This is a genomic window from Frigoribacterium sp. PhB116, from assembly GCF_004364285.1.
Taxonomy (GTDB): Bacteria; Actinomycetota; Actinomycetes; order Actinomycetales; family Microbacteriaceae; genus Frigoribacterium.
The window spans coordinates 619686-735028 of the sequence record NZ_SOBE01000002.1 but is presented as its reverse complement, the minus strand read 5'-3'; the positions used below and the strand labels follow the sequence as shown (position 1 = coordinate 735028).

Genomic DNA, 115343 nt, shown 5'->3' with positions numbered 1-115343 from the left:
ACACGGTCGCGACGACGATCACCGGGGTGATCGCGTTCGGCACGACGTGGCGCACGAGGATGCGGAAACGTGACACGCCGAGAGCCGTCGAGGCCATCACGTAGTCGCTGCTCTTCGCGCCGAGCACCGAGCCGCGCATGATGCGCGCGATCTGCGGCCAGGCGAAGAGCGACAGCACGAGAGCGACGGTCAGCGGCGTGCGCGAGGGCAGCACGGACATGAGCACGATGGCGCCGAGCACGGTGGGGATGGCGAAGAAGATGTCGCCGATCCGCGAGACGATCGCGTCGAGCCAGCCTCCGTAGTAGCCGGCGAGGGAGCCGATCACGATGCCGACGATCGTCACGATGACCGTGGCGAGGAGGCCGACGGTCAGGGAGGCGCGGGTGCCGTAGATCACCCGGGCGAAGACGTCGAGGCCCTGCAGGGTGAAGCCCATGGGGTGACCGGCCTCGGGCCCGCCGTTGCTGGACTGGAGGTTCGCGCCGCTGGTCGGCGACGTCGACGTGAACAGCTGCGGGAAGACCGCGACGACGATGACGAGCAGGATCAGCACCGCGGAGATCCAGAACAGCGGGCGCGTCTTCATCGCGTCCCACGCGTCGTTCCAGCTCGAACGGGGCTTCTCGGACTCGTCGACGGCGTCGACCGCCTTGAGCGGGGTCTCCTCGAGGGGGGCGACGTAGTGGTCGGGCGAGAGACCGGGGGTCGGGTTACTTGGCATAGCGGATCCTCGGGTCGAGAACGGCGTAGAGCAGGTCGACGAGCAGGTTGGCCAGCATGAAGATGATGACCATCACGGCCACGAACGAGACGACGGTGGGACCCTCGCCGAGGGTGATGGCACGGTAGACGGTGCCTCCCACGCCCTGGATGTTGAAGATGCCCTCGGTGACGATCGCGCCGACCATGAGCGAGCCGATGTCGACGCCCAGGTAGGTGACGACAGGGACGAGCGAGTTGCGCAGGATGTGCACGCCGACGACGCGTCGTCGAGTCAGGCCCTTGGCCGTCGCCGTGCGGACGAAGTCGGCGCTCATGTTCTCGGACACGGAGGCGCGGGTGAGCCTCACGATGTAGGCGAACGACACCGACGCCAGCACGATCGCGGGCAGGACGAGCTCGTTCCACGGAGCCTGCGAGCTGACCGTGGTGCGGAACAGGCCGAGCTGGATGCCGAAGACGTACTGCAGCACGAAGCCGATGACGAACGTGGGCACCGAGATGAGGAGCAGCGACACGACCAGCGCGCTGTTGTCGAAGATCTTGCCCTTGCGGAGGCCGGCGACGAGGCCGACCAGGATGCCGGCGACGGACTCGAACAGGAGGGCGAGCATCGCGAGGCGGAACGTGATCGGGAAGGCACGGATCAGCTCGTCGATGACGGGTCGGCCGGAGAACGTGGTGCCGAGGTCACCGGTGAAGAGTCCGCCCACGTAGAGCAAATACTGCACGATGAACGGCTTGTCGAGGTTGTACTGGGCGCGGATGGCCTCGATGACCGCCGGGCTCGGCTGCTTCTCGCCGAAGAGCGCCGCGACGGGGTCGCCCGGCAGGGCGAAGACCATGAAGTAGATGAGGAACGTCGCCCCGAAGAAGACGGGGATCAGCTGGAGGAGGCGCCGGCCGGTGTACCAGAGCATCAGGCCGCCTCGGATTTCTGCGCGTGCATGGATGTCGCAATCGTGTGGAGGAAGAGGTGGACGCCCTTCGGGGGGCCCGGGACAGGATGACCTGCCCGGACCCCCCGGGGACGAGGAGAGAGGCTACGCCGCTCTCGGTGCGACTAGTTCTTGGTGACCTCGTAGAAGAGGGGCACCGAGTTCCAGCCGAACTCCACGTTGCTGACCGTGTCGGCCCAGACGCCGGTGACGTTCGAGTACCACAGCGGGACGACGGGCAGGTCCTGGAAGAGGACCTCCTGTGCCTTCTGGAAGTCGGCGGTCGCGTCGTCGGCCGAGGTCGCCGCGGCGCCCTCGGAGAGCAGGCCGTCGAACTCGGTGCTGGTGTAGCGGCCGTAGTTCGAGCCGGCACCGGTCTGGTACAGCGGCGAGAGGAAGTTGTACAGCGACGGGTAGTCGGCCTGCCATCCGGAACGGAAGGCGCCGGTCATGGCGTCGTTGTCCTCGTCGTCGAGCAGCTCGGCGAAGGTCGGGTAGGACTGACCCTCGGCCTTGATTCCCAGCGTGTCGGAGATGCTGTTCGTCGCGGCGTCGACCCAGTTCTGGTGGCCGCCGTCGGCGTTGTAGGCGAGGGTGAACGTCGTGTCGCCGTAGGGCGAGATGGCGTCGGCCTCGGCCCACAGCTCCTTGGCCTTGTCCGCGTCGTACGAGAGCACGTCAGAGCCCTCGAGGTCGTCCGAGTAGCCGTCGATGACCGGGGACGTGAAGTCCTTGGCCGGCGTGCGGGTGCCCTGGAAGATGACGTCGGTGATGTCGTCGCGGTTGATCGAGAGCGAGATGGCCTGGCGGCGCAGCTTGCCCTCCTCCGTCGTGCCGTCGAAGTGCTCGAGGTACTGCGGGATGGTGAACGACTGGAAGATCGCCGCGGGCTGGTTGACGTAACGGTCCGCGAAGTCGCTCTGGTAGGAGGCGAACTGGGCGTCCGGGACCTGGTCGAGGATGTCGAGGTTGCCCGACAGCGCGTCGGCGTACGCCGCGTCCTGCGTGGTGTAGAAGGTGATCGTCAGACCGCCGTTGACGGGCTTGCGCGGGCCGTCGTAGTCGGGGTTGGTGACGAGCTTGATGTCCTGGTTGTGCGTCCAGGCGCCTTCGCTCTCGAGCTTGTACGGGCCGTTGCCGACGGGGTTCTCGCCGAACGCGTCGACGTCGTCGTAGAACGACTCGGGCAGCGGCGAGAAGGCCGAGTAGCCGAGACGGAGGGGCCAGTCGGCGGCGGGCGCGGACAGCTCGACCGTGAACTCGGTGTCGCTGACGACCTCGAGCTGGAGGTCGCTGTCGGCCTCGGCGTCGTAGCCGGCGATGTTGTCGAAGAAGTACGAGGCGCTCTGGGCGTTGGAGACCTGAGCGGCCCAGTTCCAGGCCTTCGTGAACGACTCGGACGTGACCGGCGTGCCGTCGGTGAAGGTCTGGCCGTCCTTGAGCGTGATGGTCCAGAGCTGGTTGTCGTCCGACTCGATCGACTCGGCCGCGTCCATCTCGGACTCGCCGTCGGCGTTGTACGAGACGAGGCCCGCGAACACGGAGTCGATGATCTTGCCGCCGCCGACCTCGGTGGTGTTCGAGGGGACGAGCGGGTTCTGAGGCTCGTTGCCGTTGGTGGTGATGATGGCGCTGGAGTCGCCCGAGCCGCTGTCGCCCGAGTCCCCACCGCTGGCGCAGCCCGTGAGGACGAGTGCTGCCGTCCCCACGACGGCGATGGCCCCGAGGCCCGTGCGCGTCTTCTTCAATGTTCCTCCTGATGCGGGAAAGGACGCAGCGGGGCCCCCATGAGCCTCGCCGCGTTGGATGCAGTCACCCTAAGCACCGGGCTCAGCCATCTCCAAACCCCTGGGGGAACGGTTACACGACGGAAACCAACTCGCCGGATAGTTGCGTCCGTGGGCGATCTGTTGCGCCGCGGCTGCGAAGAGCGCAAGGATCCGCTGCGAGAAATCAGACACCTGCCGGGTATCATCCGCTGCCGGCGGGAGCGTCCCGTACGATCAGCGCGTGAGCGACAGAGACGACACGCTACCGGCAACGCCGGGGCCGAGGCCACGCGACGGGATGGCAGGGCCTCTCGAGACGGGGCCGGGTCGACCTGGCAGGGCGCGCCTCCGGGTCGAGATCGCGATCGTGCTCGGGCTGTCGCTGGGCGCCTCGGCCGTGTACTCGGTGCTGTCGATCGCCAACCGGCTGACCCGCGACGAGTCGCTGTCGCAGCAGACGGCGACGCTCAACTCCTCGCTCAGCGACCGGCCGGTCTTCGACCTGATCTACCAGCTGGTGGGCATCGCCGTCGACCTCGTCCCTGTGGCACTCGTCGCCTACCTGCTGTGGAACGAGGCCCGCCCGCACCTCGGCCGCCTCGGGGTCGACTTCTCCCGCGCCGGCCGCGACGTGCTCGGCGGTGCCGGGCTCGCCCTCGCCATCGGCATCCCGGGCATCGGGCTCTACCTCGTCGGCAAGGCCCTCGACCTGACCGTGACCGTCATCCCGACCGACCTCGCCGCCGAGTGGTGGACGGTGCCCGTGCTGCTGCTCTCGGCGCTCAGGGCCGGCGTGACGGAGGAGGTCATCGTCGTCGCGTACCTCTTCGCCCGGCTGCGCGACCTCGGCTGGCGCACCTGGCCGATCATCGTCGCCGCCGCCCTGCTGCGCGGCAGCTACCACCTGTACCAGGGCTTCGGGGCCTTCGTCGGCAACGTCGTGATGGGGCTCGTCTTCGGCTGGCTCTACACGCGGACCGGCCGGGTGCTCCCGCTGGTCGTCGCGCACCTCCTGATGGACGCGGCCGTGTTCGTCGGCTACCCGTGGGCGGCCACGACGTTCCCGGCCGCCTTCGGCCTGCCGAGCTGACCCGAGGAGGCGGCGGGCCGGACGAGAGGCATGGCCTCCCCCGGCCACGCCGACGCCGATCTGCGCCGACTTGCCTCGTCGGCTCCCGGCACCCCTTGACACCCGTTCGGGGGGAGCGTGTCATGGTCTCGAGGGTCGAACGGACTCGACAACTCCACACGCACCTCCTCGACCGTCCCCCGGGTGTCATCCGGGACGGCCCCCGTCACGCCGGCGCCGTCCGCGCCGCTCAGGGGCCGGCACCCGCGGGGACCAGGAGGGAGCCGCCCGGGTCGCCGACGGGATCAGCGACCGGGCGGCTCCCTGCGTCACGGCTCGACGTGCGGAGCGGGCCAGCTCAGGCGAAGGCCTCGACCGGCGGGCACGCGCAGAACAGGTTGCGGTCGCCCCAGGCCTGGTCGATGCGGCGGACCGGCGGCCAGTACTTGCCGCGCACCAGGGTGCGGACCGGGTACACGGCCTCGTCGCGGCTGTACTCGCGGGTCCACTCCCCCGAGATGACCGACTCGGCCGTGTGGGGCGCGCCCCGCAGGGGGCTCGACTCGGCGGTGAAGCGGCCCGACGCCACGTCGGCGGCCTCGCCGGCGATGGCGATCATCGCGTCGACGAAGCGGTCGATCTCGGCGAGGTCCTCGCTCTCGGTCGGCTCGACCATCAGCGTGCCGGCGACCGGGAACGACATCGTCGGCGAGTGGAAGCCGTAGTCGATGAGGCGCTTGGCCACGTCGTCGACGGTCACGCCCGTGGCGTCGCGGAGCGGTCGCAGGTCGAGGATGCACTCGTGTGCGACGAGCCCGTTCTCTCCCGCGTACAGCACCGGGAAGTGGTCGCGCAGCCGCGCCGCCACGTAGTTCGCCGAGAGGACCGCGGCGCCCGTCGCCGCGGCGAGCCCCTCGGTGCCCATCATGCGGACGTACGCCCAGCTGATCGGCAGGATGCTCGGCGACCCGTAGGGGGCGCTCGACACGGGGACGCCCGCGTGGGCGAGCCGCTCGCCGGCCCCGGCGGGCTCGGCACCCGTGCGACGGTCGGCCTGCTGCGCCAGGGGGTGGCCGGGCAGGTACGGGGCGAGGTGGGCCTTGGCCGCCACGGGCCCGACACCGGGACCGCCGCCTCCGTGCGGGATGCAGAACGTCTTGTGCAGGTTCAGGTGCGAGACGTCTCCGCCGAAGTCGCCGAACCGGGCGAAGCCGAGCAGCGCGTTGAGGTTCGCGCCGTCGACGTACACCTGGCCGCCGGCCGCGTGCACCGCGTCGGTGACCTCGCGGATGTCGTGCTCGTAGACGCCGTGCGTCGACGGGTACGTGATCATCAGCGCCGCGAGCTCGTCACGGTGCTGCTCGACCTTGGCACGCAGGTCGCCGAGGTCGACGTCGCCCTGCTCGTTGCACGCCACGACGACCACGCGGAGCCCTGCGAGCACGGCGCTGGCCGCGTTCGTGCCGTGCGCGCTCTGCGGGATGAGGCACACGGTGCGGGCCGTGTCGCCGGCGGCGAGGTGGAAGCCGCGGATCGCGAGCAGGCCGGCGAGCTCGCCCTGGCTGCCGGCGTTGGGCTGCAGCGAGACCGTGTCGTAGCCCGTGACCTCGGCCAGCCAGCCCTCGAGCTGGCCGATCATCTCGAGGTAGCCCTCGACGTCGGAGGCCGGCGCGAACGGGTGCACGGCCGCGAACTCGGGCCACGTCACGGCCGCCATCTCGGTCGCGGCGTTGAGCTTCATCGTGCAGCTGCCGAGCGGGATCATGCCGCGGTCGAGCGCGTAGTCCTTGTCGGCGAGGTGCTTGAGGTAGCGCATCATGCTGGTCTCGCTGCGGTGCGTGCGGAAGACCGGGTGCGTCAGGAAGTCGGAGGTGCGGCGGAGGCCCTCCGGCAGCACCGCGTCGCGCTCGTCGCGCGCCTCGCCGCCGCCTGCGGGCGACGCCGCGGGCAGGGCGACCCCGAGCACGTCAGCGACGACCTCGAGGTCGTCGCGCGTCGTGGTCTCGTCGAGCGACAGCCGGACGCAGTCGGCGTCGACGGCCCAGAGCAGGTAGCCGCGAGCGTGCGCGGCGGCGACGATCTCGTCCGCCCGGCCGGGCACGAAGACCTGGAGGGTGTCGAAGAACACGTCGCTCTCGAGCTCGAGGTCGCTCGCGCGCACGGCGGCCGCGAGGTCGGCGGCGTGCGCGTGGACGCGCGAGGCGATGTGCCGGAGCCCCCACGGGCCGTGGTACACGGCGTACATCGAGGCCATCACGGCGAGCAGCACCTGAGCGGTGCAGATGTTCGACGTCGCCTTCTCACGACGGATGTGCTGCTCGCGGGTCTGCAGGCTGAGCCGGTAGGCCGGGTGGCCTTCGACGTCTTGCGAGACACCGACGAGACGGCCGGGCAGCTGGCGCTCGAGCCCCGTGCGGACGGCCATGTAGCCGGCGTGCGGCCCGCCGAAGCCCATCGGCACGCCGAAGCGCTGGCTCGTGCCGACGGCGACGTCGGCCCCGAACTCGCCGGGCGGACGGAGCAGCGTCATCGCGAGCAGGTCGGCGGCGACGACCGCGAGGCCGCCGGCGGCGTGGACGGCGGCGACGACCGCCTCCGGGTCCCAGACGCAGCCGGAGGCACCGGGGTACTGCACGAACACGCCGAAGGCGTCGGGGATCTCGGCCGGGTCGACGCTGGAGAGCTCGAGCTCGACGAGCTCGATGCCCACGGCCTCGGCACGCCCGGCGAGCAGGGCCTTCGTCTGCGGCAGCGCGTCGGAGTCGACGACGAAGACGTCGGTGCGCGCCTTCGAGGCACGACGGGCGAGCAGCATGCCCTCGACGACGGCGGTGCCCTCGTCGAGCATCGACGCGTTGGCCGTGGTGAGGCCGGTCAGCTCGGAGACCATCGTCTGGAAGTTGATGAGCGCCTCGAGCCGGCCCTGCGAGATCTCGGGCTGGTACGGCGTGTAGGCCGTGTACCAGCTCGGGTTCTCGAGCACGTTGCGCTGGATCACGGCAGGCGTGACGGTGTCGTAGTAGCCGAGGCCGATCATGCTGCGCGAGGGGCGGCCGCGGCCGGCGAGCGCGCGGAGCTCGGCCAGCGCCTCCTTCTCGCCGATCGGCGCCGGCAGCACCGAGGCGTCGACGGGCTCGGCGTGGATGCTGTCCGGCACGGCGGCACGGACGAGGGACTCGACGCTGTCGTGGCCGAGCAGCTCGAGCATGGCCGCCTGGTCGGCGGCGGTGGTGCCGACGTGGCGGTCGACGAAGCCGGTGGCGGCCCGGTCGGACCAGTCGCCGAAGACGGACCCCTGCGCGTCGCTCATTCGGCGGTGAGGGCGACGTACTCGTCGCGCGAGAGGAGGGACAGGCCGTCGGTGCTCGACAGGGTGATCTTGATCAGCCAGCCCTCGCCGAACGGGTCGCTGTTGACGAGGTCGGGGCTGTCGACGACGGCCTGGTTGGCCTCGAGCACGGTGCCGAGGGCGGGGGCGTAGAGCTCGCCGACCGACTTGGTCGACTCGATCTCGCCGACGACCTTGCCGGTCTCGACCTCCGTGCCCTCGGCGGGCAGGTCGACGTAGACGACGTCGCCGAGCTTCTCGGCGGCGTAGTCGGTGATGCCGACCGTCGCGGTGTCGCCGTCGATGAGCAGCCACTCGTGCTCGGAGGTGTACTGCAGGGCGGTGAGATCGGTCATGGCCGGTCCTTTCGAGGAGGCAGGGGCGCCGAGGAGGCGAGGGCTGAGGCTGGGCGGGGCTGAGGAAGGAACGAGGAGGCGGGCCTGTGGGAGCAGGTCAGGCGCGCTTGTAGAACGGCAGCGACACGACGGCAGCGGGGATCGCGGTGCCGCGGACGTCGACGGCCAGCGCGGGGCCGCGGTCGACGACGTCGGGGTCGACGAACGCCATGGCGACGGGGTGGCCGAGCGTGGGCGAGAGGGCGCCGCTCGTGACCTCGCCGACGACGGTGCCGTCGTCGGTGACGACCGCGTAGCCGGCCCGCGCGGCACGTCGGCCCTCGAGCGTCAGGCCGACGAGCACGCGGGCCGCAGGGGCAGGCTCGACGCCCGCCTTGCCCACGAACTCCTTCGAGGTGTCGACGACGCGGCCGAGGCCGGCCTGCGCGGGGCGCACGTCGAGGCCCAGCTCGTGGCCGTAGAGCGGCATGCCCGCCTCGAGGCGGAGCGTGTCGCGGCTGGCGAGCCCGGCGGGGACGAGGCCGCGCGGGGCGCCTGCCTCGGCGAGGGCACGCCACAGGTCGGGGGCGAGCTCGGGCGCGAGGTAGAGCTCGAAACCGTCCTCTCCGGTGTAGCCGGTGCGGGCGATCAGCACGGGGGCGTCGTCGAAGGTGCCCTGGAGGACGCGGTAGTAGCGCAGGGTCGACAGGGGCGCGTCGGGCTGCAGCCGGTCGGCGGTGACCAGCTCGTCGAGGACGCCCTCGGCCTCGGGGCCCTGGATCGCGATGAGCGCGGTGTCGTCGCTCTCGTCGTCGACCGTGACGTCGAAGCCGTGCGCACGGCTCGCGAGGGCGCCGAAGGCGGCGTCGCGGTTCGAGGCGTTGGCGACGACGAGGTAGTCGTGCTCGTCGAGGCGGTAGACGACGAGGTCGTCGACGATGCCGCCCTCGGGGCTGAGCAGCAACGAGTACTTGGCCCGGCCGACCGCGATGGTCGAGAGGGTGCCCGCGAGCGCCGCGTCGAGGAACGCCCCGGCGTCGGGACCGACGACGGCGATCTCGGCCATGTGCGACAGGTCGAACAGCCCGGCGGCGGTGCGCACCGCGTGGTGCTCGGCCAGGTCGGAGCTGTAGCGGACGGGCATCTGCCAGCCGGCGAAGTCCGTGAAGCTGGCACCGGCGGCGACGTGGACCTCGTGCAGGGGGCTGAGGCGCTCCTCATGCTCGTCGGCGACGGCCTCGGCGTCGACCGCGTCGACGAGGTCGAGGGGCGCGCCGTCGGCGGTCGCGACGCCCCCGGTGCCGTCGTCGGCGAGGGGCAGGTCGCCGGTCGTCCCGGCGGGGCCGTCGCGCAGGTCGGCGTCGTCGCGCAGGTCGGCGTCGTCGCGCAGGTCGGCGTCGTCGCGGAGGTCGGCGTCGTCGGGGCCGGGGGCGGCGGGCAGGTTCGAGGATGCGTCGGACATCTGCGGACTCCTGGGGGAACGGCCCGGCGCCAGGTGACTCGGCCGGGATCGGCGTCGTGCAGCACCTGCACGACGGGGACGCGCACGGCACGGCAGAGCCGCGGTCGTGCACCCCCTCTGTCATGGGCCTGAGAGCTTCGCCGGCCACGAGGGCCGACTTTCACCGTGGGCGAGGAGGCGGTGCCGGCGACGCTCGCGCGCCTCCGGCAGGTGCCCCCTGCTTTTCAGAGTGGCCAGTCCGTCGCGGTACGCGGTACCTGAGAGATTGGCGGGGAGCTTGCTCCTTCGGTGCCCGGCGGCGCATCGGCGTGCGCTCCGGGGCTCTCCCGCGACGTGTTCGTGGCCCGGTGTTCTGTTGTGCCGCTCACCCTACAGCGGGCATGTGACAGCGGTGTTTCGGGAGGCGACGACGGACGCCCCGACCGTGAGGCACGATCGGGGCGTCCTGGAGGGGGGCTCGGGCTAGGAGGCGGGCTGTGCGGGCTGGCCCGGCTCGGGCGACCCGGCGGCCTGGTGCGCGGCGACGAGCTCGCGGACGTCGTTCGCCAGCTGCGCGACGCCCTCGGGCAGCATCTCGAAGCCCTCGCGGTTGCCGGGGTTCACGACGAGACCGGTCTGCGCGGGGATCGCCTGCACGAGCTCGGCGGCGGGGATCGTGGCCTGGTACTCGGCGACGCCCTTGACCTGCTCGCCGATCATGTCGGGGTGCGTGAAGGCCGCCAGCATGGGCGTGCCCTCGCGGTCGAACAACACCGGCTGCAGATCGGTCAGGCTGTCCTGGGCGTCCACGGCGGTGGCCACGACGACCTGCGCGTTGACGAACTCGGCCAGGACGGCGTTCATGTCGCCCTCTCCTGCCTGTCCCTTGCTGATGGCCTGCTCGAGGGCGGTCGGTTCGCGGTTCTCTGTAGCGGTCATCGAACCAGCTTGCACCCTCGACCTCCGTGGTGCCTCCGTGCGGTTAGTCTGAGCCTCCTCGACCTCCGTCGGCGCCCGCCGACGCCCGTCCCGTCACCTGGAGCGCGCCGTGCCCACCAAGACCGTCTCACTGGTCACCGCCGCCTTCGCCGTCACGCTGCTGCTGGCGGGCTGCGCCGGGACCGACGCCGAGCCCGGCGCCGCGGCCACGCCCGGTATCGTGACGACGACCGGGCCCGACGCGACCGCGACGCCGCTGCCGACCACGACTCCCCCGGCGCCGTCGACGGCCGAGGCGCACGAGGCGCCGCCCGCCTGGGACGCCTGCGTCGCCGCGGTCAGGGCCGAGTACCCGGACCTGCCCCCGCTCGATGACGTCTGGGCCTACGAGGAGGCGGACGTCCGCGACTCGGACTCGGGCGCGGTCGCCGAGGTGCGCTTCGGGCACCTCGCCGACGGCCGGGTCGAGGCGGCGTTCACCTGCCAGATCTCGGGGACGCCCGAGTCGCCCGTGGTCGACCTCGTCTCGCCGGTCGACGTCTAGGCCCGATCGGCGAGGTCAGGCGGGCGGCCAGGTCGCACTCACGGCCGTGGCGTCGAGGTCGTCGTCCCGCTCGACCGACACGTCGAGGCCCGCGGCCGCGAACAGGGCGGCCGTGGCCTCGGCCTGGCGCTCGCTCGTCTCGATCAGCAGCGTGCCCGTCGGCGAGAGCCACTCCGCGGCCCCGGCGGCGATCCGCCGGTGCAGGTCGAGGCCGTCCGCCCCGCCGTCGAGGGCGAGGACGGACTCGTGGAGGCGGGCTTCGGAGGGCATCGTCGCGATGGCGGCCGTCGGCACGTACGGCGCGTTCGCGATCAGCACGTCCACCCGGCCGCGCAGCCGTGCGGGGAGCTCGGCGAAGAGGTCGCCCCCGACGACCGTCGCCCGCTCGCCGAGGTTGCGGCGGGCGCAGCGCACGGCGACGGGATCGAGGTCGGCGGCGACCACGTCGAGCAGGGGGCGGCGGCGGAGCAGCGCGACCGCGACCGCACCGACCCCGCAGCACAGCTCGACGAGGACAGGTGCCGCGTCGGCGGGCACGGCGCCGGCGAGCGCCGCGTCGGCCAGCCGCACGAGCAGCTCGGTGCGGCGTCTCGGCACGAAGACGCGCGGCTCGACGACGAGGCGGAGCCCGTCGAAGGCCGCCCAGCCGAGCACCTGCTCGAGCGGCTCGCCCGCCGTCCGCCGGAGGACGAGCGACTCGAGGCTCGGACCGGCCGCCGCCGCCTCGAGCAGGAGGCGCGCCTCGTCCTCCGCGAAGACGCAGCCGGCCGCCCTCAGGCGCGCGACCACCGCCTCCTCGTCCAGGCCCCGTGCCCCGTTCCCCGCCGCCGTGTCGACCACGGGGCCAGCGTAGGGGCCGCACGCCGGGGTGAGACGGTCACGACGCGCTGTCGGCGGCGACGCGTAGGCTCGGCTCGATCATGAAGCCGCTGACCGAGACCGACATCCGTGAGTCGTTCGTGAACGCCCTGCCGGGCGACCTCGACCGGCTCCCCATCCCCGGCCTGCACGAGATGCTGTGGGGCGAGCGCGAGTTCCTGGGCTGGCGCGATCCTCAGGCCCACCAGCGCGGCTACATCGTGCACTGGATGGACGACCAGCCGGTCGGGCTCGTCGTCCGGTCGTCGGGTTCGTCGCTGCGGCCCGGCATCGCCGCCATGTGCTCGCTCTGCCACTCGCCGCAGCCCGCGACCCAGGTGCGCCTCTTCACCGCGCCCAAGGCCGGCGACGCCGGTGCCAACGGCGACACGATCGGCACGTACATCTGCGAGGACCTGGCGTGCTCCCTGCTCATCAGGGTCGCGCCTCCTCACCTCAACCCTCCCGAGCAGATCGAACGGCGCGCCTCCGGCCTGGCCGAGCGCGTGCAGGGCTTCACGGCGACCGTGATGAAGACCGCCTAGCCCCGAACCCTTTCCGTCACCCCTCGCCGGGCATCCCGCCGGGCCGAACGAGAGCGAGCCGCACCATGTCCGTCGTCAAGATCAACGCCATCCACGTGCCCGAGGGCTCGGGCTCCGAGCTCGAGTCCCGCTTCGCCGCCCGCAAGCACTCGGTCGACGGCGCTCCCGGCTTCGAGGGCTTCCAGCTGCTCCGCCCGGTGTCGGGCGACACCCGGTACTTCGTCGTGACGACCTGGGCCGACGAGCAGTCGTTCCAGGCCTGGCAGGCGGACGGCGCCGCGGCGGCGCACGCCGGTCCTCCCGCGGGCCAGGGTGGCCCGGCCGGCCACGGCGCACCGGCCGACCAGGGCAGCGAGGGCGCCGAGGCACCTCGCCGTCCGGTCGCCACCGGTGCCGACCTGCTCGAGTTCGAGGTCGTCGAGCTCTAGCCGCAGCGCTCGTCAGGCACCCCGGAGTGGAGGACGGCCACCTCGCTCGACGTCGAGTGACGTCCCCCCGAGTTCCCAGTGGTCTCCAGGGTCGGCGCGTAGCCTGCCGACCAGTCGCGACCCGCCCCGAGCCGCCACGAGAGGCACAGGACAGCATGAAGAAGCAGAGCCGTTGGATCCCCGCCGTCGTCGTCCCGGCCGCGGTCGTGGCCGCCGGGATCGTCGTGCCGTCGATGGCCGCGAACGCCGAGGTCGTGCTGCCCGAGAAGACTCCCCAGCAGGTGCTCGAGCTCGCCGCGTCGAGTTCCGGCGCCTCGTTCTCGGGTACGGTCGAGCAGACGAGCGGCCTGGGCCTGCCCGACGTGTCGAGCTTCCAGGGCCAGGGCGGAGCCGGCGACGCGACGAGCGACGCCCTCGAGCTCCTGACCGGCAGCCACACCGCGGAGGTCTTCGTCGACGGGACGGACAAGCAGCGCGTGCAGGTCGTGGAGGACCTGGCCGAGCGCGACGTCGTCCGCGACGGCGACAGCGTCTGGACCTGGGACTCCGAGTCGAAGGAGGCGTCGCACCTGACGCTGCCCGACACGAGCGTCACCGAGGTGCCCACCGCCCTGCCCGACGGCACCGCCGTGCCCCAGACGCCGGCCGAGCTCGCCTCGGCCCTGCTCTCTGCCGTCGAGCCCACGACGACCGTCACCGCGACCGACAACGTGAAGGTCGCCGGCCGCACCGCGTACCAGGTCGTCCTCACGCCTGACGACCCCGCGACGCTCGTCGGCAGCGCGACGCTGACCGTCGACTCCGAGACGGGCGTGCCCCTCAAGGTCGTCGTCGCCGCGAAGGGCCAGGCCGACCCGGCCGTCTCGGTCGGCTTCACGTCCGTCGACTTCAGCGCCCCCTCCTCCGACGTCTTCGACTTCACGCCGCCCGCGGGGGCTGCCGTGACCGAGGTCCCCGCACCCGGCACCGACGACGCTCGCGCCCACCACGCCGACGGCCAGGCACCGGAGAAGACCGTGCTCGGCTCCGGCTGGAGCACGATCGTCGGTCTCGCCCCGTCGGCGACCAGCGAGTCCGCGCCGACGAGCGCGTCCTCTGACGACGGCTCCGCGCTGCTCGACCAGGTGCTCACCCCGGTCGACGGCGGCAAGGTGCTGCAGACCTCGCTCGTCTCGGTGTTCGTCGGCGACGACGGCCGCGTGTGGGCGGGCGCCGTCGACGCGGACGCCCTCCAGGCAGCCGTCGCCGCGCAGTGATCGACAGGCGACGTGGGCGGCAGACGCCGTGAGTGACAGCAGGTGCCGTGAGCGACGGGGCTGACGCGAGGCCGGACATCGGCCTCGCCGTCCAGACCGTAGGCCTCGGCAAGACCTTCGGTCGCCAGCAGGCCGTCGCCGACCTCGACCTCGCGGTGCCGCGGGGCAGCGTCTACGGGTTCCTCGGCCCCAACGGCTCGGGGAAGACCACGACCATCCGCATGCTGCTGGGCCTCACCAGTTCGACGAGCGGCTCGATCCGGGTGCTCGGCGGCGCCATGCCCGACCGCGCCCGTGACGTGCTGCCCCGAGTCGGCGCACTCGTCGAGGGGCCCGCGTTCTACCCGTTCCTCTCGGGGCGAGCCAACTTGACGCGCCTCGACTCCGGCGACCGTCGGGCTCCAGGCGGCACCCGCAAGGCCCGGGTCGCGGCCGCGCTCGACCGCGTCGGCCTCGGCCACGCCGCCGACAAGAAGGCGCACGCCTACTCCCTCGGCATGAAGCAGCGCCTCGGCATCGCGAACGCGCTCCTCATGCCGCGCGACCTGCTCGTGCTGGACGAGCCGAGCAACGGCCTCGACCCGCAGGGCACCCGGGAGGTGCGCGCCCTGATCCGCTCCCTCGCCGACGACGGGACGACCGTCCTGGTGTCGAGCCACCTGCTGGCCGAGGTCGAGCAGATGTGCACGCACATCGGCGTGATGAGCGCGGGACGGCTGCTCACGCAGGGCACCCTCGGCGACCTCCGCGCGCTCGGCACGCACCGCGTGCGCCTGCTCACGCCCGATCCCGACCTCGCCCGTGACGTGCTCGTCCGGCTGGGCCTCGCGCCCGACGACCCGGGCTCGGCCGGTCCTGCCCCGTCCGAGGGAGCGCACGTCGAGGCCGACCTCACGGTCGAGGGGCTGGCCCCCGAGGCGATCGTCGCGGCACTCGTCGCCGCCGACGTGCGGGTGCGCGGCTTCGAGGTCTCGGGCGCGAGCCTCGAGGACCGCTTCGTCGACCTGACCGGGGAGGGCTTCGATGTCGCCGGCTGACCCGATCCCGTCCGACGGGGGCGCCGCCTCCTCACCCGCCGACGGAGCCGCGGCCGGCTCGCCCGCCGTCCTGCCCGAGGCGGTGGCCCGCCGAGGTTCCGGGCTCGCGCTGCTCGGCAGCGAGGTCGTCGTCCTGTTCCGCCGTGTCCGCACGATCGCCCTGCTGGCGGCGCTCGCGCTGATCCCGATCCTGCTCGCGGTCGCGGTCCGCGTGACGACCGACGACGCCGGCTCGGGAGGACGTGGTCCCGCGTTCCTCGGCGACATCACGCAGAACGGCCTGTTCGTCTCGCTCACCGCGCTCACGGTGGCCATCCCCTTGTTCCTGCCCCTGACGGTGGGCGTCGTCGCGGGCGACACGATCGCGGGCGAGGCGAGCCTCGGCACCCTGCGTTACCTGCTCGTCACCCCGGTGGGCCGGGTGCGCCTCCTGCTCGTGAAGTACGCCGGCGCCGCCCTGTTCTGCCTCGTCGGCACGCTCGTCGTGGTCGTCGTGGGGGCGATCGCGGGCGCGGCCCTGTTCCCCGTCGGGCCGGTCACGTTGCTCTCGGGACAGACGATCGGCCTGGGCGACTACGCGGGCCGCATGCTGCTGATGGCCCTCTACGTCACCATCTCGCTGCTGGGGCTCAGCGCGATCGGCCTCTTCGCCTCGACCCTCACGAGCGTGCCCGTCGGCGCGATGGCGGCGACGATCGTCCTCTCGACCGTCGCGCAGATCGTCGACGCGCTGCCGCAGCTCGACTTCCTCGACCCGTGGCTGTTCACCCACTACTGGCTCGGCTTCGCGGATCTGCTGCGCGATCCGATCTCGTGGAGCAACTTCGCGGACAACGCGTTGCTCCAGGCGGGATACATCGCCGTCTTCGGCGCCCTGGCGCTGGGACGCTTCACGACGAAGGACGTCCTGAGCTGAGCAGGGCTCCGCACCGGTCTACCGTGGATCGGTGACTTCCCGACACCGCCTCCTCCCCGCCGCAGCGGTGGCCGCCGCTGCCCTGCTGACCGTCACGGCGTGCACGACGTCGACCCCCGAGCCCGAGACCGTCGAGTTGACGGTGGCCACGCCGGAGGCGGCGGTCACCGCCGCCGCGTCGGGCACCCCCGCCGAGCGGGCCGTCGAGACCAGCCGCGCGCTGTGGGTCAGCTCGCCGGTCGTGGTGCTCGCCACGGCCGACGCCCCGGACGCCGTCGCCGAGGCGGCGGAGCAGGGCGAGCGGATCGGCGCGCCCGTGCTGATCGCCGCCGCGGGCGTCGACGTCGCGACGGAGGTCGACCGCCTGGGTGCGGCGACGGTGGCGACGGTGGGCGAGGGCCCGTCGGCGGACGACCTCGAGCTCGGCGACGTGGACGCCGTGCCGGCCGCCGAGGTCACGGCTCCCCCGGCCCGGGACGCCGACTCCTCGACGCTCGTCGTCGTGTCGGGACCGGACGACGCCGCGGCGTCGGCCACCGCCCGAGCTGCGGGAGCCGAGCTGCTCGCGCTGCCCGAGGGCGTGACCGACCTGCAGCAGGACGCCTCCGTCGTCGGCGCGATGGGCGCCTCCGAGGCGGACTCCACCCTCGTCGTCGGCTCCGCGTTCGCCGACCGGCCCCACCTCGAGTGGTCGGTCGCCGCGGCGCGCTCGGGCGCCGAGCTGCCGGGCGGCGGCCAGCGGTTCTTCCCCGACCGACGGTTCGTCGCCCTCTACGGCGCCCCGGGCACCTCGGCTCTCGGCGTCCTCGGTGAACAGGACGTCGCGGCGACCGTGCAGCGCGCCGCCGACACGGCGGCCAGCTACCAGGCCTCGTCCGACCGGCCCGTAGTGCCGATGCTCGAGCTGATCGCGACCGTGGCGGCAGGCGACGCGGGCCCTGACGGCGACTACTCGAACGAGCTCGACCCCGAGCGGCTGCGCCCGTACGTCGAGGCCGCGGCCGCCGCCGGGCAGTACGTCGTGCTCGACCTGCAGCCGGGACGCACCGACTTCCTGACCCAGGCCCGCCGGTACGAGTCGTTGCTCACCGAGCCGAATGTGGGCCTCGCCCTCGACCCCGAGTGGCGCCTCGCCCCGGACCAGGTGCCGCTCCGGCAGATCGGCGGCGTCGACGCGGCCGAGGTGAACGCGGTCTCCACCTGGCTCGCCGACCTCGTCGACGCGCACTCGCTGCCGCCGAAGTTGTTCGTGCTGCACCAGTTCCGGTCGAGCATGCTGCGCGACCGGGCGGCGATCGACCTGAGCCGCCCCGAGCTCACGACCCTCGTGCACGTCGACGGCCAGGGCTCCCAGCCCGACAAGCAGGCCACCTGGCGGGCACTGCACGACGGCGCGCCCGCCGTGGCGTGGGGCTGGAAGAACTTCTACGACGAGGACGAGCCGATGCTCACGCCCGAGCAGACGATGACCGAGGTGTCGCCGGTGCCGGACCTCGTGACGTACCAGTAGGAGGCGGCCGGCTCCTCCCGGCGGGAGGCGGCGGCCGGTCTCGGAGACCGAGCGCACCGGTCGGTCTCAGAGGCCGAGCGCGCCCGTCGGAAGCAGGGCGTGCACTCCCCACGTCTGGTTCGCCACCTGCGTCACGCGCAGGTCGACGACGGCGCTGGCGAAGGCGAGGGCGGTCGCGCGGTCGACGTCGAGCAGGGCCGCCAGCCACGTCACCATCGCGTCCAGGGCGTCGCCCGTCGCGACGTCGAGGTCGGCGTCGAAGCCGAAGGTTATCCGCCCCGCGGGGGTCTCGGCGTGCACGCTCGGGAGCGGGCGCCGCTCGACCAGGTCGATCCGCACCTCCGTCGTCATCGGGCACTCGATCGCCGTGCCGCCGACCTCGCCGTCGCCCTGGGCCGCGTGGCCGTCGCCGAGGTACAGGAGCGCGTCGTCGACCTGCACCGGCAGCCACAGGGTCGACCCCGCCACGAGCTCGCGGCAGTCGACGTTGCCGCCCGCCGTCGTGCGCGGCGGCGTCGTGGAGTGCTCGCCCGGATCGGCGGGCGCCACGCCCGTCACCCCGAGGAACGGCGCGGTCGGCACGCTGAGCCCCCGGCTCTCGGTGGCGACGCCGGCGTCGGCGTCGATCTCCCAGAGCAGCCAGGCGGGCGGGACGTCGGCCAGGCCGAGCCGCGTCGTGACCGGCGTCTCGCGGCCGCCAGCGACCGTCCAGCCCCACTCCCCCGGCCGCAGGTCGACGAAGGTGACGCCGAGCATCTGCCCGGGACGCGCGCCCCGGACGGCGACGGGACCGGTGAGCGCGTGGCCCCGCGCCTGCGGGAACAGGCGCGGCCGCACCTCGCCGGGCGTCCGCTGGCGCTCGAGGTGGCCGGAGGCGTCGAGCGACCCGACGACGACCTCGTCGCCGGGAGCGACGGTGAGGACGGGGGCGTGGTCGCGGCAGTAGACGTCGTTCGTCGTCGCGGGTGTCGGATCGAGCCGGTGTCGGGTCACGCGACGCCGCCCGCGACGGGGACGGGTGCCGCGCGCAGCTGCTCGACGACCGCGGCGGGTGCGGTCCGGCCGAGGTACCCGACGCGGGACTCGCGCACGTGCCGTCCCATCAGCTCCGCTGCCCGGTCGGCGTCGCCCGCGTCGATGGCGGCGAGGATGACGCGGTGGTCGGGCCAGAGCCGCTTGCCGCGGGAGAACTCGTCGAGGGCGTAGAGCCACTCGATCTTGCGGGACAGCTGGCGCAGCAGCGTCGCGAGCGTGCTGCTGCGGCTGAGCTCGGCGATGCCGATGTGGAACCGCTCGTTCAGGTCGACCAGGCGATCGAGGTCGCCCCGGGCGACGGCGGCGTCGCCCTCGTCGAGCAGCTGCTCCAGCGACCGCCGCACGCGCCGCCAGTCGTCGTCGGCGTCGCTGCTGCCGCCTCCGGCCGCCTGGTCGTCCCCGCCGCTGAACCGCGCCCGCGCCCTGCCCGCGGCGCGGCGAGCGGTCGAGATCTCGAGCGCCTCCCGGACCGCGAAGAGGTCGTCGGCCTCGTCGAACGGGATCTCGGCCACGCGCGAGCCGACGTTCGGCCGGGACTCGACGAAGCCCTCCGCCTCCAGCCCGCGGAGCGCCTCGCGCACCGGCACCCGGGAGACGCCGTAGCGCTCGGCGAGCGCCGCCTCCGTGATCCGCGTGCCCGGCTGCAGCACCCCCTGCACGATGTCCGCCCGCACGGCGTCGACGACGCTCAGCACGGTCGTGCTCCGCAGGGCGCGCCGGGACGCGACGCGACGCGACCCGCCCGCCGGGGTCGGTCAGACAGCGAGGCTGGCACCGGGGATCGCTCCTAGGAGGTGGTGGGTGTACTCGTCCGTCGGGGCGAGGAACACGTCGTCGACGCTGCCCCGCTCGACGATGCGACCGCGTCGCATCACCACCACACTATGGGCGATCTGGCGCACCACGGCGAGGTCGTGCGTGATGAACAGGTAGCTGAGCCCGAGACGGCCCTGCAGCTCGGCGAGCAGCTCGAGGATCTGCTCCTGCACGAGCACGTCGAGGGCCGAGACGGCCTCGTCGCAGATCAGCAGCTCGGGCTCGAGCGCGAGGGCCCGGGCGATCGCGACGCGCTGTCGCTGGCCGCCCGACAGCTCGTTCGGCCGGCTCTGTGCGACCGAGCGCGGCAACGCGACCTGGTCGAGCAGCTCGGCCACGCGCGCACGGCGGCCGGCACGGTCGCCGACCCCGAAGATGCGCAGCGGCTCGTCGACCAGCCGCTCGACGCTGTAGGTGGGGTCGAGCGAGCCGTACGGGTCCTGGAACACGGGCTGCACGCGACGACGCAGGGCCCGGCGCGCGGCGCCCCGACTGGCGGTGATGCCCTCGCCGTCGATGAGGGCGGAGCCCGACGTGGCCGGCTCGATCCCCAGCACGATCCGCGACAGCGTCGTCTTGCCCGAGCCCGACTCGCCGACGACCGCGGTGGTCGTGCCGCGGGGCACCTCGAACGAGATGCCGTCGACGGCTCGCACGGTCTCGCCCCGACGGCCCCGGAGGCGGTACTCCTTGACGAGGTCCGTCACGACCAGGATCGGGTCGGCCCGCGCCTCCTCGGCCCCCTGCTGCCCGTCGCCGACGGGCTCCTCGGCCCGGAGCGCCGCGGCGGCGGCCACCGTCGGCGCCGCGGCCACCAGTCGTTTCGTGTACTCGTGCTGCGGGTCGAGCAGGATCTGCCGGGGCGTGCCCTGCTCGACGACGCGGCCGTCGAGCATGACGACGATGCGGTCGGTCCGGTCGGCCGCGACGCCGAGGTCGTGCGTGATGAAGAGCAGCGACGTGCCGTGAGCGTCGACCAGCGTCTGCAGGTGGTCGAGGATCTGCCGCTGCACCGTCACGTCGAGCGCGCTCGTCGGCTCGTCGGCGATGAGCAGCTCGGGGTCGCGGGCGAGGGCCACGGCGATCAGCACGCGCTGGCGCATGCCGCCGGAGAACTCGTGCGGGTACTGGCCCGCCCGCCGGTCGGCCTCGGGGATGCCGGCCTCGGTCATCAGTTCGACGACGCGTCGGCCGACGGCGGCCCGGCCGCGCGCACCGCCCGCGCGCAGGGCGTCCGCGATCTGAGCCCCGACGGTCATCGAGGGGTTGAGGTTCGTCGACGGGTCCTGCGGCACGAGGCCGATGCGGGCGCCGCGGACCGACCGCATCCGCGCCTCGCCCGCCCCGGTCAGCTCGTCGCCGCCGAGGTGGACCGTGCCGCCCGTGACGTGCCCGGCACCGGGGAGCAGCTGCAGCACGGCCGCCACGACGGTCGACTTGCCCGAGCCGGACTGGCCGACGATCGCGACGCGTTCGCCGCGCGCCACGTCGAGGTCGACCCCGTGCACGACGTCGCGGTCGCCGAACGCGACCCGCAGGCCGCGGACGGCGAGCAGGGGCGCGGCGGCAGGGCCCGAGCTGGTGCTGGTGCTGGTGCTGGTGCTGGTGCTCACGTCTGTCGTCGTGTTCCTGGTCGGCGTCTCAGCGTCCTGCGGCATAGGCCTGTGCTCCTCGGGGGTTGGCGGCGGCGCCCAGCACGCCGGTCTCGGGGTCTCGGGTGACGCTCGACAGCCGGCCGAGCGACCAGTCTCCCGAGCGGGTGACGACGTGGCCACGGGCCTCGAGGCCGGCGATCAGCTCGTCGCCGAGGCGGTCCTCGACGACGACGCCGCCCGGCGTCCAGGTGCGCGGCCAGAACGAGCCGGGGAACGACGTCGTGTGCAGGGCCGGGGCGTCGATCGCCTGCTGCGGGGTCCAGCCGCCGACGATCGTGCGCAGCAGGTACAGCAGCTGCCACTGGTCCTGCTGGTCGCCGCCAGGCGAGCCGAGGGCGACCAGCGGCTGGCCGTCGCGCAGCACGAGCGTCGGCGTCAGGGTGGTGCGGGGGCGACGACCGGGCTCGAGCGTCGAGGCGGTGCCCTCCTCGAGCCAGCTCATCTGGAGGCGGCTGCCGAGGCAGAAGCCGAGCTCGGGGATCGTCGGCGACGACTGCAGCCAGCCACCCGAGGGCGTCGCCGAGACGACGTTGCCCCAGCGGTCGACCACGTCGATGTGGCAGGTGTCGCCGCGGGTCTCGCCGGTCGGCGCGACGTCGGGCTCGGCACCCGGCTGGCGGGCGTCGTCGGCGGGCACGGCGGTCGGGACGGCGCCGGGGGCGGCGGCGGAGAACGAGCCGACGGTGGGCTCCCCCACGCCGGCGCCGCGGCCGGCCACCTCGTCGTCGGTGCGGAGCGTCGGGAGGCGGCCCGCGCCTCCTGCGCCCCCGGCGTCGCCCGGACGCAGCTCGTGCGACGCGGTCCGCCCGATGAGGGCACGACGCTCGGCGGCGTACTCCGCCGACAGCAGGCGGCCGAGCGGCACGTCGCGGTCGCCGTACCAGGCCTCGCGGTCGGCCATCGCGAGCTTGAGCGCCTCGACGATCGTGTGCGCGCCCTCGACGGTCGAGGGGTCGAGCAGCTCGTCGGGCAGCGGATCGAGCATCGCCAGCACCTGCAGCAGGGCCGGGCCCTGCCCCCAGGCGCCGGTCTTCGCGACGACGTGGCCGCGGAACTCGACGGCCGTCGCCTCCTCGGTCGAGGCGCGGAAGGCCGCCAGGTCGGATGCGCGCATCACCCCCGCGTGGTCGCCTCCCGTCGAGTGCCGGTGCGGCGTGCGCACGAAGGCGTCGATCGAGGTCGCGACGAGCCCCTCGGCCCACTCGGTGCGCGCGGCGTCGACACGGGCACGGCGGGCGGCCTCGGCGCGCGAGGAGCCGGGGCCGTCGGTCCCGTCGGGGCCGTCGGTGCCGGGCGTCCGCGGCGCGGGACTGGCCTCGGCGGCCGGCAGCGCGCCTCCTGCGGCCACGAGCCCGTCGAGCACCCGGGCGTACGCCTCGTTCACGACCATCTCGCCCGGCGCCGGCGGGGCGCCGTCGACGAGCCAGCGGTCGGCCGAGGTGGGCCAGTGCTCGGCGAACAGCGCGGCGACGGCGCCGATCGTCTCGGTCACCCGTGCGGTGATCGGGTGCCCGTCGCGGGCGTAGCCGATCGCGTAGGCGAGCACGTCGGCGAGCTCCCACGTGCCGTGGTCGCGGAGCAGGAGCAGCCACGCGTCGACCGCGCCGGGCACGGCCGCGGCGAGGGCGCCCGACCCCGGGACGAGGTCGAGTCCCTCGGCGCGGTAGTGCTCGACCGTCGCGCCGGCGGGCGCCGGCCCCTGCCCCATCAGGACGACGGGCCGGCCCGGCTCGTCGGCCGTCGCGAAGACCGCCGTCATGTCGCCGCCCGGCCCGTTGAGGTGCGGCTCGACGACGTGCAGCACGAACGCGCCGGCGACCGCCGCGTCGAACGCGTTGCCGCCGCGCTCGAGCACCGACTGGGCCGTGGCCGTCGCGAGCCAGTGCGTCGAGGCGGTCATGCCGAAGGTGCCTCGGAGGTCGGGCCGGGTGGTGAACGCGGGAGGTGCGGTGTAGGTCACGAAGATCAGGTCCGTTCGCGGGAGGTCGGGTCGAGGGCGTCGCGGAGCGCGTCGCCGACGAGGTTGAAGCCGAGGCAGATGACGGCGATGGCGAGGCCCGGGACGACGGCCGCGAACGGTGCGTTCGACAGGTACTGCTGCGCGTCGGAGAGCATGATGCCCAGACTGGCCGTCGGCGGCTGGATGCCGAGCCCCAGGAACGACAGCAGCGCCTCCCCGATGACCGCGACCGGCATGATGACCGTCGCCTGGACGATGATCGCCGAGACGCAGTTCGGCAGGACGTGGGCGAAGATCACCCGCAGGCCGGTCGCGTCCATGGTGCGGGCGCTCAGCACGAAGTCGGTCGAGCGGATGCGCATCGTCTCGCCGCGCACCACCCGGATCATGGTGGGGATCTGCGCGATGCCGAGGGCGACCACCGCGTTGCCGAGGCTCGGTCCGCTGATGGCGGCGAGCGCCACGGCGATGATGAGGAACGGGAACGCGAGCATCACGTCGGTCAGGCGCGACACGATCGCGTCCAGCCAGCGCCAGTAGCCCGCGATCAGCCCGAGCGGGGTGCCGACGACGACGGCCAGCACGACGCTGAGCACGCCGACGACGAGCGAGACGCGGATGCCGTAGACCGTGCGCGAGAGGATGTCGCGGCCGAGGTCGTCGGTGCCGAGCAGGTACCCGATCGTGCCGGGCAGCTGGAACGGGGCGTCGAAGTGCACCTCGGCCGGGCCGTACGGCGCGATCAGCGGGGCGGCGATCCCCGCGACGAGGACGACGAGCAGCATCACGCCGCCGATCACGCCGAGCTTGTTGCGGCGCAGCTGGCCCCAGACGCGGCCCCGGTCGGAGCCGAGCTCGTGGGAGGTGGGCACGAGGACGGTCATCAGGAGGCTCCTCCGACTCGGATGCGCGGGTTGAGGACGCTGTAGAGCACGTCGACGACGAGGTTGATCAGGATGTAGCCGAGCGTGATGACGAGCACGACGGCCTGCACGACCGGGTAGTCGCGCGTGAAGACCGCGTCGAGGGTGAGCTTGCCGAAGCCCGGCAGGGCGAAGATGCGCTCGGTCACGACGGCGCCCGAGATCAGCCCGCCGAGCTGCAGGCCGACGATCGTCACGACGACGATCATCGAGTTGCGGAGCCCGTAGCGGAGCAGCACCCGGCCCCGTCCGAGGCCCTTGGCGCGGGCCGTGCGGACGTAGTCCGTCGTCATCGTCTCGATCATCGAGGCCCGCGTCTGCCGCATGATCACGGCGGCGAGGGAGGTGCCGAGGATGAGCGCCGGCAGGGTCAGGTGCACGAGCGCCTGCCACGGGTCCTCGGTGACGGGGACGTACCCGGAGGCGGGGAAGATGCCCAGCCCGACGGCCAGCCACAGGATGGCCAGGATGCCGAGCCAGAAGTTCGGCACGCTCAGGCCGACGAGGGCGGCGGCGTTGGCCATCCACTCGGGCCAGCGGCCGCGCCAGCGCTCGGCGACGACGCCCAGGGCGACGCCGACGAGCACGGCCACGACGATGGCGTACAGCGCGAGCCACAGGGTGACCGGCAGCGTCGCGCCGATCAGGTCGGCGACGGGGGTGCCGGTCCGGGTGGACTGGCCGAGGTCGCCCCGGAGGAACGCCCCGACGAAGCGGAGGTACTGCACGACGAGCGGGTCGTCGAGCCCGAGGTCGGCGCGGATGGCCGCGACCTGCTGCGGGCTGGCCTCCTCACCCGCCAGGGCGAGGGCAGGGTCGCCCGGCAGCTGCCGGACGCCGACGAAGACCACGACGGAGGCGAGCACGAGCGTCACCGCCGACTGCCACAGGCGGGTGAGGAGGTAGCGTGCCATGGCTCAGTCGGCCTCGACGAAGGCGGCGGTGCTGAGGCGCACGACGCCGTCGGCGAAGGTGGAGACGCCGGCGATGTCGTTCGACAGCGCGGTGAGGCTGCGCACGCGGTACAGCCAGATGATCGGCGAGTCCTCCTGCACCTTCTCGACGACCTGGCCGTAGAGCTCGGCCCGCTCGTCGACGTCGGTCGTCGACGCGGCGTCGCTGAGCAGCTCGTCCACCTCGTCGTCGCTGTAGCCGCTGTAGTTGTTGCCGGCGCCGGTCGACAGGAAGTTGAACATGTTGCCGTTCGGGTCGATTCGGCCCGACCAGCCGAGCTGCAGCGCCTCGAAGTCGCCCTCGGTCTGCACGTCGAGCAGCGTCGAGTACTCGACGGGGGTGATGGTCAGCTCGAAGCCGCCCTCGGCGACCTGGGCCTGCAGCGCCTGGGCGAAGCGCACGGTGTCCGGGTTGTTGCTCACCTGCATGTCGATCGCGAGGGGGGTCTCCACGCCCTCGTCCTCGAGCATCTGCACCGCCGCCTCCGGGTCGTAGTCGGGGCAGGCGTCGCTCGCGTCGGTGGCGAACGGGCTGCTCGGCGAGATCGGGGAGCAGGCAGGGTCGTAGAGGCCGCCGAAGACGGTCTTCACGAGCGCCTCACGGTCGATCGACATCGAGAGCGCCTGGCGCACCGCGGCGTTGCTCGCGAGCGGGCCGTCGAGCTGCACGGGCTCGGTGCCGATGCCGTCCTGGTTGCCGATGTTGACCGTCAGGCCCTGGTAGCCGAGGGAGCCGACCTCGAGCACGGTGAGGGAGTCGTCCTCCTTCAGCGTGCCGACGTCCTGCGTCGACATCGAGTCGGCGACCTGCACGTCGCCCGACTGCAGGTTCGCCGCGCGGATGCTCGCGTCGGTGATGATGCGGTACCTGATCGTGTCGAAGTGGGCCGACTCGGCGTCGTAGTAGAGCGGGTCGCGCTCGACGGTGATCGAGGTCTGCGGCACGCGCTCGACGAACTTGTACGGGCCGACGCAGACGGGGGCGTCGCCGAACGCGTCGCCGGCCGAGGCGAGCGCCGTGGGCGACATCACCATGCCCGCACGGTCGGCGAGGGCCGCCGTCAGCGGGGCGAACGGCTCGGAGTAGGTGACCTCGACGGTCGCGTCGTCGACCGCCGAGATGCCGGTGATCGGGCCGAGCTCGCTGCGGCGTGACGAGTCGTCCTTGTCGAGGCCGCGCTGCAGGGTGCCGACGACCGCCTCCGCGTCGAGCGGGGTGCCGTCGGCGAAGACGGCGTCCGTGCGCACGGGGAACGTGACGGTGAGGCCGTCGTCGCTGACGTCGGGCAGCTCGGTGGCGAGCATCGGCACGATGGCGCCCTCGGCGTCGATGTCGTACAGCTTCTGGCACATCGTCTCCATCACGTAGCGCGTGTAGAGGGACGAGGAGGTGGTCGGGTCGAGCCGGTCGGGCTCGGCCGAGAGCGCCATGACGAGGTCGCCGCCCTCGACGATCGTCGCGTCGCCGATCGGGGCGGTCGAGATGTCCTCCCGGCTGCTCGTGGCGGCGGTGTCGGCCGTCTGGACCTGCTGGCACCCGGTCGCCACGAGGACGATGCCGAGGGCTGCGGCCGGCAGCGTGAGCGCGCGACGCCGGGCGGCAGATCGCGAGGAGAGCGAGGTCAGAGGCATGTGTGGTCCGATGCTCGGGTGCGGGAGGAAGTGGATTGAATGCAATCAGTCCCGATGACGCGCTCTTGTATACAACTTGTTACGGACGTGTAAAACGTGCCCCGGACGAGGGTGGGCGATGCGGGTCGAGTGGGAGCTCACGGGGCAGGCCGCGCACGCCGCGAAGGCGCGCGCGGGGCGGCGTCGAGGCGACCCGCACCTTCGAGGGGCATGATCGGGGGTGCCCCCCGCCCGAGAGGACTGCTGCGTGAACACCAACGACGAGGTCGACCTGATCATCGACGCCTGGGCGCGCGTGCGGCCCGACATCGACTTCGCAGCGCTCGACGTCTTCTCGCGGCTGCGACGCATCTCCCGACGACTCGACCGGGTGCGCGCCGAGGCGTTCCGACGCTCGGGCCTCGAGATCTGGGAGTTCGACGTGCTGTCGACCCTGCGCCGGGCCGGCGACCCCTTCGAGCTCAGCCCCAAGGACCTCGTCACGGCCACCATGGTCACGAGCGGCACGATGACGAACCGGCTCGACCGGCTCGTCGAGCGCAGCCTCGTCGAACGCCGCGCCGACCCGCGAGACGGCCGCGCCGCCCTCATCCGCATCACCGAGGAGGGCGTCGACCTCGTCGACCGGGCCATGCTCGACCTGCTCGAGGCCGAGCACTCGCCGCTCGGGTCGCTGACCCGTCAGCAGCGCGACCAGCTGGCCGACCTGCTGCGCGAGCTGGGCACCGGCTTCGCCTGATCCCCGACGGACCAGCTCTGACGGGACCAGCCCTGACGCGCCCGGTCAGAAGCTGGTGCTGGGCAGGTCCTTCTCGCCGTCGACGATCGCCCGGACGATGCGGGCCGCGACCGCGTCGGGGTCGAGCCCGGTCGGGAAGCTCGGCGCCTCGCCGGTGATCGGCCGCGTCGCGAGTCCGGTCTCCGTGTGCCCGGGTCGCGCGTCCACGAGGCGGACGCCGCGCCTCCTGAACTCGCGGGAGGCGGCGCTCACCCACGCGGCCAGGCCCGACTTGGCAGCGGAGTACGCGGCCATGCCCGCGGTCGGCGACTCGGCGACGACCCCGCTGATCGTGACGGCGAACGGCTCACGCCCCGCGGCTGCGGACGCGGCGAGCGCCTCCGACGCGTCGCGCAGCAGGCGGACGGGTGCCAGCAGGTTCGTCTGGACCAGCTCGTCGAGAGCCTCGTCGCTGACGGCGTCGGCAGGTCCGAACCCGACGACGCCCGCTGCGACGACGACACCGTCGAGACGCCCGTGGGCCTGGAGCGCCGCGGCGACGAGCGACGCGCCCCCGCCCGGCTCGCGGAGGTCGGCGACGTAGGCGTCGGGCCCGGTGAGCTCTCCCCCGGCGCGTCCGGCCCGCACGACGACGGCCCCCTGGTCGGACAGCTGCGCGGCGATCCGGCTGCCGAGGCCGCCCGACGCCCCGGCGACGAGCACGACGGCTCCCTGCAGATCGGTCATGCCCGGAGCGTACGCGCGGCACCCGAGCACCCGCCCGGCCGCGCCGCTGGGCCGTGCCCGAAGCCGCGATACAACGCAGAAGGGACAAACCGACGCGGGGCCCCGCGGCAGGTCGTCCCGTTCGCGGCGCTTCTCGACCCGCAGCGGCGCGGCCCGTCGCCGGGTCAGCGCCGCCGGCGCGGCACGACCAGGGGCGTCCCCGTCACGGGATCGGGCACCACGAGGCACGGCAGGTCGAAGACGTCCTCGACGAGCTCGGCCGTGAGCACGTCGGCCGGGGCACCGGTCGCGACCACCTCGCCGTCGCTCATGACGATCAGGTCCGTCGCGTAGCGCGCGGCCTGCGCGAGGTCGTGCAGCACGGCGACGACGGTCGTGCCCTGCTCGTGCAGCCGCGCGAAGAGGTCGAGCAGGTCGTACTGGTGGGCCATGTCGAGGTACGTGGTGGGCTCGTCGAGCAGCAGCACCGAGGTCTGCTGCGCGAGCGCCATCGCGACCCAGACGCGCTGCCGCTGTCCGCCCGAGAGCTCGTCGACCGGCACCTCGGCCAGGTCGACGAGGTCGGTCTCGGCGAGCGCGGTCGCGACGGCGGCCCGGTCGGCGTCCGACCACTGCCGGAACATGCCCTGGTGCGGGTAACGGCCCCGGGACACGAGCTCGCCCACGGTGATGCCCTCGGGTGCGGTCGACGACTGGGGCAGCAGGCCGACCGTGCGCGCCGCCTCCTTCGCGGGCACCCTGGCGAGGTCGCGTCCGTCGAGCAGCACGGCTCCGGAACGGGGGGCGAGGAGGCGCGAGAACGCCCGCAGGAGGGTCGACTTGCCGCAGGCGTTCGGCCCGACGATCACCGTGAACGAGCCGTCGCGGACCTCGGCGTCGATCGACGCCGAGACGGTGCGGCGGTCGTACGCCAGGTGCGCGGCTCGGGCGGCGAGCCGCGGCGTGGCGTCGGCGCGCGTGGCGCCGCCGGGTCTGGCGCCGGCAGGCGTGGCGCCGCCGCGCGGGACGGGGCCGGGCACGAGCGGGTCGGGCGTGACGGGGTCGGTCACCGGGTCCTCCGGGATTCTGCGACGAGCAGGCTGATCAGGTAGGCGCCGCCGATCACGAGCGTGACGAGGCCGACGGGCACGGGCGTGGTGGTGACGTGCTGGGCGACGACGTCGGCGACGAGCAGCAGCAGCCCGCCGACCAGCGCGGCGCCGAGCAGGGGGACCCCGGCCGAGCGCACGACCCGACGGGCGAGCTGGGGCGCGGCGAGCGCGACGAAGATGATCGGCCCCGTGCTGGCGGTGACGACCGCGGTCAGCGCGACGGCGAGCACCACGAGGGCGAGGCGCGTGCCCTCGGCGCGCAGGCCGTGGGCGCGGGCCGCGTCGTCGCCGAGCTCGAGCTGACGGAGGGGCCGTGCCAGGCCCGCGACGAGCACCGCCAGCACTGCGATCAGCGCAGCGCCCGGCAGCAGCTCCGACCAGCCGACGAGGGCCAGCGACCCGGCGCCCCAGAACGACGCGGACAGGGCCACCTCGGCCTGGGCCCGCAGCAGCAGCCAGCTGTTGACGGAGTGCAGCAGGGCCGTGACGGCGATGCCGACGATGATCAGCCGCAGCCCGTGCACCCCCTTGCGCCACGCGAGCAGGTACACGACGAGTGCCGTCGCGAGGCCGCCGACGAGCGCGCCGAGAGCCGTGCCCACGGCGGAGGCAGCACCCGAGACGATCACGACGATGGCACCCGTGTAGGCCCCTGTCGAGAAGCCGATCACGTCGGGCGAGCCGAGGGGGTTGCGGGTCAGCGACTGGAACACCGCCCCGGAGGCGCCCAGCGCGGCCCCGAACACGAGTGCGGCGAGGACGCGCGGCAGCCGCCACTGCAGCACGATCGTCGACGCGAACCCGTCGCCGCCGAGCAGGGCGTGCAGCACCTCGGGCGGGCTGAGCGGGTAGTCGCCGAGGCCGAGCGCGAGCACCGCGACCACGAGGGCGACGATCGCGAGGGAGGCGGTGGCCACGGCACGACGACCGCGGGGCCGGAGGCGGCCGGGACCGAGGCCTGAGCCGGGACCGGGGTCGGAGCCTGAGCGGAGACGGCTCCGCAGGTCGAGGCCGCTCACCGAGCGCCGCCCGTGAGGCGGCGGGCGACGACGATCAGCACGGGTGCGCCGATCGCCGCGGTCACGAGGCCTGCGGCGAGTTCGCCCGGAGGCGCGACGACCCGACCCAGCACGTCGGCGATCAGCAGCAGCACGGGCCCCAGCAGGGCGCTCAGCCCGATCGTCCACGGCTGGCTGGCCCCGACGACGCCGCGGGCGGCGTGCGCGACCATGAGCCCCAGGAACGCGATCGGCCCGACCACGGCCGTCGCGCCTCCTGCCAGGAGGGTCACGACGACGAGGGCGGCCACGCGCACGAGGGGCACCGAGACGCCCACGGACGAGGCGTGGTCGTCGCCGAGGGCCACCGCGTCGAGCGGACGCGAGACCAGCAGCGCGAGGACGACGCCGACCACGACGAAGGGGGCGACGGTCGCGACCGGCCCCCAGCCGCGGTCGGCCAGCGAGCCGACCTCCCAGGCGCGGACGGCGTCGAAGCGACGCGGGTCGGCGAGCACGATGGAGGAGGTGATCCCGCTCAGCACGGCCCCCAGGGCGATGCCCGAGAGCGTCAGCCGCGCGGGGCTGCCGCCGGACCTGCCGGCACCCCCGACCAGCGAGACCGTGACCGCGGCGAGGGCCGCACCGACGAACGAGAACCAGATCCAGCCGCTCGCGGCGGTGACCCCGGCGAAGCCGACGGCGATCGACACGGCGAACGCGCTGCCCGCCGTGACGCCGAGGATGCCGGGGTCGGCGAGGGGGTTCCGCGTGACCGCCTGCACCACGGCGCCCGCGACCCCGAGGCCCGCCCCGGCCACGAGGGCCGCCGCGGTGCGCGGCAGGCGCAGGTCGAGGACGGCGGCGACGTCGGCGGGCGCGACGCCGGCCGGGGCGGCGCCGCCCGACAGCAGCCCGCCCAGCACCCGCACCACGTCGGCGAGCGCGACGGGACGGGCGCCGACGGCGAGGCTGAGGAGGAGCGCGACCGCCAGCAGGACAGCGGCGACGACGAGGCCCGCGACCCTCCGGCGGGTCCGGGCGGCGGCCCGCGGGGCCCGGACTGCTCCGGGCGGGGTGGTGGTCGCCATGCAGATGAGCTTAGGCTACCCTCACCTGGGACTCGCCCCGACGCGAGCCAGCACCCCGCCCCCGAGTCCCAAGGACACCCCCATGCGCTCCCCCGTCACCTTCGTCGCCGTCCTGGCCGCCACCTCCCTCGCCCTCGTCGGCTGCTCCGCCGGCGCCTCCGACGACACCGCCACCAGCGGCCCGAGCGTCGCGGCCGGCACGTTCCCCGCGAGCGTCGACACCAAGTTCGGCGAGGTCACGATCGACCAGCAGCCGAAGCGCGTCGTCGCCCTCGGCTGGGGCGACGCCGAGACCGCGCTCGCCCTCGGCGTGCAGCCGGTCGGCGCCTCCGACTGGCTGGCCTTCGGCGACGAGGCCGACGGCGTCGGCCCCTGGGCCCAGGGCCTCTACGACCAGTCGCCCGAGATCATCGGCACGCTCGAGCCCTCCTACGAGGCCATCGCGGCGCTCGAGCCCGACCTCATCCTCGACACCAAGGGCTCCGGCGACCAGGACCGGTACGACCGCCTCTCGAGCATCGCCCCGACCGTGGGCGTGCCCGAGGGCGGCGACAACTACCTCACCGACTTCGAGGACCAGCTCGACCTCGTCTCGACCGCCCTCGGCCTCGAGGACGAGGGCGACCGCCTCGTCGACGAGAGCGAGTCGGCCGTCGAGGCCGTCGCCCAGGCGCACCCCGAGTGGGACGGCCTCACCGTGACCGCCGCCACGAAGACCAGCGAGGGCTGGGGCGCCTACGTCGAGGGCAGCGAGCGCGTCGACCTGCTCGAGGAGCTCGGCTTCGAGCAGAACCCCGCCATCGCGGCCCTCACGCCGAACTCGGGCGGGTTCTCGGTGACGATCTCGTCCGAGCAGCTCGACGTGATCGACGCGGACGTGATCGTCGCGTTCCCGATCTACATCGCCACGACCGAGATCACCGACGACCCGCAGTGGAAGGCCGTGCCGGCCGTGCAGGCCGGTCACGACCTCGTCATCGACGGCGACGTCTCGGCCGCGTACTCGCTGAGCAGCGCGCTCTCGCGTCAGTACGCCCTCGACCAGCTCGTGCCGCTGCTCGAGACGGCGACCCAGAACTGACCGGGGAGTCCCGCGTGACCGACGCCGCCGCCTCCTCGGCCGCCGCTGCCGCCGCGCCCGTCGCGGCTGGCGTCCGGGCCGCCCGGCCGGTGCGTGCCCAGCACGTCTTCGTGGTCGAGCGGACCGAGCGCCTGTCACCGCACCTCGTGCGGGTCCATCTCGGCGGCGAGGCGTTCGACGGGTTCGTCGAGGCCGGGGCCGAGCGGCTGGCGGCCACCGACCGCTACGTCAAGCTGCTGCTGCCCCCGCGACCCGACCGGGGGCTGCAGCCGCCGTTCGACCTCGACGAGCTGCGCGGCCGCCTCGGGCCGGACGAGCTGCCGGTGCGACGGACGTACACGATCCGTTCGGTCGACGCCGTGGCGCGGACGATCGCCGTCGACTTCGTCGTGCACGGCGACGAGGGCGTCGCAGGGCCGTGGGCGCTCGCGGCCCGGCCCGGCGACCGGCTGCAGATGTCGAGCCCGGGCGGGCTCTGGTCGCCGTCCGACGACCCGGCCGTGCCCGACCTGCTGCTCGGCGACGACTCGGCGGTGCCGGCGATCGCCTCCGCGCTCGAGTCGATGGCGCCCGACGCCCGCGGGCTGGCGCTGATCGAGGTCGAGGGGGTCGACGACGAGCTCGTGCTCGCCCGACCCGACGGGGTCGAGCTCCGCTGGCTGCACCGTGCCGGGGCGCGTCCGGGCGATGCGCTGCTGACGGCGCTCCGCGGGCTGGCGCCGCCCACGTCGCCGGTGCGCGTCTTCGCCCACGGCGAGCGAGGCGCCATGAAGGAGGCGCGGGTCGTCCTGCACGACACCTGGGGCCTCGAGCGGTCGTCGCTGTCGCTCAGCGCCTACTGGGCGCTCGGCCGCGTCGAGGACGCGTTCCAGGCCGAGAAGCGCGAGCCCGTCGGGGCGCTCTTCGCCGACTGACGCCGGCGTCGACGCCCTGCGGGACCGCCGAGACCCTCCTGCGCACAGGAGGGCCTCGGCGGTTCTCGGGGGTCTCGACGTGACGCGACCGTCCGCGGGGCAGGGCCCTAGCGCGCGGTGGGCTCGCGCAGCACGCGACGGACGAGGTCGACGAGCGCCTCGGGCGGCAGGGCGGCCAGCTCGGCGGCGGTCATGCGGCGTCCTGGGCGGAGATCAGCGAGATGACGTCGATGGCCTCGGTCGCGACGGACAGGTGGTCGACGGCGGGGACGGGGGTGAACGATGACGGGGTCACGGTGGTGCCTCTCGGGTGAGGGGAGCTGAGGGGGCCGCCCTGCACCGGGGTGCGGGACAGGGGGAGTGCGTCGGGGTGCCGACTGCCGGACGGTGCCGGACGAGGAGGCGTCGCGGAGGGCGACGCCGCGGCGCTAGGTGCCGGGCGTGGCGAAGAAGTCGCCGTAGGTCAGCTCGGCCGTGACGACCGGGGCTGCGGGGCGCGACGCACGAGCGCCGCGTCGGTAGGAGCCGATGCGCACGGGCACGGCACCGGGAGCGGTGGTGTAGCTGCTCGCGCCACGGGATGCAAGCGGAGGGCGGGTGGCCGGCGCGGGCACCTCACGGACGTGGAGGAGCGGGCGGGCGGCAGTTCGGACAGGATCGATCGTCGTCATGGGACACGGCCGTGATCTGAGGCGTAGCTGGCCTCGCGTCAACCGGGTGCACAGCGCCCCGCGAAGGACCACCAGGATGTTGGCGGCGTATCGGCGGAGGGCGCCGGAGGGGAAGATCCGGTACCTCGAAGCTATGCCCCCGCGAGGGCCCTACCTAATGCACGAAGCTAATCGTGCGAGGGACTTCGCAAAGCGGATAGGTCGTGACGGACCCCCGCGGAGCAGCCCTAGGAGGCGGCAGGCCCGGCGTCGAGGATCTCGGCGACGGCGTCGAGCAGCGTCGTCAGCCGTGTCCGCTCCCTGGTCGAGAGGGTCGCGGCCAGCTCGGCGAGCGCCCGGTCCGCCTCCCGGGTGGCGTTCTCGAGGAGCTCGCAGGTGCTCGGCGTGAGGCTGAGGATGCGCTGCCGCCCGTCGGCCGGGTCGTCGGTGCGCAGCACGTGGCCCAGGGCGACGAGCCGGTCGACGATGATCGTGGCCGCCGCGCTCGTCACGCCGAGCTGATGCGCGATGTCCTTGGCGTGAGCGTTGGTGCCCTTCGCCTCGCAGTGCTGGATCAGCGTCACGGCGGCCAGGTCGTTGCCGCTCAGGTCGAGCTGCTGACGGAGCTGCAGGGCGAAGGCGATGTCGGCGTCGCGGACCCGGCGCATCCGGGCCAGGATCTCGCTCGCGGCGTCGGTCGGCGCTCGCTCCTCGAGCAGCGGCATGCCGGTGCCGACCACCTGGGCGTTCCGCAGGGCAGGTCGGGAGTCGGCCGGCCCCTCCTGCGAGGCGGGGTCCTCGAGCGGGAGGGTGTCGGGTGTGCGCGGTGCGGGGGTGGCCATGACGGCCTCGCTTCTGGGTGTCGGTGCTCGCGGGAGAGGAGTCTCCACGACAGACCTGACTGGCGCAGCGTCCTCAGTCAACACCCCCTGGGCTGCGGGCGCGGACAGGCGGAGGCCTGGCTAGGCCGCGCCGACCTCCAGCTCGCCGACGGCGGCGCCCTCCGCCCCGAACACGACCCGGCGGTTGCCGACCTTCTCGCTGAAGAACCGGTCGTGGCTGACCACGACGACCGCGCCCGGGAAGTGCACGAGCGCGCGCTCCATGACCTGCGTGCTCGCGAGGTCGAGGTGGTTCGTCGGCTCGTCGAGCAACAGCACGGAGGCGCCCGACAGCAGGCACTGCGCCATGGCCACGCGGGCCCGCTGGCCGCCGCTGAGCGCGCCGATCCGCTGCTTCACGTCGGCCTCCGAGAACTGGAACATCGTGAGGAACCGGCCGACCGACTTGCGCGTGGCCGTGAGCGCCAGGCTGTCCGGCATGGCGTTCACCGCGTGGGTCACCGTGTCCTGGTCGTCGAGGTCGGCGAGCACCTGGTCGTACGAGACGACCCGCGCACCGCCGGCCCAGTCGACGCGCCCCCGGTCGGCCCGCTCCTCCCCCGCCAGCACGCGGAGCAGCGTGCTCTTGCCGCTGCCGTTCGAGCCCGAGACGACCATCCGGTCGCGGCGCCGGAGCTCGAACGAGACGTCGTCGAAGAGCACGCGGTCGCCGTACGACTTGCCGAGCCCCTCGACGCGGCAGAGCACGTCCTTGACGTGCAGCCCGCCGTAGATCTCGGTGATGATCTGGTCGACCGGGCGCGGCGCGCGCTGCTTCTTGATCTTCGCGAGCTCCTTCGTGAGGCCGCCCGCGCCTCCTGCCTTCGCGGCCTTGGCGACCTTGACCGCCTCGCGCCGGTCAGCGATGCCCTCGGACTCGAAGGCGAGCAGCTCGGACTCGTGCGCGAACTGCTGCTCGATCGTCTTCAGCCGGAACTGCTTCTGCACGACGTACTCGCCGAAGTCGCCGGGGTACTCGTGCAGGTGGAACGCCTCGACCTCGACGATGCGCGTGACGACCGCGTCGAGGAACTGCCGGTCGTGCGAGACGACGACGGCGGCGCCGCGGAAGTCGCGGAACCACTGCTCGAGCCACTCGACGCCGGCCACGTCGAGGAAGTTCGTGGGCTCGTCGAGCAGGAGGACGTCGGGCTGCTCGAGCAGGATCTTCGCGAGCGCCGCCCTGTTGCGCCAGCCGCCGGACAGGTCGTCGATGGGCAGCGAGCGGTGCTCCTCGGTGAAGCCGAGCGTCGTGAGGGCCGTGTCGATGTGGCGCGGGTAGTCCCAGCCGTCCTGGCGGTCCATCTCGGCGAAGAGCTCGGCCTGACGGTCGATCAGCCGGGTCAGCTCGTCGCCCTGGTCGGGGTCCACGGCCGCGACCGCGATGGCGGAGTCGATCTCGGCCAGCTCGGCCTCCATGGCGCGCACGCCCTCGAAGAGGCCCTGCAGCACCTCCGTGACCGTCGCCGTGCCGTCCAGCTCGCTGAACTGGGAGAAGTAGCCGATGCGGGTGCCCGGCTCGACCGTGACCGTGCCGGCGTCGGGCTGCACCTGCTCGAGCACGAGCTTGAGCAGGGTCGACTTGCCCGAGCCGTTGCGTCCGATCAGGCCGACCCGGTCGCCCTGCTCGAGACGGAAGAAGGCCTCCCGCAGCACGGGGGCGTTCTCGAAGCGGACGGACACGTCGTGCAGTCGGATGAGGCTCATCCGACGATCATCCCAGGGCGGGACGGGGCCGACGAGCCGAGGAGGCGCCCGTCGCGTCGACGAGGACGCCTCAGGACTGCGCGAAACGGACAGAGCCTGGCCCGGGCGTGTCGGGAGGAAATGCCTGGTCGCGCCGCATCGCTAGGGCGTCTAGGGATTTTCACGCCTCTGACCAGGGATTTTGCGATTGGTGATCTCGCTGGGGCCGTCGTACCGTGATCTCAGGCCGGGACGTCGTGAACCCCCGGTCAGGTGCCTCGCGGAGCGTCGATGAGCTTCACGGCAGGGCTGCGCTCCCGAGGCACCACTCCCGCGGGCGACCCGGTCGCTCTCCGCGGCGTCGGGCACGCGCGCGGCCGCGCCGCCCTCAGCGGCGGGGCGGGCGAGGCGTGCGGTAAGGCGACTCGGCCACGAGGCGGCCCTTCGACGCGGCGCGGCGCTCCAGTGCGGCCGACAGCACGGGCGCGACCAGGGCGATGAGGATCCCCACGATCACCACGACGGCGCCGAGGACGATCAGGGCGATGATGAAGGTCTCCATGGGTCGATCCTCGCGGGGCGGCCACGGAGGCGCAACCTCCGGGGCACAAGGTGCGGGGTGCGCACAGCCGGCTCTCGGCCCGGCCACACGGTGCTGTCGGACGTCGGGCGTAGATTCTCGACCATGAACGACATCGCACCCGACGCCTCCCCTGCCACCGGCACCACCACCGAGCGAGCGGTCCTCGCCGGCGGCTGCTTCTGGGGCGCGCAGCAGCTGCTCCGTCGTCGACCCGGCATCGTCTCGAGCCGTGTCGGCTACTCGGGCGGCCACACCCCGAACGCCACATACCGCAACCACGCCGGCCACGCCGAGGCCGTCGAGATCATCTTCGACCCCTCGGTGATCAGCTACCGCGAGCTGCTCGAGTTCTTCTTCCAGATCCACGACCCGTCCACGAAGGACCGCCAGGGCAACGACATCGGCGACAGCTACCGTTCGGCGATCTTCTTCACGTCCGACGAGCAGCGCGCGACCGCGCTCGACACCATCTCCGACGTCGACGCCTCCGGCCTGTGGCCCGGCAAGGTCGTCACCGAGGTCGAGGCCGTGGGCGACTTCTGGGAGGCGGAGGAGGAGCACCAGGACTACCTGGAGAAGCTCCCCAACGGCTACACCTGCCACTTCGTGCGTCCGGGCTGGGTCCTGCCGAAGCGCGAGCAGGAGTCCGTCGCGAGCTAGTCGCCGCAGCCCCGAACGGGGTGCATACCCAGTGGTATCCAGCGATCTATCGTGAGGATGCCCGCCGCCTCCCTGAGCGGCGGGCACCCTCACGACGGAGACCGACGGATGAACGATCTGACCACGCCTGCCCCCCTGAGCACCTCGGGTCACGGTCGCCGACGCGGACGACTGCATCGTCTGGCCCTCGCGCTCGTTGCCCTGACGGTCTTCAGCGGTCTCGTGGTGCCGAGCGTGGCCCTCGGCATCTCCGATCCGAGCTGCGCGTGCGGCGGCGGCGGCGGTGGCGGCGGCAGCAACTACGGCTACCTGACGGCCGCGCCCGGCACGGTGGGGCAGCCCTACGACCACCAGATCCCGGCCTCGGCCAGCAGCATGAACTCCGCCTGGGCCGCGGTGGACGCCCCGCCGCCGGGCCTGAGCCTCTCGTCGACGGGCCGCATCACGGGCGTCCCGCAGAACGTGGGCTACGCGCAGTTCTCCGCCACCGCCACGGACCCGACCTACGGCCAGGTCATCCAGTACCTCATCTCGTTCGACTTCGCCGCTCGCCCCGCGAGCGCCCCCCGGTCCGTCGTCGCGACGGCCACCGGCGCCGGGAGCGTCGGCGTCACTTGGTCGCCGCCGGCCGACCTCGGCGGCCCGGCGCTCACCTCCTACCGGGTCACCTGGGACGGCGGCAGCGCCGACGTCCCCGCACCGGGCACCCAGCTCGACGTGACGGGCCTGACGACGGGCCGCAGCTACGTCTTCACCGTCGCCGCCCTCAGCGCGGCCGGCACCGGCCCGTCGGCCTCGTCCGCGCCGACGACGCCCGCCGCTCCCCCGGCCGCCCCGACGGGCCTCACCGCCTCGGCCGGCGCGTCGTCCGCCTCGCTCTCGTGGACCCCGTCGACCACGAACGGCACGCCCGTCACCGGCTACCTCGTCGAGCAGCAGCCCGCAGGAGGCGCCTGGGGCCCCGCGGCGCCCGCCCGCGTCACGGGCACGACGGCAGCCGTGACGGGGCTGACCGACGGCACGACGTACGCGTTCCGCGTCTCGGCGACCTCCGCCGCCGGCACGAGCCCGGCCAGCGGCACCGCGAGCGCCCGACCCGTCTCGGTGCCCGGCGCACCGGCGGTGACGGCGACCCCTGGGCCCACGTCGGACGTCGTCGTCCAGTGGACGGCGCCCTCCTCCGACGGGGGCTCGCCCGTGGTGTCCTGGCAGCTCGTGGTGTCCGAGACGGCGTCCGGCACGGTCGTCCAGCGCCAGGAGACCGTCCAGGGCACGACGAGCACCGTCGCCGGGCTCCGGCCGGGCACCTCGTACTCGTTCCTGGTCCAGGCGCGCAACGCACTCGGCCTGAGCGCGCCGGGCACCGCCACGGCGGTCCCGTACACGCTCCCCTCGGCTCCCGGCTCGCCCGTGGTCGTCCCCGGCGACGGGTCCCTCTCCCTCTCCTGGGCCCCGGCGGCGGACAACGGCTCTGCCGTGACCCGCTACGTCGTGGCGTTGTCCGACGGCGGACAGGAGCGGACGGTCGTCGTGACCGGCGCCTCCGTCGTGCTCGACGGGCTGCGCAACGGCAGTCCGTACCGGGTCGTCGTCTCCGCCGAGAACCTAGCCGGCGAGGGCCCACGGTCCTCAGCGACCGGAACTCCCCGGCGCGCCCCGGACGCGCCGCGATCGGTCGTCGCAGCGGCCGGCGACCGCACGGCGACGGTCTCGTGGACGGCCCCGGACTCCGACGGCGGCTCGCCGCTGACCGGCTGGCTGCTCGAGCACAGCACCGACGGCGGCACGAGCTGGACCCAGCAGCAGCTCGGCCCCTCCGTCACGACGTCGGTCCTCGCCGGACTCGACAACGGCGAGGAGGCCCTCGTGCGCGTCACGGCCCGCAACGCCGCGGGCGGCGGGGCCACGAGCCCGACCGTGGCCGTCGTGCCGTTCGGCGTGCCCGCGACGCCCGACGACGTGGTCGCCGTGCCCCTCGACCGGAGCGTCGCGCTCAGCTGGAGCGAGCCGGCCGACGGCGGGTCGGCCCTGCTCGGCTACGAGGTCGTCGTGACCGGTGCCGACGGGACCCGCTCGGTCTTCCCGGCGTCGTCGACCCGGACGACCGTCACGGGCCTGTCCAACGGCACGACCTACGACGTGACGGTCACCGCGCTGAACGAGCGCGGTCGGTCGGCCGCGTCCGCCGGCATCTCGACGACGCCGCGCACCGTCCCGTCGGCACCCGCCGACCTGACGGCGCAGCCCGGCCCGCGCTCGGTCGCCCTCACGTGGACCGTCCCCTCCGACGGCGGCTCCCCCGTCCAGGAATGGGTGGTCGAGGCGTCCACCGACCAGGGCTGGGCCCGCGTCGGCACGTCGCTGGTGCCCGGCACCGTCGTCCACGACCTCGTCGACGGCGTACGCGCCTCCTTCCGCGTGACCGCGGTGAACGCCGCCGGCGACTCCGAGGTCAGCGAGACCGTCGTGGCCACACCGCGGTCGGCGCCCTCCGCCCCGCTGGCCCTGACGGCGCTCCCGCAGGACCGCGGTGCGCTGCTGAGCTGGGCCGCCCCGGTCGACGACGGCGGCTCGCCCGTCACGTCGTGGCTCGTCGAGACCTCGACGGGCAACAGCGACTGGGCCCCGGCGGAGGTCTCGGGGACGGGCACCACGCGGACCGTCTCGGGTCTCGCCAACGGCACGGCCGCCTCCTTCAGGGTCACCGCGGTCACCGAGGCTGGACCGGGCAGCGCCTCGGACGTCGTGTCGACCACTCCCCGGACCACTCCCGGAGCACCTGCCAGCCCGGCGGCTGCCGCCGGCGTCGAGGTCGTCACGCTGACGTGGAGCGCCCCGGTCGACGACGGCGGCGACGCCGTCACGGGCTACCTCGTCGAACAGCGCGTCGACGACGGCTGGGCTACCGTTCGCGGCACGGACGCGGAGACGACGGCGACGACCCTCACGGGGCTGCGCAACGGCACCGAGCAGGAGCTCCGCGTGCGGGCCGTGAACGCGGCGGGCCCGGGAGCCGCGTCGACCGTCGCTGCGGCGACGCCCCGGACCGTGCCGGACGCCCCTGCCGGCCTCGCGCTCTCGCCCGGCGACGGCATGGTCGGCGCGACCTGGTCCGCCCCGGCGTGGGACGGCGGCGCGGCCGTCGCCCGGTACGAGGTCGAGGCCGCGGCGCCGGACGGCACCCTCGTGGCGGCCAGCTCGACGCGCCTCGCCGCCGTGCTGGAGGGTCTCGCGAACGGCACGCCCGTCGACGTCCGCGTCCGCGCCGTCAACGCGGCCGGCGCCGGCGCCTGGAGCACCGTCGCCACCTCCACGCCGTTCGTCTTCGCCCCGACCATCTCGCGGCCCGACGGCACCAGCCTCGAGGGGCGCACCGTCTCGGCCGGCGACCCGATCGTGTTCACGGCCGACCACCTCCCGGTCGGTGCCGCGGTCTCGCTCGAGCTGCACTCGGTGGTCCGCGTGCTCGCCGCCGGCGTCGTCGGGGCCGACGGCACGATCCGTCTCGAGGGGCGCATCCCCGAGGAGGCGGAGGCCGGCGACCACCACCTGGTGGCGGTGCTCGACGGGGCAGGCACGACCATCGCGCCGGTGAGCGTCTCCGTCCGGATCGACCCCGTCGCGGACCCGGGCGCAGGCCGGCCCGGCCTCGGCGGACTGCCCGCCGCCGGCGGACTCCCCGGGGCGGTCGCCGGCCCCGCGTCCGTCGTCCCGGCTCGTGCCGGGCTCGCACCCGCGCCGACCGCGTCGCGTCGAGCCCTCGCGACGACCGGCGACGACGGCGCCCTGGCCGCCGTGGCCGGCGGGGTGCTGCTCGGCGCGCTGGGCACGCTGCTGCGTGTCCGCTCCTCGAGGCGGGGCCGCCCGCGAGGGTAGGCAGCGGCGCCGCGCGGGAGGGCGGCGGCGTCGCGGGCACCGGCACCTGGTAAGCAGGGTGCATGCCCCTCGACGTCGCCGCCCTCCGCTCTGCCTACCCGTCCCTCTCCTCGGGCATCGCCCACTTCGACGGACCGGGCGGCACCCAGACGCCGCGCGTCGTCGGCGAGGCGATCCTCGCCGCGATGACGGGCCCCACGTCGATCCGCGGGACGAGCACGGCCTCCGAGCGCAACAGCGAGGCGACGGTCCAGGCCTTCCGCGCCGCCTACGCCGACTTCCTCGGGGTCCCGCCCGAGGGCGTCGTCCACGGCCGGAGCGCCACCCAGCTCACGTACGACTTCGCGCGCCACCTGTCGGCGTCCTGGGGCCCCGGCGACGAGGTCGTCGTCAGCCGACTCGACCACGACGCCAACATCCGGCCGTGGGTCCAGGCAGCCGAGGCCGTCGGCGCGACCGTGACGTGGATCGAGCTCGACCCCGCGACGGGCGAGCTCGACCTCGAGTCGGCCGCCGCAGCCATCACCGACCGCACTCGCCTCGTCGCCGTGACCGCCGCCTCCAACCTGCTGGGCACGCAGCCGCCGGTGGCGGCGATCGCCGACCGGGCGCACGCCGTCGGCGCCCTGGTCTGGGTCGACGCGGTCCACTACGCCGCCCACGAGCTCGTCGACCGGGTCGCGCTCGGAGCCGACTTCGTCGTCTGCTCGCCCTACAAGTTCGCCGGACCGCACTGCGGCGTGCTGGGCGCCGACCCCGAGCTGCTCGAGGGCATCCGGCCGGCGAAGCTGCTGCCGTCGACCGACGTGGTGCCCGAGCGCTTCGAGTTCGGCACGCTCCCCTACGAGCAGCTCGCCGGGGCGACGGCCGCCGTCGACTTCCTCGCCGCGATCGCTCCCGGCGACGCAACGGCGCGCAGGGAGGCGCTGGTCGCCTCCTTCGCGGCGGTGCACGAGCACGAGACGGCGCTGCGCGTCGCGCTGGAGGAGCGCCTCGCGCGGGTGCCCGGCCTCACGGTCCGCTCGCGGGCGGCCCGACGGACGCCGACGCTCTACGTGACGATCGAGGGTCGCTCGATGCGCGAGCTCGCCGCACACCTCGCGACGCGGGACGTGCTCGCGCCGGCCGGGCACTTCTACGCGATCGAGGCGTGGCGGGCGATGGGCCTCGACGACGACACGACCGGGCTCCGCATCGGCCTCGCGCCGTACACGGACCAGACCGACGTCGACCGGCTCGTCGCCGGCGTCGAGGAGTTCATCGCCGCCTGAGCCGTGCCGACGACGGCGAGCCGGCATGAACTGCCCTGCGGGCCGAGCCCGTCAGCAGTTCGCGCGAGTTCAGCGCCCGTCGGCCGGACGGCGGGCTCGGGAGCTAGGCCTGGAGCTTCTCGATCAGCTGGGCCTTCGTGAGGCGCGAGACGCCGGTGACGCCCTTGTCGGTGGCGAGCTGACGCAGCGAGACGAGAGTCTGGGCGTGCAGGTCGACGTGCGCCTCGGAGCCGTCGTGCGCCGTGACCGTGGTCTCGTCGGCGTGCGGCAGCGGGGGCATGTAGGCAGCGCCCGGGCCCTTCGGCGCGCTCGTCGTGGGGACGACGGACTTCTGCGCGACCTCGGCCTCGACCTGCTCGTGCGACTTCGTGGGCTTCGGGGCAGGGGTGGCGGTGGTCTCCGAGGAGGCGGTCGGCGCCTCCTTCGAGGAGCCCTGCGACGCGCTCTTCGTCGCGCTCTTGACGGCCTTCTTCGTCGCCTTCTCGGCGTCCTTGATCTTCTTCGCCGCGGTGTCGAGGGCGTCCTCGGCCGAGCCGCGCGCCTTCTTCGCCTTCTTGGCGCCGTCGGCCTTGGCGAGCGTCTTCACGCCCTTGCGCGCGTCCGCGACGGCGTCGAGAGCGGAGTCGAGCGCCGCGGTCGCGGCCTTCTGGAGCTTCTTCGTGCTGGCCACGGGGCCTCCTCGGATCGGGTGCGGGATCGACCTCAGCCTGGCACTGGTCCAGCCGGGCTGCAGCCCGCTCGGAGGCGTCTCCCAGTCAGCACGGAGCACCCCGGAGTGGACGGAACACCCCGAAACGACGTGGTGCACGGTCCACTAGCGGGTGTTCGAGGCCGGTGCCGCGCCGCGCGACCTGCCCTGTCCGTAATTTGAGAGTGATCCTGCCGATCCGACCGCCGCACCGGCCAGCTGTTGCACGGCGGACACGTATCTGTCTCGGTTTGATGTCCGCTGCTCAGACGCCGGCGGCGGTGCCGGCCCAGAACTCGCGAACGGCCTCGACGACGCCCTCGGCCTGACGACGCCCGGCCTCGGCGGCAGGGCCGCGGTTCGCGCTCGAGAGGGAGTTCGCGCCGAAGGCGGCGAGGCTCTCGTCGTCCGCCTCGATGACGAAGACGGGCCGGTCGGCGCCCATCCGGGTCGAGACGACGCCGGGCAGGGTCGGGCCGAGCGGGGACTGTGCGAGCTCCGGCCCGCACGACAGGACGAGCACGCGCTCGGCGGCGTCGGCCACGTCGGCGTTGGTGCCCGAGCGGATGCCGCCGTCCATGGTCGGACACCCGTCGACCTCCACGGTCGGCCAGACGAGCGGGACCGAGCAGCTGGCCGCGACGGCCACGTGCAGGGGCACGCCGGAGGCGGCCGTCAGCACCCGGAACTCGCCGTCGGTCGCGTCGACGGTGCAGATGGCCAGCGGGCCCTCGGGCCAGGCGGCGTCGGCGCCGAAGCGCTCGCGCATGGTCGTGACGAGCTCGGGCTCGTCGCCGGTGACGGGCACCTGCCGGGCCAGTGCGCCCAGCCGGGCCCGCGCCTCCTCGGCGTTCGTCGCCCCCTGGATCGCCTGGCCGATGCGCTGCATGAAGTCCTCGCCGTCGAGGGCGGCCTCGTGGGTCGCCGTCGCGGGCACGAGCTGCTCGGCGTACGCGTCGACGATGCCGCTCGCGCCGAGGCGGAGGGTCGTCCCGACGACCGAGCCCGCGGAGGTGCCGACGACGAGGTCCGCGTCGCCCAGCGGGATGCCTGCCTCGAGCAGGCGGGCGAGCACGCCGAGCTCCCACGCGATGCCGGTGATGCCGCCGCCGCCGAGGACGACGGCGGTGCGGGGTCCGGCCGGGGCCGGGGAGGTGGTGGGGGCGGTGTCGGTCATGGGACCTCCTGGTGAGCGTGGTGGGAACCGGCCCACGCTACGACCGGAGCCTGGCCGGTCCTCTCAGGTGCCGCCGCCCCGGTCAGTCGACCTCGCTCTGCCACGCACCGTCGAGGGCCTCCGTCGCCCCGCGCATCAGCCCCCAGCCCGGCTAGCACCCCACGTCACCTCGAGGTTGAGCACCCAGACGACGCCGAAGCGGTCGGTGGCCATGCCGTAGAGCGGGACCACATCGACTGCCCCGGCAGGTCGTCCGCATCGGTGCCGCCCGCCTACACGAAGACCGATGAGACGCCGTAGCACGGTCGGGCCGAGATGACGTCAGACGTCATGACGGGGTGGCCCTCATCGCACACGAGCTGCCGCTAGACGACTTGCTACGCCTCGGTCTCTTCAGTGGCCGACTGCGCGTCGAACTACACGACGACGGCTATCTGACTGCCGAAGACGGGGCGCGAGATCCCGGGGGCGGCGCGGGCGTCAGCGCGGAAGTCGAGGCTAGGAGTGATGGTGAGGGACACTGCTGCACCCTCTGTGCAACGGGCGTTCCTTCTACGAAGCGCCCAGTTCGACCATCTCCTGCGGTGGAGCGAAAAGGTCTTTCACGCGATCCGCGTCAGTGCCGACAAACGACTGGGGCGCAGTCAAACACTCGATGGGGCTGTGGCTGCTGAATACGAACGCGGCGACGACAGACCAACTCGCAGCTTCGCCGACGTCACCAGAGCTTGATCCATTGAGCTCGGACACCCGCTTGACGAAGGCCAGCTTGTCGAGTTCCACCTCTCGGACAGAGCGGTCGAGCTTATCGGCGTACTCGCCGAGGAACTTCTTGAGTTCGTTCTGGAGGGACTTTGCATTCTGATCTGAGCTCATGTTCTTGAACTCGAGAACATGGATCTTGCGTTGGGCTGCATCAATGACAACCGAGTCGATTTCGCGCGAGAGCTTCACACTGCCGACGCGTGCACCATTCTTCAGCGAGGCCCAAGGGAGACCCGTCTCGTCCAGACGCGAACCGACATAGCGCTCGAACAACGGTCCGGACTCCCGGCTGCGATCCTCGAGGGCACGATGAAGGCGTGGCGCCGTCTCTCTGAGCGTGTTCCGCGGTACCGGCCAATCGCCCTGGGTTAGATAACGAGCCCACCGGAGCACCGCCTCGAAAACGACATCACGGAAGATGTAGTAGCGACCGCCAGTTTTGAGGAGTGGGCTAGTCCAGACCCGCTTATGCTGATGCCGCGTATGGCTCGGACGCAGACTTTCGATGCTCATGTCGTCGTCCGAGAACGTGAGATAGTCCACTGCGGCCCTGGAAATGGTGGGGCCGACGGGCAATCCGTCAAAACCTAGGAACTCATATCTTCGATCGAGACAGTGACGCAGGAGCACCGTAAGTGTGTCCAGGAGTTCGTCGATGGAAAATCCGAGATCCTGAGCCGCTGCCTGGGATATGGCTTCCAGTCCAGGGGCAACCCAGCCGGCAGGTTGGTCGAGATCCCCGAGCAGACTGAGGTCGATTTCGCCGCGGCTGATCGGGCGCTCCACGAGCAGCAACCACCGCTGCAGATCGAAGTCACCAGCTTCGTACGCAATCCTCAGACCTGTTCTGTCTGCGGCGATGGTCACGTGTCCCAGATGGGGTGCTGTGGTTGAGCCTTGCTCTGCCCTCTCCGCAAGTTCGGCTATCGAACGCAACGTCTCGAGGGTCGTGAGCGACTCACCTATACGCATCAACTCCCTAAGTTGAGACGGACTTGGAACAGATGCGCCCGTGATCGGTGTGAGCACAACTCGTTCTAGAATCCCTCGCGCTGCCCTGCTGGCCTGGATGTCTCGAAACTGCGCACTTCTGGTTGAGCTATCAATCACTAGGTTACGCCGCCCGGCTCGTGCGATAGCTTGCTGGTCCGCAGAAGGCAAACCTTTTGTGACGACAAAGCCGAGCTCGCGTATGAGGTGCTCCCGACGGAACTTTTCAACACGTTTGTCGAAATGCTTCTGCAGGATATCTATGACGACCGCAAGCTGGCCTACAGGGGAATCGATGCTGGCGACGGACGATGACACTCGATCGCGAACTTGAGGGGGCATGGTAATGCTGAAGCTCGACATGAGTACACCGTAACATGAGGACGGACCAATAACACGCTAGTGATATGTTTATGGGTTTAAAAGTTGCTAGCGTTCTCAACATCTCTAGACAGGCACAATGACGGGAGCGACGCTCTGTTCGACCTGACTGCAAGTGCTCTGTCAGGCAGCACGAGGCGCGTTGCCAACTTACGGTCACACGAACAGTGAGAGCGCCACAGAGGGGAAGCAGCAGCTCCGCAGCTCCTTTGACGCGGCCTAGTTGTTAAAGCGGAACTCCACCACGTCGCCGTCCTACCGGGATTCCCGCGTCACGGCATCGACAGCTCGTCGGTGCTGACGGTGATGCCGGTCGGGTACTCGACCCAGAGGTCGCTGCCCTCGCGGAACAGCCGGGCCGCCGTCATGTCGCACTCCTGGAAGTCGCGACGAGACGTTGCGACGCGCTTAGCGCCCAGCGCCTCCCTGACCCGCGACAAAGGCACCCGTCGGACGACGCCGGGTGCTGACATGACTTCGTACTCCGTCTCCCCGCGAGCGAAGAGGAGCCAGCGCGTGGGCATGGCCACCTGGCGAAAGTACCGGTACTTCTCGATGAACACCAGTGCCTCCTAGGGGCGCAGATGCCATGAGGGCTGAGGATCCTGACTGTAGTTCGGATAACCCTGCACCCGGGGCTGCTCGAGGTCGTAGAAGTCGCTCTGCGGAAGAGCACCCGGCCCGCGAGGATTCAGCGCAGGGTCGAGAGCCCCGATGTCGACGATGCCCCGGCCTTGCATCGCCTGGTGGTTGATCCACTTCTTGTTGACCCACAGATGGATGTCCTGATGCGCGAAAGGGAAGTGGTTCGTCATCGTCCCGGTGTTCGCCCTGAACCTCGTGGGGCGGCTTCATCATCCTCGAAGTCACGGGCCGACCGACGTCGACCTTCCTCCTGTTCGGCACGACCGTGCTCGGCAACCTCGCGGTGTTCGGCCGGCTCGGACCCGCCCAGAGCAAGCAGAGCGAGAAGCTCGAATTGATTCGCAGCCAGACGAACGGCACCCTCTCGAAGCGTGACGAGAAGATCGACCGCCTCACGCAGCTTCTCCTAAAACAGCACGGAGTGAAGCTCGACGACGATCTCAACCCGATCATCGACCCGGAGGGGCCGCAGCACCCGGGCGTAAGCGGAAGAGGGCGCCTATGGGTCGTGCCAGACTCCGACCTATGACGCTCCCGCTCTGGCTTCAGATCATCACACTGGTCGCCCCCGCCGCCGTCGCTATTTTCTCAGCCGTGTGGGCTTCAAAGTCCGCACGGCGAGCCCAGCAAGCCGAGTCAGAGTCGGCCCGTCTTCGGGCCCTCGAAGAGCGGGTTGCCGAGAAAAAGTTCGAGGTCTACAAGCCGTTCGTGGACGCCATGGGAGACATGCTGACCCCCACGCGAACCAAGAACGCGTTGGCTGACTTTGAGAACGTCATAGCGGACTTCCAGAACTGGGTCATCGTTTTCGGATCGGATGAAGTGGTCGATGCCTTCCTCCGATACAGGACATCAGCCAATGGCAATCCGCCGATGATGGTGACCTTCCGCCTCATGGCTGATCTCCTTATGGCGATACGTCGTGACGTGGCCGCACCGGACACCAAGCTCTTGGGCATCCACATGATCGCATCGCGCCTTAACGACATCGCGGATCATCCGGAACTACAGGAGAACCTGTCTATGCCGCTGTCGAAGCTCATCGAGCAAGAAGGTTGGGACGCACCGTTCACTTTCACAACAGTGCCGACCATTGAGCCAGGAAACACGGCTGGTCGCGCCCGACAGGCTTGACACGATGGTTTAGATGTGACCGAACTCCGCCACATCGCGTTCAAGCATCACTGCCCTACCCTGCGGGTTCTCTTGCCTTGGTGAATAGCTCGCGCTTCATTAACGCCGAAGTCTCGGCGAACTTCTTCGATGAGGTCTTTCATCAACGAGTCGACGCGCGCCTCGAAGGTACGGGCCTGCTCCGCATAGAAGACGGGCGGTCGAAGCGCCATTGCGTAGGAAAGGGTCTCATTACGAATAGTGTCGATTCGATCGGAAACAGACGTGGCGCCTAGCGCTTCAACCGTCACGGCAGCCCTCGTCAGAGGGTCAAAGCCATCGAAGGCATCCACAAAGTTGGAAAAGGCGGCCGATGACTTATCATCATCTTCGCCTTCTCCGCTGTTCCCCATCATGGCCCTGTTGAACTCCTTGAGACGTGCTATGAAGTCGGCTGTGGCGTACAACGCTTCAAGCTCCGCTGCGCGACCCGCTTCGAGAACTTGGCTGAAAACGGCATTCCTCGCGCGACGGTCCTCCGCTCGATGGGTGGTGACCGTAGAGACCACCGTGGACGCGACAACGCCCATTAGAGCGATTGTTGCGGGCAGCACGATTAGCAGGACAGAACCGAGCGACAAGGCGTTCGTCGGGGCGGTATTAGCTGCAGCGAAGAAATAGGTCATGGCGTAAGAGGACTAGTTGTTGAAGCGGAACTCCACCACGTTCCGTTGCACATAGACATCAAGACCTATGCTCATAAGATGAGCGGTCCGCTGACAGCAATCTACCTGCGCCAGAGCCTCGACAAGCAGGAAGGCATAGATCGACAGCGAGAGCGATGCTCTCAGCTCGTGTCGGCCCGAGCGTGGCATCTGGTCGATGAGTACGTGGACAACGACTTGAGCGCGAGCAAGCCGCGAGGCCCTGGCACCGCGTGGCACCGAATGCTCGGCGACTTGGGGACTCAAACCATCACCCACGTCGTAGCAGTCGATTTGGACCGACTACTGCGGACAACTCGCGACCTCAACGTCCTCATCGATGCCGGCGCAAAGGTCCTCACCGTCGACGGCGAGATCGACTTGTCGACCGCAGACGGCGAGTTTCGGGCGACGATGCTCGCCGGCATCGGCCGCTTCGAAGCTCAGCGCAAGGGCGAGCGTCAGAAACGAGCAAACGCAGACCGCCTTGAACGCGGCGTCCTCTTCAAGGGCGGGGTCCGACTTACCGGCTACACGCAAGGCGGCGAGGTCATCGAGGACGAGGCCACCATCGTCCGCAGCATCTTCACCGACTTTGTCAGGGGCGAAACGCTCAAGGGAATTGCCAGGTCGCTCACGGAGTCCTCCGCGCAGCCGCGGCGCAAAACGACGACGCTCGGACATGCGAACGCAGCCGCCCCTGACGCAGGAACCTGGTCACCGAGCTCCGTCCGTTCAATTCTTACCAACCCTCGCTACGCAGGACGGGCCGTCATGGGCGGCAAGGCAACGGGCGTCACAGGCGAATGGGTAGCCATCATTGAGAGCCACGATTTCGACCTTGTTCAGGCAAGGCTGAGCGAGCCGGGCCGAAAGAGGAATATGGGGACGACGGCGCGAAAGTACCTTGGGTCTGGGCTTTGGCAGTGTGGGATCTGTTCGGCACCTATGACCTCGACAGGTCGACGATATTGGTGCCGAGCCGGCGGACACGTTGCCCGCACAGCCGAGCATGTCGACTCCTACATAGAGGGGATCATCCTGCGTCGCCTCGCACGCCCTGATCTCCTCTCGGCATTTAGGCCCACCGACGATCTGGCCGCTCGGCGACTGAGCACCGAGGTCGCCAAACTGACAGCCAAGCTCGAGCTCGTGGATTCCGACTACTACAACGACCTAGTACCAGCAGCCGTCTATGCGGAGAAGCGCCGACGAATCCTCATCGAGCTTGGCGACGTCGAAGCGGAACGGGCTCGTGGCTTGAGCGAGGGGTCAGTAGCTTCCATCCTCGGATCCGAGCCGGCGCGGAGCTGGAGCGAAGCGACGATTGACCGGCGCCGCGCTATCGCGCACGCGCTCATGACTGTTCGGCTGCACCCAGCACCAGTCGGGCGGAAGGGCTTCGACCCAGAAACTGTCGAGGTCGTATGGAACGGGACCGGCCACTGACTCCGCGGAGGCCCATTGAGCTCGCGCTCTAAAGCACCGCGTGCGTTGGTATCCCAGATCGCGCTACCCGATTCTAGACACGACCATCTTGCGTTCCGCCCGTGACGCAAAAGGGGACGGCATCGAGCTGCGCGTCGTCGGCAGCCAGAAAGTTGTGCGGGGAGTGGACGCTCGCGTCTACTGCGAAAGCCCGCGTATAGGCCACTGGCCGACCTGGCGTGGCCTGGGCCATGTATTTGCGGCGGTAGGAACAGCCTCAATTTGGCCTCCGCAACGCGTCCGCGCATGGCCCCTCCATGAACATGCTTCCTCGCCTTGCAATTGAGTCGCTTGAGCAGCGAATGGACCGCCTAGCCTCTGAAGCGCCTCCACTGAGCCCGCGTCAGCTCACCGCCATCGTCCTGGCGCTCACGCCCGTCGAATACGCAAAAGCGGCATAACTTCGCGAGCGACTAGGGGAAGGCCCTGATCGACGGTCGTACACCACCTGCGCGGCAAGAGCCCGGCTGCATCACCGGTGTTCGATTGGTGTAGACAACCCAGCCTCAGCTGACTAATCGGCGCGCCAGAAGGACGATGGCTTCGACAGACGGCCCGGGCATACTGATGCTTTCCGCCGCGGCTAAGTGATATGTCGCGGCGTTTTTCTTCGGAGCCCCTCTTCCAGCAGCGACGATTTTCGCTCTGGCAGCTTCCCAATCGGGCCACTCTCGATTCAGGACATCTTCGAGGTTGTCGTCGACGGCGAACAGGTCATCCGCGATCTTCCCCGTAGGAAAATCCTGGTGCGCGAGGCCGAAGTAGCTCAAGAGCTTCCCATTAGTCGCCGCCTGCTGCTTGGTTTCATTAGCTTCGATTTTGGCCCGCTCCTCGGGAGACTTTGGCGGGTCGTAGTTCTTCGCTCCAGCTCGTGCGCCACTCTTTAGATCATTGTCGAACACCACGAGCGAGGGGATGCCCAGGCGCTTCAAAATGGCATGAGGAACGAATAGATTCGATTTCGAGTTGGCCTCTGCGACGGCAATACCATGGTGCTCTAGGGGCACGGGGCCAATCCGCCTAGCCGCTCCGTCAATAATTGCCCTGTCTGTGCTGCCCTCGACCAGCACGACGGCATCGCTGAAGAAAGCTTCTGCAAGGTTTGCAGTACAAACTTGATCCCAACGGGCCATCAGCGCGTCGGTAGATACGTATCCTGCTAGGTCCGCCTTCACATCTGCGAGCGAGGCTCCCTTGATCACGACGCGACCAACGGCGCCTGAGGTGGACTGGCGAGTGACCCGTCTCACTTGGTCGAAGTATGAGGCGTTTATGAAGTAGGGGCTGTGGGTCGCGTAAGCGACCTGTATTCCAGCCTGCTCGTCGGACGCCAGACTACGAAGCACGTTGGCAAAAACTCTCGCCTGCGTTGGGTGCTGGAAAAGTTCGGGCTCTTCAATAGCAAGGGTGATGATGCTGCCAGTATTGTCACCCTCTCGGCGTTCGGCCAATAATTTGAGGGCCCCAATGAGCAGCGCTCGCTGAAATCCATGGCCCTGGCGCTCAATGCTCGTTTCCGAGAGAGCATCGACAATGGCCATGCGGATTGCGGGAGAAGTGGGCTTAAGTTCAGGTGCGAGGCCCGTCAAGCGCACTGTCTTTCCGGCAGTGAATGCACCGACTTCTGCGCTGAGCGCGCTCCCAAGGTCGAGTAGTTGTTCGTCGAGATGGTCTGCGTTGATCGATTCCTGTCGTTGCCCAAATTCCTCGGCAAGAGCCTCGTAGGCATCATCCAAAGCTTGCCGCTGAAGAGTCCGTTCTAGGATTCGGCCAAGAACGGTCTTTCGGCCTTCGATACTTTGTTCCCCCGCGCGCAAATCTGCTGAAACGAATACGAAATCGAAGATGCCCGAAAGCACGTTCTTGCCGTTGAAACCGAAGAAATGATTTGAGGGCAGGTCTGAGGCTGTCAGCTGAGCGGGGTGGTTCGTCTCCCACTCCAACATCGCGATGTCCACCTCGTCTCCGGTCCGGCACGGTGGGAGTTCGAGATCTGGCTGACTTTCCGCCAAGGCCGCATAGGCCTTCCGCCGCTCGGTCTTGCTGGTCTCCAAGCGAATTGCCTCGAAGGGAGGAAACACACCCCCAACACCCGATGTTTTGTCCTCGCCCGCAGCCCAGGTCCGTGTTGCCGTGAACGTCGCCGCGCCGGCCGGAGCATATTTGACGCCGAGGGCTTGTCGGTCGCTATCAGTCAGGCGATCGAACGTCACGCTGACCGAAATTGGCGCGCTCGGCCCCGCCCCGGCAAATACATCTTCAACCGTGAGTCCTGAACCCTTGTCCCCGTTGAAGAACCAATCCAGGCTCCGAAGCACAGTTGACTTTCCAGCCCCGTTTGGACCGATGAAGCTCGTTACCTCACTGAATATGACCTCAACATCCTCAAGACAGCGAAAGTTTTGGATGCGGACCGTTCGAATATGCACATGGACTCCCCACTGACGATGGGAATGAACATAGCTCACCTTGTGCGGGCTTGGACCCCAGTCTCGCGTCCCTAGGGATACGAGGCGTCTTACCATCGCCGCCATCGGCCCTCAGATTTTCAGCCGAGACATGTCTTGTAACCGTGTGCCTCAAGTACCTGCCATAATGAGTGTCACAAAGCATGCTTACGAGACAGGTGGATCGATGTGGCCAAGCTAATTGGGTACGCGCGGGTGTCGACGCGGCAACAAGATACGGACCGGCAGGAAATTGACCTCATGGCAGCTGGAGTTAGGCGCGATGACCTCTATGTCGATCGTGGTGCCTCAGGGGCGCGAGCAAGCCGACCGTCACTGGATCAGGCCCTGCACGCACTCCATGAAGGAGACACGCTTCTAATAACGACCCTTGACCGTCTCGGACGCTCAACTCAGAACATGTTAAATCTCGCGGATGATCTGAACGCTCGCGGTGCGTCGCTCCGCGTGCTGAACCTCGGTGGGGGCGACGTCGATACATCCACCCCGATGGGTTCGATGGTCTTCACCGTGATGGCAGCGCTTGCCCAAATGGAATTGCAGATCAAACGAGAACGCATTACAGACTCAGTCACGAAACGACGCGCCGCAGGAAAGGACCTCGGCGGCCGCCGGCAAGCCTTCACCACCTCACAGATCGTCAACGCGGCGAGGCTACTCGATGCTGGCGAGCCCGCGACCCAAGTCGCCAAAGATCTCGGGATGTCGCGAGCAACGCTTTATCGCCGGCTCCGACAGTTGCCCCAGAAGCAGGACGCCTCGCTAGATATCAAGTAGTCGAACCTGAACCCCTTTCCTTGGGGCTACCTCAAGCCGCGGCCCTTATCCGTTAGCCCTTCCCTTGGAAACAAGCCGGTCTGGGAATGAAAGTTCGCGTGGGTGCCACTCAGCGTGACCCCGCCATGTCCCACCGTGTCCCGCGCATAACGCGGGGTAAACGTGGGGTTCAGTCCCTTCCGGACGACGCAACCTGCCGCCAGACATCGAATGCTTCTGATCCCTAGTCACGTCGTTGCGGGACTTGCAGGGAAGCCGAAGCCGCAGGTCCAGCCCGGCACGGCCGGCAGCCCTTCAAGCGGTTACTGCTATCGAGAACCATCGAGATGTAACTGCACGCAACTGTTTAGACGAGCGAAAGGGCGAGCAGGGCGAATAAGTGGCGCTTCACCGTGCGGGCGTAAGTTCCGCCGCGACCCAGTCGAGGTCTTCCTCGGAGTAGATGCAGATGTCGCGAGCACCTAGGCGGGTGGTCCTTGGCAGCAAGGGGAGGCGTCGGTTTAGATTCGAGGTATGAAAGAGTTCAAAGTTGCTCGGGAACAGCAAATCGCCGTGTTCGGCGAGTCGGGCAGCGGGAAGACTGTGCTGCTGTCGTCGTTCTATGGCGCCGCGCAAGAGCCCGCGTTCGTGCAGGACCGCTTGTATAAGATCACGGCGGACGACACTGCGCAGAGGAATCGGCTGCATCAGAACTACCTTGGGATGAGGAACTCCGGCATCGCTCCTGAGTCGACTCGCTTTGCCGCGACCCGGTACGTGTTCTCGGTCACGCGTCGCCCCATGACAGGTGGGAAGGGCAAGAAGCCGGCAGCCGAGGAGTTGCGGCTGGTCTGGCACGACTATCCCGGGGAATGGTTCGAGGAAGATCCCTCGACCGCGGAGGAAGTCGTTCGTCGGGGCGAGACGTTCCAGGCGCTGGTCGGCTCAGACGTGGCCGTGTTGCTTGTCGATGCGCAGCGGCTTGTCGACAACGCTGGCGAGGAGGAGCGGTACTTGAAAGCGCTGCTGACGAAGTACATGGCCCATGTCTCGAAGGTGCGCGGCCAGCTACTGCCCGATGGGAATCAGCTAGCGCGCTTCCCCCGGGTCTGGCTGTTCGGGCTGACGAAGGCAGACTTGTTGCCCGAGATGGACGTGACGGGGTTTCGCGACCTTGTAGTGGAGAAGGCCGGCCACGAAATGACGCTGCTACACGAAGAGCTCTCGGCGTTCGTCGAGGAGCCGGAAGCCTTCTCGCTGGGCGAGGACTTCGTCCTGCTGTCCTCGGCGCAATTCGAGCCGGGGAAGATCGACGTTGACCGGCAGATCGGCGTTAGGTTGATGCTGCCGATCGCTGCAATGCTGCCGTTCTCCCGATACGTGCGGTGGGCAGGGGCGATGCGACGTAGCAGCAAGGTTGCGAAGGAGCTACTGGACCGGTCAGGTCCGGTCCTAGCGTTCATCGCGACCAAAGTGAAGCTGCCGGGCCCGCTGAAGCTCATCACAGTGGCGTTGCCGTTCGTCCTGGACCCTCTGCTCGATCACAGCCGCGACAAGCTGGAGGACGCCTACAACGCTGCGAAAGCCCGGCACGACTTCCTGACCGCAGTACTCCTCGGTTTCCGCCTCGAGCTCGATCAAGCTGTCGACGACAAGATGTTGATCGAGAGCCCGAAGTGAACTACCTCTGGGCCACCCGCGGGAAAACGTGGGGTTTTCGCTTCCTCCACACGGCAGGCCTGGCCAACCCGCTCGCGGTGTACGAGGACGCGTTCGCCGGGACAGAAGGCATGCCAGAGACCTTTACGAGACGCGATAAAACGCTTGCGGTGCGCTTTCCTGATCCCGATGGACGTACGGACCGTGCTGGGCGGGTCATCCCGCACGAGTTCGTCGTCCTCGCTCCGGATTACGCCATCTTCCAGGACGCAGATGCTGCACGTCGGGCGCTGTGGAGTGAGGCCCGGGAACCGTACGCGGCGGTCTGGGAGCGGACGTCGCCGCCGACCGCAGACGTGCTGCGGTAAACCAGGGTGGCTCGGTCGGGCGGATACCATCAGGGGTGCTCGTACCGACCCGGTGGTTCTGAGCGTGTTGGATGTTATGAGGGGTACGAACAATGACGTCGATCCATGATCTGCTTGCCGAGTACGCGCAAATAGCGCCTGACGCTCGGACGAAGGGGCGCCTGTTTGAGCGGTTGACGAGGGTGTTCTTGACGACGGACCCCACGTGGACGGCACGGTTCGACGAAGTGTGGCTGTGGCAGGACTGGCCCGGCCGCGACGGCAAGCCCGACACCGGAATCGACCTCGTCGCCCGCGAACGACATGGCGGCGGTTGGTGTGCGATCCAGTGCAAATTTTACGCCCCCGCATCCACCATTCAGAAAGGGGATCTGGACTCGTTCTTCACCGCGTCCGGGAAGCACCCCTTCACATCCAGGATCGTGGTCGCGACTGCCCCACTGGGCAAGAACGCGCAGGACGCGATGGTCGGGCAGGGACTGCCTTCGAACCAGATCCCAGTCGACGAGTTCGATCAATCCGACATCGACTGGTCGACGTATTCGTTCGACAAGCCCGACGAGGTCGCATCGCCGCTGAAAAAGCAGCTCCGCGCGCATCAGCAGGAAGCTCTTGACGCAGTCCAGCGCGGGTTCGCTGACCATGACCGCGGAAAGCTGGTCATGGCATGCGGGACGGGGAAGACGTTCACCAGTCTCCGCATCGCCGAGGAGATCGCCGGCGCCGGCGGGTCAGTGCTGTTCCTAGTCCCCTCGATCGCGTTGCTGTCGCAGACGTTGAAGGAGTGGTCTGCGGAACGGGCCATGGACATGCGGGCGTTCGCCGTCTGCTCTGACAGCAAGGTAGGCCGGGTCTCGGAGGACTTCACTGTCGCTGACCTCGCCTACCCGGCAACAACGAATACCACGCAGCTGCTGACTGAGGTCGCAAAGAGCTCGGCGCCCGATGGGTTGACCGTGTTTTTCTCCACGTACCAGTCGATTGATGTCATCGCGAGAGCGCAGGCCGAGGGGCTGGCGCCCTTCGACCTGGTGATCTGCGACGAGGCGCACCGGACCGCTGGGTTCATCCGGCAAGGCGCTGAGGAGTCCGCGTTCCTCCGCGTCCACTCGGACGAGTCGATCCAGGCGCAGGCGCGGCTCTACATGACTGCGACGCCGAAGATCTACGCCGAGTCGGCCCGCAGCCAGGCGGATGAGAACGCGGCGGTGCTGTACTCGATGGACGACGAGGCCGTGTTCGGGCCGGTGTTCCACCGGCTCGGGTTCGGCGAAGCCGTGGAACGGGACCTCCTCACCGACTATCGGGTCCTGGTCCTAACCATCGATGAGGACTCCATCGGTTCCGCGTTCCAGGAGACCTTCGCCGCCAACGGGGAGCTAAACATCCCTGACGCTGCCCGCATCGTCGGTATCTACAACGGCCTCGCCAAAAGGGGCGTTCAGGGCATCGACACGACCGCCCCGAACGCGCACAAGCCGCTCCGCCGAGCGGTCGCGTTCTCGCGGTCCATCGCCGACTCGAAAACCGTCCGCGGATACCTCAACGGCTACGACGGGGTCGACGGGGTCCGCGCGGACAGCATCGCCGGACGCCGCATCGACCGGGACGCCGACGGCGATGAGCAGACGTTCCGCCTCGAGGCAGACCATGTTGACGGCGGGATGAACATCCTCGAGCGCAACCAGAAGCTCGAGTGGTTGAAAGCCGACACGGCGGGTGAGAACGTGTGCCGCATCCTCACCAACGCCCGGTGCCTCTCCGAAGGTGTCGACGTGCCCAGCTTGGACGCAGTGATCTTCCTGAACTCCCGCGACAGCCCCGTCGACGTCGTCCAATCCGTCGGCCGCGTCATGCGCAAAGCTCCCGGCAAGGACTACGGCTACATCGTCCTACCGATCGCAGTGCCAGCGGGGCAGTCACCCGAACAAGCACTCAACGACAACACCAAGTTTAAAGTCGTCTGGGACGTCCTTCGCGCACTCCGCGCACACGACGAACGGTTCGAAGCGAAAATCGAACAGATCGACCTCAACGGCCGCACCGATACCGGCCCGGTCATCGCGACCAACTACACCGACTCTGACCTCCCCGAACCCGCACCGGGCACGGCGACTCCGGAGACGTCGCAGATTCCGCTCGACATGAGCGTCCTCGGCACGGACTGGCAGAACGCCATTTACGCCCGCATCGTCGACAAAGTCGGTGAGCGCGACTACTGGGAAAACTGGGCCAAAGACGTCGCCGACATCGCCGGCCGTCAGATCAACCGCATCACCAACCTCGTCGACGGCTCCAACGGAAGTCTCCGCACCGAATTCACCCGCTTCGTCAAGGGGCTACAGGACAACCTCAACCCTGGTGTCACCGAACCGCAGGCGATCGAGATGCTGTCCCAGCACCTCATCACCCAACCCGTTTTCGACGCCCTCTTCGCCGGTCACGCCTTCTCCGACCACAACCCGGTGTCGCAGGTCATGCAGCGCATGGTCGACGCCCTCGAGGAGCAGAACCTCACCACAGAATCCAGCGAACTCGCCGCGTTCTACGCCGGCGTCCGACGCACCGTTGCCGGGGTCACCGACGCGGCCGGACGCCAAACGATCATCAAGCGGCTGTACGAGAAGTTCTTCACCGGCGCCTTCCGAGGCACCTCCGAACGGCTCGGCATCGTCTACACACCCAACGAGATCGTCGATTTCATCCTCCGCAGCACAGACCGGCTCTCCCGCAACCACTTTGGCGCCGGCCTGACGGACCACGGCGTCCACGTCCTCGACCCGTTCACAGGCACCGGCACCTTCATCGTCCGACTTCTGCAGTCCGGGCTCATCAACCCGGCCGATTTGGCTCACAAGTACCGGCATGAGCTGCACGCGAACGAGATCGTACTGCTGGCGTACTACGTCGCCGCCGTGAACATCGAAGCCACCTACAACGGCCTGCAGGGCGGCGAGTACGTGCCGTTCCCCGGCGTGGTCCTCACCGATACGTTCCAGACCGCCGAAGACGATGACACCTACGACGATCAAGGCGTGTTCGGCGACAACAACGAACGCGTCAAGCAGCAGAACGCCCTCGACATCCGCATCATCGTCGGCAATCCTCCCTACTCATCCGGGCAAGACTCCGCCAACGACAACAACCAGAACATCAAGTACCCCTATCTCGACAAGCGCATTTCCACCACCTACGCGGCACGGTCAACGGCTACCTTGAAAAACAGCCTCTACGACTCCTACATCCGCGCCATCCGCTGGGCATCCGACCGGATCAAGGACCACGGCATCGTCGCCTATGTCACCAACGGCGGCTTCCTCGACGGCAACACCGCCGCAGGCCTCCGACTCACCCTCCAAGACGAATTCACTGAGCTCTATATCCTCAACCTCCGCGGCAATTCTCGGACCGCTGGTGATCTCGCCAAACGCGAGGGGGGAAATGTCTTCAATGTTCGAGTTGGTGTATCCATTTCGATCTTGGTGAAGAACCCTGGCAGGCCATCGTCCGGCACGATTCACTATCGCGACGTCGGCGACTACCTCACCCGCGACGACAAGCTCGGCCTCCTCGAACAGTACGGCGACTCTGACGGTGTGCCGTGGCAGCAGATCACCCCGAACGTGCATGGCGACTGGATCAACCACCGCAACGATGCCTTCGAAAAATTCACTCCCATCGGGGACCGCAATTCCCCAGAGGCGGCCATATTCCGCGTATTTTCTGGAGGCTTGAAGACAAACCGGGACTCTTGGGTATTCAGTTCGTCACACGCCTCGCTAGTCAGCAACGTCTCAAAGCTTGTCGAGGTGTATGAACGCGAGGTCGAGCGAGTAGCGTCCGGTGAGGTCAAGGCACCGTCCGGGCTCCATTCGAATCCGACTGAGATCAGTTGGTCCTCTGGGCTCATCCCCCGCGCAATGCGTCAGGAATCCATCAAGTTCAATTCGAGTTCTGTGCGTAAAGCCATGTACAGACCGTTTGAACTTCAGAATGTCTACTTCGATGACGCCCTCAATGACCGCCGGGGGCAGCTGCCGCGAGTCTTTCCGGCTGGCGAGCAGAACTGGGGCTTCTACTACGTTGGCGCTGGCTCAGCCGTCCCTTTCTCAGTTCTAGCGCTCGATGCGCTCCCTGATCTACACCTGACCGGGGCCGGTTCCGGAGGCCAGTTCTTCCCACGGTACGTGTACGACGTCGAGCCACAGGGGGGAACGTTCGCGATGTTCGACGGACCGCAGCGCCGTGACAACGTGACCGAAACCGCTCTCGGCCGGCACCAGGAACTGTACGGCGCGGATGTGACCGCGGACGACGTGTTCTTCGCTGTCTATGGACTGCTGCACTCCGAGGACTACCGGCGTGAGTTCGACGCGGACCTGAAGAAGATGCTGCCCCGCATCCCTGAGCTCACCGATCCGGCCGATTTCCGTTCGTTCGCCGCCGCCGGACGAGCGCTGTCGGAACTGCACCTCGGGTACGAGGCCGCGCCGCTGTACCCGTTGACGTTCAGCGGCCCGGTGCCTGCTGACCTCCGCGTAACAAAGATGAAGTACGGCGGGAAGCCCGGCAACCTTGACCGGACGCAGATCACGGTCACGCCGGGCCTGACGATCACCGGCATTCCGGCAGAGGCGCATGACTACAAGCTCGGCTCACGGTCCGCACTCGACTGGATCCTCGAGCGATACCAGGTCAAGACCGACAAGGCCTCCGGCATTGTCAACGACCCCAACGAATGGGGCGCCGAGCACGGCAACCCGTCATACATCGTCGAGCTGATTCAACGCATCGTGACCGTCAGCGTTGAGACAGTGCGCATCGTGCAGAACCTGCCGCCGCTGCGCTATCAGGAGGCGGCTGCATGAGCCCACGCGAGTCGGGCGCCGACCTCGCGGAAGGGGTGGCATTGCCGTTCCGCCCACAGGAGCTGACCGTTCGGCAGCTGCTTGCATCACATGTCGCAGTCCTCTATGAACTCCTACGTCGAGGGGTCGTCCGCACACGCAACTCACCACTCGGTAACCTTGCCGAGACGATCGCACTCCATGATGACGGTGAGGCTTACCTTCACACGTTCGTCTTCGTGTCTCAGAAGCACCCGCGATACTCAGGCGAGGCGGTCGCCAAGATGCGCCAAGCCGTGAAGACCTACGACCTGCAAGCCATCTGGCGCGCACACGGCACCTCACGCTCGTCATCGCCGAGACCGGCTTGTACCGAGGCCGATTGCGCGGGCGCATAAGGCGCCCCACGTCTCGGCTCATGGCCGACAGCCTCCCTCAGCAGCATGGCTTGTGCGCGTCGGTTCCGATTTCGGCGTCGATGCCCTCAGCGACCTCGTTGGTCGGGAACGTAGACACCCCCCACACCCCCACACCAGCCGTGACTGCGAGCCAGACGTACGCGACTTAGTCGACCGGGTCGGTCAGTCGAAAGCCGGCTCCCTCATCGCGGAGCCCGCTCTCATGCCCGGCGACACGTACCGGTGGGCACAATGCACGGGCGGCAACCGCACGCCGCTCCTTGTCGAGGTCGACTTCGACAGCGCTGTGGGGATGGTCGCCCCGGCTGACGCACCGTCTGGCGACAGGTTGTCGCGGCGAACGCAGGTCACGTGTGGTCGCAGTGCGATTTCCTTACCAGTCGTCACACTGTGGGGAGGCAGGCAGCTCTCGTCCAGTGGGCAGAGGTGATGTCGCTCTTCGAAGCTCGGAAGGCGTCCTGCTGACGAGCCTTATGAGAGATAGCCATCACTCCTAGCACTAGACCTGAGACCAGGAGCTCCTGGTGTCGACCGCGCCAAGCCCCTGCAGCTTCAGCTTCAGCTTCAGCTTCAGCTTCAGCTTCAGCAGCAGAAGCGCCTGCAGGTGCTTCACAAGCCGGATTCGGCGGTCGCCGAGCGAGAGCTGAAATGCGTGCGGCCCGCCTGGACGCCCCCTTCCATGAGGTCAGCGCCGTCGTGGCCAATGGGACTTCGCCATCAAAAGCGTCTGACATACCGAGGAGGCTTTCGTTCTCAAGCGACTAGGGAATGACTAGCCGCGCATGGATGGAGATGAGCCTCACTCTCGAATCAAATCTGCGTGACCTCGAGCTTTCAACTGTTGGTGAGGCGGCCGAGGCTGAGGTCGAATGGCGGTTCCCGGCCTCGTTCGGCGTCACGCCGTGGCCAGGCGTGCGCGGGCTCGTCGACCGGGTCGGTTCAGCTCGAGCCGGCTACCTGATCGTTCAGCCCCTTGCCAAGGGCGGAGTTGCGTATCGGTGGGCTCAGTGCACCGGTGGCAGACACACGCCGCTCCTCCTCGAGGTGGGCTTCGACAGCGGCGTGGGGATCGTCGCACTGGCTGGCGCACCGTCTGCCGAACCAGTTGTCGTGACGCGTGCGGGTGACGTTTGGCCGCACGCCTCGGTTGCCGACCCGAACGTGCTGTTGGACCCCGCGACGTGCGTGGACGTGTTCTTCTCGTGGCTCACCTGGGGACGCCTACCTGCAGGCTTAGAGATGCGGCCCGTGGACGGCTACAAGCTGCCCGCTCCCTGATGCCGCGCACAGGGGGCGAGGTCCGAGAGGAGCAGTAGGGCTGGCGAAGTAGATGTGACACGTCGTGGGCGATTCTCACGTCCCCGAGGTGGTCCGCAGAGCACGGCCTGGCCCGTGAGTATCCGGCAGTTTGTCGAGCACGCAGCGTGCGGTCGACGTCTCGGTTTCAGCCGAGTCCGGGAGCAGTTCGCTCATGGGTGCCCCCCGGGCCGGTTCTCTGTCACCTGCTGGCTTGCAGTTGACAATGAACCGGCCTGCCTCACCGAGCTACAGGATCTTCGGCGTCTGGCGTGCGCGGCGTCGAGCGACCGTGCGCTCGATCGCGCGGCCCCTGTTCATGGTGTTGGTGTGGTCTGCGAACTGCTTGGGGGTGAGCTCGTCGGTACCGGTCACCTCGACCACGATCGCCCAGCGGTACTTCTCGTAGTCGTCCATCTCGTTCGGGGTCATGAGGGACGACGGGTCGATGCGGTTGCGGGACATGTGGTTCTCCTTGGTGTTGTTGGTGTGGTGCGTTGCGATGGATGAGGTGGTTGCATCTGGTCGGGATGCGGCTGCAGGTGCGGCCATGGACTTGCCAGGTGGGCCGCGTGAGCGGGTACTCGAGGTGGTCATTCGCCGATGAGCTCGGCGAAGCGGCAGGTCTCGTAGTCGTGGTCGGTGTGCCTGTAGCTCCGGGCGGTGACGATGGTGACGGCTGCTGCTCGGACCTCGTCGCCTTCGGCGCCTTCCAGCTGCGGGCGGAGGCCAGAGGCGCGGAGCTCGTCGTCGTACTCGACGGTGGCGAGGATGACGTCGCAGTAGACGCAGGTCTTGCGGTGGGTGTTCATGGTTGTTCCTTCTTGTCTGCCCGGACGAGCGCCGGGATATGTGGATGGCCGTTGGTGGCCCCAGAGGGGAAGTGGGGCAGAGAGCGCGGTTTATTTAGGCCGCAGCCCTGAGGTCCTGCAGCGAGTCGCGCAGGGTCTCGTGGGCTGCGCGTCGCAGCTGAGACACTCGAGCGGAACTGACTCGTAGCTCCGCTGCCGTGTCTTTGCCTGCGACGTCTGCGAGGCCCTGGAGGACGATGTGGCGTTGCGGGGCCGGCAGCTTGTTGATGGCCCGGTGCACATCGAGGGCGACCTCTGCCCGGGCCATGCCGCGGTCACGAGAAGCGGGCTCTCGTTCCCAGCCGAGGACGTCAAGGGACAACGCCTCCCGCCACGGCTGCATCGCAGTCCTGGCTTCGCTCTTGCCCCCTCTTCCCTTGAAGACATGCTCGGGAATGGAGACCTGCGAGACGAAGAGGCGGACCTCGTGCATCATCTCGGCCCGCACGTACGAGGCCGCGTAGGCCGGGAACTGGGGTGCCTCTGACGCTTCCGAGGACGCGTCCGGGGCGAAGGCTGCCGCCGCCTTGGCGGCGCCGAGCCAACCGCTGGCAACGAGGTCGTCCCGGTCGACGGTCGGATGCGTCCTCGAGACATTGGCCGCCTGTGCGAGGACGAGAGGGCCGACCGCGTTGGCCAGCTCGAAGGTCGCCTGCTTCGAGCCAGCGGCGATACGGCGCGCAAGGTCGAGTTCGCGCTGGCGCGTGAGCGCCCGGGTGGTGCGGAGGAAGGTGATGGCCACTGTGTGTCCTGAGGTGAGTAAGCGTTTGCTCGACCGGCCGGACGATGCGCCGGGTGGCGTTCGCTTGGGTGGCAGGTTCACAACAGAGACATGGGGCGGAAATGGCGGTTTCCGGAGGGGGTCGGGGACGGGGCTGGCCCCAGTTGAGGTGACAGGTCATGAGGTGTTCCTTTCGTCGGTAGGACGCGGGTGCTCCTACCGATTGGGCATGCGGCAGGTTGGGTGTCAGAGGTCGAAGGCGCTGGCGGGCAGGACGTAGCCGCGGGGGCGGGTCTCGCCAGCGATGGCGCGGGGGGCCTTGCCTCCCGGGGTCGTTCCGTCCTTGACGAGGCTGAGGAAGCCAGCGTTCAGCTGCCCCATCGGCAGGCCTTCTAGGGCTGGGCTTCGCCGCTTGAGGTCCGTGACGGCCTGGTTGCGGAGGACGACGTACTGGCGGTCCTCGGAGAGCACGCCGACTTCGAAGCGGGTGGGCTCGTAGACGCCGGCGGTCGCCGTGCGGGCCGTCCACTGCCATCCGAGGCGCGTCGCTTCCTCCCCGGTGGGCATGCTGCCGTCGTGCAGGGCGATGTGACCGGTCTTCGAGGCGATGGTGTCGCGTGCGGCGTTGACGACGGCCTGCGCGGGGTTCGCGTCCAGCACGAGGGCTGCGTTCGCCCCGGCGAGGTCGTCGAGCGCCTTGACGACGTGCTCCTGGGTGGGGATGAGGTCAGCGAAGCCGGCGGTCTCGGCGAAGAGGCGGAGCATCGCCCAGCCGGCGCCGACGACGGAGGCGTTGCTCGCGGAGCGGCCCGCCCTGGGCGCGTTCTCCGCTCGGAGACGCTCGTTCGTGGTTCGGAACTGGCGGAGGGTGCCGGCGGTGTCGAGGCGGCTGGCGAGGAAGCGGATGTAGGCGCCGTAGACCGCCTGGGCTCCAGTCGGGTGTGCCTCGCGGAATGTGTCGAAGGGGGACGCGTCTCGGGGCGTCATCGCGACGGCTCCGGGTGGGAGGTCGATGGCGAGAATGCGGGAGAGCACACCGACTCCCCCGCCGGGCAGGGCTTCGCCGGAGATGATGGCGCAGGTCTCGGCTTCGGAGGCGGTCTTGAGTCCGCCGTCGACGGTGGACTTGGCCCCGGAGCCGGCACCTCCGTAACTGGCCTGGACCACGTTCGCGACCGCGAGGTTGACGACGTCGGCCTTCCGGCGGTCCTGAGGAACGCGAAAATCGTCGTGGATGCTGACAGCGTGACGCGCCCACTTGGCGGTGATGGACGCTCCGAGCGCAGTCGCGCTCGGCAGTGAAGACCCCGTCCAGGAGGAGAGGTATGCGTTGCCGGTGAGGAACGCCTGGAAGGCGCGCAGCAGCTGCGTCTTGCCCGCGTCCGGCGGGCTAACCAGGAACACGCTGGTCCGCTCGGAGAGTGCCAGCGGGGCGGCGAAGGCGAGGCCCAGCATCGCGAACGCGGCGTGACTCGAGGGCGTGATGTCGAGGAATGCCGGGATCGCCGACGCCGCCGTCCGGATGGCAGTGGTGTCCGAGGGGAGGTCTGGGAAGCCGTAGGCGAGCTGCGCTTCGAGGAGGGAGTCCTCTTCGCTTCGGGGTGGGCTACCGACGGCGAAGCCCGGGACGGTCCCCTGGGCGTTGACCGATCCGGCAGGCGCGAGGTAAGTCCATCCCCCGCCGTCGGGCTTCAGCCAGCCGAGAGTGCCGTAGGCCTCGACGACGTCGGTGCCGCCGTCGGTGCCGAGCTCACGCAGGGCGTTGCTGACCTGCTCTCGAGCGACGGTGCTGATGGGGAGGCTGACGCCGACGTCGAGGCGGTCGACGACTGTCTTGGCGGAATGGGCTTCCGCAGTGGTGAAGCCGGCCTGGGTGCGCACCCGTCCGTCGGACCTCGCGAGGGTGACGCTGACCTTGGCCTCGGCGGCGACGACCTTCCGGCCCTGCGTGTCGACGGTGAGCTGCTCGGTCTTGCGGCTCTTGAACGCGACCCAGCTGCTGATCCGCTCGAGGCGTTCCCCGTGCGTCAGGTCGGGCAGCTGGAAGCGGACGGTCTTGTAGATGCCGTGCCGGGTCTCTCCTGCTGAGGTCTCGTCCCAGACGTAGGCGCGCAGTCCGTCCTCGAGTTCGAACCGGGCGGGAACACGGTCGGCCACGGCCCGAGCGATGGTCAAAGGTGCCTCCGCTGCGGCCACCGGGGTCGACGTGGAGGTCGGGCCGAGGAGGTCCAGCAGCGCAGTCTCGTCGTTGGCTTCAGCAGCATCGTCAGCCCACGCCCCCACGGGTGCCAGTACAACGGCCTGCGGCCCGGTGACGGCCGGGAGGGGCGTCACCGGCGGTGGCGCCATCGAGACCGTTTGCGGCGCTGGTGCGATGCCGAACGCGCGGAGGACGTCGGGGTCGAGCACGGCGGGGAGGCTGGTGAAGAACGGCAGCGGCCAGGTCCCGCCGCGTTCGCCGTCCGCGACCAGGCGCGCCGCCCTCCGGTACCCCGTGGGGCCGCCGAAGGCGTGGGCGAGGAGGTCGAAGGACGACCAGGAGTGGTTCTGCCCGTCGAGCCCGAAGATGCTCTGGATTGTGGTGTCGAAGATGGTCAGCCGCTCCGGCTCACCGTTCGTGGCCCGGTAGATGCGGGCTGAGTCCAGTGGGCCGAGGTCCCCGTCGGGGCCGGGGAAGGTGAGTCCGTTCTGGGGGCGCTCCTCGGCGCCGAAGACTGCTTCGGCGAAGACGCTCACTGGCACGGTCAGCGCGAAGCGGTCACCGATGCGCTCGGACGTCCCGGTAGCCGAGCCGGCCGCCGCGGGCAGGTGCCCAGTGCCCCGGGTCTTCGCCGGTCGGGACTCCGGCGTCGACGCCTCCGGGTAGCGGGTCAGAAGTTCGTTTGCGGAGTAGCGGGGGCCATCAGCGAACTCGAGCCGGGTGCGCCGCCCCTGGTTCGCGTTCCAGGTCCCGGCGGGGCGCAGGATACGGACAGCGTCGGCCAGGACTCCCGCGTCGATGTTGAGGACGTCCTCCGCAGCGAGCTGCATCCAGAACTTCTTGTGGGCGTCCAGCAGGGCGGCCCCGTCGGGGGTGTGCGGGTCGAGGAGGTCGTCGAGGACGAAGTAAAGGTGGACGCCGCCTCCGGTGAAGACCTTCACGGTTGCCGGCGGAGCCGCATCGATCCATCGCTGCGCCTGTTCCTTCGTCGGGTTCCTGTCGCCCGCGGAGTGGCTGCCCGAGTTGAAGTCGATGTCGACGAACAACGCAGGCAAGGCGACAACGTCGGCCTTCTTGCCCCGTCCCGGCCCGTAGTTGGGTCGGAGTCCCCCGACTCCCACCCAGACGTTGTCGCCCTTGCTCGCTGCCGTCGCCAGGACGTCCCAGGCAGCTGATGCGTCGTTGATGGGGACGGCCGCGATTCCTCGGAAAGCGCCCTTGACGCCGGTGACCTTGTCGACGGCCTGGCTGCAGATGCTCATGACCGTGCCTGCTGGCCACTCGTGGCTGCCCCAGATCGCAGCGTGCTGCGCTGCCCAGTCCTGCTCGTCGAGAGCCATGCTCTCGGTGGTGGTTTCCCCCATGGTCGATCCCCTTGTGATCCCGTCTCCGGGGCACCGCCACTCGGCGGCACATAAGGGAAAGGGGGCAAAAACGACGGAAAGTTAAGCGCCGGTCGCATTTTTTTCCGAGGCCGGACCCGGCAAGGCAGACAAGGGGTCGGGCAGCCAGCGGTCGAGCGCCTGGGGCAGGTGACCGGAACAACAGCGACGGGCGGGCAAGAACCTGCGAACCGTGGAGCCCGGCCATTGCCTCTAGATCTGCTGGTCTGAAGAGAAGAAAAGAGAAAACAGGCCTGCATCCTCGGGGGTTTGGTGCTGCCCCAGGTGCTGGCCAAGTCGTGCCCCAGCCCTGGACCGCTGGCCTGAGCTCATGCGAGCCGACGAATCTCGGGTGGCGGCTTAACTTCTGCCCGATCGTGACCCATCTGATGAGTGAGGGAGAAGAAAGCCCTCGTCTTCACAAGAGACTCAACCGCGCCCCCGATGGCGCACGTAGGAAGAGAACAGCATGTTCGAACAGCCCATCCGCCGCCCCCGATACGCCGGCAAGTTCCAGGAGTTCGTCAGGACCCTGGACCCGGTGTCGCGCCAGAACCTCGCCCGGCTCCTCGACGACGACGACCTCACGGCCGCTGACTTGCAGCTCACCCTCCGCAGCAACGGTCTCGAGCTCGGGACCACGAGCATCAACCGAATCCGGGCAGACCGGAGGGAGGACCGCGAGGAGGCTGCCCGGGCGGAGCGCGCAGCCCGACGCCGTCAGGCCAGCACGCGCGGCTGACCCACCGTGGGCGCCAGACCTCAGATCGAGATGGCGCCCACCTGGAGGTAGCCGCTACGGGCAAGGCTCAACAGGAGAGCAGACGCCGACTGATGCTCGAGAGTCATGACGTTGCCCAGGGGTGGCTGCCACCCGTTGGCGCCCGGGTGGACGAGGACGAGGGGCACGTCGCGGCGGAGCCAGGGAGTCGGGTCACGGTCTGTGATGTTCCGGTCTCTGGTGAGGCGGTCGATTTCCGTCATCGTGCACCCGTCGAGCGAGAACGTGCCGGCGCTCGACGCCCGCTGCATCGACTCCGCCTGGAACTCGGTCGCTGCCACGACGGCGATCGCTCGCATCGCGGTCGGCCGGTCGACGCCTTCACCGAAGTGCAGGTCGATGAGTGCCTCGATGATCTGGTCGGACGTACCGGTGAGAACTTCACCACGGGAGCCAGGACCACTGGCATGGAGGAATGACTTCTGCATGCCCTCGTCATGCGCGGCCACCGCCGTGCCGGGGTAACGGGGCAGTCACTCCAAGCGAAAAAAGCACTCGACTCGAAGAGTCCTGGGTTGCTCAATTTCCGCACCGTGAGAGCCATGGTCAGCTGCGGCGCGGTCTGGCGGACTAGGACTAGGACTAGGACTAGGACTAGCTGAAATGGTGGCACTACCTAGTCTCGGCTCTGAACCACACCACGCTGCGTTCCAGGGGGACCTATTGTCACGGACATGACTCCACGTGCCTTGGTCGTACCCGTATTGGCCGCGCTCCTCGTCCTCACCAGCTGCACGAGCAGGGACCAGCCCATGAGCGAGGGGTCGTCGACAAGCGGCGGACCGTCCGCAGATTGGACCTCGATGCCGAAGTCGCCTCGCCCCACGGCAACCACAACTCCCGTTCCGGTACCAGCGCCCGCCCCTTCACCCGCCCCCGTCGTTGAAGTCTTCGTGACCAAAGTAGAGTTCCTCGGTTCCGGTGAAGCCACGGTCGTATACAACCGTGAAGGCACGCAGATCCAGGAGAATGTGACCCTCCCCTACGAGCACGTCTACCGCTCCGGCGAGTATGACCTCTCAGATCCGTACCTCGCGGCGGGAACCGCGAGCCTGTCAGGAGGAAACGCAGGGTGCCGCATCACGGTCAACAACCAAGTCGTGGACGAGATACTGCCAATCCCGACGCAGACCAGTGCCCTGTGCACGACGCTCTGATGACCTCGCTCGCAGCCTTTTCTACCTTCAACAGTCCAGCTATCGCATCGCCGTGCCCGCACTATCTACTAGTCGAGGCGTCCTGCCAACCGTGACCGTGACGTTCCGCGATTCGGGCGGCCACCGGTGGAGCCGCACCGACACGGATCCCATCGGTCGGGCCAGAGACCCTTCGTCAAGAGGCGCATGGCCTCGTCATGTGATCGGATTGCTGGCCCGGTTGATCGCCGTCAGATTGAGGAGGGGCGGGCCTCCCGTGGGAGGCTCGCCCGCCCAAGGTCAGTGACCGAAAGCCTCCCAGACCGTTATGCCCAGTACCACGAGCATGATGGCCAACCGGGCGGCGTTGGTGCCGAGACCGAGCAGTGCGTCCGCGCTCTCAATCCTCGACATCGCGGGGCGCTTGCGCGCCCAATAGGGGTCAGACCTAGACTCCATCTGTAACTCCGTTCCTGCTGACTGGATTTCCAGGCCGTGTCAGCGGTTCAGCCTTGGCCCTGTCGAACATCGGCAGGGCCTTCGCTGTCTCCAGCTCTCGGCTTCACCAAGAGTCTGCCCGCCTCCTCACCCATTTCGGCAGCGCGCCTGTGGATGACCCTGGGGATAACTGGCTCGACACGCCTCAAGCCTTCTCATTCGGTCAGTCGGGCAAGGCCCGTGCAAACCCCTTCAGACCCGTCCGCGCCCGAACACACAATCCGAAAAGCCCGGGAAATCACGGGCTACACCTGCCTGTGTAACACCGCGACTAACTCGTGCCAGGTCTCGGCGTGTCGGGACACGCGGACGCAAGGGGAGGTCGGGTGACCCGCCTCGACGTGGAAGGGAAGAAGAAGAAGAAGAAGAAGAAGAGGGTTTGAATGTGCCCGGGACAAAGGGCTAGCTCTGACGGAGCTCCACCGCGTCGAACGCCATCACCTGACTGCCTTCTCAACCTTGCTTCGCACTGCTTCAGGCAATTGCACACGAACAAATTCGTCCACGGCAGCCGGGTCTGGGTCGACTCGGTCAGCCACGACTCTCTCGTCCCAGGTCTCGTAATTTGCCGGGTCCGCGAAGACGATGACGCCGATGCCGTGCCGTCGCGCTTCTGTGATGACCGCGTCGAGCGCAGCAGGAGGTTGCTGATCGTCCGGAACGTGCAGGAGAACGTATGAATGCGTCGCGGCACGCCGGTGAGCCAGCGCTTCGTACACGGCAGTCACATCGATCATGTCGGACGGCTTGACCTCGAAAGTATGGACGGAAAGAGTCTTCACGGGCAGGTAGGTAAAGACCTGCACCTCGACGGCCGCCAAATCTGGACGTGTCCACTTGCCCCCAGTGAGGCGCCTCCCAGCGCGGGAAACGTCCTCGACTGCGAGGTAGTCGTAGCCCTTCTCCGACTGCCAGTCACCAAGAAGGACCCCTCTAAGTGGCTCGTAAAGACTCTCTTCCGACTGACGCGGCGCTACTTGATCCTTGCTGCTAGCGTCCAGCGGATCTCCGACGACAGCAGCGTCGAGGACCCGGGCGGTCGAGCCGCCTCGACCCCGCCCGCGGACGGCACGGCCGTCTTCGACGAGAAGGTCACGGGCGGCCCAGAAATCGGCTTTCTCTCCACCAAGGGTTCTGAGTAGCTCCCCGTTCAGTTTTAGCGAGCCGTCTGCGGGCAGGAGGTCAAACAGCCTGTCCTGCAGTGACGGACCAGCGCCCATCGACTGTTGATCAAACGCAGCACTCCCAGTCGGAGTCTGGTCGATGCCGTCGCTACCGTTCACTTCGTGCCCCCAGATGTATTTCCAAAGCGGAACTCCATCACGTGACGAAGCTACCATTGTCGTGGATTTAGCCGGAGACTCGTTGATCGCCTAACTCGAGAGTGCCTACCAATGGCACTAGCATTTCATCGTGAGCGACAATCAGTTGTCAAGCGAGGAACTTCGCCAAGCACTTCTAGACCGGAACTTCATTCCGCGTGCCTCGCGCCGCGGTGACGATCTTCCTCCGAGCTTGACGACCGTGGGCCTAAGCAGCGTCTCGGGGCAAGTCGTCGCCAATCACACCGACGGCAATTACCGGTCCCCCAAGGGCACTAGAGCGATGCCCGGCTACTCGGTCTCCGACATCCGTCTGGCTCACTATCGGTGGAACCCACGACGCATCGAGTTACCGCATCCCGTTCCATACTCCGCGCTCGTGGAGACGCTAGCGGGACACTGGGACGCTGTAGTGGCACCTCGCATGAACTCGGACCGAGCACAGTTTCAGATTCGCCAGCACGTTGACGGTCGAGTTGCGTCGATGCAACAGACGAGGCCGCACCTTCGCCCCGGCGTCGGCAGCCGCTTCCGGGTTCACGCCGACATCGCGGCGTTCTACGACTCGATCTATACCCACTCCATCCCTTGGGCGCTACTGGGAAAGGAGGTTGCGAAAACAAATCGCGGTTCAGGGCTCCCGGCCAATCAGATCGATAGCGCATTGCGCTTTGCTCGACGGGGCGAAACAACGGGCGTGTCGATTGGTCCGGGTACCTCGTTGATCGTTGCCGAGATACTCCTTCAATCGGTTGATCAGCGGCTCGGTCAGTTTCGCTTTGAGCGATTCTTGGATGACTACGTGGCGTATACGAAAACTGAAACGGAAGCTGAAGAGTTCGTCCGCCTCCTCGAATCGTCGCTCAGAGAGTTCGGCCTGCAGCTCAACGGTCGCAAGACAACGGTTGAGGCTCTTCCGCTGCCGGATGAACCCGGCTGGATTCGCGAATTACGCCGATCAAATGTGTCTCGCCCATCGGAGATGATTGACAAAGCAATCGACATGTCGTTGAACGACCCGACGGCCAGCGCGATTCAATGGGCATTGTCCCGCGTCCGCAAGGAGATCGCGGGCTACCCCCCAGCCGAGCAGGGCCGCGTTCTCAACCGTCTGGCCGAGCTCGCCTTTACCCACCCCCACACGACTCCAGTGCTTGTAGATGCGCTCGAGTCCATTGATGTTGACCTCGCTGCGGACGACATCGACACCCTCCTTCGAAAGCACGCGAACGATCGCCAATCGAGTGCGATCTGCTGGATGTTGCACCTGACCTGGTTGCGGGAGATCGAGATTTCCGATGACAGCTGGAACTCAATCGTCGCGGCACGGGATCCACTCGCCAATGCATACCTCCTTCGTCAGCCTTCTCGGCCGGCTAACAAGACGCAACAGACAGCGCTCGTCGATTCACTCGCCGATCCGATCGACGACTACGCGAAGGACGAGGAGTGGCCGGCTCGGTACATCGCCTTCTTGGACGGGCGAGAGGATATGACTGACGCCTCGTTTGCCGAGCTGCAAGGGGCCGGGGTGAAGCTGCTTGCAGACCCGAGAGCTTGGGAGGAGGAGATCTTCGTAGACGACCCGTTCGAACCACTGGATACCTACGACGAGGACAGTGATGAGGACTTGTCGGGGCTCGGACTCAGCGGGTAGCAATGATCCCAGCGCAGCTATCACCTTCCTCGGGTGGGCTAGCGGGCGAATCGGATCGGCAGGTACCTAACTGTGGCGGAACTCCTCGACGTCTCGCTCTCACGTGTATAGCGATTCAAAGATTCCAGACGTGGCCAAGTGCCTCAACCGCGAGGGCGGCTGATCGTGCTGCGATTTGTTCGTCCGAACATGCACCTCGGCTTAGCAAATTCGGGAGCGAATTGTCTTACTGTCGCAGCTTGCCGAACCCGGTTCGCCCCCTGCCGGACCGGCAAAACCACAATGTTCAAGGCTCTTCGCGGCAGGGCAAAACTCGCGACTGAGTCCGAGCGCGCTGGTGTCGAGTAGAGCGACATGTCCCGGACGCGTGCGCGCCGGGCGCAGTTGTTTAGCTGTGACGGAACTCCACCACGTCGCCGTCCTGCATGACGTACTCCTTGCCCTCGATGCGGGCCTTGCCGGCCGAGCGCGCCTCCGCGATGGAGCCGGTCTCGACGAGGTCGGCGTACGAGATGACCTCGGCCTTGATGAAGCCCTTCTCGAAGTCCGTGTGGATGACGCCGGCGGCCTGCGGGGCCTTCCAGCCCTTGCCGATGGTCCAGGCGCGGGTCTCCTTCGGGCCTGCCGTGAGGTAGGTCTGGAGGCCCAGGGTCTCGAAGCCGATGCGGGCGAGCTGGTCGAGGCCGGACTCGTCCTGGCCGGTCGACGACAGCAGCTCGGCGGCGTCCTCCGGGTCGAGGTCGATCAGCTCGGACTCGATCTTCGCGTCGAGGAACACGGCCTCGGCCGGGGCGACGAGGGCCGACAGCTCGGCCTTCTTCGCGTCGTCGGTGAGGATCGACTCGTCGACGTTGAAGACGTAGATGAAGGGCTTGGCGGTGAGCAGCCCGAGCTCGCGGATGGGCTCGAGGTCGATGCCGGAGGCCGAGAGGGCCTCGCCGCGCTGCAGCGCCTCCTTGGCGGCCACGGCCGTCTCGTGCGTGAGCGGCTCGACGCGCTTGAGGCGGAGTTCCTTTTCGTAGCGCACGAGGGCTTTCTCGACGGTCTCGAGGTCGGCGAGGATCAGCTCGGTGTTGATCGTGCCCATGTCGCCCTCGGGGTCGACCTTGCCGTCGACGTGCACCACGTCGGGGTCGACGAAGCCGCGGACGACCTCGGCGATGGCGTCGGCCTCGCGGATGTTCGCGAGGAACTTGTTGCCGAGCCCCTCGCCCTCGCTCGCGCCCTTGACGATGCCGGCGATGTCGACGAACGACACGGGCGCCGACAGGATCTTCTCCGAGCCGAACAGGCCCGCGAGCACGGGGAGGCGCGGGTCGGGCAGGTTGACGATGCCGACGTTCGGCTCGATGGTCGCGAACGGGTAGTTCGCCGCCAGCACCTGGTTCTTGGTCAGGGCGTTGAACAGGGTGGACTTGCCGACGTTGGGCAGTCCGACGATCGCGATAGTGAGAGCCACGGTCAGCCATCGTACCGGCGCGCGGCCCGACACACCTCCGGGGTGCACCCGACCGCAGGAGGCGCGGGTCGACCCGGCAGTGTCCGAGGCCCGTGACACCATGGTGCGATGCCCATCGACTTCACCGCGATCGACTTCGAGACCGCGAACTCGAGCAGCGCCTCCGCCTGCTCCGTCGGCCTCGTCAAGGTCCGTGACGGCGTCGTCGTCGACAAGGTCGGCTGGCTGATCAAGCCCCCGGCGGGGCACGACACGTTCCTCGAGTGGAACACCCGCATCCACGGCATCCGGGCCGACGACGTCGTCGACGCCTTCGAGTGGCACGAGCAGTTCGACCTCATCGCCGACTTCGCCGGCATCGACGTCTTCGTCGCCCACAACGCAGGTTTCGACATGGGCGTCATCAAGGGCGCGTGCGCCGCGACCGGGGTCACTCCCCCGTCGTGGGCGTACCTCTGCAGCCTCCAGGTCGCCCGCAAGACCTATGCCCTCGACTCGTATCGTCTGCCGCTCGCCGCGGCCGCCGCGGGGTTCACCGGCTTCTCGCACCACGACGCCCTCGCCGACGCCGAGGCCTGCGCGGCGATCGTCGTCCACGCGGCTCAGTTCCACGGGGCGGACGACCTGCGGCAGCTCGCCGAGACGGCACGCGTCGGCATGAAGCGGCTCACGCCCGCCGCGCCCCCCGCCGACGCGGGAGCCCCGGCCCCGCGCCGCCGCGTCGTCTTCCGCTAGCGGGCGCGGCACGCGCGGCGCGCGCTCTCGGCCGGTGTCGGCGGCGGCTGCGACACTCCCTGCATGACCTCACCGCTCCTCCTCGTGGCCCTCGTCGTCATCGCGCTCGGGGTCGGCACGGCCCTCGGCATGCTGCTGTCCCGGTCCCGGGCAGCCGAGGCCACGGCCCGGCTCTCCGCCGACGCCGCCGCGGCCCGCGCGACCGTCGAGGGCTACCGCGAGCGGCTGATCGACCTCGACGAGCAGCACCGGCGCGAGGCCGCCGGCCAGGAGGAGCGCCTGCGCGAGTTCCAGGACAGGCTGCGCGACTCCCGCATCGCCGAGGCCGAGCGGGTCCGCTCCGAGGGCCAGGTCATGACGGCCCTCAGCCCGGTGGCCCAGAGCCTCGCGGCGGTCCAGGCGAAGGTCGCCGAGCTGGAGGAACAACGCGCGCACCAGTACGGCACGCTCAGCGAGCAGCTGCGCAGCGCCGTGGCCTCAGAAGAACGGCTGCGCAGCACGGCCGAGTCGCTGGCGTCCGCCCTCCGCTCGAACAGCACCCGCGGGGTCTGGGGCGAGACGCAGCTGCGCAACGTCGTCCAGGCCGCGGGGCTCGTCGAGCGGGTCGACTTCGACCTGCAGAGCAGCATCTCGAGCGACGCGGGCGCCGGCCGCCCCGACATGGTGGTCCACCTGCCCGGCGGCAAGAACATCGCCGTCGACGCCAAGGTGCCGTTCGCGGCCTTCCTCGAGGCGAGCGCCATCCCGGCCACGGCCGTCGGAGAAGAGGCAGCCCGTCGCGACGTGCTCGTGCGGCAGCACGTCAAGGCGCTGCGGGCCCACGTCGACGCCCTCTCGGCCAAGACCTACTGGGCCGGGCTCGAGTCGTCGCCCGAGCTCGTCATCGCGTTCATCCCCAGCGAGTCGCTCGTGTCGAGCGCTCTCGAGGCCGACCCCTCGCTGATGGACTACGCGTTCCAGAAGCGCGTCGCCCTCGCCTCCCCGGTCACGCTCTGGTCGGTGCTCAAGACCGTCGCCTTCAGCTGGCAGCAAGACGTGGTCACGAACGAGGCGAAGGTCCTCTTCGACCTCAGCCGCGAGCTCTACGGCCGGCTCGCGACCATGGCCGGCCACGTCGACAAGCTCGGCCGGTCGCTGCGCGGCTCGGTGAACGACTACAACCGCTTCGTCGGCTCGCTCGAGCGCACGGTGCTGCCGTCGGCACGTCGCCTGAGCATGCTCGACGAGACGAAGACCCTCACCGCCCCGACGGTCGTGGAAGAGCTGCCCCGAGACCTCACCGCAGCAGAGCTGACGACCGCCCTCGACGCCGACCGCGAGGTCGAGGCGTCGAGGTCGGCGCCCGACGAGCGTGAGGCGAGCCAGGCGAGCCAGGCGAGCTGGACCGACCGGGCGAGCTAGGGCGAGCTACGCGGTCTCGCCGTACCACTTCGAGACGAGGTGGTCGGCCTCGACGCGGCGGATCGTGCCGGAGTGCGAGCGCAGCACGATGCTCGACGTGCGGATCATGCCCTGCTTGCGCTTGACGCCCGCGACGAGCGCGCCGTCGGTGACGCCGGTGGCGACGAAGTAGGCGTTGTCGCCCTTGACGAGGTCGTCCTGGTCGAGAACGCGGTCGAGGTCGTGGCCGGCATCGATCGCCTTCTGGCGCTCCGCGTCGTCCTTCGGGGCGAGCCGGGTGAGGATGAGGCCGCCGAGCGCCTTGACGGCGCAGGCCGTGATGATGCCCTCGGGAGTGCCGCCGATGCCGACGCACATGTCGATGCGCGAGTCGGGGCGGGCCGCGTTGATGCCGCCGGCGACGTCGCCGTCGAGCAGCAGGCGGGTGCCCGCGCCGGCGGCGTGGATCTGCTGGATCAGGTCGGCGTGGCGAGGACGGTCGAGCACAGCGACCTGGATGTCCTCGACGGCGAGGCCCTTGGCGTCGGCCAGGGCGCGGATGTTGTCGCCGACCGGCTTGTCGAGGTCGATCACGCCGATGCCCTCGGGGCCGGTGACGATCTTGTCCATGTAGAAGACGGCGCTGGGGTCGAACATGCTGCCGCGGTCGCTGACCGCGATCACCGAGAGGGCGTTCATGCGGCCCGCGGCGGTGAGGCTCGTGCCGTCGATCGGGTCGACGGCGATGTCGCAGGCGGGACCGAAGCCGTTGCCCACGTGCTCGCCGTTGAAGAGCATCGGCGCCTCGTCCTTCTCGCCCTCGCCGATCACGACGACGCCGTCGAAGGCGACCGTGCCGAGGAACTTGCGCATCGCGTCGACCGCCGCGCCGTCGGCGGCGTTCTTGTCGCCCTTGCCGATGAACGGGGCGCTGCGGATCGCGGCAGCCTCGGTCGCCCTCACCAGCTCCATGCCCAGGTTGCGGTCGGGGTGCGAGTAGAGGGTTCCGGAGTCAGCCATGCTCCGGAGCCTACCCGGGAGGCGCCTCCCCGACGGTCGTTGCACAGACGTGCACGCCAGTCCACAGCCCCTCCACGCCCGTCGCTGCCCGGTCCGCTCCGGGGGCCCCTGACTAGGGTGGAGGAGCACCCCACACGCCATCATCGAAGGAGATCCGATGCCCGTCGCAACCCCCGAGCAGTACGCCGAGATGCTGGACAAGGCGAAGAACAAGGGGTTCGCCTACCCCGCGGTCAACGTGTCGTCCTCGCAGACGATCAACGCCGTGCTCCAGGGCCTCACCGAGGCCGGCAGCGACGGCATCATCCAGGTCACCACGGGCGGCGCGGACTACTTCGCCGGCCAGACGGTCAAGAACCGTGCCGCGGGCGCGATCGCCTTCGCGAAGTTCGCGACCGAGGTCGCCAAGAACTACCCGATCACCGTCGCGCTGCACACCGACCACTGCCCCAAGGACGCCCTCGACGGCTTCGTCCTGCCCCTCATCGCCGCCAGCGAGGACGAGGTCAAGGCCGGTCGCAACCCGCTCTTCCAGTCGCACATGTGGGACGGCTCGGCCATCCCCCTCGACGAGAACCTCGAGATCGCGCAGCAGATGCTCAAGCGCACCGCCGCGATCAACGCCATCCTCGAGGTCGAGATCGGCGTCGTCGGCGGCGAAGAGGACGGCATCCAGCACGAGGGCTCCAACGAGGCGCTCTACACGACCGTCGGCGACGTGACCCGCGCCGTCGAGACGCTCGGCCTCGGCGAGAACGGCCGCTACATCGCCGCCCTCACCTTCGGCAACGTCCACGGCGTCTACAAGCCCGGCAACGTCAAGCTCCGCCCCGAGCTGCTCGGCGAGATCCAGCAGGGCATCCAGGAGCGCTTCGGCACGGCCGAGAAGCCCCTCGAGCTCGTGTTCCACGGCGGGTCGGGCTCGTCCGACGCCGAGATCCGCGAGGCCGTCTCGAACGGCGTCGTGAAGATGAACCTCGACACCGACACGCAGTACGCCTTCAGCCGCTCGATCGCCGACACGGTGCTGAAGAACTACGACGGCTTCATCAAGGCCGACGGCGAGGTCGGCAACAAGAAGCAGTACGACCCCCGCGCCTGGGGCAAGGTCGCCGAGTCGGCGATGGCCGCCCGCGTGGTCGAGGCGACCAAGCAGCTCGGCTCGTTCGGCCAGTCGGGCAGCTAGTCCGACCCTCCTGGTCCGACGCGAGAGGCCCCGCAGCGACGCGCTGTGGGGCCTCTCGCCACGACGACGGGCAGAGGGCCTAGGAGGCGGTGCCCGACATGTCGAGGACGGACTGGACGAACGCCGGGTCACCCAGGAACACGGGCAGCACGATCAGCATCTGCACGATCGTCACGACGATCCCGGCCGTGAGGGGCACCCAGAAGGTGATCGTGCCCGCCCGGAGGCGCCGGACGGTCCACACGAGCATCGGCACGAAGACGACGAGCGACACGATGGCGATCGCCCCGCCCGCCTGCTGCAGCTCGGCCCGACGCGAGAAGTCGTCGACCGGGTACCCCGCGGCGGCGAGCGTCGCGAGCGCGGACCGCGAGAAGCTCGACACGAGGACGAGGTTCGAGATGACGTTGTAGCCCGCGAGGCCGAGCAGGACGAACGTGGCGACACGGTCGACACGGCGTCCGGTGCTCAGCGCGGCTGGCGTCGCAGGTGGTCCCGGGTACGGCTGCGCACCTCCTTCGCCCTCCCCCTGGCCCCGCTGCGACCACGACGTGGGCTGCTGCCCGGGCTGCTGCCCGACCGGCGGCGCCTCGCCCTGGCCCGCAGGAGGCGCGGCCTCGGCGGGCGGGACGGGACTGACCCAGCCCTCGGGCGCGTACTCGCCGTACCGGGGACGAGGGCGCGGATCGCGTCCTGCCGACGCGTCGCCGTCGCGGCCGTCGTGCTGGTCGCGGTCGTCGCTCATCGGGCGGTGCGTCCGCCGAGCGCGCGGGTGTCCGTCTGGCCCTGGGCGTCCTTGCGGAGCTCCTTGGGGAGGGAGAACATCAGGTCCTCCTCGGCCGTGACGACCTCGGACACGTCGCCGTAGCCGGCGTCGGCCAGGTCGTCGAGGACCTCCTTCACGAGGACCTCGGGCACGGAGGCGCCGGACGTGACGCCGACGGTCTCGACGCCGTCGAGCCACTCCTGCTTGATCTCGCTCGAGTAGTCGACGCGGTAGGCGGCCTTGGCGCCGTGCTCGAGGGCGACCTCGACGAGCCGCACGCTGTTCGAGCTGTTCGCCGAGCCCACGACGATGACGAGGTCGGAGTCGACCGCGACCTTCTTGATGGCGACCTGACGGTTCTGCGTGGCGTAGCAGATGTCGTCGCTCGGGGGGTTCTGGATCGTGGGGAAGCGCTCGCGGAGCCGGCGGACCGTCTCCATCGTCTCGTCGACGCTCAGCGTCGTCTGCGACAGCCAGACGAGGTTGTCGGGGTCGTCGATGACGAGGTCGTCGACCTCGGCCGGGTTCTGCACGAGGGTGGTGCGGTCGGCGGCGTGGCCCATCGTCCCCTCGACCTCTTCGTGGCCGGCGTGGCCGATGAGGATGATGTGGCGGCCCTGCGACCCGAAGCGGACGGCCTCGCGGTGCACCTTCGTGACGAGGGGGCACGTCGCGTCGATCGCCTGGAGGCCGCGGTCGGCGGCGCCCTGCACGACGGCCGGCGAGACACCGTGGGCGCTGAAGACGACGTGCGAGCCCTCGGGGACCTCCTCGACCTCGTCGACGAAGATCGCGCCCTGACGCTCGAGCGTCGAGACGACGTGGACGTTGTGGACGATCTGCTTGCGGACGTAGACGGGCGAGCCGTAGTGCTCGAGGGCCTTCTCGACGGCGATGACCGCCCGGTCGACGCCGGCGCAGTAGCCGCGGGGAGCAGCGAGCAGCACCCGCTTCGTCCCGTTGACGGGGGTGTCCCGTAGCCTGTTGCGCAGCGCAGGGACGCGCGGGGTCGGGAGGTCAACGGCGATGGCGCCGTTCGTGATGTGTGCCACCCGTCGATGATAGGCGTGACGACTGGTCGCGTTCTGGGAGGCCCTGCCCTCCGTGCCCCGCCCTCGTCCCTGCCACGCCTCCCGCCCTGACCGCTCCCCCGTCCGCTCCGACCAGAGGACACGCCTGCATGACGATCGTCACCGCGCCGCCCACCGCCGATGCGCCCTGGCCGGTCGGCCTGCTCGCGGGCAAGGTGCGCGACTGGATCGACCGGCTCGGCACGGCCTGGGTCGAGGGGCAGATCACCCAGTGGAACGTCTCGGGCGGCAACGTCTACGGCAAGCTGCGCGACCTCGAGCAGGACGTCACGGTCTCGTTCTCGATCTGGTCGAGCGTCCGGTCGAGGGTCCCCGCCGACCTGAAGCAGGGCGACCGCGTGATCGCGGCGGTCAAGCCGAACTACTGGGTCAAGGGCGGCTCGCTCACCATGCAGGTCTTCGAGATGCGGCACGTCGGGCTGGGCGACCTGCTCGAGCGCCTCGAGCGCCTGCGGGCCCAGCTCGCCGCCGAGGGCCTCTTCTCCGCCGACCGCAAGAAGCGCCTCCCGTTCCTGCCGCAGTGCATCGGCCTCGTCACGGGCCGCGACAGCGACGCCGAGAAAGACGTGCTGCGCAACGCGCAGCTGCGGTGGCCGTCGGTCACGTTCCGCGTCGTGCACGCGGCGGTGCAGGGCGACCGCTCGGTGAGCGAGGTCACCGCCGCCGTGCAGCAGCTCGACGCCGACCCCGAGGTCGACGTCATCATCGTGGCCCGGGGCGGGGGCGACTTCCAGAACCTGCTCGGCTTCAGCGACGAGTCTCTCGTGCGTGCGGTGGCCGCGTGCAACACGCCCCTGGTCAGCGCCATCGGGCACGAGGCCGACCGCCCCCTGCTCGACGACGTCGCCGATCTGCGGGCCTCGACCCCGACCGACGCCGCGAAGCGCGTGGTGCCCGACGTCAACGAAGAGCTCTCGCGGGTGCAGCAGGCCCGGTCGCGCATCGGGGTGCGGCTGAACCAGATCGTCTCGACCGAGATCGACCGGCTCGAGCAGGTGCGCAGCCGCCCCGTCCTGGCCTCGCCGCAGACGCTCGTCGACGTGCGCGCCGACGAGGTCGTGCGCGCCGTCGCCCGCGGCGAAGAACTCGTGGCCCGAGCCGTCGAGCGGGCGCACACCCGGGTCTCCGAGCTGACCGCCCAGCTGCGCGCGCTGTCGCCCCAGGGCACCCTGCGGCGCGGCTACTCGATCGTGCAGCTGCCGGGCGGCGGGGTGCTCCGCGACCCGGCCGACGCCCCCGAGTCCACGCCGCTCGTCCTCACCGTCGAAGGAGGCGCGCTGCAGGCCGTCAGCACCGGCGCCTCCTCCCCAGGTCCCGCCTCCTCCGCGTCCTCCTCGTCGTCGAGCGACGCCGCCTCCCCTGCCAGCACCTCTCGTTAGGATCGACCCGTGGCACAGTCCTCCTCCCCCGCACCCTCCGCGTCCGCCCCGGCCGACGTGGCGTCGCTCAGCTACGAAGAGGCACGAGACGAGCTGGTGACGGTCGTGTCCGAGCTCGAGCAGGGGGCGTCGACCCTCGAGCGGTCGCTCGCCCTGTGGGAGCGGGGCGAGGCCCTCGCCCGCCGTTGCGAAGAGTGGCTGCTCGGCGCGCGCGAGCGCCTCGAGGCCGCCCGTCGACAGGTTCCCGCCGAATGACCGACCCCGGCCCCCGCGAGAACGGCCGCGGCCCCCGCCAGAAGCAGCCGCGCATCGTCGCCGAGCTCGGCCGGCCCGAGACTCCGGACGAGACCGCACGCCGCAAGGCGGAGAACACGCGCAAGCACTACGCCAACCAGACGGCCGTCAACCTGACGCTGTCGATCGTGGCGTCGCTCGCCGTCGTGCTGTTCCTGGTGCTGGTCGTCGTCCGCCCGGGCGGCACGGTCAACCGCCAGGAGATCGACTACCGGTCGGTGGCGCAGAGCGCCGAGAGCAACGTCGACGTGCCGCTCGCGGCCCCCGTCCTGCCCGACGGCTGGACCTCGAACCGTGCCGACATCTCGACGGGCACCGCCGACGGCGTCGCCACCTGGTACGTCGGGCTCATCACGCCCACCGAGCAGTTCATCGCCCTCGAGCAGGGCGTCGACGCCAACGCGACCTGGGTCGCCAACGCGGTGCAGGCGCGACCGGCCACGGGCGCGACGACGATCGCCGGCCTCGACTGGCAGGTCTACGACCGCCGGGACGGCGAGAGCCCCGGCAACTACGCCTACTCGATGACGACCACGGTCGACCGCAGCTCGTACGTGCTGCACGGCACGGCCGACGACGTGCAGTTCGAGCAGCTCGCGACCGCGCTGGCCGAGCAGCTGGCCGACCAGACAGGAGACCCGTCGTGACCGACCCTCGCACCGACACCGCGTCCGAGGGCGGTGTCCCCGGCACGACCGCCGTGCCCGTCGCCGACCTGGCGGTGCCGTCGCCTCCTGCCGACCCGCTGACCCCGGGGCGCGCGTGGGAGCGCATGAAGGCCGGCAACGAGCGCTTCGTGACCGGGGCGCCTCAGCATCCCCACCAGGACAGCGACCGGCGCGCCCTGCTGGCCGGCGGGCAGGAGCCCGTGGCGGCCCTGTTCGGCTGCGCCGACTCCCGGCTCGCCGCCGAGATCATCTTCGACGTCGGCCTCGGCGACCTCTTCGTCGTCCGGAACGCCGGCCAGGTCGTCGGCGACACCGTCATCGCCTCGCTCGAGTACGCGGTCTCGGTGCTCGGCGTGCCGCTCATCGTCGTGCTCGGCCACGACAGCTGCGGCGCGGTCGCGACCGCGATCGACTCGCTCACGAGCGACGCGCCTCCCGGGTCGCGGTTCCTCGGCGACCTCGTCGACATGATCGTGCCCAGCGTCCGACGGGCGACGATCGCCCTCGAACCGGGTGCCGTGCTCGACCCGCGCGCGGTCGGGGCGCTGCACATCCAGGCCTCCGTCGAGGCCCTGGTGGGCCGGAGCGCGCTCATCTCGGCCGCCGTGGCCGAGGGTAGGTTGACCGTGGTCGGGGCGAACTACGCGCTCGCCGACGGCCGCGTCGACCCGTCGATCATCATCGGTCGACTCTGACGCCGCGGGGGCGACCGGCCCCCGTGACACCGCCCCACGAGGGCCGAAGGAAGGACGATGACGTCGTGACCACTACCGAGTACCGCATCGAGCACGACACGATGGGCGAGGTGCGGGTCCCCGCGTCGGCCCTGTGGCGGGCACAGACCCAGCGGGCCGTCGAGAACTTCCCCATCTCGGGAGCCGGCCTCGAGGCCGCCCAGATCGTGGCCCTGGCGCGCATCAAGCGGGCGGCCGCCGTCGTGAACGGCCGACGGGGCATCGTCCCCGCGGGCGTGGCCGACGCGATCGTCGCCGCGGCCGACACGATCATCGGCGGCCAGCACCACGACCAGTTCCCCGTCGACGTCTACCAGACCGGCAGCGGGACCTCGTCGAACATGAACATGAACGAGGTGCTGGCCAGCCTGGCCGGCACCGTCGACGGCGTCGACGTGCACCCCAACGACCACGTCAACGCGTCGCAGTCCTCGAACGACGTGTTCCCGACCTCCGTGCACGTCGCCGTGACCGGAGCCCTGCTCCACGACCTCGTGCCGGCCCTCGAGCATCTCGCCGAGTCGCTCGAGCGCAAGGCCGCCGAGTGGGCCGGCGTCGTCAAGGCGGGCCGCACCCACCTCATGGACGCGACCCCGGTGACCCTCGGCCAGGAGTTCGGCGGCTACGCCCGACAGATCCGTCTCGGTGTCGAGCGGGTCCAGGCGACCCTCCCCCGCGTGGCCGAGGTGCCGCTCGGAGGCACCGCGACGGGAACGGGCATCAACACGCCCGTCGGCTTCCCGCAGGAGGTCATCTCCGTGCTCGCCGACGACAGCGGCCTGCCCGTGACCGAGGCGCTCGACCACTTCGAGGCGCAGGGAGCCCGCGACGGTCTCGTCGAGGCGTCGGGCGCGCTCCGCGTGCTCGCGGTCAGCCTGACGAAGATCAACAACGACATCCGCTGGATGGGCTCGGGCCCGAACGCCGGCCTCGGCGAGCTGCACGTCCCCGACCTGCAGCCCGGGTCGTCCATCATGCCCGGCAAGGTCAACCCCGTCGTGCCCGAGGCCGTGCTGATGGTCTCGGCACGGGTGATCGGCAACGACGCCACGATCGCCTGGGCGGGAGCCTCCGGCTCGTTCGAGCTCAACGTCGCCATCCCGGTGATGGGCACCGCGCTGCTCGAGTCGATCCGCCTCCTCTCCAACGCGACCCGGGTGCTCGCCGACAAGACCGTCGACGGCCTCGAGGCCGACGTCGAGCGCGCCCGCGCCATGGCCGAGTCGTCGCCGTCCATCGTCACGCCGCTGAACCGCGTGATCGGCTACGAGGCGGCGGCGAAGGTCGCGAAGCACGCCGTCGCACAGAAGATCACCGTGCGCGAGGCCGTCGTCGATCTCGGCTTCGTCGAGCGCGGAGAGGTCACCGAGGAGCAGCTCGACTCGGCGCTCGACGTCCTGAGCATGACCCGCCCCGGCTGAGGCGCGCCTCCCGCACCGTCGGCCGCCGCCGACCCCGACGACGCCCCGTCCGCATCCACCGCGGACGGGGCGTCGCGGCGTCGTGCGGGCTACGACGCGTCGAGGACCGTCGACGCTGCGACGACCGCGAGCCACCAGCCGGCGAGCAGCACCGGCCCGAGCGGGATGGTGACCCCGGCCGGTGACGTGCCACGTCGTCGGACGACGACAGCCGTGATCCCGTGCACTCCCCCGAGCAGCGCCACCGCCAGGAGCCAGGCGAGCGGCGCCGACGGCGATGCCAACGACGCCGCCACGACGCCGACGCTCGCGAGCTTGGCGTCGCCGGCACCGAGCCCCCCGCCGTGCACGAGCGGGACGCACGCGACGAGCACGACCAGGCCGAGGAGGCACGCCCACGCCGCCGGGACCCCGTCACCGGTGCCCACGGCGACCGCCACGCCCGCAGCCGTGCCGACCAGCACCACGAGGACCAGCACGTTCGGGAGCCGCCGCTGCGCGATGTCGACCCGGACGAGGGCACCGGTCACGACGGCGAGCGCCGACGCCGCGACCGTCGCGGGCGAGGACAGGTCCAGCACGGCCACGAGGCCCATCAGCGCGAGACCCGCGACCACGTCGATCCACGTCGGCCTGCGGCTCCAGGACGAGCGCGACACGGGCTGTCCTCCCCCGCGGTCGTCACCGTCCCGGGCACGGACGTCGCCGTCCCGGGCTCGGTCGTCGCCGTCCCGGGCTCGGTCGTCGCCGTCCCGGGCTCGGTCGTCGTCGTCGCCGTCTCGGCCGCGTTCGTCCCGGCGATGCGCATCCGCGCCGAGTCCGTCCGCGCCGAGTCCGTCCCGGCCGCGCTCGTCCAGGTCGGGCTCATCCCCGCTGCGCTCGTCCCCGCTGCGCTCGGCTCGGTCGCGCTCGTGTTCCGTCGTCGTCATGCACCGACCATGACGCCCCCGTCGGCACCGCCTCCTCGGGGTGGGCCGCCCCTGTGAGCGATCTCGCCCGGACCGCACCCGTGCAGGAGGGACCCGACGTCGGTCGCCGTCGCGATCGCGATCGCTGTGACGCGCACGAGGGGTGACCCGTCGTCGCACGCCCCGCGAGCGTCACATCGTCAGAGCAGGCGCCGGGCCGGTAGCGAGTTGCCCGGGATGTCGCCTCAGCGATGCCGAGGGGACCTTCCGGGGCAACTCGTCCGCCGGGCGCGTCCGGGCGCGGGCGCCCGCGCCCGGACGCGGCCGAGCGCGGCCAGCCCGGAGACGGCCGGACGCGGCGAGCCCTAGGCGAGCTCGTTCGACTCGAGCAGCTCGGTCACGAGCGCCGCGATGGCCGAGCGCTCCGAGCGTGTCAGGGTCACGTGCCCGAACAGCGGGTGCCCCTTGAGCGTCTCGATCACCGACGCGACGCCGTCGTGGCGCCCGACCCGCAGGTTGTCGCGCTGGGCCACGTCGTGGGTGAGGACGACCCGGCTGTTCTGCCCGATGCGGCTGAGCACCGTGAGCAGCACGTTGCGCTCTAGGGACTGCGCCTCGTCGACGATCACGAACGCGTCGTGCAGCGACCGGCCGCGGATGTGCGTCAGCGGCAGGACCTCGAGCAGACCGCGCTCGACCACCTCGTCGAGCACGTTCTGCGACACGATGGCGCCCAGGGTGTCGAAGACCGCCTGCCCCCAGGGGTTCATCTTCTCGGCGGCGTCGCCGGGCAGGAAGCCCAGATCTTGCCCGCCGACCGCGTAGAGCGGCCGGAACACCATGATCTTCTTGTGCTGCTGCTTCTCGAGCACCGCCTCGAGACCCGCGCAGAGGGCGAGCGCCGACTTGCCCGTGCCTGCGCTGCCGCCGAGCGAGACGATGCCGACCTCGGGGTCGAGCAGCAGGTCGATGGCGAGCCGCTGCTCCGCCGAGCGGCCGTGCAGTCCGAACACGTCGCGGTCGCCGCGCACCAGCCGGGCCTCGCCCCGTGCGGTGACGCGGCCGAGGGCCGATCCACGGTCGGAGTGCACGACGAGCCCGGTGTTCACGGGGACGTCGGCGAGGGCTCGGGAGCTGATCGTCTCCTTCTCCCAGAACGACGCCATCTGGTCGCTCGAGACGTCGAGCTCGCTCAGGCCGGTGTAGCCGCTGTCGACGACCTGCTCGGCGCGGTACTCCTCCGCTGCGAGTCCGATGGAGGCAGCCTTGACGCGCAGCGGCAGGTCTTTCGAGACGACCGTCACCGCCAGCCCGTCGTTCGCGAGGTTCGACGCCACCGCGAGGATGCGCGAGTCGTTGTCGCCGAGCTGGAGGCCCGACGGCAGCACCGACATGTTCGAGTGGTTGAGCTCGACCCGGAACGAGCCGCCCGACCCGACCTCGACCGGGAAGTCGAGGCGGTCGTGCGCCACGCGCAGACCATCGAGGAGGCGCAGTGCCTGTCGTGCGAAGTAGCCCAGCTCAGGATCGTGGCGCTTGCCCTCGAGCTCGCTGACGACGACGACGGGCAGGACCACGTCGTGCTCGGCGAACCGGAAGATCGCCTGCGGATCGCTCAGCAGGACGGACGTGTCGAGGACGTAGGTGCGCTGGTCGACCGCGGTGCGCGGCGTGCCGGCACGACGGTCTGCTGAGGTGCTCTGCTGGTCGGCCCGGGTGTTGACGGTCACGACGACTCCATCTCCGAGCGACGAGGCACTCGGTACCTTCGGCAGGACGGCCGCGGAGCAGTCGCGAGGCGAACTTTCGTGGCCGTCTCGACCGGGCTACTTGCCCGATGAGCCGAACCTACGTCGTGCCTCCGACACGGGTCCAGCACGGCACGCCGTGTCGTGTGACGATCAGGTGAACGACCCTCAGGTGCTGGTCGAGGGTCGAGGGTCGAGGGTCATGGCCCGGGTCAGGCCGAGTCCGATCCTCAGTACGAGATCGCGCTCCCGTACGACATCAGCGCCTCGCGGAGCAGGCCGAAGGAGTCGTCGCCGTTCGACACGTGCGTGCTGAGGCGCACGCTCGTGCTCCGCACGGTCGCGCTGACCCCGTGGTTCAGCAGCGAGGCGGTCAGCGCCGTCAGGTGCTGCGGCTCCGGTTCGAGCACGACGATGCCGGCCCGCTCCGACTCGACGCGCGACGAGGCCACCGGCACGGCGAACTCGTCGGCGAGGTCGATGAGCCGGGTCGCCCGCTCGGCGACGGCCCCGGCGACGGGACGGATGCCGACGGCCGCGATCTCCTCCAGCGATGTCGCGAGCCGCGCCTCCGCGATGGGGTCGGGGCGGGAGAGCTGGAACGCGGCGGCGCCCGGGGCCGGCTCGGCGCCGCGCTCGTACGAGCCGCCGAGCGTGATCTCCGAGCCGTGCACGCCGCTGAACACGGGCGTGAGATCGGTCAGCGCGCGGTCGCTGAGCGCCATGAAGCCGGTTCCCCAACCTGCGCGCAGCCACTTCTGCCCGCCGGTGACGAGCACGTCCGCGACGGCCCAGGGCGCGTCGACGACGCCGAAGCCCTGGATGCCGTCGACGATCAGCAGCCGGTCGCCGATCACCTGGCGGATGCCCTCGAGGTCGGCGAGGTAGCCCGTGCGGTAGTCGACGACGCTGACGGCGACGGCGGTCACCGACGGCGTCAGGTGCTCGCGGAGCACCGCGGGCGTCACCGCGTCGTCCGGCACGTCGAGCCAGACGGTGTCGAGCACGCGCAGGGCCGAGGAGGCGCGGGTCGCGGTGAGCGGGGTGGTCGGGTACTCCCGCGGCGACAGCGCGAGGGCGCCCGTCAGGCCGAACAGCGTGTGCAGCATGCCCTGGCTCGTGCTCGGCTGGAACACGACGTGGTCGGTCGGGAACCCGGTGAGCGCGGCCACGGCCCGCCGGGCGCGCCCTGCCTGCTCGTCGAGGGCGACGACCGAGCCGTGCCGGGAGCGCGACTGGAGCTCGGTCAGGGCCCGCGCCTCCTGCACGACGCCCGTGCCCATCGGGCCGAAGGAGGCGAAGTCGAACCAGCCCGCCTCGTCGGCGAAGCCGGCGGCGAAGTCGTCGATGGTGGTCACGGTGGTGCTCCTCGGATCAGGGTCCTCCACCGTACCCGGCCCCGGGCGTCGAGGGACCGAGCGACCGACGGCCGCCGAGGTCAGCTGCCGTACCGGCGGTGCCGCAGGGCGAAGTCGCGGACGGCACGGAGGAAGTCGACCTCGCGGAGGTCGGGGTAGAGCGCCTCGACGAAGTAGAACTCGCTGTGGGCGCTCTGCCACAGCATGAAGTCGCTGAGCCGCTGCTCGCCGGACGTGCGGATGACGAGGTCGGGGTCGGGCTGGCCGCCGGTGTAGAGGTGCTCGGCGATCAGCTCGGGCGTGAGGACCTCGGCGAGCGCGTCGAGCGTGCCGCCCGCCGCGTCGTGGGCCCGGACGATGCTGCGCATGGCGTCCGCGATCTCGCGCCGGCCGCCGTACCCGACGGCGAGGTTGACGTGCAGGCCGGCGTGGTCGCGCGTGCGCTCCTCGGCGGCGGTGAGGGAGGCGCAGAGCCCGGCGGGCAGGTCGTCGTTCGCGCCGACGTGCTGCACCTTCCAGTCGCGCTGGTGCGAGAGCTCGTCGGCGACGTCGCCGATGATGCCGAACAGCTCGGTGAGCTCGTCGGAGGCGCGGTTGCCGAGGTTGTCGGCCGACAGCAGGTAGAGGGTGACGACGCGGATGCCGAGGTCGTCGCACCAGGTGAGGAACTCGCTGATCTTCGCGGCGCCGGCCCGGTGGCCGTGCGCGGCGGTCTCGAGCATGCGGGCCTTGGCCCAGCGGCGGTTGCCGTCGACGATCATGGCGACGTGGTGCGGCAGCTCGGCCCCGTCGAGCTCACGGCGCAGGCGGCGCTGGTACAGGCCGTACAGCAGGCCGCCGGCCACGGGAGGCCGTCCGGGACTCTTCACGTGCCCAGGTTAACCCACCCGCGCGGTCCCAGCGGTCGCCGGGCCGACTCCCCTACGCTCGCCCCCATGAGCACCTCCTCGCCCTCTCCGGTCGCCGACGACGGCGGTGCGGAGCTGCCGAACATCCCCCTGCTCGACGACGCCCTCGCCTACTCGTCGATCGAGCGCAAGCCCACCTGGCGCGGCTGGATCCACGCGGGGACGTTCCCGGTCGCGATCGCGACGGGCATCGTGCTGGTCGTGCTCGCCGACGGCGCCGCCGCGACCTGGGCCTGCGCGGTGTTCATGACGACGTCGCTGCTGCTCTTCGGCATCTCGGCGACCTACCACCGGTTCCCGTGGAGCCCGCGCGCCAAGATGTTCCTCAAGCGGCTGGACCACTCGAACATCTTCCTGCTGATCGCCGGCACGTACACGCCCATCGCGGCGATCGCCCTGCCGCCCGGCAAGTCGGCCCTGCTGCTGACGCTCGTCTGGACGGCGGCGGCCTTCGGCATCGCGTTCCGGGTGTTCTTCATCCACGCGCCGCGCTGGCTCTACGTGCCGCTCTACATCCTCATGGGGGTCGGCGCGCTCGGGTTCCTGCCCGACCTGTTCGCCGCGTCCGTGCCGATGACGGTCCTCGTGCTCGTCGGCGGGCTGCTCTACATCGTCGGCGCCGTCTTCTACGCGCTGAAGCGCCCGAACCCGGCACCCGGCCGGTTCGGCTTCCACGAGCTGTTCCACGCCTGCACCGTGCTCGCCTACCTCTGCCACTGGACGGGCATCCTGGTCCTGGCGCTGAACGCCCCGACGTTCCGCTAGGCGCCGCCGCGTCGCTCCCGCCGGTCCCGTCGCGTCGATACGATCGACGGCAGACCACCGCGCCGACGACGCCGCGATCGCCCGCCCCGCCCCGCCCGGTCACCTCCGGCGCGACGCCCCGGAGGACACCCGTGAAGCGATTCCGCCGCAACCAGGCCCGCATGCACCTCGTGATGATGCTGACCCTCACGTTCACGACGGGCATCATCGACGCCGTCGGCTACCTCGGCCTCGACCGCGTCTTCACGGCCAACATGACCGGCAACGTCGTGATCCTCGGGATGGCGATCGCGCAGGCCGACGGCCTGCCGATCGTCGGGCCGGTCGTCGCCCTCGCCGCCTTCCTGCTCGGTGCCGCGATCGGCGGCCGGGTGCTGCGCGGCGGCCGGGCCGGCTGGTCGGGCCGCAGCACCGTCTCGTTCGGCGTGACGGGCGGCGCGCTGCTCGGGCTCGGCATCTCGACCTTCGCCGTCGTGCCCGAGGAGAACACCCCGTGGGCGTTCACGATCACCGGCCTGCTCGGCGCCGCGATGGGCCTCCAGGCCGCGGCCGCCCGCAAGATCGCCGTGGCCGACGTCACGACCGTGGTCGTCACCTCGACGATCGTCGGGCTGGCGTCCGAGTCGAAGCTCGCGGGCGGCACGGGCAAGAACTTCCCGCGCCGCGTGCTCGCCGTCCTGCTGATCCTGGCCGGTGCGGGCGTCGGGGCCCTGCTGCTGCAGGTGCACATCGGCGTCGGCATGGGCGTCGCGGGCGGGCTGACGCTGCTCGTCGCGCTGGCCGGCCACCTGCTGCGCGAGCGCCGTCACGAGCTCGAGGCCCGCGAGGCCGCCGCGACTGCCGCGTCCGGCACCACGGCAGGCGCAGCCGCCTAGGGACGCCCGGGACGATCGCGGCCGTCGTCGTCGAGACCGCCACGCGGTCCGTCGCCGAGCTGCGGACGCGGCTCGTCGTCGAGCCCCGCCGCCGCGGCGTCTGCCTCGGCGCGCTCGGCCTCGATCTGCTCGCGGACCTCGCCGCGGTACCGGGTGCGGCGCACGCGCCTGGTCATGTCGACGATGATCAGCACCGTCGCGACGGCGACGAACGCGATGGCGACGAAGCCCCAGACGCCGGGCGTGACGTCGACGTCGGGCACCGTCGACGGCGGCAGCGTCGCGTCGGGGGTCGACGGCTGCGCGACGAGGCGCACGGCCGCCGTCAGCACGAGGTCACCTGCGGCGCTCATCGGGCCTGCACCCCCACGAGGCCGGTGTCCGGGTCGGCGACGCCGGCGAAGAGGTCGGTCTCGGGCACGGGCGAGTCGACGCGGGACTCGACCAGCTGGAAGTCCTCGGTGGGCCAGGCGGCGACCTGGAGGTCGTGCGGCCAGAAGAAGAAGGCGCTGTCGAGCGGCACCTGGCTGGCGTGCGCGCGCAGGGCCGCGTCGCGGACGGGGAAGAACTCCGACACCGGCACGTGCGTCGTGGCGAGGTCGGGCCGGTCGCTGAAGCGCTCGAGCATCTCGGTGAGGCGCTCGATCAGCGGCGACTCGGGGTCCTCGGCCTTCAGGTGCGTGATCATCGCACCGACGCGGCCGGCGCTGAACATGCGGTCGTAGTAGACCTTGTCGATCTGCCAGGGCTCGCCCGCGGCCGGGTAGCGCGAGGCGTCGGAGGCGGCCCGGAACGCCTCCATCGAGATCTCGTGGGTGCGGATGTGGTCCGGGTGCGGGTAGCCGCCGATCTCGTCGTACGTCACGAGCACCTGGGGCCGGAACCGGCGGATCACCGCGACGAGGGGCTCGGCGCTGATCTCGAGCGGGATGGTCGCGAACGAGTTGACCGCGACGGGCTCGCCCTCGGCGGGCAGCCCGGAGTCGGCGTAGCCGAGCCAGACGTGGTCGATGCCCATCGCCTCCTGGGCAGCTCGCATCTCGTGCACCCGCAGGCCCGCGATGTCGCGTTCTGCGTGCGCCCGCGCCTCGAGCTGCTCGTTGAGGATCGAGCCCTGCTCGCCCCCGGTGCAGCTGACCACGAGCACCTCGGCGCCGAGGCTGCGGTAGTAGGCGTAGGTCGCCGAGCCCTTGCTGGACTCGTCGTCGGGATGGGCGTGGACGGCCAAGAGGCGCAGGGTCACGGGTTCCTCACAATTCGTGCAGGGCAGACGTTGCTACCCTCAGCACAAGGATAATCGGACGGAGTTCCCGTGGCGTCCATGCCCCCCGCACCATCGCCGGCCGCTGCGCCCGAGCAGCCCGTCGGCGGCGCCTCCGACGGCCTGCTCGACGGCGAGACGGCCAGGCTCGACGCCCGCTACGGTCGCAGCAGCGGCACCCGTCGTCGCGGGCGCTGGATCGCCGTCGCGGTCGCCGCCTCCTTCGTCGTGGTCTTCGCCGCGTGGGTCGTCTTCGCCGCCTTCGACGGCGACGGCGCGAAGCTCGAGAGCACCGACGTGGGCTACACCGTGCTCGACGACCGCGCGGTCGACGTGCAGTACACGATCAGCACGCCGCCGGGTGCCGAGGTCAGCTGCGCCGTCCAGGCGCAGAACCAGAAGTTCAGCATCGTGGGCTGGAAGGTCGTGCACCTGCCCGCCTCGAGCACGTACTCCACCACCTACACGACCTCCCTCGCGACCAGCGAACGCGCCGTGACAGGCTTGATCTACGAGTGCTGGCTTCCGTAGACTGCGCGGACACCCACGAGACCGGCCACTCGGCCGGTCTCCTTTTTTCGGTGGGCGTGCCCCGACCGGGCGCGCGGCTCCCGCTCCCGCGGACAGGGCCGCCGCACCAGCAGGCCGCCGCACGGACGGAGACACCATGAGCCAAGACAACGACGCCACCACCTGGCTGACGCCCGACGCCCGCGACCGCCTCCAGGCCGAGCTCGAGACGCTGAGCGGCGAGGGCCGAGCCGAGATCGTCGGCCGCATCGAGGCCGCCCGCGAGGAGGGCGACCTCAAGGAGAACGGCGGCTACCACGCCGCGAAGGACGAGCAGGGCAAGATCGAGGCGCGCATCCGCACCCTCATCAACCTGCTCAAGCACGCGACGGTCGGCGAGTCCACCGCCGCCGACGGCATCGTCGGCCCCGGCACCGTCGTGACCGCGACGATCGCCGGCGACCCCAGCACGTTCCTGCTCGGCAACCGCGAGATCATCGCGCCCGGAAGCGACCTCTCGGTCTACAGCGAGACGAGCCCGCTCGGCCAGGCCATCAACGGGGTCAAGGTCGGCACGACGACCAGCTACACCGCCCCGAACGGCAAGGAGATCACGGTCGCGGTCACCGCGGTCGAGACGTACGTCCCCTGATCGACGCGGTCCCTGAGCCACACGGTCCCCGACCTCGGGGCCGACCACGACGGAGGCCCCTGCTCGGCTGAGCAGGGGCCTCCGTCGTGCCCGGGGCGGGGTGCGGCCGCCTAGAAGTCGACGTTCGGCGTGAAGCCGGCCTCGCGGAGGCGGCGCAGGACGTCCTCGACGTGGTCCGGTCCCCGCGTCTCGACGCTGAGCTCGAGCTCGACCTCGCTGATCTGCAGGCCCCGCTGGTGTCGTGTGTGCAGCACCTCGACGACGTTCGCGTTGGCGTCGGACAGGATCTGCGAGACCCGGGTCAGCTGCCCCGGCCGGTCGGGCAGCCCGACGCGCAGCTTGAGGTAGCGCTCGGCGGCGGCGAGCCCTCGGCTGATGACCCTCTCCATCATGAGCGGGTCGATGTTGCCGCCGCTGAGGACGATCACGGTCGTGCCGAGGTCGCGCACCTGCTCGGTCATCACCGCGGCGACGCCCACGGCGCCGGCCGCCTCGACGACGAGCTTGGCGCGCTCGAGCAGCACCAGCATCGCCCGGGCCGTGTCGTCGTCGCCGACCGTGACGACCTGGTCGACGGTCTGGCGCACGATCTCGAAGTTGAGCACGCCGGGACGGGCGACCGCGATGCCGTCGGCGATGGTCGGCAGGGCCGTGATGTCGGTGCGGACGCCGCTCGCCATCGACACGGCGTAGGGGGCGGCGTTGGCCGCCTGGACGCCGATGACGCGGACCGAGCGCCCGGTCCGCGCGGTCTGCTGCGCCACCGCGCTCGCCACGCCGGCGATCAGGCCGCCGCCGCCGATGGGCACGATGATCGTGTCGACGTCGGGCACCTGCTCGAGGATCTCGAGGCCGAGGGTGCCCTGGCCCGCGACGACGTCGGGGTGGTCGAACGGCGGGATGAGGGCCGCGCCGGTGCTCGCGGCGAACTCGGCGGCAGCGCGCAGCGCCTGCTCGACGTCGTGGCCGCTGAGCACGACGTCGGCGCCGTATTCTCTCGTCGCCTGCAGCTTGGGCAAGGCGACCCCGACGGGCATGAAGATCGTCGCGGCGATGCCCAGCTCGCGGGCGGCGAACGCGACGCCCTGGGCGTGGTTGCCGGCCGACGCCGCGACGACGCCCCGCGACTTCTCCTCGTCGGTCAGCTGCGTCAGGCGGTTGTAGGCGCCCCGGATCTTGTACGAGCCGGTGCGCTGCAGGTTCTCGCACTTGAGGTGCACCGGCGACCCGAGCAGCTCGGCGAGGAACCGCGAGCTCTCCATCGGCGTGACGCGGGCGACGCGCGAGACGCGCTCGCGCGCCTCCTCGATCTCGAGCAGCGTGGGACCGGCGATCGTGAGGTCAGACATCCGTGGCCTTTCCGGGCGAGGTGACGTCGGCGGACGTCGGTCGGGGGGTCGTGCGCCACGAGCCCCTCGCCACGTAGCCGATCATGACGTTCAGGACGGCGATGACGGGCACCGCGAAGAGCGCTCCGGGGATGCCGGCGAGGAGGGCGCCGGCCGCGACGGCGAAGACGACGGCGAGGGGGTGCACCTTGACGGCGCTGCCCATGACGAAGGGCTGCAGGAGGTGCCCCTCGATCTGCTGGACGAGGATCACGACGGCGAGCATCAGCAGCGCGACGACCCAGCCGTTGTAGACGAGCGCGATCACGACCGCGATCGCCCCGGTGGCGACGGCGCCGACGACGGGCACGAACGACCCGAGGAACACGGCGATCGCGATGGGCGCGACGAGAGGCAAGCCGAGCAGCAGGGCGCCGAGCCCGATGCCGACGGCGTCGACGAAGGCCACGAAGATCTGCACCTTGACGAAGTTCGTCAGCGTCAGCCAGCCGGCGCGTCCCGCGCCGTCGACCGCCTCGCGCGCGGCACGCGGGAACAGCCTGACCACCCAGCGCCAGATCTCGCCGCCGCCGACGAGCAGGAAGATCGTCGTGAAGAGCATGAGCACGAGCCCCGCGCCGACGTGGCCCGCCGTCGAGCCGATCGACAGCGCGCCCCGCAGCAGGGGCTGGCTGTCCTGCTGCAGCGCCGCGACCGCGTCGTTCACGTAGCTGTTCAGCTGCCCCTCGGTGAGGTGGAGGGGCGACGCGAGCAGGAAGTCCTTGAGCTCGCCGTAGGAGGCGACGGACCGGTCGCGCAGCATCGGCCAGCCGTCCACGATCTGGAGCACGACGAGGGTGAAGAGCCCCGCGACGACCACCAGGAAGCCGACGAGGCTCACGACTACCGCGACCCACTTCGGCCAGCGGTGCCGCTGCAGCCACCCCGAGAAGGGGACGAGCAGGGCCGAGACGAGCAGGGCGACCAGGAACGGGATGACGATGATGCGGAGCTGGATCACCAGCCAGACGAACACGGCCACGACCGCCACCACGAGCAGGATGCGCCAGGACCACGCGCCGGCGATCACCATGCCGCGCGGCACCGACGGGTCGGGCGCCCACCCCGAGGGGGCGCTCGGGTCGGTCACCTTCTCGGCCACTCCCCGGGGGAGCCTGCTGCGGCGCATCATGCGCTCAGTGTAGGGCGGGCCCGGTGGTGATCCGCCCCGCCGTCCATGCCCCGCTCGGCATGCGTCGAGGAGGCGCGGACCGCCCGACGTCGGAGGTCACGGCTAGCCTCGCACCGTGCCCCGTGACCGCCTCTCCCCTGCCCTCGCCCGCCGTGTCGCCCTGGCGGCGCAGGGCCTCGGCCGGCCGACGGCGGCCCCGGGTTCGACGACCGTGGGCACCCGCCAGCTCACCGGTCTCGTCGACCGGCTCGGTCTGCTGCAGATCGACTCGGTGAACGTCTTCGAGCGCAGCCACCACCTCCCCGTCTTCGCCCGGCTGGGCCAGTACGACCGCGACGCGCTCGACCGGCTGGTGTTCGCGCCTCGCGGCCGGTTCGTTGAGTACTGGGCGCACGAGGCGGCGATCCTGCCGGTCGCGACCTGGCCGCTCATGCGGTGGCGGATGCGCCACTACGACGGCCGCTGGCGGGCCGACGAGGGCTCCTGGCTCTCGACGAAGCCGGAGATGGCCCGCTGGCTGCTCGACGAGATCCGCGAGAAGGGCCCGCTGCCCGCGAGCCTGGTCGAGCACGACGCCGACCTGTTCCCGTCGCCGACCCGCACCGGCCCGTGGTGGGGCTGGGGCGACGTCAAGCGCGGGCTCGAGGCGCTCTTCCGCGTGGGCTCGCTCGTGAGCGCCGGCCGTCGCCGCTTCGAGCGCGTCTACGCGCTGCCCGACCAGGTCCTGCCCGACGCGGTCCTCGGCGTCGAGGTCGACCGGGCCGACGCGCACCGTCAGCTGGTCGCCCACGCAGCCCGCGCCTCCGGCGTCGCGACCGCCTCCGACCTCGCCGACTACTGGCGGCTGAAGGCGGTCGACGTGGTGCCGGCCCTCCGCGAGCTGCACGACGCCGACGTCGTCCGGCCGGTGACGGTCGACGGGTGGACGTCCCCGGCGTGGCTGCACGCCGAAGCACGGCTGCCCCGCCGGCTCGACGCCGACGCCCTGCTGTCGCCGTTCGATCCCGTCGTGTGGCACCGCCCCCGGGCCGAGCGCCTCTTCGGGTTCCGCTACCGCATCGAGATCTACACGCCCCAGGCGAAGCGGGTGCACGGCTACTACGTGCTGCCCGTGCTGCAGGACGACCAGCTCGTCGCCCGCGTCGACCTCAAGAGCGACCGGCAGGCGGGCGTCCTGCGCGTGCAGGCGTCGTGGCACGAGCGTGACCTGCCCGTCGACGTCGAGCGCCTCGCGGCGCTGCTCGGCCGGGCCGCCTCCTGGCAAGGGCTCGACGGGGTCGAGGTCGTCCCTCGAGGCGACCTCGCCGACGAGCTCATGCCCGCCGTCCAGGCCTCGGGCTCCGGCGTGACCTCGGGCTCCGGCGCGGGTCCCGTCCCCGACTAGAAGCGCGTCGCGTTCTCGCGCAGCCGAGCCACCCGGTCGGCGAGCGGGGGGTGCGTGCTGAAGAGGCGGTCCATGACGCCCGGCTTCATCGGGTCGCTGATCCACAGGTGCGACATCGAGGTGCTCTGCTGCTGCATGGGGCGACCGTAGGCGCCGAGCTTCTCGAGCGCGCTGGCCAGCCCCTCGGGGTGGCGGGTCGTGAGCGCCCCGGTCGCGTCGGCGAGGTACTCGCGCTGACGGGACACCGCCGCCTGGACGCCCGCGGCGGCGAGGGGCGCGATGATCATCGCGACGAGCCCGAGCACGAGGAACACGGGGTTCGAGCCCCCGCCGCCGTTCCCGTTGTTGTTGTTGCGTCCCCCGGTGAGTGCGCTGAGGAAGGACATGCGCAGCAGGACGTCGGCCAGGAACCCGACGGCCACGACCAGGCCGAAGACCATGGTCGAGACCCGGATGTCGTAGTTCTTCACGTGGCCCATCTCGTGGGCCATGACGCCCTGCAGCTCGGCGTCGTCCATCAGGGCGAGCAGGCCCGTCGTCGCCGCGACGACCGCGTGCTCGGGGTCACGCCCGGTCGCGAAGGCGTTGGGGGCAGGGTCGACGACGACGTACACCTTCGGCATCGGCATGCCCATGGTGATCGACAGGTTCTCGACCGTCCGCCAGAGACGCGGTGCCGTCGTCGCGTCGACCTCCTGCGCGCCGCTCATCGAGAGCGCCTGGCGACCGGCCGCGAAGTACTGGATCAACGCGTAGACCGCGGCGCCGACGAGGACGACGAACCCGATGGAGGGGCTGTTCCAGAGGGCGGAGGCGGCGAAGCCCAGCGCGCCCACGATGAGCAGGAAGATGAGGACGATGAAGACCGTGTTGCGCTTGTTCCGCGCGATGGCCGAGTACATGGCAGGAGCCCTGGCGGAGGCGCGGCGCTAGAACTGGACGCGCGGCGGCTCGGCGATGGCCGAGGGCTCGGCCACCTCGAAGAAGTCGCGCTCGGTGAAGCCGAGGCGCTTCACGAAGAGCGTGTTCGGGAACGTGCGCGTCTTGGTGTTGAACTCGCGGACGCCGCCGTTGTAGAAGCGGCGTGCGGCCTGGATCTTGTCCTCGGTGTCGACGAGCTCGGACTGCAGCTGCAGGAAGTTCTGGCTCGCCTGGAGCTGCGGGTAGGCCTCCGACACGGCGAAGATGCTCTTCAGCGCCGTCTGCATGTGCCCCTCGGCGGCGGACGCCTCTGCGGGCGTCTGCGCACCCAGGGTCTCGGCCCGCGCCTCCGTGACGTTCTGGAACACCTTGGCCTCGTGCGACGCGTAGCCCTTGACCGACTCGATGATGTTCGGGATCAGGTCGGCCCTGCGCTTCAGCTGGATGGTGATGTCGCTCCACGCCTCGTCGACGCGGACCTTGAGCGTGACCAGGCTGTTGTAGGTCGACCAGAGGTAGATGCCGGCGATCACGACGAGCAGGACGATGATCCCGACGGCGACCAGGGTGGCGATGAGGGCCGGTTGCATGGGTGGTGACTCCTTGGGGATACGGCTCGGGTGGACGCGTCGCGGTCGTCCTCGGGATGCCGGTCGAGGGTCACGTCGATGCGTGGGCCACTATAAATGCGCCGGATGGGGGCTCCCCGTGGACAGGGCGTCTTCGGGGGGAACTCTCGACATCACCTGTCGGATGCCGGACCGTCGTCGCGAACTGGTCCGCGCGACCGATTGACAGGTGCTCACGCACCGTGCTGAATGGGGAGCAGTGCTCGACACCACGACCTCTCCCTCGCCGCGTCCCGCCTCCGTCGCCGGACGCGCGGTCGGCGTGCGCCGACGCACCCGTCGGGCTCGGCTCGCGTGGCTGCTCGTCCTGGGGACCGTGCTGGCCGGGCTCGCCGTGACGGGCGGGCCGGTCGGCCCCGTGGAGGCGGCGGGGGCCCCCACGCAGACGCCGTCGCCCCAGCTCGGGTCGCCGACCCCGACGCCCGGCCCGACGCCCGTCGCCCCGACGGTCGGGCCGGTGGCCGACAGCCCGACGGGCTCCGTCACGGCCTCCGGCGACGCGACCCCCGGGGCCCGTGTCAAGGTCGCGCTCACGAGCAACGGCACCTACCGCGACCTGTGTGCGTCCGTGACGACGACCTCGGGCGGCTCCTGGACCTGCACGGCGACCGTCCCGAGCGGCGCGGGCTGGACCGTGGTCGTCACCGACCTCGACCACACCGACGTCGATCCCGCGACCTCCGCCTCCTTCTCGGTCCTCGCCGCACCGACGGTCGGCTCGGGTCTGCTCGTCGGCGCCAAGCTCGGCGGCACCGCCTTCCCCGGCGCCGTGGTCACCGTGACCTCGGACTCGGGGGCAACCGCGACGGCGACCGCCTCGGCCGACGGCGGCTGGCTCGCCGTGCTGCCCGCGGCGAGCTTCCCCTCCGGCCGCCACGACGTGCGGGCCGTGCAGTCGTCGTCCGCCGTGCCCGCCGTCCCCGTCTCCGCCTCCTCGCGGCCGTCGAGCGTCACCGTCGACCGCGACGCCCCTGCCGCGCCGGTCGTGACGAGCCCGACGTCCGGCCAGCGCGTCGCGGCCCTGCCCCTCGGCGTCTCCGGCACGGGCGAGGCCGGGGCCCTCGCGACGGTCTACGTCGACAGCACGCCGGTCTGCCAGGCGACAGTCTCGGGCGGAGGGACCTGGTCGTGCAGCGCCGGGGGCAGCGAGCTCGCCGACGGTGACCGACTGGTCCAGGCCGCCCTCGTCGACCCGGCCGGGAACTTCGGGCCGCCGAGCGCCGCCGTGCGGGTAACGGTCGGCGCTGCGGCCGCCGCCCCGGCCGCGCCGGGTGCCACGGCGACGCCGCGACCCGGTGCGACGGCGACGCCCTCCCCCGCTCCGGTGCCGCCCCTGACCGCTCCCCCCGGACCGTCCGACGGAGGGTCGACGACCGCGCCTCCTCCGACCGGACCCGGCGGTGAAGGAGGCGCCGGCACGCCCCCCGGCGCCGGCCAGGGAACGCAGACCGGCACCTGGGCGACCGCGACGACGTTCGGCGCTGGTCTGCCCACGCTCGCCCAGACGTTCGGCGGCCCGGTCTGGCCGCTGGGCGCCGCGGTGGCGCTGCTGTTCCTCGTCCTCGTCGCGGGGCCCTCCCGGCTCGCGGCGGCCGCCGCCCGCGGCCGGCTCCGCCCCCGCGCAGCCCGCCTGACCGGTCGCAACCGGTCGTCCGAGCTGCCCACCTCGTTCAACCGGGGCACCGTCGACCCCCGCGTCGCCGCCGGCCTCGCCCTGGCAGGAGGCGCCGCCGCCATCGCCGTGGCCGCGGGCGTCGACGGACAGGTGCAGTACGCGCGTCTCCTCGCGGGGATCGTGCTGGGGCTCGTCGTGCTGAACGGCCTCGTGGTCGTCCTCCCCGCGGTGCTCGTCGCCCGACGCCTCGGCCTCGCCGTCCGTGTCCGGATGTCGCCCGGCCTGCTGCTGGCCGCGGTGGTCGCCTGCGGAGCCACCCGGGTCTTCTCCCTCGATCCCGCGCTCGTGCTCGGCGTGCTGCTCGTCGGGACCCTGGGCGCCGTGCGTCACAGCGGCGGCCACGCCGTCAGCGCGGGACGGAGCCCGGGTCGGCGCGACCGCGGCATCGCCGCGGCGGTCCAGCTCGCTGCGACCGTCGTCGTCCCCGCTGCGGCCTGGGTGCTGCACGGCCTCGTCGACGCACCGGGCGCCTGGCCGCAGCTCGGCCGGGAGGCCCTCGCCACGGTCTGCCTCGCCGGCCTCGGCTCCCTGGTCGTCCAGCTGCTGCCGCTCGGCTCGATGCCGGGACGGCACGTGTGGGCGTGGTCGCCGGGCGTCTACACGGTCCTGGCCGTGGTGGGGGTGTCCGTCGCGGCCGCCGTGTTCGTGGGCGCCCCCTCCTCGTCGTTCCCGCTGCCGGCGCTGCTGCTGGCGAGCCTCGTCGCGGCCCTGCTCGCGGTCGCGGCCTGGCTGTGGGCGACCTACGTGGAGCCGGCCCGCCGCGCGCTCTAGCCGCTCTTCCTTCCCTCCCCCGCCCGAGGCGCGGACGCGAACCGTCAGGACGTGCTGCCTCAGTGGCGCGTCGCAGGCATTCGTGACGGCTCACGCCGAGGGGAAGAGGAGGAGGAGCTGGAGTGCCCCCGCACGGGGACGACGCGGCAGCGTCGTCGGGCCGCGTCAGGGTTCGGATCCCGGCGGGGGCCGGAGCGGAGCGGAGTGCCCCCGCAGGGATTCGAACCCTGACTGAAGCGATTTTAAGTCGCCTGCCTCTGACCGTTGGGCTACGAGGGCGTGCCCCCAGCCTACGATCCAGGTGCCGACACGACGACGCCCGCCGCGCTGGGATCAGCGCGCGGGCGTCGTGAGTGCTGGTCGACTCAGTGCTGGTCGAGTCAGTCGCTGGTCGACAGCGAGCCGCGCCCGGCGTCGGCAGGCACCGCAGCTTCGGCGTCGGCCTTCGCGGCCGGCTTCTTGGCCGCCGGCTTGCGGGCGGGAGCCTTGCGGGCCGGCTTCTCGGCCTCGCCCTCGGCGGGCGCGCCCTTCTCGTCGGCCGGGTTGGCGTAGGCCGGGCCGGGCTCGCCGGCGACCTTGCCGAGCTCGGGCGTCGCAGGGGCGGCCGGGGCGGCGACCTCGGTCTTCGGGCGCGAGGCGAACTCCTCGAAGGCGGCGCGGGGACGCTCGCGGTTGTCGAGCGAGACGATGTCGCGACCGAGCCAGAAGTTGTTCCACCAGCCGGTGGCGACGCGGAACTTGCGCTCGAACGAGGGCATCGCGAGGCCGTGGTAGCCACGGTGCGCGGCCCAGGCCGGCAGGCCCTTGAGCACGAACTTGCCGCTCTGGAACACGCCCACGCCGACGCCGAGGCCGGCGACCGCGCCGAGGTTGTCGTGACGGTAGTCGGCGACGCCCTCGCCGCGCAGCGACGCGGTGATGTTCTTGGCGAGGTGCTTGCCCATGCGGACGGCGTGCTGCGCGTTGGGCACGCAGAAGCCGCCGACGCCCTTGCCGGTGAGGTCGGGGGTGGCCGCGACGTCGCCGCAGGCCCAGGCGTCGGGGACGATCGTCTCGCCGTCGACGACACGGAGGTCGGCCTTGACGGTGATCCGACCCCTCTCTTCGAGCGGCAGGTCGGTGCTGCGCACCATCGGGTTGGCCATGACGCCGGCCGTCCAGACGATCAGGTCGGACTCGAACGACTCGCCCGTCGAGAGCTCGATGACGCCGCCCACGGCGGACTTCAGCTGCGTGTCGAGGTGCACCGTGGCGGCGCGCTCGGCGAGGTTCTTGAGCACCCAGTGGCTGGTCTCGAGCGACACCTCGGGCATGATCCGGCCCATGGCCTCGACGAGGTGGAAGTGCGTGTCGTCGATGGTGAGCTGCGGGTACTTCTTGAGCAGGTCGCTGGCGAAGCTGCGCAGCTCGGCGAACACCTCGATGCCGGCGAAGCCGCCACCGACGACCGTGACGGTCAGCAGACGGTCGCGTGCGGCACCGGCGGGCAGGTTCGCGGCCGCCGCGAAGTTGGTGAGGAGCTTGTCGCGGATCGCCGCCGCCTCCTCGATGGTCTTGAGACCGATCGCCTCGTCGGCGACGCCCGGGATCGGGAACGTGCGCGACACGGCGCCGGCGGTCATGACGACCTGGTCGTAGTCGACCGTCCACGGGTCGCCGACCTCGGGCGTGATCGTCGCCGTCTTCGTGGCGTGGTCGACCTTGGTGACCTTGGCCGTGACGACGTTCGTCTTCTTCAGGTGACGACGCAGCGAGACGACCGCGTGACGCGGCTCGATGGAGCCGGCTGCCACCTCCGGGAGGAACGGCTGGTACGTCATGTACGGCAGCGGGTCGACGATCGTGACCTCCGCCTCCCCGGCGCGCAGCCACTTCTCGAGCTTCCAGGCTGTGTAGAAACCGGCGTAGCCGCCGCCGACGATCAGGATCTTGGGCACAGGGGTGAACTCCTCGAGGTGGTGGGGTGGCACGACGACTTTACTCCTGCTCGTGTCGTCGCCTGAACTGGCGGGCCGCACCCGCCCCGACGGCGACGAGCGCCGCGCCGAAGACCGCGAAGACGATCAGCGGCAGGCCGGTCGAGCGCATCGACTCGACCGTCGGGAGCAGCGCACGGAGGGGATGGTCGCCGTCGCTCTGCGGCGTCGGCACCGGCGCGGGCTCGACCGGGGCCACCGCACCGGCGCTCGGCGCGGGGGCGTCGGCCCGTCGGTGCACCCGGATCCACTCGGCGAGGTCGCCCATCGGGTTCGCCGTGACGGGCGCGACGGTGCGCTGGACGGCGGCGGCCGCGTCGACGAGGCCGTACCCGTAGAGCGGGTCGGGCTGCGAGGCGCCCCTCGGGTCGGCCGTCGAGACGACCCTGTTGATCACGTCGGCCGCGCCGAGCTCGGGGTGCGCGCTCCGCACGAGGGCGACCATGCCGGCGACGAGGGGCGTCGCGCCGCTGGTGCCGCTCCAGCTGTAGTGCACGTCGCCCGGGCCGACGCCGACGAGCTTCTCGCTGGGGGCCGAGACGCCGATGGTGATGCCCTGGCTGGAGGCGTCGAAGCTCGCCGCGCCCGACCGGTCGACGCCGGCGACGGTGAGCACGCCCGGCATCGTGGCGGGCGCGCCGACCTCGGTCGTGCCGCTGCCGCGGTTGCCCGCCGCCGCGACCACGACGACGTCCTCCTCCTGCGCGTGCAGGAACGCCTCGTCCCAGCTCGTGGGCCAGTCGAGGGTGTTGCGGGTCAGGGACATGTTGATCACGTCGGCGCCGTGGTCGACGGCCCAGGTGACGGCGTCGGCGATCTGCTGGTCGGAGTCGACCGCGCCGGCACCGAAGCCCACCGAGATCGACAGGAGGTCGGCCTCGGGCGCGACGCCGATCACGCCGTCGCCGGTCGCCGTGCCTCGTCCCGCGAGCAGGGAGCCGACGAGGGTCCCGTGGGCTGGGTCGTCGGAGCCGACCGGGCTCTGACCGTCGGCGGAGCCCTGCCCGGACATGTCCGTGCCCCCGACGACGGCACCCTGCAGCTCGCGGACGGAGCCGTCGACGCCCGTATCGATCACGGCGACCGTGACGCCCGCGCCGCGCGTCGTCTGCCACGCCTGCTGCACCCCGTAGTCGGACAGCCAGTACTGCGCGTCGCGGATGCTGTCGGCGGACGCCGCCGCGGCGGGCGCGAGCGTGAGACCCGCGGCCGTCGCCACCACGAGCACGCTCGTCGCCAGCGCCCTGGTCGCCGCGCGCCCCCCGGTGCGGCGCACCTGCGTCAGCCTGCCTCGGGCGGAGCGGAGGAGGCGGCGGTCACGCCGCCCGCACCGGTCGCCGCGCTCGGAGCGGTCCCGTCGGCCGCCGCCGCCTCGTCGCCCGCCTCGCCCAGGTAGTCGCCACAGCGGCACACGTCGGGGCTCCAGCTCGAGCGCTCGACGGCGAGGTCGCCGAGCGGGTTGACGCCCGGCCCCGCCGAGAGGGCGTGCCCGGCGAGGGCGTGCAGGCACTTGACGCGCTCGGGCATGCCCCCGGCGGTCACGTGCGCGATCTCGGCCACGTGCTCGATGCCCTCGCGGTCGGCGAGGTAGGCGTCGTGGGCGTCGTGGTAGCGCCTCCTGAGGTCGTCGTCCGCGGCGAGCAGCTCGGTCAGCTCGGCCATGACGCCGTTCGCCTCGAGGGTCGAGATCGCGGCGGTGGCCCCCGGGTGGCACAGGTAGTAGAGCGTCGGGAACGGAGTGCCGTCGCCGAGGCGCGGCTTCGTCGCGACGACGGTCGGGTTGCCGCAGACGCAGCGTGCGGGGATGCCGATCACGTCGCGGGCGGGGCGACCGAGCATCGCGGTGACGAGCTGGACGTCGCGCTCGCTGACGGGCTCGAAGGGAGGGGTCGTCACGGCGTGCCGCCTGTCGTGGAGGACGGCAGGGGCGCGCCGCCGATGTCGGGCGCGACCAGCTCGGTCGCGGGTTCGTCGCTGAGGCCGGCGTCGATCACGGACGACATCATCGCGGCGACCCAGTCGACCTGCGGGGTCTGGAGCGTGTCGCTGATGGGCGCCTGCGACGGCGACGACGCGTCGGCGTCCGCACCCATCACGAGGTAGCTGTACTCGCCGGGGTACACGTAGAGCAGCCGGTCCCGGGCCTGGGCCTCGATGTACGCGGGGTCGCTCCACCGCGCGACGTCGCCCTGGAGGTCGTCGACGTCGTCGCGCTGGTCGCGCACGTCCTGCTGGAGGGACGCGATCTGCTGCTGCTGCTGGACCAGGGTGCGGAGCGACGGCGCGAGCACGACCACGAACAGCACGAGGATGACGAGCATCAGCAGGCTGAAGCCGGAGAAGCGGATGCTGCGGAGCCAGCCGCCCGCGGCGGTCTCGCGCGACGCGAAGGCGACGGGCACGCGTCGGGTCGGGGACTCACGGGGCATGCTCCCGAGGGTAGACGACCCGCGAGGGGGCAGGGTCACGGAACGCCGAGAGGCCCGCTCCCCAGGGGGAACGGGCCTCGGTGCGGGGACCACGTCGAGGACGTGGGCCCCGTCGGGCACGGCTCTGTGGCGCTACGCCGAGAAGCGCGGGAACGCCGAGTAGCCGGCGTAGCGGGCTGCGTCGCCCAGCTCCTCCTCGATGCGGAGCAGCTGGTTGTACTTCGCGACGCGCTCGCTGCGGGCGGGGGCGCCCGTCTTGATCTGGCCCGCGTCGGTCGCGACGGCGAGGTCGGCGATCGTCGTGTCCTCGGTCTCGCCGGAGCGGTGCGACAGCACGGTCGTGTAGCCGCTGCGCTGCGCGAGCGAGACGGCGTCGAGCGACTCGGTCAGCGTGCCGATCTGGTTGACCTTGACGAGGATCGAGTTCGCGGCGCCGGCGGCGATGCCGCGGGCGAGGCGCTCGGGGTTCGTCACGAACAGGTCGTCGCCCACGATCTGCGTCTTCGAGCCGATCTCGCTCGTCAGGTGGGCCCAGCCCTCCCAGTCGTCCTCGTCGAGGGGGTCCTCGATGGTGACGAGCGGGTAGGCCGACACGAGGTCGGCGTAGTAGCCGGCGAGGAACGCGGAGTCGCGCTTCTCGCCCTCGAACGTGTACGAGCCGTCGGCGTAGAACTCGCTGGAGGCGACGTCGAGGCCGAGCGCGATGTCCTTGCCGGGGGTGAAGCCGGCCTTGGTGATCGCCTCGACCAGCAGGTCGAGCGCGGCACGGTTGCTCTCGAGGTCCGGCGCGAAGCCGCCCTCGTCGCCGAGGCCCGTCGACAGGCCCTTCGACTTCAGCTCGCTCTTGAGCGCGTGGTAGGTCTCGGCACCCCAGCGGAGGGCGTCCGCGAACGACGTCGCGCCGATCGGCAGGATCATGAACTCCTGGATGTCGACGTTGCTGTCAGCGTGCGAGCCGCCGTTGATGACGTTGAGCATCGGCACGGGCAGGGTGTGCGCGTTCGGGCCGCCGAGGTAGCGGAACAGCGGCAGGTCGGCCGAGTCGGCCGCGGCGCGGGCGACGGCGAGCGAGACGCCGAGGATGGCGTTCGCGCCGAGGCGCGACTTGTTCTCGGTGCCGTCGAGCTCGATCATGGCGGCGTCGACGAGGCGCTGGTCGGTCGCGTCCATGCCCTCGACCTCGGGGCCGATCTCGTCGATCACGGCGGCGACGGCCTTGAGGACGCCCTTGCCGAGGTAGCGGCTCTCGTCGCCGTCGCGCAGCTCGTAGGCCTCGAAGGCCCCGGTCGATGCGCCCGAGGGGACGGCCGCGCGCGACACGGTCCCGTCGTCGAGCAGGACCTCGACCTCGACCGTCGGGTTGCCCCGCGAGTCGAGGATCTCGCGTGCGCCTACTGCGTCGATTTCTGCCACGGATGAACTCCTTAGTCGTCGGTGTGCGTGCGGGGCACGCGGTCGTGTCGATCCTAGCCGCGCGGACCGGCGCCGAGCAGGGCGGGGTCAGCCCAGGGACCGCACCTCGAGGTCGTCCGGGGCTTCTCCCCCGCGCACCGCGACGAAGCGCCGGAACCCGGCCGCCGCGAGGGCGTCGAGCTGGCCCCCGACGTTCTTGGCGCGCTTCTGCAACCGGACCCGCGCCTCCCCGCGGGACACCAGCGCCTTCTGCAGGGCGAGCAGCTCGACCGGGGCGACCGCCTTGTCGTAGAGGACGACGAGGCCGTCGTCGTCGGCGTCGTCGAGCTCGACGAGGTCGACGATCCGCTCGAAGCCGAGCGAGAAGCCCGCGGCCGGCACGTCCGTGCCGAGGAACCGCCCGATCATGCCGTCGTAGCGACCGCCCCCGCCGAGGGAGTACGAGAAGTCGGGGTGCGCCACCTCGAAGATCGTGCCCGTGTAGTAGCCCATGCCCCGCACCAGTGTCGGGTCGAAGACGAGCCTCGCCTCGGGCAGTGCCGCCCGGAGCGCCAGCAGGTCGCCGAACGCCCCCTGGTCGAGCCACGCAGGAGGCGGGGAGGCGGTCGCCGAGTCCCAGGTCGCGTCGCCGAGCTGGGCCAGCTGGTCGGCGATGCCCGGCGCCTCGACGCCGATCGACACGAGCTGGGCCGCGACGCCCTCGACGCCGATCTTGTCGAGCTTGTCGATCTCGAGGAGCGCACGGTCGTGCAGCTCGGCGGGAACGCCCCAGTGCGACAGCATCCCGAGGAGCACGCGACGGTCGTTGACCCTGATCGTGGTGCCGTCGAGGCCGAGGGCGGCCAGGACGGCGGTGGTGGCCGAGATCAGCTCGATCTCGGCGAGCTGGCCGGCCTCGCCCAGGATGTCGATGTCGCACTGGACGAACTGGCGGTAGCGCCCCTTCTGCGGCTTCTCGGCCCGCCAGACCGGCGCGATCTGCACGCTGCGGAAGACGGTGGGCAGCTCGGCTCGGTGCGAGGCGTAGAAGCGGGCCAGCGGCACCGTGAGGTCGAAGCGCAGGCCGAGGTCGGCGAGCTCGAGGGCGGACGAGGCCGCCCGCAGCGCCTCGTCGTCGAGACCACGTCGGAGCACCGCGAAGACCTGCTTCTCGTTGTCGCCCCCGAGGCCCGAGAAGAGGTACTCGCTCGACTCGACGACGGGAGTCTCGATCTCGTCGAAGCCGTGCGCCCGGTAGACGTCGCGGACCACGGAGAGGACCCGCTCGCGGCGGCGCTTGTCGGCGGGCAGGAAGTCTCTCATCCCGCGCGGCGGGGTCACGTGTGACGGCATCCGACCATCATCCCAGAGCCGACGGGAGGACGATGGCGGGCACCCCTTGCCCGTATGTGACATTGCATGTACTGTCGAGGCGTCGGCGGAGCGAATCGGGTTGCGCACCGCCGACCTGGCGCCCGCCTTCCCTGCGGTGGGGCGTCGCGACGGACCAGGCGTGCCGCCCGGTCCGTCATCCCATCCCCAGCCCCCGAGGGCTGTCGTCAGCCCCGCGAGGGCCGTCGTCAGCGCCGTGCGAGGGCGACGAAATCGGCACGGGCCGTCGCCGCGACGGCGGACGCGCGCTCGACGTCGCCCGAGAGGACGGAGTCGAGCTGCGCCGCCCAGAGCACGGCCGCCAGCCGCTGCGCAGCCCGCTCGGCGTCCGCGACGGGGACGCCGCGGGCGGTGAGCCACGGGGCGAGGTGCGCGGGCCAGCGCTCGGGGGCCCGGCGAGCAGCACCCTGCTCGTCGCCGGCGACGACCTCGAGGAGGGCCGCCTCCGTCTCGAGGCGTCGGAGGTCACGACCCCGATCGTCGACGGCCGCCGCCCAGGCGCGCGCCAGGTGCGCCTCGAACGCGGCCTCGTCGAGCGGCTCCACCTCGACGGCCAGGACGTCGTCCTCCCGCGCCACGATCGCGCGGACGATCTCGGCGACGAGCTCTGCCCGGTTGCCGAAGTGGTAGACGAAGACGTACGTGCTGACCCCGAGGGACTCGGCGAGGGTGCGGAACGACACCGTCGCGAGCGACCGCCCCCGGAGGTGCTCGACGATCTGGCCGAGGAGCTCGGGCTTGCGCGTGAGATCCGGCTTGCGGGGCATCGACGGCGCTCCTCCAGGAGCCGGTCGACTCCGCCCTGCGCGGCCCGACCAGGCGTACCGGACAGTAACAGACCCGATCTGCCCGCCTAGGTGGCCCGACCACGGGGATGCCTCGCCCCCCGATTGACATGTCACCCGACAGGGGCTACATTCGGGGAATCGTCACGGTGCTCGCCCTGGACTGATCCCCAGGAGGAACGAGCGTCATGACGATGGTGTGCTCTGTCGTCGATTCGTCGCGAGACGCCCGTGTCTTCCCAGGCGCGTGGGTCTCCCGTCCCGACCGGACCACGCGCGGGCGCCTCCCTGTTCGGGTCAGGGAGGCGCCCCTCCCCGACGGGTCCGACGGGTCCGATCGGTCCGACCGCTGCGACGGGTCCGACCGCTGCGACGGGTCCGACCGGTCAGTCGTCGTCGCGGCGTGGTTCCGCGGCCCGCAACAGGGTCTCGCGCTCCCGCACGGCTCGGCGCAGTGCCCGCTCGGCGTCGAGGCCGTCCCGGCCAGCCCTGTCCACGACGTCGAGCAGGTCACGCCCCCAGGCGAGCTCGGCATCGGCGGCGTCCGCGTCAGCACCGGCTTCGTCGTCGGCCCCGGCGTCGGCACCCGCAGCTCGCCTGACCGCCGGAGGGGCCCCGGCGGCTACGCGTCTGCCCTCCAGCTTCTGAGCGCGGGAGAGCGCCGGCAGCCCACGTGGCACGCCGTCGTAGACGCTCGACCGGCTCGCCTTCTCGACGGCCTTCGCGGCGCTCCAGAGGCGGACGATGTCGTCCACGTCGGCCGCGTCCTCTCCGCCGAACACGTGCGGGTGCCGACGCACGGTCTTGAGCCGGACGTCGCGCACGACGTCGGCCAGGTCGAAGGCACCGTCGGAGGCGCGGGCCGCGATCGCCGCGTGCAGGACCACTTGGTAGAGCACGTCGCCGAGCTCCTCGCGACGATCGTCGACCGTGCCGTCCTCGATCGCCTCGACCAGCTCCGCGCACTCCTCCACCAGGTAGGTGACGAGCGACTCGTGCGTCTGCGCGCGGTTCCACTCGCAGCCGCCCTGGTCGGCGAGCAGGGCCTCGACCACGTCGGAGAGCTCTCTGACCTCGGCCTCGAGTCCTGTGTCGCCGTGCACCGCTCCTCCTCGTCTGACCGCCGGGGTCGTCGTGGACGGGCGGCCGAGAGGGCCGCCCGTCGGGTCAGGCCGTGGGGGCGACGCCGTCGACGGCGGGCCGCGGCACGTCCGCGCCGTAGATCGAGGTCATCAGCTGCTCGACCCAGAGGATGAGCTCGGCGTCGACCAGCCCCTCCCCGTGCCGCACCGGCAGGGGGACGCTGACCGAGTTCGTCTGGCCGAACCACCGAGCCCCCGGGTAGAGGCGCTGCAGGCGCACCTGCATGCTGTCCGCCAGGTCGGCGCCGGCGACGCGCAGGTTGCTGCCCATGACGACGACCTCGCTGAGCCCGGCCTTCTGCGCCGCTCGCCGGAGGCGGGAGACCTCGATCAGCGCGAGCACCGAGGCCGGCGGCGTCCCGTAGCGGTCGGTGAGCTCGTCGAGCACCGAGTCGATCTGGTCGTCGCTCGAGGTCGGGGCGCTGGCCGTCGAGAGCTTCTGGTACGCCTCGAGCCGGAGGCGCTCGCTCTCGACGTACTCGTCGGGGATGTGGGCGTCGACGGGCAGCTCGAGCCGCAGCTCGGTCTGCCCCTCGGCCACGTCGCCGCGGAACGCGCCGACCGCCTCGCCGATCATCCGGAGGTAGAGGTCGAAGCCGACGCCCGCGATGTGGCCCGACTGCTCGCCGCCGAGCAGGTTGCCGGCACCGCGGATCTCCAGGTCCTTCAGGGCCACCTGCATGCCGGCGCCGAGCTCGTTGTTGGCGGCGATCGTCTCCAGCCTGTCCTGTGCGGTCTCGCTGAGGGGCTTGTCCGGGTCGTAGAGGAAGTAGGCGTAGCCGCGCTCACGGCCGCGACCGACTCGACCCCGGAGCTGGTGGAGCTGGCTGAGGCCGTACTTGTCGGCCCGGTCGATGATCAGGGTGTTCGCGTTGGCGATGTCGAGGCCGGTCTCGATGATGGTCGTCGAGACGAGCACGTCGAACTTGCGCTCCCAGAAGTCGACCATGACCTGCTCGAGGGTGGACTCGGCCATCTGGCCGTGGGCCACCGCGACCCGCGCCTCCGGCACGAGCTCGGCGATCTCGGCGGCGACCCGGTTGATGCTCGAGACGCGGTTGTGCACGTAGAAGACCTGGCCCTCGCGCAGCAGCTCTCGTCGGATCGCCGCGGCCTTCTGCCGTTCGCCCTCGGGCCCCACGAAGGTGAGGATCGGGTGCCGGTCCTCCGGAGGCGTCGCGAGGGTCGACATCTCGCGGATGCCGGTCACGGCCATCTCGAGCGACCGGGGGATGGGCGTCGCGGACATGGCGAGGATGTCGACGTTGGTCTTGAGCTTCTTCAGGGCGTCCTTGTGCTCGACGCCGAACCGCTGTTCTTCGTCGATGATCACCAGCCCCACGTCTTTGTAGGCGATGCCCTCGCTCAGGAGGCGGTGGGTGCCGATGACCATGTCGACCGTGCCGTCGCCGAGCCCCTTGATGGTCTCCTTGCTCTCCTTCGCGGACTGGAAGCGGCTGAGGCTCCGCAGGTGCACGGGGAACCCGGCGAAGCGCTCGCTGAACGTGTCGAAGTGCTGCTTGACGAGCAGCGTCGTCGGCACGAGCATCACGACCTGCTTGCCGTCCTGGATCGCCTTGAACGCGGCCCGCACGGCCACCTCGGTCTTGCCGTAGCCGACGTCGCCCGAGAGCAGGCGGTCCATCGGGATCGGCCGTTCCATGTCGGCCTTGATCTCGTCGATCGTCGTGAGCTGGTCGGGCGTCTCGGCGAACGGGAAGGCCTCCTCGAGCTCGCGCTGCCATGGGGTGTCGGGCGGGAACGCGTGCCCCTTCGACGCCATCCGCGCCGAGTACAGCTTGACGAGCTCGACCGCGATGTCGCGGACGGCCCGGCGGGCCTTGCTCTTCGCCGAGGCCCAGTCGCTGCCGCCCATCTTGCTGAGCGAGGGTGCCTCGCCGCCGACGTAGCGGCTGAGCAGGTCGAGCTGGTCGGTGGGCACGTAGAGCTTGTCGCCGGGGTAGCCGCGCTTGGAGGGCGCGTACTCGAGCACGAGGTACTCGCGGCTGTTCTTGACGGCGTTGCGGCCGCCGGAGGAGACCTCGCGACTGGTCAGCTCGAGGAACTTGCCGATGCCGTGGGTCTGGTGCACCACGACGTCGCCCGGCTTGAGCTGCAGCGGGTCGACGACGTTCTTGCGGCGGCTCGCGAGCTTCTTGACCTGGCGGGAGTCGTAGTTCGCCGACCGGCCGTAGAAGTCGCTCTCGCCGAGGACGGCGATCTTGGCGGACGGCAGCTCGAAGCCGGCCTCGACTCCCCCGGCGACGAGGTGCACGACGCCCTGCTCGAGCTCGTCGGGCAGCGCGTCGACGAGGCGCGCGGCGACGCCCTGCTCGGACAGCACGTCGCGGGCACGCTCGACGAGCCCGGTGCCCCGTGCGGTGACCACGACGCTCCAGCCGTCCTGCACGCGGCCGACGACGTGGTCGAGCGCGCCCTCGGCGTGCCCGCTGAAGCTCGGCACGGGTGCGGCCTCGACACGGACGTAGTCGCCTGCCGCCTGGACCGCCTCGTCGTCGGTGAGCACCTCGCCCGAGTCGAAGCCGCTGAACGTGAACCACGCGCGGTCGCCGGCCGCCGCCCGCAGGTCGCGGAGCGCGAGGAAGTCGCCGGCGTCGAGGTCGATCGGGGCGGCGGCCCCGGCGGTCGCGGCGTTCCACGCCGCGGACAGGAACTCGCGGTTCGTCTCGGCGAGGCTCTTGGCCCGCGACTGCACGCGCTCGGGCGAGAGCACGGCGACGGAGGCGCCCGCCGGCAGGTAGTGGGTGAGCGGGACGAGACGGTCGACCAGGGCCGGCGCCAGCGACTCCATCCCCTCGACCGGGATGCCCTCGGCGATCTTGGCGAGCATCTGGGCGAGGCCCGGGAACTCGTGCTGCATCTCGCGGGCACGCTGGCGCACGGGCGCGGTGAGCAGCATCTCGCGGCTCGGCGGCAGCTCGACCGTGCTCACGACGCCCTCGAGGCTGCGCTGGTCGGCCACCGAGAAGGTGCGGAGCTGATCGACCTCGTCGCCGAAGAAGTCGACGCGCACCGGGTGCTCGGCCGTCGGCGGGAACACGTCGAGGATGCCGCCGCGCACCGCGAACTCGCCGCGCCGGGTGACCATGTCGACGCGCGCGTACGCGAGGTCGACGAGCCGCACGGCGATCGCGGAGAGGTCGTGGCCGCGGTCGCCGACGGTCAGCACGACCGGGTCGATGTCGGCGAGGTTGTCGGAGACGGGCTGCAGGGCCGCGCGGACGCCCGCGACGACGACGAGCGGACGCACGCCGGGAGCCGCGTCGCCGGTCGAGCCCGCGGCGGCGGCCGCAGTCGCGGCCTCGGCCGACCAGGCGGCGAGGCGACGGAGCGCGTGGATGCGCTTGCCCACGGTCTCGGCGCTCGGGCTGAGGCGCTCGTGCGGCAGGGTCTCCCACGCGGGGAACTCGATGACCTCGGCGCCCGGCACGTAGCTGGCGAGGGACAGGCGGACGGCCTCGGACTCGCGACCGGTGGCGGTGACCACGAGCATGGCCTGGGGCCCGGCGCGCCTGGCGAGCAGCCCCGCGAGGAGCGGCACGCGCAGGCCGTCGACCACCGAGAAGTCGGTGCTGCGCTCGGCCCGGTCGAGGGCGGAGGAGTACGTGGAGGCGCGCGACAGCGCCTTGATCAAGCCCGCGAGTATCACCGGACAAGGCTACTCGGCACAGCCGACAGTGCGCCGGTCGGCGGTGCCCCGCCCCGGTGCGAGCGGAGCAGCAGGTCGCGGGCGAGCAGGGCCCCGGTCAGGCCTTCGCGGTGTGGAACTTGAGCTGCGCCGCGGTGAGGCCGTCGGCGACGATCATCTCGACCGCGTCGGCGGCGTCGCCGAGCAGCAGCGGGAGGTCCTTGCGCTCGGTCGACGAGAAGGCCTTGAGCACGTAGTCGGCGGCGGGCTGCCGGCCGGGCGGACGACCGATGCCGACGCGCACGCGCAGGAACTCGTTCGAGCCGGTGGCGGCGATGATGTCGCGCAGCCCGTTGTGGCCGCCGTGTCCGCCGCCCTGCTTGAGCTTGAT

The 115343-nt window shown here is 70.6% G+C and carries 98 protein-coding genes, 1 tRNA gene and 1 riboswitch (2 of these 100 cut by a window edge); of the genes, 39 read left to right on the top strand and 60 right to left on the bottom strand.

What is annotated here, in order from left to right:
* From EDF20_RS09885 to EDF20_RS09875, 3 genes are all read right to left on the bottom strand, one after another.
* On the bottom strand, nt 1-724 hold the 5' portion of the coding sequence (locus EDF20_RS09885; protein ID WP_123548119.1) for an ABC transporter permease. The gene continues 233 nt to the left of window position 1, outside the view; only the first 724 of its 957 coding nucleotides appear in the window; it begins with the start codon at nt 722-724; its stop codon lies off the left edge, out of view.
* Nucleotides 714-1643 carry an ABC transporter permease gene (locus EDF20_RS09880; RefSeq protein ID WP_123548118.1) on the bottom strand — a complete coding sequence of 310 codons (930 nt, stop codon included), beginning with the start codon at nt 1641-1643 and terminating at the stop codon, nt 714-716. Before EDF20_RS09880 ends, EDF20_RS09885 begins: the two co-directional genes overlap by 11 nt.
* A 143-nt stretch (nt 1644-1786) precedes the next feature.
* Nucleotides 1787-3409, bottom strand: coding sequence for an ABC transporter substrate-binding protein (locus EDF20_RS09875; protein ID WP_133738532.1), 1623 nt, complete (start codon nt 3407-3409; stop codon nt 1787-1789).
* Nucleotides 3410-3728: 319 nt separating this feature from the next.
* On the opposite strand from EDF20_RS09875, the gene EDF20_RS09870 reads away from it, so the two are divergent.
* Nucleotides 3729-4520, top strand: coding sequence for a CPBP family intramembrane glutamic endopeptidase (locus EDF20_RS09870; protein WP_123548116.1), 792 nt, complete (start codon nt 3729-3731; stop codon nt 4518-4520).
* A 337-nt stretch (nt 4521-4857) separates the two neighbouring features.
* Here EDF20_RS09870 and gcvP read toward each other — a convergent pair whose 3' ends face one another.
* The 4 genes from gcvP to EDF20_RS09850 form a co-directional block, all read right to left on the bottom strand.
* Nucleotides 4858-7809 carry an aminomethyl-transferring glycine dehydrogenase gene (gene gcvP, locus EDF20_RS09865; protein WP_133738531.1) on the bottom strand — a complete coding sequence of 984 codons (2952 nt, stop codon included), beginning with the start codon at nt 7807-7809 and terminating at the stop codon, nt 4858-4860.
* Complete coding sequence (gene gcvH / locus EDF20_RS09860) at nt 7806-8183, bottom strand: glycine cleavage system protein GcvH (protein ID WP_123548114.1); 378 nt, start codon at nt 8181-8183, stop codon at nt 7806-7808. Before gcvH ends, gcvP begins: the two co-directional genes overlap by 4 nt.
* A gap of 97 nt (nt 8184-8280) precedes the next feature.
* Nucleotides 8281-9624 carry a glycine cleavage system aminomethyltransferase GcvT gene (gene gcvT, locus EDF20_RS09855; RefSeq protein WP_133738530.1) on the bottom strand — a complete coding sequence of 448 codons (1344 nt, stop codon included), beginning with the start codon at nt 9622-9624 and terminating at the stop codon, nt 8281-8283.
* A 234-nt stretch (nt 9625-9858) separates the two neighbouring features.
* Nucleotides 9859-9963: riboswitch (glycine riboswitch) on the bottom strand.
* 123 nt (nt 9964-10086) lie between these two features.
* On the bottom strand, nt 10087-10542 hold the full coding sequence (locus tag EDF20_RS09850) for an SseB family protein (RefSeq protein WP_123548112.1): 456 nt from the start codon (nt 10540-10542) through the stop codon (nt 10087-10089).
* Between the two features lie 109 nt (nt 10543-10651).
* On the opposite strand from EDF20_RS09850, the gene EDF20_RS09845 reads away from it, so the two are divergent.
* Nucleotides 10652-11086, top strand: coding sequence for a hypothetical protein (locus EDF20_RS09845; RefSeq protein ID WP_123548111.1), 435 nt, complete (start codon nt 10652-10654; stop codon nt 11084-11086).
* A gap of 15 nt (nt 11087-11101) precedes the next feature.
* Here EDF20_RS09845 and EDF20_RS09840 read toward each other — a convergent pair whose 3' ends face one another.
* Nucleotides 11102-11926 carry a putative protein N(5)-glutamine methyltransferase gene (locus EDF20_RS09840; protein ID WP_233569125.1) on the bottom strand — a complete coding sequence of 275 codons (825 nt, stop codon included), beginning with the start codon at nt 11924-11926 and terminating at the stop codon, nt 11102-11104.
* 80 nt (nt 11927-12006) lie between these two features.
* On the opposite strand from EDF20_RS09840, the gene EDF20_RS09835 reads away from it, so the two are divergent.
* The 6 genes from EDF20_RS09835 to EDF20_RS09810 all read left to right on the top strand — a co-directional run bounded on the left by EDF20_RS09835 (nt 12007) and on the right by EDF20_RS09810 (nt 17636).
* A complete protein-coding gene (locus tag EDF20_RS09835) occupies nt 12007-12489 on the top strand; it encodes an FBP domain-containing protein (protein ID WP_123548110.1) in 483 nt (160 codons plus the stop codon).
* A 65-nt stretch (nt 12490-12554) separates the two neighbouring features.
* The gene (locus EDF20_RS09830; protein ID WP_123548109.1) at nt 12555-12917 is read left to right on the top strand and encodes an antibiotic biosynthesis monooxygenase; all 363 of its coding nucleotides are present in this window, start codon (nt 12555-12557) and stop codon (nt 12915-12917) included.
* A 155-nt stretch (nt 12918-13072) separates the two neighbouring features.
* Entirely contained in the window at nt 13073-14173 is a 1101-nt protein-coding gene (locus EDF20_RS09825) for an outer membrane lipoprotein carrier protein LolA (protein WP_133738529.1), read from the top strand.
* A 47-nt stretch (nt 14174-14220) separates the two neighbouring features.
* Nucleotides 14221-15210 (top strand): ATP-binding cassette domain-containing protein, encoded by a 990-nt coding sequence (locus tag EDF20_RS09820; RefSeq protein WP_199732430.1) that lies wholly within the window; start codon nt 14221-14223, stop codon nt 15208-15210.
* Nucleotides 15197-16126, top strand: a complete 930-nt coding sequence (locus tag EDF20_RS09815) for an ABC transporter permease (RefSeq protein ID WP_123548106.1) — start codon at nt 15197-15199, stop codon at nt 16124-16126. The genes EDF20_RS09820 and EDF20_RS09815 overlap by 14 nt, the downstream gene beginning before the upstream one ends.
* A 31-nt stretch (nt 16127-16157) precedes the next feature.
* A complete protein-coding gene (locus tag EDF20_RS09810; RefSeq protein WP_133738528.1) occupies nt 16158-17636 on the top strand; it encodes a hypothetical protein in 1479 nt (492 codons plus the stop codon).
* 66 nt (nt 17637-17702) lie between these two features.
* Here the strand turns inward: EDF20_RS09810 and EDF20_RS09805 are convergent, their stop codons facing one another.
* The 7 genes from EDF20_RS09805 to EDF20_RS09775 are packed head-to-tail and all read right to left on the bottom strand — an operon-like array spanning nt 17703 to nt 26610.
* Nucleotides 17703-18629, bottom strand: a complete 927-nt coding sequence (locus tag EDF20_RS09805; RefSeq protein WP_133738527.1) for an acetamidase/formamidase family protein — start codon at nt 18627-18629, stop codon at nt 17703-17705.
* A complete protein-coding gene (locus EDF20_RS09800) occupies nt 18626-19366 on the bottom strand; it encodes a GntR family transcriptional regulator (protein WP_243833433.1) in 741 nt (246 codons plus the stop codon). Before EDF20_RS09800 ends, EDF20_RS09805 begins: the two co-directional genes overlap by 4 nt.
* Nucleotides 19367-19426: 60 nt before the next feature.
* Nucleotides 19427-21100, bottom strand: coding sequence for an ABC transporter ATP-binding protein (locus EDF20_RS09795; protein WP_243833432.1), 1674 nt, complete (start codon nt 21098-21100; stop codon nt 19427-19429).
* A gap of 28 nt (nt 21101-21128) precedes the next feature.
* Nucleotides 21129-23102 carry a gamma-glutamyltransferase gene (locus tag EDF20_RS09790; protein WP_166644795.1) on the bottom strand — a complete coding sequence of 658 codons (1974 nt, stop codon included), beginning with the start codon at nt 23100-23102 and terminating at the stop codon, nt 21129-21131.
* Nucleotides 23103-23107: 5 nt separating this feature from the next.
* The gene (locus EDF20_RS09785) at nt 23108-23986 is read right to left on the bottom strand and encodes an ABC transporter permease (RefSeq protein ID WP_133738525.1); all 879 of its coding nucleotides are present in this window, start codon (nt 23984-23986) and stop codon (nt 23108-23110) included.
* A complete protein-coding gene (locus tag EDF20_RS09780; RefSeq protein WP_123548101.1) occupies nt 23986-24939 on the bottom strand; it encodes an ABC transporter permease in 954 nt (317 codons plus the stop codon). The genes EDF20_RS09785 and EDF20_RS09780 overlap by 1 nt, the downstream gene beginning before the upstream one ends.
* A 3-nt stretch (nt 24940-24942) precedes the next feature.
* Nucleotides 24943-26610 (bottom strand): ABC transporter substrate-binding protein, encoded by a 1668-nt coding sequence (locus tag EDF20_RS09775; RefSeq protein ID WP_133738524.1) that lies wholly within the window; start codon nt 26608-26610, stop codon nt 24943-24945.
* A gap of 247 nt (nt 26611-26857) precedes the next feature.
* On the opposite strand from EDF20_RS09775, the gene EDF20_RS09770 reads away from it, so the two are divergent.
* Nucleotides 26858-27349, top strand: coding sequence for a MarR family transcriptional regulator (locus EDF20_RS09770; RefSeq protein ID WP_123548099.1), 492 nt, complete (start codon nt 26858-26860; stop codon nt 27347-27349).
* A gap of 45 nt (nt 27350-27394) precedes the next feature.
* Here the strand turns inward: EDF20_RS09770 and EDF20_RS09765 are convergent, their stop codons facing one another.
* The 4 genes from EDF20_RS09765 to EDF20_RS09750 all read right to left on the bottom strand — a co-directional run bounded on the left by EDF20_RS09765 (nt 27395) and on the right by EDF20_RS09750 (nt 31255).
* Complete coding sequence (locus EDF20_RS09765) at nt 27395-28075, bottom strand: SDR family oxidoreductase (protein WP_133738523.1); 681 nt, start codon at nt 28073-28075, stop codon at nt 27395-27397.
* Nucleotides 28076-28239: 164 nt separating this feature from the next.
* A complete protein-coding gene (locus EDF20_RS09760; protein WP_123548337.1) occupies nt 28240-28989 on the bottom strand; it encodes an ABC transporter ATP-binding protein in 750 nt (249 codons plus the stop codon).
* 131 nt (nt 28990-29120) lie between these two features.
* Nucleotides 29121-30083, bottom strand: coding sequence for an iron chelate uptake ABC transporter family permease subunit (locus tag EDF20_RS09755; protein ID WP_233569122.1), 963 nt, complete (start codon nt 30081-30083; stop codon nt 29121-29123).
* A 98-nt stretch (nt 30084-30181) separates the two neighbouring features.
* Nucleotides 30182-31255, bottom strand: a complete 1074-nt coding sequence (locus EDF20_RS09750; protein ID WP_133738522.1) for an iron chelate uptake ABC transporter family permease subunit — start codon at nt 31253-31255, stop codon at nt 30182-30184.
* An 82-nt stretch (nt 31256-31337) separates the two neighbouring features.
* Here EDF20_RS09750 and EDF20_RS09745 point away from each other — a divergent pair, with 82 nt between their 5' ends.
* Together EDF20_RS09745 and EDF20_RS09740 are read left to right on the top strand one after the other, a co-directional pair.
* Nucleotides 31338-32336, top strand: a complete 999-nt coding sequence (locus tag EDF20_RS09745) for an iron-siderophore ABC transporter substrate-binding protein (protein WP_133738521.1) — start codon at nt 31338-31340, stop codon at nt 32334-32336.
* 14 nt (nt 32337-32350) lie between these two features.
* The gene (locus EDF20_RS09740) at nt 32351-33250 is read left to right on the top strand and encodes a siderophore-interacting protein (RefSeq protein ID WP_133738520.1); all 900 of its coding nucleotides are present in this window, start codon (nt 32351-32353) and stop codon (nt 33248-33250) included.
* 898 nt (nt 33251-34148) lie between these two features.
* Here the strand turns inward: EDF20_RS09740 and EDF20_RS09735 are convergent.
* From EDF20_RS09735 to EDF20_RS15705, 3 genes are all read right to left on the bottom strand, one after another.
* Nucleotides 34149-34742: a MarR family transcriptional regulator gene (locus EDF20_RS09735; RefSeq protein ID WP_123548092.1), complete on the bottom strand. Its 594-nt coding sequence runs from the start codon at nt 34740-34742 to the stop codon at nt 34149-34151.
* A 120-nt stretch (nt 34743-34862) separates the two neighbouring features.
* Nucleotides 34863-36488, bottom strand: a complete 1626-nt coding sequence (locus tag EDF20_RS09730) for an ABC-F family ATP-binding cassette domain-containing protein (RefSeq protein ID WP_133738519.1) — start codon at nt 36486-36488, stop codon at nt 34863-34865.
* A gap of 367 nt (nt 36489-36855) precedes the next feature.
* Nucleotides 36856-37029, bottom strand: a complete 174-nt coding sequence (locus EDF20_RS15705) for a hypothetical protein (RefSeq protein ID WP_166644794.1) — start codon at nt 37027-37029, stop codon at nt 36856-36858.
* Between the two features lie 123 nt (nt 37030-37152).
* Here EDF20_RS15705 and msrA point away from each other — a divergent pair, with 123 nt between their 5' ends.
* The 3 genes from msrA (at nt 37153) to EDF20_RS09715 (ending at nt 42857) form a co-directional block, all read left to right on the top strand.
* Complete coding sequence (gene msrA, locus EDF20_RS09725; protein WP_133738518.1) at nt 37153-37710, top strand: peptide-methionine (S)-S-oxide reductase MsrA; 558 nt, start codon at nt 37153-37155, stop codon at nt 37708-37710.
* A gap of 108 nt (nt 37711-37818) precedes the next feature.
* Complete coding sequence (locus tag EDF20_RS09720) at nt 37819-41586, top strand: fibronectin type III domain-containing protein (RefSeq protein ID WP_166644793.1); 3768 nt, start codon at nt 37819-37821, stop codon at nt 41584-41586.
* 62 nt (nt 41587-41648) lie between these two features.
* The gene (locus tag EDF20_RS09715; RefSeq protein ID WP_133738516.1) at nt 41649-42857 is read left to right on the top strand and encodes a cysteine desulfurase-like protein; all 1209 of its coding nucleotides are present in this window, start codon (nt 41649-41651) and stop codon (nt 42855-42857) included.
* A 103-nt stretch (nt 42858-42960) separates the two neighbouring features.
* On the opposite strand, the gene EDF20_RS09710 is transcribed toward EDF20_RS09715, so the two are convergent.
* The 5 genes from EDF20_RS09710 to EDF20_RS09690 form a co-directional block, all read right to left on the bottom strand.
* Nucleotides 42961-43527, bottom strand: a complete 567-nt coding sequence (locus EDF20_RS09710) for a Rho termination factor N-terminal domain-containing protein (RefSeq protein WP_133738515.1) — start codon at nt 43525-43527, stop codon at nt 42961-42963.
* 283 nt (nt 43528-43810) lie between these two features.
* Complete coding sequence (locus EDF20_RS09705; RefSeq protein WP_133738514.1) at nt 43811-44722, bottom strand: patatin-like phospholipase family protein; 912 nt, start codon at nt 44720-44722, stop codon at nt 43811-43813.
* Between the two features lie 552 nt (nt 44723-45274).
* On the bottom strand, nt 45275-46840 hold the full coding sequence (locus EDF20_RS09700; protein ID WP_133738513.1) for a hypothetical protein: 1566 nt from the start codon (nt 46838-46840) through the stop codon (nt 45275-45277).
* A gap of 290 nt (nt 46841-47130) precedes the next feature.
* Nucleotides 47131-47421 carry a hypothetical protein gene (locus EDF20_RS09695; RefSeq protein ID WP_133738512.1) on the bottom strand — a complete coding sequence of 97 codons (291 nt, stop codon included), beginning with the start codon at nt 47419-47421 and terminating at the stop codon, nt 47131-47133.
* Nucleotides 47422-47430: 9 nt separating this feature from the next.
* Complete coding sequence (locus EDF20_RS09690) at nt 47431-47673, bottom strand: hypothetical protein (RefSeq protein WP_133738511.1); 243 nt, start codon at nt 47671-47673, stop codon at nt 47431-47433.
* Nucleotides 47674-47768: 95 nt separating this feature from the next.
* On the opposite strand from EDF20_RS09690, the gene EDF20_RS09685 reads away from it, so the two are divergent.
* Complete coding sequence (locus EDF20_RS09685; RefSeq protein WP_133738510.1) at nt 47769-48032, top strand: hypothetical protein; 264 nt, start codon at nt 47769-47771, stop codon at nt 48030-48032.
* The gene (locus tag EDF20_RS09680) at nt 48029-48637 is read left to right on the top strand and encodes a hypothetical protein (protein WP_133738509.1); all 609 of its coding nucleotides are present in this window, start codon (nt 48029-48031) and stop codon (nt 48635-48637) included. The genes EDF20_RS09685 and EDF20_RS09680 overlap by 4 nt, the downstream gene beginning before the upstream one ends.
* A 47-nt stretch (nt 48638-48684) precedes the next feature.
* Here the strand turns inward: EDF20_RS09680 and EDF20_RS09675 are convergent, their stop codons facing one another.
* Nucleotides 48685-49302, bottom strand: a complete 618-nt coding sequence (locus EDF20_RS09675; protein ID WP_133738508.1) for a hypothetical protein — start codon at nt 49300-49302, stop codon at nt 48685-48687.
* Nucleotides 49303-49380: 78 nt separating this feature from the next.
* Here EDF20_RS09675 and EDF20_RS09670 point away from each other — a divergent pair, with 78 nt between their 5' ends.
* Nucleotides 49381-50769, top strand: coding sequence for a recombinase family protein (locus tag EDF20_RS09670; RefSeq protein WP_133738507.1), 1389 nt, complete (start codon nt 49381-49383; stop codon nt 50767-50769).
* A 545-nt stretch (nt 50770-51314) separates the two neighbouring features.
* On the opposite strand, the gene EDF20_RS09665 is transcribed toward EDF20_RS09670, so the two are convergent.
* On the bottom strand, nt 51315-53276 hold the full coding sequence (locus EDF20_RS09665; protein ID WP_166644792.1) for an ATP-dependent endonuclease: 1962 nt from the start codon (nt 53274-53276) through the stop codon (nt 51315-51317).
* Nucleotides 53277-53444: 168 nt separating this feature from the next.
* On the opposite strand from EDF20_RS09665, the gene EDF20_RS09660 reads away from it, so the two are divergent.
* The 5 genes from EDF20_RS09660 (at nt 53445) to EDF20_RS09640 (ending at nt 62603) form a co-directional block, all read left to right on the top strand.
* Nucleotides 53445-54053 carry a recombinase family protein gene (locus EDF20_RS09660; protein WP_133738505.1) on the top strand — a complete coding sequence of 203 codons (609 nt, stop codon included), beginning with the start codon at nt 53445-53447 and terminating at the stop codon, nt 54051-54053.
* Between the two features lie 513 nt (nt 54054-54566).
* Entirely contained in the window at nt 54567-55712 is a 1146-nt protein-coding gene (locus EDF20_RS09655; protein ID WP_133738504.1) for an ATP/GTP-binding protein, read from the top strand.
* A complete protein-coding gene (locus EDF20_RS09650; protein ID WP_133738503.1) occupies nt 55709-56059 on the top strand; it encodes a hypothetical protein in 351 nt (116 codons plus the stop codon). The genes EDF20_RS09655 and EDF20_RS09650 overlap by 4 nt, the downstream gene beginning before the upstream one ends.
* Before the next feature lie 92 nt (nt 56060-56151).
* Nucleotides 56152-60927 (top strand): type ISP restriction/modification enzyme, encoded by a 4776-nt coding sequence (locus EDF20_RS09645; RefSeq protein WP_133738502.1) that lies wholly within the window; start codon nt 56152-56154, stop codon nt 60925-60927.
* Nucleotides 60928-62111: 1184 nt separating this feature from the next.
* Complete coding sequence (locus tag EDF20_RS09640) at nt 62112-62603, top strand: hypothetical protein (protein ID WP_133738501.1); 492 nt, start codon at nt 62112-62114, stop codon at nt 62601-62603.
* A 267-nt stretch (nt 62604-62870) separates the two neighbouring features.
* Here the strand turns inward: EDF20_RS09640 and EDF20_RS09635 are convergent, their stop codons facing one another.
* The 4 genes from EDF20_RS09635 to EDF20_RS09620 form a co-directional block, all read right to left on the bottom strand.
* Nucleotides 62871-63086 (bottom strand): hypothetical protein, encoded by a 216-nt coding sequence (locus EDF20_RS09635; protein ID WP_133738500.1) that lies wholly within the window; start codon nt 63084-63086, stop codon nt 62871-62873.
* A gap of 128 nt (nt 63087-63214) precedes the next feature.
* Nucleotides 63215-63433, bottom strand: a complete 219-nt coding sequence (locus tag EDF20_RS09630; RefSeq protein WP_133738499.1) for a hypothetical protein — start codon at nt 63431-63433, stop codon at nt 63215-63217.
* Nucleotides 63434-63527: 94 nt separating this feature from the next.
* The gene (locus tag EDF20_RS09625) at nt 63528-64214 is read right to left on the bottom strand and encodes a sigma-70 family RNA polymerase sigma factor (protein ID WP_133738498.1); all 687 of its coding nucleotides are present in this window, start codon (nt 64212-64214) and stop codon (nt 63528-63530) included.
* Between the two features lie 225 nt (nt 64215-64439).
* Complete coding sequence (locus tag EDF20_RS09620) at nt 64440-67757, bottom strand: hypothetical protein (protein ID WP_133738497.1); 3318 nt, start codon at nt 67755-67757, stop codon at nt 64440-64442.
* Nucleotides 67758-68244: 487 nt separating this feature from the next.
* Here EDF20_RS09620 and EDF20_RS09615 point away from each other — a divergent pair, with 487 nt between their 5' ends.
* Nucleotides 68245-68517, top strand: coding sequence for a hypothetical protein (locus tag EDF20_RS09615; protein WP_133738496.1), 273 nt, complete (start codon nt 68245-68247; stop codon nt 68515-68517).
* A gap of 20 nt (nt 68518-68537) precedes the next feature.
* Here EDF20_RS09615 and EDF20_RS09610 read toward each other — a convergent pair whose 3' ends face one another.
* A complete protein-coding gene (locus EDF20_RS09610) occupies nt 68538-68984 on the bottom strand; it encodes a hypothetical protein (protein WP_133738495.1) in 447 nt (148 codons plus the stop codon).
* Nucleotides 68985-69449: 465 nt separating this feature from the next.
* On the opposite strand from EDF20_RS09610, the gene EDF20_RS09605 reads away from it, so the two are divergent.
* Nucleotides 69450-69713, top strand: coding sequence for a hypothetical protein (locus EDF20_RS09605; protein WP_133738494.1), 264 nt, complete (start codon nt 69450-69452; stop codon nt 69711-69713).
* Nucleotides 69714-70627: 914 nt separating this feature from the next.
* Here the strand turns inward: EDF20_RS09605 and EDF20_RS09600 are convergent.
* On the bottom strand, nt 70628-71473 hold the full coding sequence (locus tag EDF20_RS09600) for a hypothetical protein (RefSeq protein ID WP_133738493.1): 846 nt from the start codon (nt 71471-71473) through the stop codon (nt 70628-70630).
* A gap of 130 nt (nt 71474-71603) precedes the next feature.
* On the opposite strand from EDF20_RS09600, the gene EDF20_RS09595 reads away from it, so the two are divergent.
* The gene (locus EDF20_RS09595) at nt 71604-73169 is read left to right on the top strand and encodes an RNA-directed DNA polymerase (protein WP_133738492.1); all 1566 of its coding nucleotides are present in this window, start codon (nt 71604-71606) and stop codon (nt 73167-73169) included.
* A 388-nt stretch (nt 73170-73557) separates the two neighbouring features.
* On the opposite strand, the gene ychF is transcribed toward EDF20_RS09595, so the two are convergent.
* Nucleotides 73558-74628 (bottom strand): redox-regulated ATPase YchF, encoded by a 1071-nt coding sequence (gene ychF, locus EDF20_RS09590; protein ID WP_133738491.1) that lies wholly within the window; start codon nt 74626-74628, stop codon nt 73558-73560.
* 108 nt (nt 74629-74736) lie between these two features.
* On the opposite strand from ychF, the gene EDF20_RS09585 reads away from it, so the two are divergent.
* Both EDF20_RS09585 and EDF20_RS09580 read left to right on the top strand, forming a co-directional pair.
* Nucleotides 74737-75363, top strand: coding sequence for an exonuclease domain-containing protein (locus tag EDF20_RS09585; RefSeq protein WP_123548082.1), 627 nt, complete (start codon nt 74737-74739; stop codon nt 75361-75363).
* 63 nt (nt 75364-75426) lie between these two features.
* Entirely contained in the window at nt 75427-76764 is a 1338-nt protein-coding gene (locus EDF20_RS09580) for a DNA recombination protein RmuC (protein ID WP_133738490.1), read from the top strand.
* A gap of 6 nt (nt 76765-76770) precedes the next feature.
* Here EDF20_RS09580 and glpX read toward each other — a convergent pair whose 3' ends face one another.
* Nucleotides 76771-77763: a class II fructose-bisphosphatase gene (glpX, locus tag EDF20_RS09575; RefSeq protein WP_123548080.1), complete on the bottom strand. Its 993-nt coding sequence runs from the start codon at nt 77761-77763 to the stop codon at nt 76771-76773.
* Between the two features lie 157 nt (nt 77764-77920).
* Between glpX and fbaA the strand changes: the two genes are divergently transcribed.
* The gene (gene fbaA, locus EDF20_RS09570) at nt 77921-78949 is read left to right on the top strand and encodes a class II fructose-bisphosphate aldolase (protein WP_133738489.1); all 1029 of its coding nucleotides are present in this window, start codon (nt 77921-77923) and stop codon (nt 78947-78949) included.
* A 79-nt stretch (nt 78950-79028) separates the two neighbouring features.
* Here the strand turns inward: fbaA and EDF20_RS09565 are convergent, their stop codons facing one another.
* Nucleotides 79029-79694: a DUF6264 family protein gene (locus EDF20_RS09565; RefSeq protein WP_123548078.1), complete on the bottom strand. Its 666-nt coding sequence runs from the start codon at nt 79692-79694 to the stop codon at nt 79029-79031.
* Nucleotides 79691-80758: a 4-hydroxy-3-methylbut-2-enyl diphosphate reductase gene (locus EDF20_RS09560; protein ID WP_233569170.1), complete on the bottom strand. Its 1068-nt coding sequence runs from the start codon at nt 80756-80758 to the stop codon at nt 79691-79693. The genes EDF20_RS09565 and EDF20_RS09560 overlap by 4 nt, the downstream gene beginning before the upstream one ends.
* Before the next feature lie 137 nt (nt 80759-80895).
* Between EDF20_RS09560 and xseA the strand changes: the two genes are divergently transcribed.
* The 5 genes from xseA (at nt 80896) to EDF20_RS09535 (ending at nt 85302) form a co-directional block, all read left to right on the top strand.
* Nucleotides 80896-82185, top strand: a complete 1290-nt coding sequence (gene xseA / locus EDF20_RS09555; protein WP_133738488.1) for an exodeoxyribonuclease VII large subunit — start codon at nt 80896-80898, stop codon at nt 82183-82185.
* Between the two features lie 9 nt (nt 82186-82194).
* Complete coding sequence (locus EDF20_RS09550) at nt 82195-82440, top strand: exodeoxyribonuclease VII small subunit (protein WP_123548076.1); 246 nt, start codon at nt 82195-82197, stop codon at nt 82438-82440.
* The gene (locus EDF20_RS09545) at nt 82437-83126 is read left to right on the top strand and encodes a DUF4245 domain-containing protein (RefSeq protein ID WP_133738487.1); all 690 of its coding nucleotides are present in this window, start codon (nt 82437-82439) and stop codon (nt 83124-83126) included. The genes EDF20_RS09550 and EDF20_RS09545 overlap by 4 nt, the downstream gene beginning before the upstream one ends.
* Complete coding sequence (locus EDF20_RS09540) at nt 83123-83842, top strand: carbonic anhydrase (protein WP_347876498.1); 720 nt, start codon at nt 83123-83125, stop codon at nt 83840-83842. The genes EDF20_RS09545 and EDF20_RS09540 overlap by 4 nt, the downstream gene beginning before the upstream one ends.
* A 65-nt stretch (nt 83843-83907) precedes the next feature.
* A complete protein-coding gene (locus EDF20_RS09535; protein ID WP_123548074.1) occupies nt 83908-85302 on the top strand; it encodes a class II fumarate hydratase in 1395 nt (464 codons plus the stop codon).
* An 89-nt stretch (nt 85303-85391) separates the two neighbouring features.
* Here the strand turns inward: EDF20_RS09535 and EDF20_RS09530 are convergent, their stop codons facing one another.
* The 4 genes from EDF20_RS09530 to EDF20_RS09515 all read right to left on the bottom strand — a co-directional run bounded on the left by EDF20_RS09530 (nt 85392) and on the right by EDF20_RS09515 (nt 90185).
* The gene (locus EDF20_RS09530; RefSeq protein ID WP_133738486.1) at nt 85392-86231 is read right to left on the bottom strand and encodes a prepilin peptidase; all 840 of its coding nucleotides are present in this window, start codon (nt 86229-86231) and stop codon (nt 85392-85394) included.
* Between the two features lie 344 nt (nt 86232-86575).
* Nucleotides 86576-87940 carry a PhoH family protein gene (locus EDF20_RS09525; RefSeq protein WP_123548072.1) on the bottom strand — a complete coding sequence of 455 codons (1365 nt, stop codon included), beginning with the start codon at nt 87938-87940 and terminating at the stop codon, nt 86576-86578.
* 248 nt (nt 87941-88188) lie between these two features.
* Nucleotides 88189-89316, bottom strand: coding sequence for an aminotransferase class V-fold PLP-dependent enzyme (locus EDF20_RS09520; protein ID WP_123548071.1), 1128 nt, complete (start codon nt 89314-89316; stop codon nt 88189-88191).
* An 80-nt stretch (nt 89317-89396) separates the two neighbouring features.
* Nucleotides 89397-90185 carry an isoprenyl transferase gene (locus EDF20_RS09515; protein ID WP_243833431.1) on the bottom strand — a complete coding sequence of 263 codons (789 nt, stop codon included), beginning with the start codon at nt 90183-90185 and terminating at the stop codon, nt 89397-89399.
* Nucleotides 90186-90251: 66 nt separating this feature from the next.
* Between EDF20_RS09515 and EDF20_RS09510 the strand changes: the two genes are divergently transcribed.
* Nucleotides 90252-90989, top strand: coding sequence for a hemolysin III family protein (locus EDF20_RS09510; protein WP_133738485.1), 738 nt, complete (start codon nt 90252-90254; stop codon nt 90987-90989).
* A 131-nt stretch (nt 90990-91120) separates the two neighbouring features.
* Nucleotides 91121-91864, top strand: coding sequence for a DUF1275 family protein (locus EDF20_RS09505; protein WP_243833430.1), 744 nt, complete (start codon nt 91121-91123; stop codon nt 91862-91864).
* On the opposite strand, the gene EDF20_RS15895 is transcribed toward EDF20_RS09505, so the two are convergent.
* Complete coding sequence (locus EDF20_RS15895) at nt 91861-92217, bottom strand: hypothetical protein (RefSeq protein WP_208292615.1); 357 nt, start codon at nt 92215-92217, stop codon at nt 91861-91863. The genes EDF20_RS09505 and EDF20_RS15895 overlap by 4 nt on opposite strands.
* Nucleotides 92214-93107, bottom strand: coding sequence for a mycothiol conjugate amidase Mca (gene mca / locus EDF20_RS09495; protein WP_192169742.1), 894 nt, complete (start codon nt 93105-93107; stop codon nt 92214-92216). The genes EDF20_RS15895 and mca overlap by 4 nt, the downstream gene beginning before the upstream one ends.
* Nucleotides 93108-93185: 78 nt before the next feature.
* Here mca and EDF20_RS09490 point away from each other — a divergent pair, with 78 nt between their 5' ends.
* Both EDF20_RS09490 and greA read left to right on the top strand, forming a co-directional pair.
* The gene (locus EDF20_RS09490) at nt 93186-93656 is read left to right on the top strand and encodes a DUF4307 domain-containing protein (RefSeq protein ID WP_133738484.1); all 471 of its coding nucleotides are present in this window, start codon (nt 93186-93188) and stop codon (nt 93654-93656) included.
* Nucleotides 93657-93792: 136 nt separating this feature from the next.
* Complete coding sequence (gene greA, locus EDF20_RS09485) at nt 93793-94287, top strand: transcription elongation factor GreA (RefSeq protein WP_133738483.1); 495 nt, start codon at nt 93793-93795, stop codon at nt 94285-94287.
* A 110-nt stretch (nt 94288-94397) separates the two neighbouring features.
* Here greA and ilvA read toward each other — a convergent pair whose 3' ends face one another.
* Both ilvA and EDF20_RS09475 read right to left on the bottom strand, forming a co-directional pair.
* A complete protein-coding gene (gene ilvA, locus EDF20_RS09480) occupies nt 94398-95636 on the bottom strand; it encodes a threonine ammonia-lyase (RefSeq protein WP_123548066.1) in 1239 nt (412 codons plus the stop codon).
* Nucleotides 95629-96807, bottom strand: a complete 1179-nt coding sequence (locus EDF20_RS09475) for an AI-2E family transporter (RefSeq protein WP_133738482.1) — start codon at nt 96805-96807, stop codon at nt 95629-95631. The genes ilvA and EDF20_RS09475 overlap by 8 nt, the downstream gene beginning before the upstream one ends.
* A 115-nt stretch (nt 96808-96922) precedes the next feature.
* Between EDF20_RS09475 and EDF20_RS09470 the strand changes: the two genes are divergently transcribed.
* Nucleotides 96923-98191 carry a crosslink repair DNA glycosylase YcaQ family protein gene (locus tag EDF20_RS09470; RefSeq protein ID WP_133738481.1) on the top strand — a complete coding sequence of 423 codons (1269 nt, stop codon included), beginning with the start codon at nt 96923-96925 and terminating at the stop codon, nt 98189-98191.
* Here the strand turns inward: EDF20_RS09470 and EDF20_RS09465 are convergent.
* Together EDF20_RS09465 and EDF20_RS09460 are read right to left on the bottom strand one after the other, a co-directional pair.
* On the bottom strand, nt 98188-99093 hold the full coding sequence (locus EDF20_RS09465) for a M48 family metalloprotease (protein ID WP_133738480.1): 906 nt from the start codon (nt 99091-99093) through the stop codon (nt 98188-98190). The two genes, EDF20_RS09470 and EDF20_RS09465, sit on opposite strands and share 4 nt — an antisense overlap.
* 27 nt (nt 99094-99120) lie before the next feature.
* A complete protein-coding gene (locus tag EDF20_RS09460) occupies nt 99121-99687 on the bottom strand; it encodes a LemA family protein (RefSeq protein WP_133738730.1) in 567 nt (188 codons plus the stop codon).
* Between the two features lie 253 nt (nt 99688-99940).
* Between EDF20_RS09460 and EDF20_RS09455 the strand changes: the two genes are divergently transcribed.
* Nucleotides 99941-102187 (top strand): hypothetical protein, encoded by a 2247-nt coding sequence (locus EDF20_RS09455; protein WP_133738479.1) that lies wholly within the window; start codon nt 99941-99943, stop codon nt 102185-102187.
* Between the two features lie 205 nt (nt 102188-102392).
* Here EDF20_RS09455 and EDF20_RS09450 read toward each other — a convergent pair.
* The 11 genes from EDF20_RS09450 to pth form a co-directional block, all read right to left on the bottom strand.
* Nucleotides 102393-102466 (bottom strand) — tRNA-Leu (locus EDF20_RS09450).
* Between the two features lie 101 nt (nt 102467-102567).
* Nucleotides 102568-104124, bottom strand: coding sequence for an FAD-dependent oxidoreductase (locus EDF20_RS09445; RefSeq protein ID WP_133738729.1), 1557 nt, complete (start codon nt 104122-104124; stop codon nt 102568-102570).
* A gap of 40 nt (nt 104125-104164) precedes the next feature.
* A complete protein-coding gene (locus EDF20_RS09440; protein ID WP_243833460.1) occupies nt 104165-105391 on the bottom strand; it encodes a S8 family serine peptidase in 1227 nt (408 codons plus the stop codon).
* A gap of 53 nt (nt 105392-105444) precedes the next feature.
* On the bottom strand, nt 105445-106059 hold the full coding sequence (locus tag EDF20_RS09435; protein ID WP_123548060.1) for a DUF501 domain-containing protein: 615 nt from the start codon (nt 106057-106059) through the stop codon (nt 105445-105447).
* Nucleotides 106056-106592 carry a septum formation initiator family protein gene (locus tag EDF20_RS09430; RefSeq protein WP_123548059.1) on the bottom strand — a complete coding sequence of 179 codons (537 nt, stop codon included), beginning with the start codon at nt 106590-106592 and terminating at the stop codon, nt 106056-106058. The genes EDF20_RS09435 and EDF20_RS09430 overlap by 4 nt, the downstream gene beginning before the upstream one ends.
* Before the next feature lie 132 nt (nt 106593-106724).
* Nucleotides 106725-108005 (bottom strand): phosphopyruvate hydratase, encoded by a 1281-nt coding sequence (eno, locus tag EDF20_RS09425; RefSeq protein ID WP_133738477.1) that lies wholly within the window; start codon nt 108003-108005, stop codon nt 106725-106727.
* Nucleotides 108006-108092: 87 nt separating this feature from the next.
* Nucleotides 108093-109337 (bottom strand): histidine--tRNA ligase, encoded by a 1245-nt coding sequence (gene hisS / locus EDF20_RS09420; RefSeq protein WP_133738476.1) that lies wholly within the window; start codon nt 109335-109337, stop codon nt 108093-108095.
* Nucleotides 109338-109564: 227 nt separating this feature from the next.
* Nucleotides 109565-110143, bottom strand: a complete 579-nt coding sequence (locus EDF20_RS09415) for a TetR/AcrR family transcriptional regulator (protein ID WP_133738475.1) — start codon at nt 110141-110143, stop codon at nt 109565-109567.
* 404 nt (nt 110144-110547) lie between these two features.
* Nucleotides 110548-111264, bottom strand: a complete 717-nt coding sequence (locus EDF20_RS16145; protein WP_123548055.1) for a MazG nucleotide pyrophosphohydrolase domain-containing protein — start codon at nt 111262-111264, stop codon at nt 110548-110550.
* A gap of 64 nt (nt 111265-111328) precedes the next feature.
* Entirely contained in the window at nt 111329-114973 is a 3645-nt protein-coding gene (gene mfd / locus EDF20_RS09400; RefSeq protein ID WP_133738474.1) for a transcription-repair coupling factor, read from the bottom strand.
* Between the two features lie 97 nt (nt 114974-115070).
* Nucleotides 115071-115343 carry the 3' portion of an aminoacyl-tRNA hydrolase gene (gene pth / locus EDF20_RS09395; RefSeq protein ID WP_133738473.1) on the bottom strand. The gene runs 315 nt beyond the window's last position, so only the last 273 of its 588 coding nucleotides appear in the window; its start codon lies off the right edge, out of view — the gene reads right to left on this strand; it ends in the stop codon at nt 115071-115073.

Bases quoted from the DNA above. Each gene is read 5' to 3' on its own strand.
- EDF20_RS09880 (WP_123548118.1), bottom strand. From the start codon at position 1,643: ATGCTCTGGTACACCGGCCGGCGCCTCCTCCAGCTGATCCCCGTCTTC.
- EDF20_RS09870 (WP_123548116.1), top strand. From the start codon at position 3,729: ATGGCAGGGCCTCTCGAGACGGGGCCGGGTCGACCTGGCAGGGCGCGC.
- gcvP (WP_133738531.1), bottom strand. From the start codon at position 7,809: ATGAGCGACGCGCAGGGGTCCGTCTTCGGCGACTGGTCCGACCGGGCC.
- gcvH (WP_123548114.1), bottom strand. From the start codon at position 8,183: ATGACCGATCTCACCGCCCTGCAGTACACCTCCGAGCACGAGTGGCTG.
- gcvT (WP_133738530.1), bottom strand. From the start codon at position 9,624: ATGTCCGACGCATCCTCGAACCTGCCCGCCGCCCCCGGCCCCGACGAC.
- EDF20_RS09850 (WP_123548112.1), bottom strand. From the start codon at position 10,542: ATGACCGCTACAGAGAACCGCGAACCGACCGCCCTCGAGCAGGCCATC.
- EDF20_RS09835 (WP_123548110.1), top strand. From the start codon at position 12,007: ATGAAGCCGCTGACCGAGACCGACATCCGTGAGTCGTTCGTGAACGCC.
- EDF20_RS09830 (WP_123548109.1), top strand. From the start codon at position 12,555: ATGTCCGTCGTCAAGATCAACGCCATCCACGTGCCCGAGGGCTCGGGC.
- EDF20_RS09825 (WP_133738529.1), top strand. From the start codon at position 13,073: ATGAAGAAGCAGAGCCGTTGGATCCCCGCCGTCGTCGTCCCGGCCGCG.
- EDF20_RS09815 (WP_123548106.1), top strand. From the start codon at position 15,197: ATGTCGCCGGCTGACCCGATCCCGTCCGACGGGGGCGCCGCCTCCTCA.
- EDF20_RS09785 (WP_133738525.1), bottom strand. From the start codon at position 23,986: ATGACCGTCCTCGTGCCCACCTCCCACGAGCTCGGCTCCGACCGGGGC.
- EDF20_RS09780 (WP_123548101.1), bottom strand. From the start codon at position 24,939: ATGGCACGCTACCTCCTCACCCGCCTGTGGCAGTCGGCGGTGACGCTC.
- EDF20_RS09775 (WP_133738524.1), bottom strand. From the start codon at position 26,610: ATGCCTCTGACCTCGCTCTCCTCGCGATCTGCCGCCCGGCGTCGCGCG.
- EDF20_RS09765 (WP_133738523.1), bottom strand. From the start codon at position 28,075: ATGACCGATCTGCAGGGAGCCGTCGTGCTCGTCGCCGGGGCGTCGGGC.
- EDF20_RS09750 (WP_133738522.1), bottom strand. From the start codon at position 31,255: ATGGCGACCACCACCCCGCCCGGAGCAGTCCGGGCCCCGCGGGCCGCC.
- EDF20_RS09745 (WP_133738521.1), top strand. From the start codon at position 31,338: ATGCGCTCCCCCGTCACCTTCGTCGCCGTCCTGGCCGCCACCTCCCTC.
- EDF20_RS09735 (WP_123548092.1), bottom strand. From the start codon at position 34,742: ATGGCCACCCCCGCACCGCGCACACCCGACACCCTCCCGCTCGAGGAC.
- EDF20_RS09730 (WP_133738519.1), bottom strand. From the start codon at position 36,488: ATGAGCCTCATCCGACTGCACGACGTGTCCGTCCGCTTCGAGAACGCC.
- EDF20_RS15705 (WP_166644794.1), bottom strand. From the start codon at position 37,029: ATGGAGACCTTCATCATCGCCCTGATCGTCCTCGGCGCCGTCGTGGTG.
- msrA (WP_133738518.1), top strand. From the start codon at position 37,153: ATGAACGACATCGCACCCGACGCCTCCCCTGCCACCGGCACCACCACC.
- EDF20_RS09720 (WP_166644793.1), top strand. From the start codon at position 37,819: ATGAACGATCTGACCACGCCTGCCCCCCTGAGCACCTCGGGTCACGGT.
- EDF20_RS09715 (WP_133738516.1), top strand. From the start codon at position 41,649: ATGCCCCTCGACGTCGCCGCCCTCCGCTCTGCCTACCCGTCCCTCTCC.
- EDF20_RS09705 (WP_133738514.1), bottom strand. From the start codon at position 44,722: ATGACCGACACCGCCCCCACCACCTCCCCGGCCCCGGCCGGACCCCGC.
- EDF20_RS09700 (WP_133738513.1), bottom strand. From the start codon at position 46,840: ATGTCGAGCTTCAGCATTACCATGCCCCCTCAAGTTCGCGATCGAGTG.
- EDF20_RS09690 (WP_133738511.1), bottom strand. From the start codon at position 47,673: ATGACGAACCACTTCCCTTTCGCGCATCAGGACATCCATCTGTGGGTC.
- EDF20_RS09680 (WP_133738509.1), top strand. From the start codon at position 48,029: ATGACGCTCCCGCTCTGGCTTCAGATCATCACACTGGTCGCCCCCGCC.
- EDF20_RS09675 (WP_133738508.1), bottom strand. From the start codon at position 49,302: ATGACCTATTTCTTCGCTGCAGCTAATACCGCCCCGACGAACGCCTTG.
- EDF20_RS09670 (WP_133738507.1), top strand. From the start codon at position 49,381: ATGAGCGGTCCGCTGACAGCAATCTACCTGCGCCAGAGCCTCGACAAG.
- EDF20_RS09655 (WP_133738504.1), top strand. From the start codon at position 54,567: ATGAAAGAGTTCAAAGTTGCTCGGGAACAGCAAATCGCCGTGTTCGGC.
- EDF20_RS09645 (WP_133738502.1), top strand. From the start codon at position 56,152: ATGACGTCGATCCATGATCTGCTTGCCGAGTACGCGCAAATAGCGCCT.
- EDF20_RS09640 (WP_133738501.1), top strand. From the start codon at position 62,112: ATGGAGATGAGCCTCACTCTCGAATCAAATCTGCGTGACCTCGAGCTT.
- EDF20_RS09635 (WP_133738500.1), bottom strand. From the start codon at position 63,086: ATGTCCCGCAACCGCATCGACCCGTCGTCCCTCATGACCCCGAACGAG.
- EDF20_RS09630 (WP_133738499.1), bottom strand. From the start codon at position 63,433: ATGAACACCCACCGCAAGACCTGCGTCTACTGCGACGTCATCCTCGCC.
- EDF20_RS09620 (WP_133738497.1), bottom strand. From the start codon at position 67,757: ATGGGGGAAACCACCACCGAGAGCATGGCTCTCGACGAGCAGGACTGG.
- EDF20_RS09615 (WP_133738496.1), top strand. From the start codon at position 68,245: ATGTTCGAACAGCCCATCCGCCGCCCCCGATACGCCGGCAAGTTCCAG.
- EDF20_RS09610 (WP_133738495.1), bottom strand. From the start codon at position 68,984: ATGCAGAAGTCATTCCTCCATGCCAGTGGTCCTGGCTCCCGTGGTGAA.
- EDF20_RS09585 (WP_123548082.1), top strand. From the start codon at position 74,737: ATGCCCATCGACTTCACCGCGATCGACTTCGAGACCGCGAACTCGAGC.
- EDF20_RS09580 (WP_133738490.1), top strand. From the start codon at position 75,427: ATGACCTCACCGCTCCTCCTCGTGGCCCTCGTCGTCATCGCGCTCGGG.
- glpX (WP_123548080.1), bottom strand. From the start codon at position 77,763: ATGGCTGACTCCGGAACCCTCTACTCGCACCCCGACCGCAACCTGGGC.
- fbaA (WP_133738489.1), top strand. From the start codon at position 77,921: ATGCCCGTCGCAACCCCCGAGCAGTACGCCGAGATGCTGGACAAGGCG.
- EDF20_RS09565 (WP_123548078.1), bottom strand. From the start codon at position 79,694: ATGAGCGACGACCGCGACCAGCACGACGGCCGCGACGGCGACGCGTCG.
- xseA (WP_133738488.1), top strand. From the start codon at position 80,896: ATGACGATCGTCACCGCGCCGCCCACCGCCGATGCGCCCTGGCCGGTC.
- EDF20_RS09545 (WP_133738487.1), top strand. From the start codon at position 82,437: ATGACCGACCCCGGCCCCCGCGAGAACGGCCGCGGCCCCCGCCAGAAG.
- EDF20_RS09530 (WP_133738486.1), bottom strand. From the start codon at position 86,231: ATGACGACGACGGAACACGAGCGCGACCGAGCCGAGCGCAGCGGGGAC.
- EDF20_RS09510 (WP_133738485.1), top strand. From the start codon at position 90,252: ATGAGCACCTCCTCGCCCTCTCCGGTCGCCGACGACGGCGGTGCGGAG.
- EDF20_RS15895 (WP_208292615.1), bottom strand. From the start codon at position 92,217: ATGAGCGCCGCAGGTGACCTCGTGCTGACGGCGGCCGTGCGCCTCGTC.
- EDF20_RS09490 (WP_133738484.1), top strand. From the start codon at position 93,186: ATGCCCCCCGCACCATCGCCGGCCGCTGCGCCCGAGCAGCCCGTCGGC.
- greA (WP_133738483.1), top strand. From the start codon at position 93,793: ATGAGCCAAGACAACGACGCCACCACCTGGCTGACGCCCGACGCCCGC.
- ilvA (WP_123548066.1), bottom strand. From the start codon at position 95,636: ATGTCTGACCTCACGATCGCCGGTCCCACGCTGCTCGAGATCGAGGAG.
- EDF20_RS09475 (WP_133738482.1), bottom strand. From the start codon at position 96,807: ATGATGCGCCGCAGCAGGCTCCCCCGGGGAGTGGCCGAGAAGGTGACC.
- EDF20_RS09465 (WP_133738480.1), bottom strand. From the start codon at position 99,093: ATGTACTCGGCCATCGCGCGGAACAAGCGCAACACGGTCTTCATCGTC.
- EDF20_RS09430 (WP_123548059.1), bottom strand. From the start codon at position 106,592: ATGCCCCGTGAGTCCCCGACCCGACGCGTGCCCGTCGCCTTCGCGTCG.
- hisS (WP_133738476.1), bottom strand. From the start codon at position 109,337: ATGCCGTCACACGTGACCCCGCCGCGCGGGATGAGAGACTTCCTGCCC.
- EDF20_RS09415 (WP_133738475.1), bottom strand. From the start codon at position 110,143: ATGCCCCGCAAGCCGGATCTCACGCGCAAGCCCGAGCTCCTCGGCCAG.